At 62.4% G+C, this 110,723-nt stretch carries 112 protein-coding genes, 1 other RNA gene, 2 pseudogenes and 1 riboswitch (1 of these 116 running past the window's edge); of the genes and pseudogenes, 61 read left to right on the forward strand and 54 right to left on the reverse strand.

The window, feature by feature from the left end; translation table 11 throughout:
• Positions 1-64 precede the first annotated feature (64 nt).
• Positions 65-331 (forward strand): annotated as a pseudogene (locus ASD50_RS07395) (glycine zipper domain-containing protein); the annotation flags it as partial.
• Positions 332-488: 157 nt separating this feature from the next.
• On the opposite strand, the gene rpsP reads toward ASD50_RS07395, so the two are convergent.
• The 5 genes from rpsP to ASD50_RS07420 form a co-directional block, all read right to left on the reverse strand.
• Positions 489-878, reverse strand: coding sequence for a 30S ribosomal protein S16 (gene rpsP / locus ASD50_RS07400; RefSeq protein ID WP_056238209.1), 390 nt, complete (start codon positions 876-878; stop codon positions 489-491).
• A gap of 47 nt (positions 879-925) precedes the next feature.
• Positions 926-1,255, reverse strand: a complete 330-nt coding sequence (locus tag ASD50_RS07405) for a chorismate mutase (RefSeq protein WP_056238211.1) — start codon at positions 1,253-1,255, stop codon at positions 926-928.
• A gap of 7 nt (positions 1,256-1,262) precedes the next feature.
• Positions 1,263-2,843, reverse strand: coding sequence for a signal recognition particle protein (gene ffh / locus ASD50_RS07410; protein WP_056238215.1), 1,581 nt, complete (start codon positions 2,841-2,843; stop codon positions 1,263-1,265).
• A gap of 263 nt (positions 2,844-3,106) precedes the next feature.
• Entirely contained in the window at positions 3,107-4,075 is a 969-nt protein-coding gene (locus ASD50_RS07415; protein WP_056238217.1) for a CPBP family intramembrane glutamic endopeptidase, read from the reverse strand.
• Positions 4,076-4,198: 123 nt separating this feature from the next.
• Positions 4,199-4,798 (reverse strand): DUF1236 domain-containing protein, encoded by a 600-nt coding sequence (locus ASD50_RS07420; RefSeq protein ID WP_056238220.1) that lies wholly within the window; start codon positions 4,796-4,798, stop codon positions 4,199-4,201.
• 248 nt (positions 4,799-5,046) lie between these two features.
• Between ASD50_RS07420 and ASD50_RS07425 the strand changes: the two genes are divergently transcribed.
• The gene (locus tag ASD50_RS07425) at positions 5,047-5,862 is read left to right on the forward strand and encodes a lytic transglycosylase domain-containing protein (protein ID WP_056238221.1); all 816 of its coding nucleotides are present in this window, start codon (positions 5,047-5,049) and stop codon (positions 5,860-5,862) included.
• Between the two features lie 25 nt (positions 5,863-5,887).
• Here ASD50_RS07425 and ASD50_RS07430 read toward each other — a convergent pair whose 3' ends face one another.
• The 5 genes and pseudogenes from ASD50_RS07430 to tlpA form a co-directional block, all read right to left on the reverse strand.
• Positions 5,888-6,943, reverse strand: coding sequence for a sn-glycerol-3-phosphate import ATP-binding protein UgpC (locus tag ASD50_RS07430; RefSeq protein WP_056238224.1), 1,056 nt, complete (start codon positions 6,941-6,943; stop codon positions 5,888-5,890).
• 5 nt (positions 6,944-6,948) lie between these two features.
• Positions 6,949-7,796 (reverse strand): annotated as a pseudogene (gene ugpE, locus ASD50_RS07435) (sn-glycerol-3-phosphate ABC transporter permease UgpE).
• 9 nt (positions 7,797-7,805) lie between these two features.
• Positions 7,806-8,690 carry a sn-glycerol-3-phosphate ABC transporter permease UgpA gene (ugpA, locus tag ASD50_RS07440; RefSeq protein WP_056238225.1) on the reverse strand — a complete coding sequence of 295 codons (885 nt, stop codon included), beginning with the start codon at positions 8,688-8,690 and terminating at the stop codon, positions 7,806-7,808.
• 151 nt (positions 8,691-8,841) lie between these two features.
• Positions 8,842-10,152: a sn-glycerol-3-phosphate ABC transporter substrate-binding protein UgpB gene (ugpB, locus tag ASD50_RS07445; protein WP_056238231.1), complete on the reverse strand. Its 1,311-nt coding sequence runs from the start codon at positions 10,150-10,152 to the stop codon at positions 8,842-8,844.
• A 232-nt stretch (positions 10,153-10,384) separates the two neighbouring features.
• A complete protein-coding gene (gene tlpA / locus ASD50_RS07450; protein ID WP_056238234.1) occupies positions 10,385-11,065 on the reverse strand; it encodes a thiol:disulfide interchange protein TlpA in 681 nt (226 codons plus the stop codon).
• A 33-nt stretch (positions 11,066-11,098) separates the two neighbouring features.
• Between tlpA and argH the strand changes: the two genes are divergently transcribed.
• The 5 genes from argH (at position 11,099) to ASD50_RS07475 (ending at position 17,132) form a co-directional block, all read left to right on the forward strand.
• A complete protein-coding gene (gene argH / locus ASD50_RS07455; RefSeq protein ID WP_056238238.1) occupies positions 11,099-12,499 on the forward strand; it encodes an argininosuccinate lyase in 1,401 nt (466 codons plus the stop codon).
• 67 nt (positions 12,500-12,566) lie between these two features.
• Complete coding sequence (locus ASD50_RS07460) at positions 12,567-12,773, forward strand: hypothetical protein (RefSeq protein ID WP_056238242.1); 207 nt, start codon at positions 12,567-12,569, stop codon at positions 12,771-12,773.
• A 19-nt stretch (positions 12,774-12,792) separates the two neighbouring features.
• On the forward strand, positions 12,793-14,058 hold the full coding sequence (gene lysA / locus ASD50_RS07465) for a diaminopimelate decarboxylase (protein ID WP_056238245.1): 1,266 nt from the start codon (positions 12,793-12,795) through the stop codon (positions 14,056-14,058).
• Between the two features lie 102 nt (positions 14,059-14,160).
• Entirely contained in the window at positions 14,161-16,728 is a 2,568-nt protein-coding gene (locus ASD50_RS07470; protein WP_056238249.1) for a TIGR02302 family protein, read from the forward strand.
• A gap of 35 nt (positions 16,729-16,763) precedes the next feature.
• Positions 16,764-17,132: a glyoxalase superfamily protein gene (locus ASD50_RS07475; protein WP_056238252.1), complete on the forward strand. Its 369-nt coding sequence runs from the start codon at positions 16,764-16,766 to the stop codon at positions 17,130-17,132.
• Here ASD50_RS07475 and ASD50_RS07480 read toward each other — a convergent pair.
• The 4 genes from ASD50_RS07480 to ASD50_RS07495 all read right to left on the reverse strand — a co-directional run bounded on the left by ASD50_RS07480 (position 17,122) and on the right by ASD50_RS07495 (position 19,855).
• Positions 17,122-17,979, reverse strand: coding sequence for a LysR family transcriptional regulator (locus ASD50_RS07480; protein WP_056238794.1), 858 nt, complete (start codon positions 17,977-17,979; stop codon positions 17,122-17,124). The genes ASD50_RS07475 and ASD50_RS07480 overlap by 11 nt on opposite strands.
• Before the next feature lie 199 nt (positions 17,980-18,178).
• Entirely contained in the window at positions 18,179-18,562 is a 384-nt protein-coding gene (locus ASD50_RS07485; RefSeq protein ID WP_056238255.1) for a response regulator, read from the reverse strand.
• Between the two features lie 65 nt (positions 18,563-18,627).
• On the reverse strand, positions 18,628-19,170 hold the full coding sequence (gene hpt, locus ASD50_RS07490) for a hypoxanthine phosphoribosyltransferase (RefSeq protein ID WP_056238258.1): 543 nt from the start codon (positions 19,168-19,170) through the stop codon (positions 18,628-18,630).
• A gap of 28 nt (positions 19,171-19,198) precedes the next feature.
• A complete protein-coding gene (locus tag ASD50_RS07495; RefSeq protein WP_056238262.1) occupies positions 19,199-19,855 on the reverse strand; it encodes a hypothetical protein in 657 nt (218 codons plus the stop codon).
• A 181-nt stretch (positions 19,856-20,036) separates the two neighbouring features.
• On the opposite strand from ASD50_RS07495, the gene ftsE reads away from it, so the two are divergent.
• The 4 genes from ftsE (at position 20,037) to ASD50_RS07515 (ending at position 23,378) form a co-directional block, all read left to right on the forward strand.
• Positions 20,037-20,696: a cell division ATP-binding protein FtsE gene (gene ftsE, locus ASD50_RS07500; RefSeq protein WP_056238266.1), complete on the forward strand. Its 660-nt coding sequence runs from the start codon at positions 20,037-20,039 to the stop codon at positions 20,694-20,696.
• Positions 20,689-21,681 carry a cell division protein FtsX gene (locus tag ASD50_RS07505; protein WP_056238269.1) on the forward strand — a complete coding sequence of 331 codons (993 nt, stop codon included), beginning with the start codon at positions 20,689-20,691 and terminating at the stop codon, positions 21,679-21,681. Before ftsE ends, ASD50_RS07505 begins: the two co-directional genes overlap by 8 nt.
• A 129-nt stretch (positions 21,682-21,810) precedes the next feature.
• Entirely contained in the window at positions 21,811-22,491 is a 681-nt protein-coding gene (locus ASD50_RS07510; RefSeq protein ID WP_056238797.1) for a YdcF family protein, read from the forward strand.
• A gap of 92 nt (positions 22,492-22,583) precedes the next feature.
• Positions 22,584-23,378, forward strand: a complete 795-nt coding sequence (locus ASD50_RS07515) for a lysophospholipid acyltransferase family protein (RefSeq protein WP_056238273.1) — start codon at positions 22,584-22,586, stop codon at positions 23,376-23,378.
• Between the two features lie 3 nt (positions 23,379-23,381).
• On the opposite strand, the gene ASD50_RS07520 is transcribed toward ASD50_RS07515, so the two are convergent.
• Positions 23,382-24,332 carry an aldo/keto reductase gene (locus tag ASD50_RS07520; protein WP_056238800.1) on the reverse strand — a complete coding sequence of 317 codons (951 nt, stop codon included), beginning with the start codon at positions 24,330-24,332 and terminating at the stop codon, positions 23,382-23,384.
• Between the two features lie 107 nt (positions 24,333-24,439).
• Complete coding sequence (locus tag ASD50_RS07525; RefSeq protein ID WP_056238276.1) at positions 24,440-24,961, reverse strand: gamma-glutamylcyclotransferase; 522 nt, start codon at positions 24,959-24,961, stop codon at positions 24,440-24,442.
• A gap of 98 nt (positions 24,962-25,059) precedes the next feature.
• On the opposite strand from ASD50_RS07525, the gene ASD50_RS07530 reads away from it, so the two are divergent.
• Positions 25,060-26,061, forward strand: a complete 1,002-nt coding sequence (locus ASD50_RS07530) for a DUF2125 domain-containing protein (RefSeq protein ID WP_056238279.1) — start codon at positions 25,060-25,062, stop codon at positions 26,059-26,061.
• Between the two features lie 18 nt (positions 26,062-26,079).
• Here the strand turns inward: ASD50_RS07530 and ASD50_RS07535 are convergent, their stop codons facing one another.
• Entirely contained in the window at positions 26,080-27,015 is a 936-nt protein-coding gene (locus ASD50_RS07535) for a prephenate/arogenate dehydrogenase family protein (RefSeq protein ID WP_200952387.1), read from the reverse strand.
• A 4-nt stretch (positions 27,016-27,019) separates the two neighbouring features.
• Positions 27,020-28,129: a histidinol-phosphate transaminase gene (gene hisC, locus ASD50_RS07540; RefSeq protein ID WP_056238285.1), complete on the reverse strand. Its 1,110-nt coding sequence runs from the start codon at positions 28,127-28,129 to the stop codon at positions 27,020-27,022.
• Positions 28,130-28,263: 134 nt separating this feature from the next.
• Positions 28,264-28,342: riboswitch (SAM riboswitch) on the forward strand.
• Between the two features lie 50 nt (positions 28,343-28,392).
• Between hisC and metA the strand changes: the two genes are divergently transcribed.
• Entirely contained in the window at positions 28,393-29,322 is a 930-nt protein-coding gene (gene metA, locus ASD50_RS07545; RefSeq protein ID WP_056238288.1) for a homoserine O-acetyltransferase MetA, read from the forward strand.
• Positions 29,323-29,361: 39 nt separating this feature from the next.
• On the opposite strand, the gene ASD50_RS07550 is transcribed toward metA, so the two are convergent.
• The gene (locus ASD50_RS07550) at positions 29,362-30,132 is read right to left on the reverse strand and encodes a class I SAM-dependent methyltransferase (protein WP_056238292.1); all 771 of its coding nucleotides are present in this window, start codon (positions 30,130-30,132) and stop codon (positions 29,362-29,364) included.
• A 142-nt stretch (positions 30,133-30,274) separates the two neighbouring features.
• Between ASD50_RS07550 and gloB the strand changes: the two genes are divergently transcribed.
• Complete coding sequence (gene gloB, locus ASD50_RS07555) at positions 30,275-31,042, forward strand: hydroxyacylglutathione hydrolase (RefSeq protein ID WP_056238295.1); 768 nt, start codon at positions 30,275-30,277, stop codon at positions 31,040-31,042.
• 16 nt (positions 31,043-31,058) lie between these two features.
• Positions 31,059-31,475 carry a cupin domain-containing protein gene (locus ASD50_RS07560; protein WP_056238299.1) on the forward strand — a complete coding sequence of 139 codons (417 nt, stop codon included), beginning with the start codon at positions 31,059-31,061 and terminating at the stop codon, positions 31,473-31,475.
• A gap of 4 nt (positions 31,476-31,479) precedes the next feature.
• Here ASD50_RS07560 and ASD50_RS07565 read toward each other — a convergent pair whose 3' ends face one another.
• The 3 genes from ASD50_RS07565 to ASD50_RS07575 are packed head-to-tail and all read right to left on the reverse strand — an operon-like array spanning position 31,480 to position 33,857.
• Positions 31,480-32,142 carry a lysoplasmalogenase family protein gene (locus ASD50_RS07565; RefSeq protein WP_056238301.1) on the reverse strand — a complete coding sequence of 221 codons (663 nt, stop codon included), beginning with the start codon at positions 32,140-32,142 and terminating at the stop codon, positions 31,480-31,482.
• Positions 32,139-33,029 carry a DMT family transporter gene (locus tag ASD50_RS07570; RefSeq protein ID WP_056238305.1) on the reverse strand — a complete coding sequence of 297 codons (891 nt, stop codon included), beginning with the start codon at positions 33,027-33,029 and terminating at the stop codon, positions 32,139-32,141. Before ASD50_RS07570 ends, ASD50_RS07565 begins: the two co-directional genes overlap by 4 nt.
• Positions 33,030-33,059: 30 nt before the next feature.
• On the reverse strand, positions 33,060-33,857 hold the full coding sequence (locus ASD50_RS07575) for a DUF3108 domain-containing protein (protein ID WP_056238309.1): 798 nt from the start codon (positions 33,855-33,857) through the stop codon (positions 33,060-33,062).
• A gap of 252 nt (positions 33,858-34,109) precedes the next feature.
• On the opposite strand from ASD50_RS07575, the gene rpmB reads away from it, so the two are divergent.
• Positions 34,110-34,406, forward strand: a complete 297-nt coding sequence (rpmB, locus tag ASD50_RS07585) for a 50S ribosomal protein L28 (protein ID WP_056238316.1) — start codon at positions 34,110-34,112, stop codon at positions 34,404-34,406.
• A 91-nt stretch (positions 34,407-34,497) separates the two neighbouring features.
• Positions 34,498-35,175 (forward strand): queuosine precursor transporter, encoded by a 678-nt coding sequence (locus tag ASD50_RS07590; protein WP_056238319.1) that lies wholly within the window; start codon positions 34,498-34,500, stop codon positions 35,173-35,175.
• A 20-nt stretch (positions 35,176-35,195) separates the two neighbouring features.
• Here ASD50_RS07590 and ASD50_RS07595 read toward each other — a convergent pair whose 3' ends face one another.
• Complete coding sequence (locus tag ASD50_RS07595; protein WP_056238802.1) at positions 35,196-35,570, reverse strand: VOC family protein; 375 nt, start codon at positions 35,568-35,570, stop codon at positions 35,196-35,198.
• 917 nt (positions 35,571-36,487) lie between these two features.
• Entirely contained in the window at positions 36,488-37,327 is an 840-nt protein-coding gene (locus ASD50_RS07600) for an AAA family ATPase (protein WP_056238321.1), read from the reverse strand.
• Positions 37,328-37,484: 157 nt separating this feature from the next.
• Here ASD50_RS07600 and ssrS point away from each other — a divergent pair.
• The 3 genes from ssrS (at position 37,485) to ASD50_RS07610 (ending at position 39,619) form a co-directional block, all read left to right on the forward strand.
• Positions 37,485-37,640, forward strand: a non-coding RNA gene (gene ssrS / locus ASD50_RS22355) — 6S RNA.
• A 162-nt stretch (positions 37,641-37,802) separates the two neighbouring features.
• Positions 37,803-38,378 (forward strand): 5-formyltetrahydrofolate cyclo-ligase, encoded by a 576-nt coding sequence (locus ASD50_RS07605; RefSeq protein ID WP_056238326.1) that lies wholly within the window; start codon positions 37,803-37,805, stop codon positions 38,376-38,378.
• Between the two features lie 416 nt (positions 38,379-38,794).
• The gene (locus ASD50_RS07610; protein WP_056238804.1) at positions 38,795-39,619 is read left to right on the forward strand and encodes a TIGR00282 family metallophosphoesterase; all 825 of its coding nucleotides are present in this window, start codon (positions 38,795-38,797) and stop codon (positions 39,617-39,619) included.
• A 123-nt stretch (positions 39,620-39,742) separates the two neighbouring features.
• Here the strand turns inward: ASD50_RS07610 and ASD50_RS07615 are convergent, their stop codons facing one another.
• Positions 39,743-40,366 (reverse strand): tetratricopeptide repeat protein, encoded by a 624-nt coding sequence (locus ASD50_RS07615; RefSeq protein WP_156464970.1) that lies wholly within the window; start codon positions 40,364-40,366, stop codon positions 39,743-39,745.
• Between the two features lie 150 nt (positions 40,367-40,516).
• On the opposite strand from ASD50_RS07615, the gene ASD50_RS07620 reads away from it, so the two are divergent.
• Complete coding sequence (locus ASD50_RS07620) at positions 40,517-41,272, forward strand: TerC family protein (RefSeq protein ID WP_056238334.1); 756 nt, start codon at positions 40,517-40,519, stop codon at positions 41,270-41,272.
• A gap of 116 nt (positions 41,273-41,388) precedes the next feature.
• Here ASD50_RS07620 and ASD50_RS07625 read toward each other — a convergent pair whose 3' ends face one another.
• The gene (locus tag ASD50_RS07625) at positions 41,389-42,201 is read right to left on the reverse strand and encodes an MBL fold metallo-hydrolase (protein WP_056238339.1); all 813 of its coding nucleotides are present in this window, start codon (positions 42,199-42,201) and stop codon (positions 41,389-41,391) included.
• Positions 42,202-42,461: 260 nt separating this feature from the next.
• Here ASD50_RS07625 and ASD50_RS07630 point away from each other — a divergent pair, with 260 nt between their 5' ends.
• Together ASD50_RS07630 and ASD50_RS07635 are read left to right on the forward strand one after the other, a co-directional pair.
• Positions 42,462-43,211: a YebC/PmpR family DNA-binding transcriptional regulator gene (locus ASD50_RS07630; protein ID WP_056238342.1), complete on the forward strand. Its 750-nt coding sequence runs from the start codon at positions 42,462-42,464 to the stop codon at positions 43,209-43,211.
• Between the two features lie 190 nt (positions 43,212-43,401).
• On the forward strand, positions 43,402-43,692 hold the full coding sequence (locus ASD50_RS07635; protein ID WP_082549540.1) for a SelT/SelW/SelH family protein: 291 nt from the start codon (positions 43,402-43,404) through the stop codon (positions 43,690-43,692).
• 190 nt (positions 43,693-43,882) lie between these two features.
• Here ASD50_RS07635 and rpmE read toward each other — a convergent pair whose 3' ends face one another.
• The gene (gene rpmE, locus ASD50_RS07640) at positions 43,883-44,104 is read right to left on the reverse strand and encodes a 50S ribosomal protein L31 (protein WP_056238352.1); all 222 of its coding nucleotides are present in this window, start codon (positions 44,102-44,104) and stop codon (positions 43,883-43,885) included.
• Positions 44,105-44,307: 203 nt separating this feature from the next.
• On the opposite strand from rpmE, the gene ASD50_RS07645 reads away from it, so the two are divergent.
• Positions 44,308-46,119 (forward strand): ABC transporter transmembrane domain-containing protein, encoded by a 1,812-nt coding sequence (locus tag ASD50_RS07645; protein WP_056238356.1) that lies wholly within the window; start codon positions 44,308-44,310, stop codon positions 46,117-46,119.
• Here the strand turns inward: ASD50_RS07645 and ASD50_RS07650 are convergent.
• Positions 46,104-47,591 carry a carboxypeptidase M32 gene (locus ASD50_RS07650; RefSeq protein WP_056238358.1) on the reverse strand — a complete coding sequence of 496 codons (1,488 nt, stop codon included), beginning with the start codon at positions 47,589-47,591 and terminating at the stop codon, positions 46,104-46,106. The genes ASD50_RS07645 and ASD50_RS07650 overlap by 16 nt on opposite strands.
• A 140-nt stretch (positions 47,592-47,731) precedes the next feature.
• Between ASD50_RS07650 and ASD50_RS07655 the strand changes: the two genes are divergently transcribed.
• Positions 47,732-48,085 carry a DUF1304 domain-containing protein gene (locus tag ASD50_RS07655; RefSeq protein WP_056238807.1) on the forward strand — a complete coding sequence of 118 codons (354 nt, stop codon included), beginning with the start codon at positions 47,732-47,734 and terminating at the stop codon, positions 48,083-48,085.
• 19 nt (positions 48,086-48,104) lie between these two features.
• Here the strand turns inward: ASD50_RS07655 and ASD50_RS07660 are convergent, their stop codons facing one another.
• The 7 genes from ASD50_RS07660 to ASD50_RS07690 form a co-directional block, all read right to left on the reverse strand.
• Positions 48,105-48,554, reverse strand: coding sequence for a hypothetical protein (locus tag ASD50_RS07660; RefSeq protein ID WP_056238362.1), 450 nt, complete (start codon positions 48,552-48,554; stop codon positions 48,105-48,107).
• A 272-nt stretch (positions 48,555-48,826) separates the two neighbouring features.
• Complete coding sequence (locus ASD50_RS07665; protein WP_056238365.1) at positions 48,827-49,858, reverse strand: peptidoglycan -binding protein; 1,032 nt, start codon at positions 49,856-49,858, stop codon at positions 48,827-48,829.
• 140 nt (positions 49,859-49,998) lie between these two features.
• A complete protein-coding gene (locus ASD50_RS07670; protein WP_056238367.1) occupies positions 49,999-51,021 on the reverse strand; it encodes a MotA/TolQ/ExbB proton channel family protein in 1,023 nt (340 codons plus the stop codon).
• 95 nt (positions 51,022-51,116) lie between these two features.
• The gene (locus tag ASD50_RS07675) at positions 51,117-51,917 is read right to left on the reverse strand and encodes an inositol monophosphatase family protein (RefSeq protein ID WP_056238369.1); all 801 of its coding nucleotides are present in this window, start codon (positions 51,915-51,917) and stop codon (positions 51,117-51,119) included.
• A 126-nt stretch (positions 51,918-52,043) separates the two neighbouring features.
• Positions 52,044-52,610 (reverse strand): elongation factor P, encoded by a 567-nt coding sequence (gene efp / locus ASD50_RS07680; protein ID WP_056238373.1) that lies wholly within the window; start codon positions 52,608-52,610, stop codon positions 52,044-52,046.
• Between the two features lie 105 nt (positions 52,611-52,715).
• Positions 52,716-53,831, reverse strand: a complete 1,116-nt coding sequence (locus ASD50_RS07685) for a tetratricopeptide repeat protein (RefSeq protein WP_056238376.1) — start codon at positions 53,829-53,831, stop codon at positions 52,716-52,718.
• A gap of 2 nt (positions 53,832-53,833) precedes the next feature.
• Complete coding sequence (locus ASD50_RS07690; RefSeq protein WP_056238381.1) at positions 53,834-54,481, reverse strand: thiamine phosphate synthase; 648 nt, start codon at positions 54,479-54,481, stop codon at positions 53,834-53,836.
• 173 nt (positions 54,482-54,654) lie between these two features.
• Here ASD50_RS07690 and ASD50_RS07695 point away from each other — a divergent pair, with 173 nt between their 5' ends.
• The 7 genes from ASD50_RS07695 to ruvB all read left to right on the forward strand — a co-directional run bounded on the left by ASD50_RS07695 (position 54,655) and on the right by ruvB (position 60,952).
• On the forward strand, positions 54,655-55,425 hold the full coding sequence (locus ASD50_RS07695; protein WP_056238810.1) for a sulfite exporter TauE/SafE family protein: 771 nt from the start codon (positions 54,655-54,657) through the stop codon (positions 55,423-55,425).
• A 59-nt stretch (positions 55,426-55,484) separates the two neighbouring features.
• Entirely contained in the window at positions 55,485-57,125 is a 1,641-nt protein-coding gene (locus tag ASD50_RS07700; protein ID WP_056238383.1) for an acyl-CoA synthetase, read from the forward strand.
• A 189-nt stretch (positions 57,126-57,314) separates the two neighbouring features.
• Entirely contained in the window at positions 57,315-57,695 is a 381-nt protein-coding gene (locus tag ASD50_RS07705; RefSeq protein WP_056238388.1) for a hypothetical protein, read from the forward strand.
• 376 nt (positions 57,696-58,071) lie between these two features.
• Positions 58,072-58,602 (forward strand): DUF1465 family protein, encoded by a 531-nt coding sequence (locus ASD50_RS07710; protein WP_056238390.1) that lies wholly within the window; start codon positions 58,072-58,074, stop codon positions 58,600-58,602.
• Between the two features lie 121 nt (positions 58,603-58,723).
• Complete coding sequence (gene ruvC, locus ASD50_RS07715; RefSeq protein ID WP_056238393.1) at positions 58,724-59,230, forward strand: crossover junction endodeoxyribonuclease RuvC; 507 nt, start codon at positions 58,724-58,726, stop codon at positions 59,228-59,230.
• A 20-nt stretch (positions 59,231-59,250) separates the two neighbouring features.
• Positions 59,251-59,871: a Holliday junction branch migration protein RuvA gene (gene ruvA, locus ASD50_RS07720; RefSeq protein WP_056238396.1), complete on the forward strand. Its 621-nt coding sequence runs from the start codon at positions 59,251-59,253 to the stop codon at positions 59,869-59,871.
• A gap of 43 nt (positions 59,872-59,914) precedes the next feature.
• Positions 59,915-60,952: a Holliday junction branch migration DNA helicase RuvB gene (gene ruvB / locus ASD50_RS07725; RefSeq protein ID WP_056238398.1), complete on the forward strand. Its 1,038-nt coding sequence runs from the start codon at positions 59,915-59,917 to the stop codon at positions 60,950-60,952.
• Between the two features lie 218 nt (positions 60,953-61,170).
• Here the strand turns inward: ruvB and ASD50_RS07730 are convergent, their stop codons facing one another.
• The gene (locus ASD50_RS07730) at positions 61,171-62,424 is read right to left on the reverse strand and encodes a glycoside hydrolase family 5 protein (RefSeq protein ID WP_056238812.1); all 1,254 of its coding nucleotides are present in this window, start codon (positions 62,422-62,424) and stop codon (positions 61,171-61,173) included.
• A gap of 61 nt (positions 62,425-62,485) precedes the next feature.
• Between ASD50_RS07730 and ybgC the strand changes: the two genes are divergently transcribed.
• From ybgC to serA, 14 genes are all read left to right on the forward strand, one after another.
• Positions 62,486-62,971: a tol-pal system-associated acyl-CoA thioesterase gene (ybgC, locus tag ASD50_RS07735; RefSeq protein ID WP_056238402.1), complete on the forward strand. Its 486-nt coding sequence runs from the start codon at positions 62,486-62,488 to the stop codon at positions 62,969-62,971.
• A 304-nt stretch (positions 62,972-63,275) separates the two neighbouring features.
• Positions 63,276-63,986 carry a protein TolQ gene (tolQ, locus tag ASD50_RS07740; RefSeq protein ID WP_056238405.1) on the forward strand — a complete coding sequence of 237 codons (711 nt, stop codon included), beginning with the start codon at positions 63,276-63,278 and terminating at the stop codon, positions 63,984-63,986.
• Between the two features lie 9 nt (positions 63,987-63,995).
• Positions 63,996-64,445 (forward strand): protein TolR, encoded by a 450-nt coding sequence (tolR, locus tag ASD50_RS07745; protein ID WP_056238408.1) that lies wholly within the window; start codon positions 63,996-63,998, stop codon positions 64,443-64,445.
• Between the two features lie 5 nt (positions 64,446-64,450).
• Positions 64,451-65,572, forward strand: a complete 1,122-nt coding sequence (locus ASD50_RS07750; RefSeq protein ID WP_056238411.1) for a cell envelope integrity protein TolA — start codon at positions 64,451-64,453, stop codon at positions 65,570-65,572.
• Between the two features lie 191 nt (positions 65,573-65,763).
• Complete coding sequence (gene tolB, locus ASD50_RS07755; RefSeq protein WP_244484461.1) at positions 65,764-67,053, forward strand: Tol-Pal system beta propeller repeat protein TolB; 1,290 nt, start codon at positions 65,764-65,766, stop codon at positions 67,051-67,053.
• 222 nt (positions 67,054-67,275) lie between these two features.
• Positions 67,276-67,782 carry a peptidoglycan-associated lipoprotein Pal gene (pal, locus tag ASD50_RS07760; RefSeq protein ID WP_056238418.1) on the forward strand — a complete coding sequence of 169 codons (507 nt, stop codon included), beginning with the start codon at positions 67,276-67,278 and terminating at the stop codon, positions 67,780-67,782.
• A 180-nt stretch (positions 67,783-67,962) separates the two neighbouring features.
• Positions 67,963-69,063 (forward strand): tol-pal system protein YbgF, encoded by a 1,101-nt coding sequence (gene ybgF / locus ASD50_RS07765; RefSeq protein ID WP_056238421.1) that lies wholly within the window; start codon positions 67,963-67,965, stop codon positions 69,061-69,063.
• 16 nt (positions 69,064-69,079) lie between these two features.
• Positions 69,080-70,462, forward strand: a complete 1,383-nt coding sequence (gene tilS, locus ASD50_RS07770; RefSeq protein ID WP_056238424.1) for a tRNA lysidine(34) synthetase TilS — start codon at positions 69,080-69,082, stop codon at positions 70,460-70,462.
• Positions 70,463-70,578: 116 nt separating this feature from the next.
• On the forward strand, positions 70,579-72,516 hold the full coding sequence (gene ftsH, locus ASD50_RS07775; protein WP_056238427.1) for an ATP-dependent zinc metalloprotease FtsH: 1,938 nt from the start codon (positions 70,579-70,581) through the stop codon (positions 72,514-72,516).
• 272 nt (positions 72,517-72,788) lie between these two features.
• Positions 72,789-74,141, forward strand: a complete 1,353-nt coding sequence (gene glmM, locus ASD50_RS07780) for a phosphoglucosamine mutase (protein ID WP_056238429.1) — start codon at positions 72,789-72,791, stop codon at positions 74,139-74,141.
• A gap of 210 nt (positions 74,142-74,351) precedes the next feature.
• Positions 74,352-75,215: an outer membrane protein gene (locus tag ASD50_RS07785; protein WP_056238432.1), complete on the forward strand. Its 864-nt coding sequence runs from the start codon at positions 74,352-74,354 to the stop codon at positions 75,213-75,215.
• A 209-nt stretch (positions 75,216-75,424) separates the two neighbouring features.
• Positions 75,425-76,174: an outer membrane protein gene (locus ASD50_RS07790; RefSeq protein WP_056238433.1), complete on the forward strand. Its 750-nt coding sequence runs from the start codon at positions 75,425-75,427 to the stop codon at positions 76,172-76,174.
• 200 nt (positions 76,175-76,374) lie between these two features.
• Positions 76,375-77,550, forward strand: a complete 1,176-nt coding sequence (locus tag ASD50_RS07795; RefSeq protein ID WP_056238436.1) for a phosphoserine transaminase — start codon at positions 76,375-76,377, stop codon at positions 77,548-77,550.
• Positions 77,551-77,674: 124 nt separating this feature from the next.
• Positions 77,675-79,270: a phosphoglycerate dehydrogenase gene (serA, locus tag ASD50_RS07800; RefSeq protein WP_056238440.1), complete on the forward strand. Its 1,596-nt coding sequence runs from the start codon at positions 77,675-77,677 to the stop codon at positions 79,268-79,270.
• Between the two features lie 35 nt (positions 79,271-79,305).
• Here the strand turns inward: serA and ASD50_RS07805 are convergent, their stop codons facing one another.
• From ASD50_RS07805 to ASD50_RS07835, 7 genes are all read right to left on the reverse strand, one after another.
• Complete coding sequence (locus tag ASD50_RS07805) at positions 79,306-80,250, reverse strand: 3-keto-5-aminohexanoate cleavage protein (protein ID WP_056238443.1); 945 nt, start codon at positions 80,248-80,250, stop codon at positions 79,306-79,308.
• Positions 80,251-80,350: 100 nt separating this feature from the next.
• Complete coding sequence (locus ASD50_RS07810) at positions 80,351-80,800, reverse strand: YeeE/YedE family protein (RefSeq protein ID WP_056238446.1); 450 nt, start codon at positions 80,798-80,800, stop codon at positions 80,351-80,353.
• On the reverse strand, positions 80,800-81,231 hold the full coding sequence (locus tag ASD50_RS07815) for a YeeE/YedE family protein (protein WP_056238447.1): 432 nt from the start codon (positions 81,229-81,231) through the stop codon (positions 80,800-80,802). Before ASD50_RS07815 ends, ASD50_RS07810 begins: the two co-directional genes overlap by 1 nt.
• Positions 81,231-81,449 carry a DUF2892 domain-containing protein gene (locus ASD50_RS07820; RefSeq protein WP_056238448.1) on the reverse strand — a complete coding sequence of 73 codons (219 nt, stop codon included), beginning with the start codon at positions 81,447-81,449 and terminating at the stop codon, positions 81,231-81,233. Before ASD50_RS07820 ends, ASD50_RS07815 begins: the two co-directional genes overlap by 1 nt.
• Positions 81,450-81,480: 31 nt before the next feature.
• Positions 81,481-81,816 (reverse strand): ArsR/SmtB family transcription factor, encoded by a 336-nt coding sequence (locus ASD50_RS07825; RefSeq protein WP_056238451.1) that lies wholly within the window; start codon positions 81,814-81,816, stop codon positions 81,481-81,483.
• A complete protein-coding gene (locus ASD50_RS07830) occupies positions 81,813-82,694 on the reverse strand; it encodes an MBL fold metallo-hydrolase (protein ID WP_056238815.1) in 882 nt (293 codons plus the stop codon). Before ASD50_RS07830 ends, ASD50_RS07825 begins: the two co-directional genes overlap by 4 nt.
• A 118-nt stretch (positions 82,695-82,812) precedes the next feature.
• Positions 82,813-83,670, reverse strand: a complete 858-nt coding sequence (locus tag ASD50_RS07835; protein WP_413813879.1) for an alpha/beta hydrolase — start codon at positions 83,668-83,670, stop codon at positions 82,813-82,815.
• Between the two features lie 201 nt (positions 83,671-83,871).
• Between ASD50_RS07835 and ASD50_RS07840 the strand changes: the two genes are divergently transcribed.
• The 7 genes from ASD50_RS07840 (at position 83,872) to ASD50_RS07870 (ending at position 90,976) form a co-directional block, all read left to right on the forward strand.
• Complete coding sequence (locus ASD50_RS07840; protein ID WP_056238456.1) at positions 83,872-85,497, forward strand: AMP-binding protein; 1,626 nt, start codon at positions 83,872-83,874, stop codon at positions 85,495-85,497.
• Positions 85,494-86,330: a tryptophan 2,3-dioxygenase gene (kynA, locus tag ASD50_RS07845; protein ID WP_056238457.1), complete on the forward strand. Its 837-nt coding sequence runs from the start codon at positions 85,494-85,496 to the stop codon at positions 86,328-86,330. Before ASD50_RS07840 ends, kynA begins: the two co-directional genes overlap by 4 nt.
• A gap of 42 nt (positions 86,331-86,372) precedes the next feature.
• Positions 86,373-87,509, forward strand: a complete 1,137-nt coding sequence (locus tag ASD50_RS07850; RefSeq protein ID WP_056238462.1) for an ABC transporter substrate-binding protein — start codon at positions 86,373-86,375, stop codon at positions 87,507-87,509.
• A gap of 141 nt (positions 87,510-87,650) precedes the next feature.
• Positions 87,651-88,571, forward strand: coding sequence for a branched-chain amino acid ABC transporter permease (locus ASD50_RS07855; protein WP_056238466.1), 921 nt, complete (start codon positions 87,651-87,653; stop codon positions 88,569-88,571).
• Between the two features lie 8 nt (positions 88,572-88,579).
• Entirely contained in the window at positions 88,580-89,551 is a 972-nt protein-coding gene (locus ASD50_RS07860) for a branched-chain amino acid ABC transporter permease (RefSeq protein WP_056238820.1), read from the forward strand.
• Entirely contained in the window at positions 89,544-90,293 is a 750-nt protein-coding gene (locus ASD50_RS07865; protein WP_056238469.1) for an ABC transporter ATP-binding protein, read from the forward strand. The genes ASD50_RS07860 and ASD50_RS07865 overlap by 8 nt, the downstream gene beginning before the upstream one ends.
• Complete coding sequence (locus ASD50_RS07870) at positions 90,290-90,976, forward strand: ABC transporter ATP-binding protein (RefSeq protein WP_056238473.1); 687 nt, start codon at positions 90,290-90,292, stop codon at positions 90,974-90,976. The genes ASD50_RS07865 and ASD50_RS07870 overlap by 4 nt, the downstream gene beginning before the upstream one ends.
• Before the next feature lie 131 nt (positions 90,977-91,107).
• Here ASD50_RS07870 and kynU read toward each other — a convergent pair whose 3' ends face one another.
• The 4 genes from kynU to ASD50_RS07890 form a co-directional block, all read right to left on the reverse strand.
• The gene (kynU, locus tag ASD50_RS07875) at positions 91,108-92,355 is read right to left on the reverse strand and encodes a kynureninase (protein WP_056238475.1); all 1,248 of its coding nucleotides are present in this window, start codon (positions 92,353-92,355) and stop codon (positions 91,108-91,110) included.
• A gap of 12 nt (positions 92,356-92,367) precedes the next feature.
• On the reverse strand, positions 92,368-93,291 hold the full coding sequence (locus ASD50_RS07880; RefSeq protein WP_056238477.1) for an ABC transporter permease: 924 nt from the start codon (positions 93,289-93,291) through the stop codon (positions 92,368-92,370).
• Between the two features lie 5 nt (positions 93,292-93,296).
• Positions 93,297-94,076 carry an ABC transporter ATP-binding protein gene (locus ASD50_RS07885; protein WP_056238482.1) on the reverse strand — a complete coding sequence of 260 codons (780 nt, stop codon included), beginning with the start codon at positions 94,074-94,076 and terminating at the stop codon, positions 93,297-93,299.
• 94 nt (positions 94,077-94,170) lie between these two features.
• Complete coding sequence (locus ASD50_RS07890; protein WP_056238485.1) at positions 94,171-95,157, reverse strand: ABC transporter substrate-binding protein; 987 nt, start codon at positions 95,155-95,157, stop codon at positions 94,171-94,173.
• 178 nt (positions 95,158-95,335) lie between these two features.
• Here ASD50_RS07890 and ASD50_RS07895 point away from each other — a divergent pair, with 178 nt between their 5' ends.
• The 6 genes from ASD50_RS07895 to ASD50_RS07920 all read left to right on the forward strand — a co-directional run bounded on the left by ASD50_RS07895 (position 95,336) and on the right by ASD50_RS07920 (position 101,689).
• The gene (locus ASD50_RS07895; protein ID WP_056238488.1) at positions 95,336-96,112 is read left to right on the forward strand and encodes a GntR family transcriptional regulator; all 777 of its coding nucleotides are present in this window, start codon (positions 95,336-95,338) and stop codon (positions 96,110-96,112) included.
• Positions 96,109-97,077 carry a pyridoxal-phosphate dependent enzyme gene (locus tag ASD50_RS07900; protein WP_056238491.1) on the forward strand — a complete coding sequence of 323 codons (969 nt, stop codon included), beginning with the start codon at positions 96,109-96,111 and terminating at the stop codon, positions 97,075-97,077. The genes ASD50_RS07895 and ASD50_RS07900 overlap by 4 nt, the downstream gene beginning before the upstream one ends.
• Positions 97,078-97,440: 363 nt before the next feature.
• Positions 97,441-98,985 carry a phytoene desaturase family protein gene (locus tag ASD50_RS07905; protein ID WP_056238493.1) on the forward strand — a complete coding sequence of 515 codons (1,545 nt, stop codon included), beginning with the start codon at positions 97,441-97,443 and terminating at the stop codon, positions 98,983-98,985.
• A 75-nt stretch (positions 98,986-99,060) separates the two neighbouring features.
• Entirely contained in the window at positions 99,061-100,014 is a 954-nt protein-coding gene (locus ASD50_RS07910) for an ABC transporter substrate-binding protein (protein ID WP_056238496.1), read from the forward strand.
• A gap of 3 nt (positions 100,015-100,017) precedes the next feature.
• Complete coding sequence (locus ASD50_RS07915; protein ID WP_056238499.1) at positions 100,018-100,851, forward strand: ABC transporter ATP-binding protein; 834 nt, start codon at positions 100,018-100,020, stop codon at positions 100,849-100,851.
• 13 nt (positions 100,852-100,864) lie between these two features.
• A complete protein-coding gene (locus ASD50_RS07920) occupies positions 100,865-101,689 on the forward strand; it encodes an ABC transporter permease (RefSeq protein WP_056238502.1) in 825 nt (274 codons plus the stop codon).
• A gap of 89 nt (positions 101,690-101,778) precedes the next feature.
• On the opposite strand, the gene ASD50_RS07925 is transcribed toward ASD50_RS07920, so the two are convergent.
• The 7 genes from ASD50_RS07925 to ASD50_RS07955 all read right to left on the reverse strand — a co-directional run bounded on the left by ASD50_RS07925 (position 101,779) and on the right by ASD50_RS07955 (position 109,290).
• Positions 101,779-102,378, reverse strand: coding sequence for a VOC family protein (locus tag ASD50_RS07925; protein ID WP_056238504.1), 600 nt, complete (start codon positions 102,376-102,378; stop codon positions 101,779-101,781).
• A 66-nt stretch (positions 102,379-102,444) separates the two neighbouring features.
• A complete protein-coding gene (locus ASD50_RS07930) occupies positions 102,445-103,296 on the reverse strand; it encodes an ATP-binding cassette domain-containing protein (RefSeq protein WP_056238506.1) in 852 nt (283 codons plus the stop codon).
• Positions 103,289-104,185 (reverse strand): ABC transporter ATP-binding protein, encoded by an 897-nt coding sequence (locus ASD50_RS07935; RefSeq protein WP_056238508.1) that lies wholly within the window; start codon positions 104,183-104,185, stop codon positions 103,289-103,291. Before ASD50_RS07935 ends, ASD50_RS07930 begins: the two co-directional genes overlap by 8 nt.
• Positions 104,182-105,030: an ABC transporter permease gene (locus tag ASD50_RS07940; protein WP_056238511.1), complete on the reverse strand. Its 849-nt coding sequence runs from the start codon at positions 105,028-105,030 to the stop codon at positions 104,182-104,184. Before ASD50_RS07940 ends, ASD50_RS07935 begins: the two co-directional genes overlap by 4 nt.
• The gene (locus tag ASD50_RS07945; protein WP_056238516.1) at positions 105,023-106,030 is read right to left on the reverse strand and encodes an ABC transporter permease; all 1,008 of its coding nucleotides are present in this window, start codon (positions 106,028-106,030) and stop codon (positions 105,023-105,025) included. Before ASD50_RS07945 ends, ASD50_RS07940 begins: the two co-directional genes overlap by 8 nt.
• A 103-nt stretch (positions 106,031-106,133) precedes the next feature.
• Positions 106,134-107,672 carry an ABC transporter substrate-binding protein gene (locus tag ASD50_RS07950; RefSeq protein ID WP_056238519.1) on the reverse strand — a complete coding sequence of 513 codons (1,539 nt, stop codon included), beginning with the start codon at positions 107,670-107,672 and terminating at the stop codon, positions 106,134-106,136.
• A gap of 49 nt (positions 107,673-107,721) precedes the next feature.
• A complete protein-coding gene (locus tag ASD50_RS07955) occupies positions 107,722-109,290 on the reverse strand; it encodes a phytoene desaturase family protein (RefSeq protein WP_056238525.1) in 1,569 nt (522 codons plus the stop codon).
• Between the two features lie 141 nt (positions 109,291-109,431).
• On the opposite strand from ASD50_RS07955, the gene ASD50_RS07960 reads away from it, so the two are divergent.
• Together ASD50_RS07960 and ASD50_RS07965 are read left to right on the forward strand one after the other, a co-directional pair.
• Positions 109,432-110,223: a cyclase family protein gene (locus tag ASD50_RS07960; RefSeq protein WP_056238527.1), complete on the forward strand. Its 792-nt coding sequence runs from the start codon at positions 109,432-109,434 to the stop codon at positions 110,221-110,223.
• Positions 110,224-110,241: 18 nt separating this feature from the next.
• Positions 110,242-110,723 carry the 5' end (the start) of a phytoene desaturase family protein gene (locus ASD50_RS07965; protein ID WP_082549533.1) on the forward strand. 1,084 nt of this gene lie beyond the right edge of the window, so only the first 482 of its 1,566 coding nucleotides appear in the window; its start codon is at positions 110,242-110,244; the stop codon falls past the right edge of the window.

Genomic DNA, 110,723 nt, shown 5'->3' on the forward strand with positions numbered 1-110,723 from the left:
CTCGGCTTCGTTCGTTATGGGCGTGGCGGCGAGGATTTGTGTTCCGCTTGCGAGAGGTAAGACGATGAAGAAGTTGGTTGTGTTGATGGCGTTGCTTTTACCGCTCGGCGCCTGTTCACAGACAGAACAAGGTGCTGCGATTGGCGGCTTGGGCGGTGCTGCGATTGGTAGCGCGGTCGCTTCGCCTGGAAACCGTGCAGAAGGCGCGCTTGTCGGCGGAGCGGTAGGCGCTGTCGCTGGCGCTCTCATTGGTTCGGCCAATGAACCCAACAGATGCCGGTATCGCGATGGCTATGGCCGCGTCTACATAGCGGCGTGCCCTCGCAGCTATGATGACGGATATTACGCGCGTCGCTATGAAGATCGTCGCTATCCGCGTCGCTACTACAACCGCTACGACCCGTACTACTGATAGCGGTAGTTACCATTTCACGCAAAAGCGGCGCCGGCCGGCAGGCTAGCGCCGCTTTTCTTGCAGTTTGAAATGCTTACTCGGCAGAGGCTTCTGCGGGAGCGCTTGCCGCCGCGACCGCAGCCGCCGCATCTTCCTGCGCCTTCTTCAAAAGGGCGGCGCGTTCCTGCGCCTTCTTGCCCGGAAGCGCCTTGGTCGGATTGCTGCGGGCCTCACGGGTAGCAAGGCCGGCTTCGCTCAGGAAGCGGGCAACGCGGTCGGTCGGCAGCGCGCCGTTGCCCAGCCAGTGCTTGACGCGGTCGGCGTCGATCTTGACGCGATCGCCGTCCTTGGGCAGCAGCGGGTTCCAGGCGCCAATCGCTTCGATGAAGCGGCCATCGCGCGGCGAACGCACGTCGGCAACGACGATGTGGTAGTAAGGACGCTTCTTCGAGCCTGCGCGGGCCAGTCTGATCTTCAGTGCCATGTTTTTCTCCTAAAAGCTCTGATTTTGGTGGTGGTTACGGCTGGCTATCAGCCGGATCTGGACGCGCCGCCATTTGCGGCGGCGATGTTTTCGTGATGGCGGATAACCTCACGGATGACGAAGTTGAGAAATTTTTCCGCGAAATCGGGGTCGAGGTGGGCATCGTTGGCGAGCCGGCGCAGCCGCTCGATCTGCTGGGACTCGCGCGCCGGATCGGCAGGCGGCAGCCCATGCGTCGCCTTCAATACTCCGACAGCCTTTGTGCAACGGAAACGTTCGGCCAGCATGTGAATGAGCGCCGCGTCGATATTGTCGATCGAGGCGCGGTAGTCCGCGAGGGTCTTTTTCGCTTCCGCGATATCGTGTTCTTCGTTCATCGCGTCCTCACTTCTTCTTGCCGAGGCCGGGCAGTCCGCCGCCAAGACCCGGAAGCTTCATGCCACCCGGCAGGCCCGGAAGCCCGCCTCCACCCAAACCCGGCAGTCCGCCGGGCAGACCTTTGCCCAGCCCCGCTGCCTCGGCCTGCTTCTTGAGCGCTTCAAGCTGCTTGGGGTCCATCTTCGACAGGTCAGGCATGCCGCCTCCCATCATGCCGCCAAGGCCGCCCATGCCCATCTTCGAGGCAAGGCCACCCATCAGGCCGCGCATCATGCCGCCGCCCTTACCCTTGCCGCCCATCGCCTTCATCATGTCGGCCATGCCACGATGCATCTTCAAGAGCTTGTTGATCTCGGCCGCATCCGTTCCCGAACCGGCGGCAATGCGTTTCTTGCGGGAATGCTTCAGAATATCGGGATTGGCGCGCTCGGCCCTGGTCATCGACGAGATGATGGCAAGCTGACGCCCGAACATCTTGTCGTCGAGGCCAGCAGCAGCCATCTGGTCCTTCATCTTGCCCATGCCGGGCATCATGCCCATGATGCCGCCCATGCCGCCCATTTTCGACATCTGCTGCAATTGCGAGGCAAGGTCGTTGAGGTCGAACTTGCCCGACTGCATCTTCTTGGCCATCGCAGCCGCCTGTTCGGCGTCGATGTTTTCCGCGGCCTTCTCGACGAGCGAGACGATGTCGCCCATGCCGAGGATGCGGTCGGCGATGCGCTTGGGATAGAATTCCTCGAGCGCGTCCATCTTTTCACCAGTACCGATCAGCTTGATCGGCTTGCCGGTAACGGCGCGCATGGACAGAGCCGCGCCGCCACGACCGTCACCGTCCATGCGGGTCAGGACAAGGCCGGTGATGCCGACGCGCTCATCAAAACTCTTGGCGAGGTTGACTGCGTCCTGACCAGTCAGCGAATCCGCGACGAGCAGGATTTCGTGCGGCGCGGACACCTTCTTGATGTCCGCCATTTCGACCATCAGCGGCTCGTCGATATGGGTGCGGCCGGCAGTGTCGAGGATGACGACGTCGTGGCCGCCGAGCCTGGCGGCCTGCACGGCGCGCTTGGCAATGTCGACCGGCGTCTGACCGGCGATAACCGGCAGCGTCGCGACGCTCACCTGTTCGCCCAACTGGCGCAACTGTTCCTGCGCGGCCGGACGGCGCGTGTCGAGCGAGGCCATCAGAACCTTCTTGTTCTGGCGGTCTGTCAAACGCTTGGCGATTTTGGCAGAGGTGGTGGTCTTGCCTGAGCCCTGCAGGCCGACCATCATGACGACGACCGGAGCCGGCGCGTTGAGATCGACGGCCACGCCTTCGGCGCCGAGCATCTCGACCAGTTCGTCGTGGACGATCTTGACGACCATCTGGCCGGGCTTGATCGACTTCAGGACTTCGGCCCCGACAGCCTTTTCACGCACCTTGTCGGTGAAGGAACGCACGACTTCCAGCGCGACGTCGGCTTCCAGCAGGGCTCGGCGCACTTCACGCAATGCTGCGGAAACATCGGCCTCGGACAGCGCGCCACGGCCGGTCAGGCCGTTCAGGATCGAACCCAGGCGTTCCTGTAGCGATTCAAACATGCGTTTCCCTTTTCCCTGCCAACCGGATTATGGCCGAGAGGTAGTGCGTTTGCGGCAATCCTCCAAGCAAAGCTGTCGGGCATGGCCCAAAACCAGAAAGCACCCGGGGGCGCACAGCGCTGCCGGGTGTTGGCCTCCGGGATCGATTTTACAGCTCCAGGCCAATATGGCCACGGCGTCCCGGTCAGCTTCGCGAAAGTGAACTTGTCGCGGAATTGCGGCGTGTAGACAGGAAAATAGCGCCAGAGTCAAGCTTGCGCCAGCTAGCTACCTTGTACGGCTGCGTGCGGGAGGTCGGCCTCGACCCGCAGGAAAGACAGGGGATGCACGAGCAGGAGCAATGTCAGCGCACTTGCGATGATGCCGATTGCAGTAACCAGCAACGCGTCGGTCGAGCCCCATCCCGGCCCTTCCAGCGGAGCCGCAGTGAACAAGGCGAAAGCATTGTAGCTTTCCTGATGCGAGATCAGCAAAAATCCGAAAAGGTTGTTGCCGAGGTGGGCGCCAAAGGCCGCGCCGAGATTGCCCGTCGCATAGACAAGGACCATCAACACGATTGCGAAAGCCCCGATGGCGCCGAGCCCTGCAAGGTTCATTGCGGGGCCTGTCGTCGGGCTCCAGTGGAGCGAGGTAAATACCACCAGCGGGACCGCGCCCCAGATTATCGGGCTTTTGAACAGCTTGGCGAGGCCGCGCGGCAGGTAGCCGCGGAAGAGCAACTCCTCCGATGAGGTCTGCACGAAGGTCAGAAGGCCGATTGGGATCAGAAAGAGCAACCATGAGCCGATCGAGATCGATCCGCGTGCGATTTCCGGACGCAGCAAATACAGCAGAACCTCTGACACAAGCGAGGTGATGACGACCGCGACAAATCCCTTGATGAATGCGTCGCGGGATATGCGGCGGCTGTTGCCAAACAAGGCGGCGATGCGTTCCCGGTGAATCCACCGCATGACAATCCAGACACCGAGCCAGATGCCCGCAAAGGACATCAGGGCGGTCAGGATGCCGGCGGGCGACGTCATGAAGGACGTCATGACATTCGAATTCACGGCCTCGCCGGAATTGGCCAGTTGCACAGCGTGAAAATAGGCACCGGCCGAAACGGTGATCAGCGTTGCGCCCGTCCAGGCGATCACGACGATCACGGTTCCAAGGATTAGGCGTAAAAGCGTGGTCTTGTCGTTTGGCGAATGCCGATACTGCTCGAAAGCCTGCGGATCGATCTGCACGCGTCCCCCTGCGTTCCAATCTCGTCAGGAATGACTAGCGCATGCGCCGCCAAAGTTGAATTCACCTGGGCGACGCAATTGTTGACAGGGTAAACGGTCCAGAATCCCTGAACCGGGCGTGGGTCACCGAACCACGTAGACGATGCGGCGAGTCGCCGGGTCGATCAGGGCGGGTTGGCCGTTCACGTAGACGTAGCGATAGTCGTAGTCGGGAATCTCACCAAGGACGACGTCGTCCGGCAATGACGAGCCCGTCACGACCTCGCCTTCGAGATAGACTGGTTCCATCGAGTGCTCGGTGACATAGGTGCGCACGGCTTGTGGCGGGGCATCGATCACTTCGACAGGTTCGCCTGGAACAATGGCGGCCGTATAGGTGGACGGATATTGGCCAACGTCAGCCGGCGGCGGGACGATTGCAATGCCGGCATCAACCGGTCTTTGGGTGACGATAACGCGGGAGCCGGCAAATTCGGCGGTCACGTAGTCGGAATAGACCCATCCTTGCCCGCCTGCTTCGGCAATCGTGCACCATTTGGAGTTTTCGAGGCATCCGGTCAGTGTTGCCGGTTGTCCGGCCTTGAGCACGCCCGTGACCGGATATTGAGGACCGGGACCTGCGCGCACGTTAAGGTCTGTCACTGCGGAAACCGAGGTGTCGGCGAGCGCGGCACCTGAAAACAGGGCAAGCGCCCCGGCAATCGGCAGCAAGAGCGGTTTCATGTTTCTCTCCGTTTTGAATTGTCCCTCAGTGGGGCCAAACGGAGCGGACAACCATTAGTTCCGGCTAATCCAGCTGGACTGCCTCACGAATTGTTAAGCGCTGCAGTGTGCAGGCTGCCACATTTAGAGCGTGTTCGTGAGACACAGAGCCGCCTTCGCGAAGGGGCGGGGCCAAAGAGCGATGACAAAGGCGAGTTTCGCTGGCAAATTCGCGTGCAAGGTGTGATTCCGGCAACCAGGAGACAGATATGGCAGTTATTGCCAAGGACAGATTTTTTGTTGCAACTGCGCTGGCAGCGCTGGTGATCAGCACTGGAGCGCAGGCCGCAGGCCAATGTGGCAAGGATGGCAGCGGCTTCGCTGCCTGGGTCGAAGCCTACAAGGCGGATGCGCAAGCGCGCGGCATCGATACCGGGCCGATGAAGGGCGTCAAATACGATACCGGCGTCATCAGGATCGATCGCAGCCAGCACAAGGCGTTCAAAGGCACGGTTGAGCAGTTCCTGGCGCGCCGCGCGCCAGCCTCCTATGTCAGCAAGGCCAAGGGTTATATGAAATCGCAGGCAGGCCTGCTGAGGAAGATCGAGGCGAAGTTCGGCGTGCAGCCGGAAGTTCTGCTGGCGATCTGGGGCATGGAGACCGGCTTCGGCGCCAATTCCGGCAACAAGAGCGTGTTCGGCCCGCTGGCCACGCTTGCCTATGACTGCCGCCGTTCCGAGTTCTTCACCAACGAGTTGGATTCGGCGCTCGAGATTGCCCAGAAGGGCTATATTTCAGCTGCTCAGATGCGGGGAGCCGGCTTCGGCGAACTTGGCCAGACCCAGTTCCTTCCGTCCAAGTATCTGCAATATGCGGTTGATTTCGACGGCGACGGCCGCCGCGACCTGATCCACTCGCGCGCTGACGTATTGGCTTCGACAGCCAATTTCCTTCGCGGGCACGGCTGGAGCGCTGGCGGCGGCTACGGGCCGGGCGAGGCCAATTATGGCGTCTGGAACGACTGGAACCGGGCAACGATCTATCAGAAAGCACTGGCCGAATTCGCGCACCGCATCGCAAATTAACTTGCTTCTGGGAGGAATGCGGGTTTCAGACCCGCTTTCCTGCTGCATCGAACCAGTGAATCTTGTCCGGGCTCGCCGTTATGTCGAGCTTGTCGCCGGGCCTTGCCGTGGCGCGGCCTGAAACGCGAACCAGAACCCGTCCACCAGCGGCTGCGCAATGCAGGAAGCTCTCGGCGCCAACCGGCTCTACCGCTTCGACAACCGCAGGCAAGACCAGACCGCGTTTCCCTTCAACCTGTCCGACAATGGCATCTTCAGGACGGAAACCAAGCGTTGCGGCCGCGGCCGGAGGCTCGGCCCCGAGTTCCAGCCCATCTGCCAAGCGCGCATGTCCGCCCTCGCGCTTCAAAGCCATCAGGTTCATCGGTGGCGCGCCGATAAAGGATGCCACGAAGGTCGAAGCGGGCTTTTCGTAGATGTCGAGCGGTGCGCCCATCTGCTCAACGAGGCCGGCATTCATCACCACGAGTATGTCGGCCAGCGTCATGGCCTCGAGCTGGTCATGGGTAACGTAGACGGAAGTCACGCCCAGATTGCGCTGCAGGTTCTTGATCTCGACCCGCATCTGTCCGCGCAGCTTGGCATCGAGGTTACTCAGCGGTTCGTCGAATAAAAATACTTTCGGATTGCGCACGATGGCGCGACCCATGGCGACGCGCTGGCGCTGGCCGCCTGACAGTTCGCGTGGACGCCGCTCCAGCAGATGAGCGAGTTCGAGAACCTTGGCTGTCGAGCGGACGCGGCTGTCTATTTCCGGTTTTGGCGTGCCGCGGTTGCGCAAGCCGTAAGCCATGTTGTCGTAGACGTTCATGTGCGGATAGAGCGCGTAGTTCTGGAACACCATGGCGATGTCGCGGTCTGTCGGGCTGATCGCGTTCACCACCTTGCCATCGATCGAGACGGTGCCGGACGAAATGGCTTCCAGCCCCGCAATCATGCGCAGCAAAGTGGATTTGCCGCAGCCCGATGGCCCGACCAGGACGCACAATTCCTTGTCCGGAATGGCGATGCTGACGCCCTTCACGGCTTCGACGCCGCCCGCGTAGACCTTTTTGACATCCTTCAGATCGACAGTTGCCATGGGATCTACTTCTCCGACTCGACAAGACCGCGCACGAACCACCGCTGCATGGCCACGACGACGAGGATTGGCGGCACGATGGCGAGCATGGCGGTCACCATGACGAGGTGCCATTGCGTATCGGCATCGGCGAACGACACCATTTTGCGCAGCGCGATGACGATGGTGTTCATGTCGTTGTGGTTGGTGACCAGAAGCGGCCACAGATATTGCGTCCAGCCGTAGATGAAGAGGATGACGAACAGCGCCGCAATGTTGGTGCGCGACAAGGGCAACAGGATATCGAAGAAGAAGCGCCATGGTCCCGCACCGTCGACACGCGCCGCCTCGACCAGTCTCCAGGAATGGTCATGAAGAATTGCCGGAACAAAAGCGTTGCCGTGGCCGACGCGATCAGGGGGACGATCAGCCCGGCATAGGTGTCGATGAGGTTGAGATCGACCATCACCTTGTAGGTGGGCAGGATGCGGACTTCGACCGGCAGCATCAGCGTTATGAAGATCAGCCAGAAGAACACCATCCTGAGCGGAAAGCGGAAGAAGACGATGGCGTAGGCCGACAGGATCGAGATGCAGATCTTGCCGATGGCGATGCCGAGCGCCATCACCAGCGTGTTGAACAAAAGCACGTCGACGCCGACGCCGCCGATGCGGTTGACGCCACCCAGCAGCGCCTCCGAGTAGTTGTTCCAGAATTCGCCGCCGGGCAGGAGCGGCAAGGGCGGGCGCAGGATAGTCTGCAGCGTGTGGGTGGACGCAACGAAGGTGTAGTAGATCGGGAACGCGATAACCAGGATGCCGACAAGCAGGACGACGTGGGCAAGGTAGGTGCGGAAGCGGGAGGAGCCGATCATGGTTTGATCTCACCCATAATGCACCTTCCTTTCCACGTAGCGGAACTGGATGGCGGTAAGGGCAATGACGATGACCATGAGGATCACCGATTGTGCTGCTGAATCGCCGAGGATCAGGTTGACGAAGCCGTCATTGTAGACCTTGTAGACCAGCGTCTCGGTAGCCTTGCCCGGCCCACCGCCGGTTACGGCGTGGATGATGCCGAACGTGTCGAAAAAGGCGTAGGTGGTGTTGATGACCAGCAGGAAGAACGTCGTCGGCGCAAGCAGTGGGAAGACGATTGTCCAGAAGCGCTTGGTCTCGCCGGCTCCGTCGATTGCAGCCGCCTCGATCAAGCTCTTGGGGATAGCTTGCAGCCCCGCGACGAAGAACAGGAAATTATAGCTGATCTGCTTCCACGCCGCGGCCGTGACGACGAGAACCATGGCGTCGGTGCCGTCCAGCAACGGGTCCCAGGCGATGCCAGCCTTGCGCATGAGCACGGCCAGCGTGCCGATGGATGGGTTGAACAGGAACAGGAACAGCATGCCGGCGATCGCTGGTGCGACCGCGTACGGCCAGATCATCAAGGTGCGGTAGACGCCTTTGCCGCGGACCACCTTCTCGGCCATCACTGCAAGCAACAGCGCGACGCTCATGGCGACGAGCGCAGTCGCAAGCGAGAAAACTGCCGTGACCTTGATCGAGTTGACGTAAGCGGGGTCGGCGAGAACTTTCTCGAAATTCGCGAACCAGACGAACTTCGATTTCAGGCCGAACGGATCTTCCTTCAGCATCGACTGGTAGAGCGCCTGGCCCGCCGGCCAGTAGAAGAAGACGAGCGTGATGGCGAGTTGCGGCGCCACCAAGAGGTAGGGCAGGACCTTGTTGGGGAAGACGACACGGGGGGTCATGCGCAGCCTGTCGTTTCGATAGGCGAGATGCCGGCGTTGTCTTCGCCCCTGGAACAGTAAGCGAGCGTGAACCCCGGCTCTCTCTTTTGCAAGCGAGAGCCGGGGAACGTGCGAACCGGAAGGGTTTTCACCTCAGGCACGATCAGTCAGATCAGTTGCCCATGGCGTCCTTGATTGCCGCATTGCCGCGCTGGACCACGTTGTCGAGCGCCTGCTGTGCGGTTTGCTGGCCGGCCAGCATCTTCTCGAACTCCTCGTTCTCGATATCGCGAACCTGCGGCAGGTTGGGCAGGCGGACACCCTTGGAATTTTCCGTCGGCGCCTTGCCCATCATCTGTAGGATAGGCGTTTCCCGACCAGGGTTCTTGTCATAGAAGCCGGATGCCTTGGTTGCTTCGTAGGCCGCCAGCGTAACCGGCAGGTAACCGGATTTCTGATGCAGGTATTCCTGCACCTCAGTCTTCGACAGATAGGTGAAGAAGGCCGCTACGCCCTTGTACTGTTCGTCCGTCTTGCCGCCGAAGACCCAAAGGCTGGCGCCGCCCGGCGTGGTGTTCTGCGGAGCGCCCGGTGCGTCGCTGTCATAGGGAAGCTGACCGATGCCGTAGTTCATGCCGGACTTCACGATGTCGCCAAGGCCACCGGAAGATTCGGTAAAGATGCCGCATTCGCCGGCAAGGAAGATCTGCTTGGCCTCCGAGGTACGGCCGCCATATTTGAAGGTGCCATCCTTGGCGAGATCGGCCAGCGCCTGGAAGTGATTGACGTAGAGAGGCGCGTTTATCTTCAGCTCGACCTCGCCGCCGGCCAGACCATTCTCACCGGTTGCCCAGGAAACGTTGTTCCAGGCAGCGAAATTCTCGGTGTGAATCCATGTCAGCCAGGTGGAGGTATAGCCACAGGCCGCCGCGCCGCTGGTCTTGATCTTCTTGGCGGCGTCCCAGACCTCGTTCCAGGTCTTGGGCGGGTTGTTAACGTCCAGCCCAGCCTTCTGGAAGATATCCTTGTTGTAGTAGAGGATCGGCGAGGAGGAGTTGTAGGGGAACGACAGCATGGTGCCGTCCGGCTTGGAGTAGTAGCCGACGATACCGGGGAGATATTGGCTCTTGTCGAATTTGAGGCCGGCGCCTTCGAGAACTTCGGCGACTGGCTTGATCGCGCCCTCGGCGGCCATCATGACGCCGGTTCCTACGTCGAAAACCTGGATGATGTCAGGAGACTGGCCTGCGCGGAAAGCGGCGATGCCGGCATTCAGCGTTTCAGGATAGGTGCCCTTGAACACCGGAACGATCTCGTAGTCGCTCTGGCTGGCATTGAAATCCTTGGAAATCTTGTCGACGACCTCGGCATTGGCACCGGTCATTGCGTGCCACCAGCTGATCTGGGTGACGGCGAAGGCCGATGTCGTGGAAAACAAGGTCAATGTAGCGGCGACACCGGCCGCAACGCCGTGGAATCTCATCTCTCTCTCCCGGTTTGTCATTGGCGAAATGGGTTCGCCGCGGGAGTATCGGTGCATTGTGACAGTAGCACAATAGTTTTGTTACGCGCTCATGAACCTTCAATCCAATTGCGAATTGGTTTCGTTTATGAGGAATGGCAAATATGACCTACCCGCAACGGCAGAAAACCGCACGGGACAAGCATCCGCGGCCTGACTGCACTTCAGCGCAGTTTTGCACCTGTCGAGGTTGCTAGGGTTTGAGCGCGGTTTCGATCAATTTTTTGGCATCGGCACCCGACCACTCGGCTGGGCCGTTCATGTGGGCGATCAGGCAACCCTCGGCGTCAATCAGCATCGTCACCGGCAGTCCGAGCGCAAGGCCGCGCTCCTTGACGTCGTTGAACAGGGCCAGTGAATGATCGCTGTAGTAGTTCAGCTTCTCGACGCCAATTTCCTTGAGGAAGGCTTTTGGTTTGGTATCGTCGCCGGTATCGACATTGACGGCGACTACTTCGAATTTGGCGCCACCCAATTCTTGTTGCAGCGTGTCGAGCGCCGGCATTTCGGCGCGGCATGGAGCGCACCACGTGGCCCACAGGTTGAGCAGCACCGTCTTGCCCGTGTGTCCGGCCAAGCCGAACGGCTTGCCGTCAGGTCCGTTGAAGGCAAGCGACTTTAAGGATTGCGGCGGGTCGGCGGGCATCAGGGCGGCGACCTGACCTGTGGCAGCGGCCGCAACAGTCTTGGCGCGATCGGCCTTGGCCGTGCAAACCGTGTCGTCGCCTGCTTGTGCCACAACATCGGCCGGTGCTGCGTTGTTGCCAGCAAGCCTGCCGCTGACATATACCGCGACCGCGCCAGTCACTGCTCCCGCGACGAGAGCCGCAAGGATCAGGCGCGTGGTGGGAAAGAGTTTTCTGCCGTTTGCCATTTTTTGAACTGCTCCGGGACACGGGTTATAGCGATGAGCGACAAGAAGGCCAGCAACCAGATGTGGGGCGGACGTTTTGCCTCGGGCCCGGCGGCGATCATGGAGGCGATCAACGCTTCCATCGGCTTCGACCGCAAGCTCTATGCGCAGGATATCCGCGGCTCCATCGCCCACAGCGAGATGCTGGCGAAAACGGGCATCATTTCGGCAGTGGATCAAGAAAAGATCGCTCACGGCCTGAACACGATTTTGAAAGAGATCGAGGCAGGCAAGTTCGAATTCTCGACACGGCTGGAGGACATCCACATGAATGTCGAGGCAAGGCTGGCAGAGCTGATCGGCCCGGCGGCCGGGCGGCTGCATACCGCACGGTCACGCAACGACCAGGTTGCAGTCGATTTCCGGCTGTGGGTAAAGGATGAATTCCATCGGGTCGCCGAAGCTCTGAAGGGCCTGATGGCGGCTTTCGTCGAGCGCGCCGAGGAACATGCGGCAACGATCATGCCGGGCTTCACCCATCTGCAGACAGCGCAGCCGGTGACTTTCGGCCACCATTGCCTTGCATACGTGGAGATGTTTGCCCGTGACCTTTCGAGGGTGCGCGACGCAATCGAGCGGATGGACGAAAGCCCGCTCGGTGCAGCGGCGCTTGCCGGCACAGGCTTTCCGATCGACCGTCACATGACGGCGAAGGCGCTTGGCTTTCGCGAGCCGACGCGCAATTCGCTGGATAGCGTCTCCGACCGCGACTACGCGCTGGAGTTCCTGTCGGTCGCTTCGATTGCGGCTACGCACCTTTCGCGGCTTGCTGAAGAGATCGTCATCTGGTCGACGCCGCAATTCGGCTTCGTTCGCCTGTCCGACAGCTATTCCACCGGCTCGTCGATCATGCCGCAGAAGAAGAACCCGGATGCAGCCGAACTGGTGCGGGCAAAGACAGGCCGCGTGAATGGCCACCTGATCGGCTTGCTGACGGTGATGAAGGGCCTGCCTCTGACCTATTCCAAGGATATGCAGGAAGACAAGGAGGCCGTCTTCGATGCGGCGGAGACGCTCGACCTCATGCTTGCGGCAATGACCGGCATGGTGTGCGATCTTACCGTCAACCAAGCCGCGATGAAGAAGGCTGCGGGATCCGGCTATGCAACCGCGACCGACCTTGCCGACTGGCTGGTGCGCAGCCTCGGGATGCCGTTCCGCGAGGCGCACCATGTCACCGGCCGGGCCGTTGCGCTGGCCGAGCAGAAAAAGGTCAGCCTTGAAAAGCTGTCGCTTGAAGATTTGCAGTCCATCCATTCCGGCATTACCGGCGACATCTTCTCGGTGCTGTCGGTGCAAAATTCGGTCAAAAGCCGGGAGAGCTTCGGGGGCACTTCGCCCGCCCAGGTGCGCCGGCAGGTACGCTACTGGAAAAAGCGGCTTGCCAAGGCGTGATGCCGGGGTGCAATGCGTTTAAAACTTGGCTAAAAGCGTCGTACGAAAAGTACAAACAGGTGAACCGATGACCGCGGGCAGGATACTGGTTACGCTTACGCTTCTGACGGCGATGGCCACAGTTGCCGCTTGCGGACGCAAGTCTGGCCTCGATACGCCCTATGAGGCTGCGGTCCAGGCGCGCGAGGATGCGCAAAAGGCCAAGGAGCCGGTGCCGCCGGAACCGGCGAAACCGGAGGCGGACAAGCCCTTCATCCTCGACCCGCTGATTTGATCTTTCCGGAAACACTCTCTTGAACCATTTCGACTATCGCGACGGCGTGCTCCATGCCGAGGACGTGGCGATCCCCGAGATCGCCGCGCAGGTTGGAACGCCCTTCTACTGCTATTCCACCGCAACGCTGACGCGGCATTTCAAGGTATTTTCGCACGCATTCGCCGGTCTTGATGCCCTTGTCTGTTACGCCATGAAAGCGAACTCCAACCAGGCGGTGCTGAAGACGCTGGCCAAGCTCGGCGCCGGGGCTGATGTGGTTTCGGAGGGCGAGTTGCGCCGGGCGCTGGCGGCAGGCATTCCGGCCGGCAAAATCCTGTTCTCAGGTGTCGGCAAGACGGCGCAGGAAATGGATTTTGCGCTCCACGCCGGGATTCTTTGCTTCAATGTCGAATCCGAGCCGGAACTCGAGCTGCTATCGACGCGGGCAACGGCGCTTGGCAAGATCGCGCCGGTTTCCCTGCGAATCAATCCGGATGTGGACGCCAAGACTCACAGGAAGATTTCCACCGGCAAAGCCGAGAACAAATTCGGCATCCCGTGGCAGCGGGCGCGTGAAGTCTATGCGCGCGCCGCCCGATTGCCCGGCATCAAGGTGAACGGCATCGATACGCATATCGGCAGCCAGATCACGGAACTGCAGCCGTTTGACGATGCATTCGGGTTGCTGGTCGAACTTATCGGCACGCTTCGGGCCGACGGGCATGACATCAGCCATGTTGATCTCGGCGGTGGCCTCGGCATTCCCTATCGCTTCGACAACGATCCGCCGCCCTTGCCGGATGCCTATGCGGCAATCGTGCGCAAGCACGTCACGGCTCTTGGCATCAAGGTGATGTTCGAGCCAGGCCGGCTCATCGTCGGCAATGCCGGCATCCTGGTCTCGCAGGTGATCTTCGTGAAAGAAGGCGATGCCAAGAACTTCCTTATCGTCGATGCGGCGATGAACGACCTGATCCGGCCGACGCTCTACGACGCATTCCACGACATTCGGCCGGTGGTGCAGCCGGCAGTGAATGCTCCGCGCATGAAGGTCGATGTGGTCGGGCAGGTCTGTGAAACCGGTGATTTCCTCGGGCTTGACCGCGATCTTCCGCAACTCAAGACCGGCGACCTGATCGCCGTTGGCACTGCCGGAGCTTACGGCGCCGTGCAGGCCGGCACCTACAATACGCGCCTTCTGGTGCCTGAAGTGCTGGTTGACGGCGATCGGTTCGCGGTAGTCAGGAAGCGGCAGACTTATGAGGAATTGATCGGGCTCGATTCCATCCCTGAATGGCTTTGAACAGGCGTTCACGTTTTCGGGAAGTTGCCTCGCCTTTGCCGTGTTTGCTGCTATTGTTTGGGAAGTGAGGCCACGGCGTAGCGGCCGGGCCCGGAAAGGCCGATGACAGAATCTGCCGCAAGCACACAAAGACAGCTGCCGAAAGGGTTGGCGCTAAGCCGTGCCGCGACGCGGCTTGCCATTATTGTGGAGCGCGCCTGGCCGCTTCTCCTGCCGTTTGTGATCCTAGCGAGCGTGTTCGCCAGCCTATCGTGGTTCGGCCTGCTCGGACGTCTACCCGATCTGCCGCGCTTCCTTGTTCTGGCGGGCTTTGGCGTTCTGGCCCTGGCTGCACTCTACCCGTGGCGTCGCTTCCGGCTGCCTTCGGCTGTCGAGGTCGACCGACGCATCGAGAGCGCCAACAAGCTGCTGCATAGTCCGGTTCTGGTTCAGACCGATCGTCCGAGCGGCACACACACTGGTTTTGCCCAGGCCCTGTGGCAAGAACATCAAAAGCGTATGGCAGCAAGGCTCGGCCGGTTAGGTTCGGACCTGCCCTCCGCCCGTATTCCGGATCGGGATCCGTGGGGTCTGCGCGCCGTGGCGGCACTGATGTTGGCCGTTGCCTTCGCTTTCTCCTTCGGTCCGCTAGGCGGAAGCCTGGCCGATGGCTTCCAGCCAAGGGCGAGCGCTGAGGTTATTCCGCCGCGTATCGATGCATGGATAACGCCGCCGGCTTATACCGGCAAGGCGCCGATATTCCTGACTGCGGACGCCAATCAGGCAACTGCAACTTTCACCGTTCCGCAAAACAGCGACCTGTCGTTGCGCGTGACGGGTGGGTCGGGGGCGGAAACGCTGGTTTACCAGCCTGCCGATGGCGAGGCGCTCAATATCGAGCCTTCCGGAACGGAAGGTGCCGCGACCGATGCAAAACAGCAATCCGGTTCTTCGGTCATGCAGTTCGCCAGCAAGCTCGTTGGTGATGGTCAATTGATGTTGAAATCCGGCGAGCAGGAAATCGGCCAGTGGGCTTTTGCCGTAACGCCCGACAAGCCGCCATCGATACGATTTGCCAGCGAACCGAAAAGGGCAGCGAACGGTTCGCTCGAACTGCAATATCAGATCGAGGATGACTATGGTGCGGCCTCGGCCAAGGGCGAGTTCGCGTTGGCGGATACGCCGGCGTCTGGCACCCGGCCGCTCTACGATGCTCCGGAAATGCCTCTGTCGCTGCCTCGGCGCGGCTCGAAGGCTAACGCGGCCAAGACCACCAAGGATTTGACGGAACATGTCTGGGCGGGTGCCCAGATCAAACTTGCGTTAGTGGCAACGGATGGGGCCGACCAGATCGGTCGCAGCGCGACCAAGACGCTGGTGATGCCGGAGCGCAGCTTTACCAATCCTCTGGCTCGTGCGGTGATCGAGCAGCGACGGTTGCTCGGGCTCGACGCAAACGCCAAGCCGCATGTGCTCGATCTTATGGATGCAATCACGTTGCGTCCCGAGGACACGTTCGACAACATGGCCCACTATCTGGCCATTATGAGTGCGCGCACCCGTCTCAAGATGGCGGGTAGCGACGATCAGCTTCGTGAGGTTGTCTCTTACCTTTGGGAAGTGGCTCTCGGCATCGAGGAAGGCGATCTTTCCGCCGCTGAAAAGCGCATGCGTCAGGCGCAGCAAGCGTTGCAGGACGCGCTGAAGAACGGCGCGAGCGATGAGGAAATCGAAAAGCTGATGCAGGAACTGCGTCAGGCCATGAATGATTTCCTGCGTGAGTTTGCCGAGCGCAACCAGCAGAACCAGAACACCGCGCAGATGCCGCAGAACGGTCAGGAATTGCGCCAAAGCGATCTCGATCGGATGCTGGATCAAATCGAAAACCTGGCCAAGTCCGGTAATCGCGACCGGGCGCAGGAGCTGCTTTCGCAATTGCAGGACATGATGAACAACCTGCAGGCAGGCCGGCAGGGACAGCAGGGCCAGCAGAACAGCGAGCTTCGCCAGCAAATGGACAAGCTTGGCGAGATCATGCGGCGCCAGCAGGAGATGATGAATGAGACCTTCCGCATGGATCAGATGCAGCGTGGCGACAATGGCGACGGGCAGATGGGCGAAGGCGAGCAGCAGCAAGGCCAGGGTCAGCAGGGCGAAGGTCAACAAGGGCAGGGCCAAGGTCGCCCGATGACGCCTGAGGAGTTTGCCGAAGCCCTGAAACAGCTTCAGGAAGGACAAGGCAAGCTTCAGGGCGACCTGCAGCAACTGGGCAAGGACCTCGAGGGCATGGGCATGGAGCCCAATCAGGGCTTCGGTCAGGCCGGGCGTTCGATGGGTGATGCGCAACAGTCGCTCGGGCAGGGCGAAGGCGAGCGTGCCGTTGGCCATCAGGGGCGGGCCCTCGAAGCCTTGCGCCAAGGTGCCAAGGAGATGATGCAGCAGTTGCAGGCGATGCAAGGTGATCAGGGCGGCAGCGAGCAAGGCGGACGCCAGCAAAACGCGGACCGTGATCCGCTTGGACGGCCGCGTGCCACGCAAGGTCCGGATTTCGGCGATTCGGTGAAGGTTCCAGACGAGATCGATGTTCAGCGGGCCCGCCAGATCCTCGAGGCTATCCGCAAGCGTCTCGGCAATGCGCTCTCGCCCGACGTGGAGCGCAGCTATCTCGAGCGATTGCTGGAACTTAAATGACCATCTTGCGTGGCCTGTCTTCCAAGTGAGCAGAAATGATCAAGCTCGGTAGCGTCACACCAATCCTGCGTATGTTCGATATCGTTAAGGCACGTGAGTTTTACCTCGATTTCCTTGGCTTCCAGATCGAGTTCGAGCATCGCTTCGCCGACAAGGCGCCCCTATACATGGGCATCGTTCGCGACGGTTGTATCTTGCACTTAAGCGAGCATCATGGTGACGGCAGCCCTGGGGCTGCAGCACGCATCGAGGTCAAGGATATCGATGGGCTGTATCAGGAACTGATCGGCAAAAGATATGCTTACGCAAGGCCCGGCCTTGAGCACACGCCTTGGGAGACAAAGGAGATCACGGTCAACGATCCCTTTGGCAACCGCCTGACCTTCTTTGAGCTTAGCGATTGATGAAAGCCTCGCGGATGGCTTCTTCCATGCCGTCGATAGCCTCGCCGCGGGCCAAGGCATTACGGCGAAGGACGACGTTTGAGGAATCGACATCGCCAAAGCCGTCGGCTGCGGTCAGTGCGCGGCAGCCTTCCGGTATGTTGCTGCGAGAGATGGGTGCGATCGCAAGGCCTGATGTCACGGCCAGTTTGAGGCCGCCATTGGTGTCGCTGGTATAGGCGATGCGGTAGGCGAGGCCGTTGCGCTCCAGCGACCTGATTGCGAAATCGCGGCACCAGCCTTCCCGGTTGTAGAGTGCGATCGGAACAGGTTGCTGCTCGTGCACCTTGTGAGACGCAGAAGTTACCCAGACGGTCGGGTCGTGCATGAGAACCTCACCGCCGGAAAAATCCTGCCATTCGAAAATCACTGCGAGATCCAGTTGACCATCGGCGAGCGCCTGCTTCTGCGACCAGGAGTGCGCGTAGCGAACTGTAACCTCGACCTGGGGATGACGCTTGGCGAAGGCGCTAAGCGCGCGCGACAGGATCGAGTGTCCATATTCTTCCGGAATACCGATCCGTACCGGGCCTCCAAGCGGCGGGGCACCCATTGCGGCGGCGGTTTCGTCGAGCAGTGCGATGATGCGCCGGGCGTTGCCGATGAGTTCGTCCCCATGACGGCTCAGCGTCACACCTCGCGAGCTGCGCTCGAAAAGCGAATGACCGATCAGGCCTTCCAGTTTCTTGATCTGCATGGAGATGGCGGATTGCGTTCGTCCAGCCTGCTCGGCTGCCTTGGTAAAGTTGCCGGTTTCAACCACGGCCACAAAGGTTCTCAAGAGATCGCTGTCCAGGGGAGGTCGCATGGCAGTCATAAGAAAATTTGATTGCAACCATAATTTCAATTCGTTTGCATCATGTCAAACGAAGGAAGATAGTTTGCATACCCATTGGATATGCAGCCTTGGTGGGCTGCGGACCAATCTTTTGAGTCCTCACTCGCACCCGCACCCCGAAAGAGGCTGCGGGTTCTTTTTCACCTGAAGAGATTTGCTGTTGTGAAGGTCAGGCAGCGGTCCTGACCGGGCAGGAAAGCGCCGCGTCCACCCGGCTGCGGATTTCCGCCAGCGTGAACGGCTTTTGCACGACGTCGAGAATGATACCGTTCAATTCCTCCGCCCGTTCGCGCTGCTCGGCATAGCCGGTCATCAGCATGATTTTCATCGTCGGGAAAAGGCTTGCTGCTGCCTTGGCCATTTCGATGCCGTCCATTTCCGGCATTCGGATATCAGAGACGACAAGGTCGTAGCAGCCCTGTGCGGCGTCGATGAATTCCAGGCCCTGGGCCCCGTCGGCGGCGACATCGATCTGGTGGCCTGCGCGCTGTAGCGCGCGGCTAACAAACATGCGAACGGACTCGTCGTCCTCGACAATCAGAAGCTTGGCCATGGCGCCGATATTTGGCGACCAAACGTTGACGTTTCCTGAATTTGCCAAGCCCGATTGTACAGTAATCAGGCGTCGCCGCGCACGATGCCGACAAATGGCAATTCGCGGAAAGCGTGGGCGACGTCCATGCCGTAGCCGACGACGAAATAGTCCGGGCAATCGAAGCCGACATAGTCGGCGTTCAATGTCGTCTGGCGGCGCATGCGCTTGTCGAGAAGTACCGCGATGGAGCAGCTTTTCGCGCCGCGGGACATCATCAATTCGCGGGTGAATTTAAGCGTCTTGCCCGATTCCAATATGTCGTCGATCAGCAGTACGTCGCGACCGGCAACCTCATTGTCGATGTCGCGCAGCACGCGGACTTCGCCGCTTTTCGTGCCGGCGCCATAGCTCGAGATGAAGATGAACTCGACTTCCGGCGATAAGCCGACGTCATGCATGGCGCGGATCAGGTCGGCGGCGAAGATAAAGGAGCCTTTCAGCACAGAAATGACCAGCAGGTCGTTATATTCCTTACCGGCGATTTCCTTGGCGAGCTCCAGATTGCGGCGTGCGATTGCTGACGCCGAAAACAAGACCTCGATCTCCTTGCCGCGTACGACTGGCATTTAATGGTACTCCAGGAAGTAACTTCGCTCAGCCGGCGAAGGTGACCGATACGGTCTTCACCCCGTTTTTAGGCACCTCTACGCGGCTCGAAAAGGCGAATCTTTCGCCCGGAGCCAGCGTACGCTCAGATGTCCCCAACCTGTAGCGGGTGATGCTGCCGTCATTGCCTGTAACGCTGATCTCCAGGGGCGGCAGAGCGGTAGTCGATAGGCCGTCGTTGCCTGCTTCCCCATCAACGAACAGCACCGGCCGCTCACCGGATGCATCCACATGTGAGGTGAAGGCAGAGATCACGAGTGCCGAGGGTGGGGTGCCTTGCGTTGCAAAGGCCGTCTGGCTTACCAGCGCGTGGCCACCTGCGATCCAGAATGCGGCAGCGGCAAGACCCGTTCCAACAACCCAGAATGCCGGGCCGCCTCGCTGAGCGAACGGCCGTGTCGGCGGGGAATCTGCCTTGCGCAACATGTCCATGCCATCGGCAGATGGCTGCCCGATGGTTGGTGCGCTTTGCAAAGGCGCCTGATATTCGGCTGAAGAAGAGCGCGGCAGTGTCACAAAGTCGGCATCGAGAATATCGCCGGATATCACCGCATCAAGTCGAACAGCCAAACCTGCATCAGGCCTGTCCTGTGGGCCGGTCATGATTTCGCCGGAAACCGGTCGTGCCTTTAGCTGGTCAACCATGCTGGGCCCTGTTCGCCTTCTGTTTCTTTCTGGTAAGCAAAATTGGTTAACGCTTCACCACCGAAGCCGTTTTGACGGTTCAGAAAGTGCCAGAATTTAACCAATGGTTAACCATGCCGGCTGATGGTCCTTTCGAGAAGAAGGGCGCACATTCGCCGTTTCAACCTTCAGGTCGTTCAACGTGATCCGCTTCGAAAATGTCGGTCTGCGCTATGGTATGGGTCCGGAGATCCTCCGTGACATCTCCTTGCACATCCCGCCTCGGTCGTTCCAGTTCTTGAGCGGGCCGTCCGGCGCGGGCAAGACGACACTGCTGCGCCTCCTGTTCATGTCGCTCAAGCCGACGCGCGGCCTCATAACCATGTTTGGAAAGGATCGGACCCGGATCTCGCGGACGGAACTGCCGCTCTTGCGCCGTCGCATAGGGGTTGTGTTCCAGGATTTCCGCCTGCTTGACCATATGACCACCTACGAGAATGTGGCGCTGCCGCTGCGTGTAAGGGGGCGCGAGGAATCCAGCTACCGCACCGATGTGGTCGAATTGTTGAAATGGGTCGGGCTTGGTGAGCGCATGCACGTATTGCCGCCGGTATTGTCAGGCGGTGAAAAGCAGCGCACTGCCATCGCCCGCGCGCTTATCGAACAGCCAGAAATCCTGCTCGCAGACGAGCCGACAGGCAATGTCGATCCGCAACTTGCCCGGCGCCTCTTGCGATTGTTCATCGAATTGAACAGGTTGGGTACGGCGGTCGTCATCGCCACGCACGACCTTGCCTTGATGGAACAGGTCGATGCCCGCCGGCTGATCCTGACCAATGGGAGGCTCGACGTTTATGACTGATCAGTTCGACAGTCAGCATGACGATGCCGACATCCTGCAACAGGCCGAGCCGCGCGAGCGGGCGCTGCGCAGGACCGCTCCAATTGTACCGGCGCAGAATGTGGTTGGCAGGGCGCTGGTGGTCGTCGTCGCCATCATGACATTTCTGTCCTGCATCACCTTCGGGGCAGTGACGCTGGTGCGCGATACGGCGTCGGTCTGGGAAAACCAGATTTCGACGGAAGCCACGATCCAGATCAAACCCGCCGACGGTCTCGACATGGAAGCCGCGCTTGCCACGGCTGCTGGCATCGCCAGCGAGTTTCCGGGCGTGAAGGCGACCCGGATCGTCGACCGCACGGCGACCGCGCGCCTGCTCGAACCCTGGCTCGGTTCAGGCCTCGACATCGATCAATTGCCTGTTCCGCGTCTCATCGTGGTCACCATAGACGAGACCAGTCCCCCGGATTTCGACGCGATTCGCGCGGCATTCGCGCCCAAGCTGCCGACGGCCTCGCTCGACGATCATCGCACCTGGGTCAACCGGCTCGTGGCGATGGCGCACACAACCGTGACCATCGGCGTCGCCATATTGGCGCTGATGCTGTCAGCGACCGTCATGACGGTGGTATTCGCCACCCGCGGCGCGATGGCCGGAAACGGCCATATCATCGAAGTGCTGCATTTCGTCGGCGCGGAGGCGCGATTCATCGCCCGCCAGTTCCACAAGCAGTTCCTTCTCACCGGCATGAAGGGGGCTGCGATCGGCGGTGTTGCGGCAGTCGTCGTGTTCATCGTCTTTTCGTGGTGGTCGTCGCGCAACATGGCGACCCCGGAAGGCGACCAAGCCGCTGCTTTATTTGGTAATTTCGCCATAGGCTCGGCCGGATATCTGGGGGTCGTCCTGATGGTCGTCGTCATCGGTGCGCTGACCGCGGCCACTTCACATGCAACGGTTATTGCCTATCTCAATGAGATCGACGATCGCCAGACCGACATCGCCTAGGATGCATGGCAATTCGATCACGGACAAAGACGATTCGTAATACAATGTGCTAGGCCCGCTTATCCAACAATGTAAATCACGGTTTACCATGACATGATGAACGGGAAGGATTTGAACGGAACGGTCGAGATGGCAGCAGCGCCCCGCGTGGCAATGCGTGCGCCTCATCGCATATGGTCCGTTCTGCGCATTTGCGCCTTTCTGATTGTTGGTGTTGCCACGCTGTTTGTCGGCGGCTTCGGCTGGTTCTCCAACCATGTCAGCCGCCTTTCAACGCCTGCCGATCCGCAAAAGGCCGATGCCATCATCGTTTTGACGGGCGGCCAGTCGCGCCTCGATGCGGCGATGGAACTGCTCGAATCAGGCAAGGGCGAGCGGCTTTTGATCAGCGGTGTGCATCCGGCTGCCAGCCGGCGGCAACTGCAACTGGCGACGGGCGGCGACACCAAGTTGTTTTCCTGCTGCGTCGATATCGATCGCGCTGCGCTGGACACAATCGGCAATGCCGAGGAAAGCGCCAAGTGGGTCGAACGCCATGCCTATGGCAGCGTGATCCTCGTGACCAACAACTATCACATGCCGCGCAGCCTGCTGGAAATGAGCCGGCTTTTGCACAATGCCCGGCTTGAACCGTATCCGGTCGTCAACTCCAAACTCGACGACGGGAGCTGGCTGACCAAGCCGGAAGCGCTGCGCGTCCTATTCACCGAATACAACAAATACCTGCTGGCGCTGGTGCGCGGCGTGGTTCCGATGCGCGCCACGCATGACGGTGTCTCGCTGGCCGAAGCATCGGTAATCGAGAACTGACAAAAGCGTATAGCGGCCTCCTCGGCCCGTTTCCATTTTGCCCACGCATGGTGTAACCAAGCGCCACCTTCGTCCTCGGGCTATCCTCGCAAATGCTCTACATCCGTTCGCTGGCATTCAACTTCGTCTTCTATGTCAGCCTGATCGTCCAGATGATCTTCTGGGCGCCGTTCTACTTCCTGTCGTCGCGCCGGCGGGCATGGTTCGTGCCGAAATTCTGGTCGCGCTCGAGCCTGTGGCTCTATGAGAAGATGGCGTTGACGAAGAGCGACATCAGCGGACAGGAGAACTTGCCCGAAGGCTCGTTCATCCTCGCGCCCAAGCATCAATCCTTCTGGGACGCGATCGCCTTTTTTCCCTTTCTCAAGGACCCGCTTTACATCCTGAAGCGCGAACTGACGTGGATTCCGTTTTTCGGCTGGTATGTGCTGAAGATGCGCATGATCCCGGTCCACCGTGGCAGCCGGTCGAGGGCCCTGAAGGCCGTCGTGGCCGCTACGAAGGCGGAGATGGCGCGCAATCCCCGCCAGCTTATCATTTATCCAGAAGGCACGCGCCGGGCGCCTGGCGATGAACCCAACTACAAATGGGGCATCGTCGAGCTTTATTCCGAACTTGGCGTTCCGGTGGTTCCGGTCGCTCACATGGCCGGACTCTATTGGCCGCGCCGCAAGTTCCTGCGGTTTCCCGGCACCGTCAAGGCGCGGTTCCTCGAACCGATCCCGGCCGGTCTCGGCAAGGAAGAATTCATGAAGCGGCTGATTTCGGAAACGGAGACGGCCTGCGACAAGATATTGATCGACATCGCACAGGCACCGAACCCGCCTCCGCTGCCCCCCACTGCCGTCAAACGGCTGAAGGAACTGGGCGTCCAGGTTTCACACTGAGGTTCAGGGCGCGCTTGCCGTATCGAGCTGATCCATGTCCGCGCCGGTCAGTTGCAGTGAAACAGCCTTGATCAGGCTGTTCACCTGCTCGACCGAAGTTGCACTGGCAATCGGCGCCGTGATGCCGGTACGAGCCAAGATCCACGCGAGCGCAATCTCGGTCTGAGTGGCGGCATGGCGATTGGCGACACTGTCCAGAGCTGCCAGTATGCGCGTGCCGCGTTTGTTCAGATAGGAGCGGATACTGCCGCCACGCGCGCTTTTGCCAAGGTCGGCTTCGCTGCGGTATTTGCCGCTCAAGAACCCTTTGGCCAACCCGTAATAGCTGATGACGCCGATCTGGTTGGCCATGCAAAGGTCGCGCAAGGGACCGTCAAAATCGCTGCGATCATAGAGATTGTAGGCAGGTTGCAGCACTTCATAGCGCGGCAGACCATGATGACTAGCAGCATCCAGAGCCGCTTTCAGCTGGCCGGCGTCCAGATTACAGGCACCGGCAAAACGTATCTTGCCTTTCTCGATCAGGCGCTGGTAAGCGCCCAGCGTTTCGGTATAGGGCACGGTCGGATCGGCCCAATGCGAAAGATAGAGGTCGATCGCATCGGTCTGCAGCCGCTTCAACGAAGCCTCGACAGCGCGCTCGATGTAGACTGGGGAAAGATCGGTGCGGCCTTGTCCCATATCGGAGCCGACCTTGGTGACGAGGACAATCCGGTCGCGGTTGCCGCGCTTTTTCATCCATTTGCCGATGATGGTTTCCGACTCGCCGCCACTGTTGCCCGGCACCCAGCGGGAATAGGAATCGGCCGTGTCGATGGCGTTCAATCCGGCGTCGAAGAAACGGTCCAGCAGGTCGAAGGACGTATTTTCGTCGGCGGTCCAGCCGAACACATTGCCGCCAAACACCAGTGGAGCGATTTCAAGGTCGGTGCGACCAAGGCGGCGCTTTTGCAACGTCAAGTCTCCCTGTACCAGCGCTGCACGAAGCAGCATGCCCGGCGCAGCCTAAGGATTGGATCGGCCGGGTCAAACCCCGTTGCGGAAATCGCCGCAAGTCGCCTTCACAAATGCGCGACCTGTTTTGCCACACCTTCGAGCCAGTGGTCGCGAATGCCCAGCTTGTGAAGGTGCTCGACGGTGCTGGCCAGATATTCCTCGTTGCGCCCGGATTGGCCGACAGCGCCTTGCACCACGGTTGCAGCTTCGGTTTCGCTCAGTGCACCGGCATATTGCTCGTGGGCGCGGTCGGCGACGTAGGCAACCGCTTCTACCGTTTCACCAGTCTCGAGACGCGCCGTCAGTGTCTTTTCCAGATAGACGCTTGTTACCTGCTCACGCTCGCGCAAATAGCCGATGACCTCCTCGCGTGCCGCTCCATCGACCTTGAACGCCACGCCGACGCAGGAGCCGCCCCGGTCCAGTCCAAGCACCAGCCCTGGCCGCTCGCGTGTCCCGCGATGGACGAAGGAATAGACGCAAAGCGAGCGCCGGTAGCCGAACAGCCGGGCGCGGCGTGTTTCCAGATGCGGGAAACCGGGTCGCCAGATCAGAGACCCGTAGCCAAAAACCCAAAAATCGCCCATATCGCCAAGCCAAGTTGAAAGGCGCGCGGCGGTGGCCGTGAGCCGGTCAGAAAAGCGACGGGAATCCGGCGCACCCACGGGTTAGCGAGAGCCGCAGCATGACGTCAAGTGAGCAAGTGGTATCAAAGCGGCGGCGCGGTCTGCTGCCGTGGCTTCTCATTCTGCTGGTGCTGCTGTTTGGCCTCTATAGCGCCGGATGGTTCTATCTGGCCGACAAGATCAGGACCGAGTTTGGCCAGACGATTTCCGAACTGGGTGCGAGAGGCGTCGAGGCCGATTGCGCGAATTTTCGCGTCAGCGGCTATCCACTGCGGCTCGCTATCGATTGCGACGGCATGGCTTACGAGGACGATGCCCGCAACGTTGCCGCCTCCGCCGGAGCGTTGGCAGCCGTAACCAGCCTCGCCCGACCGCTGGTGGCTGATGCCGCACTTCGCGGACCGTTGCGCACCGTAGCGCCCGGCATGCCGCCGCTGTGGCTGGACTGGGATAATCTCAACGCCAGCGCAAAGCTGTTCTGGCCGCTGCCACGCAAGGTTTCGCTGGTGGCGGATGGCTTTTCCGGGCAGACGGACCCGGCCGACGATAGCGATCCGGTACAATTGTTCAGCGCGACCAGGGCGCAGGTCGATCTGGAACCCAACGGCCCGGATATCGCTTATGCGGGCCAGTTCGAGGATCTAGAGATCCCCCCCGAGGCGATCAATGGACGCACGGTTCCGCCACTTGACGGGATCGGTGCGGTCACACTGAAGAACGGTGTCGCCCTTATCCGCTCCCGTCCGAAGAGCTTGCGCGGGCAAGCCGTGGAGATCGCCAATCTCGAGCTTTCATCGGGTGAAGCTCATGTTTCGGTCTCCGGCCCGGCTGCGGTCGATGCCGATGGCCTGGTCGATGCCGATCTGGTCATCAAGCTGCGCAACCCGCAAGCCGTGGCTGCAATCCTCGCCACAGCCATTCCCGAGCAGGCAGGCAAGATCAATCAGGGCTTTGCCGCGCTGACCATGCTCGGCAGCGAACCGTCGCTGCCGCTCAAGGTGGTCAAGGGCAAGGCCGTGCTGGGCTTCATTCCACTCGGCAACATCAAGCCGATCGACTAGGCCCCTGGCTCCGGAAAATCAGGCTTTCGCCGGATGCTCGACAGCTTGACGGCCGAAGTCGGGGGCATCGATGTCCTGTCCCGCTTCGATGATCGACCTTCGAACGGCGCGGGTGCGGGTGAAAAGGTCGAAAAGCTTGTCACCGTCGCCCCAGCGGATCGCCCTTTGCAGGGAGGCGAGATCCTCCGAGAAGCGTGCGAGCATTTCCAGGATTGCATCCTTGTTGTGCAGGCAGACATCGCGCCACATGGTTGGATCGGAGGCGGCAAGACGTGTGAAATCGCGGAAGCCGGAAGCCGAATATTTGATCACTTCCGACTTGGTGACGGTTTCCAGATCATCCGCCGTGCCGACGATATTGTAGGCGATGATATGCGGCAGGTGCGAGACGATGGCCAGCGTCATGTCATGGTGGTTCGGGTCCATCGTATCGATGTTGGCGCCGCAGCGGCGCCAGAAATCCGACAGTTTCTCAAGCGCCGCCGGATCGGTGTCGGGCAGGGGCGTGAAGATGCACCAACGGTTCTGGAACAGGTCGGCAAAGCCCGCGTCCGGGCCGGACTTTTCCGTACCCGCAAGCGGATGGCCGGGAATGAAATGCACGCCTTCGGGAATATGCGGCTGCATCTGGGCGATAACGGATGCCTTGGTGGAGCCCACGTCGGTGACGATCGCTCCTTTCTTCAGTGCCGGCGTGATTTCTTTCGCCACTTGTTCCGAGGCGCCGACGGGCACCGAGATGATCACCAGATCGGCGTTGCCTACAGCTTCGGTGGCTTTGGTGGTGTAGCTGTCGCCGAGACCGAGCTGCTCGGCGCGGTTGAGCGTTATGGCGCTGCGGGTGGAGATGGCGATGTGGCTGGCAAGTCCTTCGCGGCGGATGACGCGCGCCAATGACGAGCCGATCAGGCCGATGCCGATCAGCGCGATCTTTTCAAACATGGGTTTGGGCATAATTCTATCTTTTCAGGAATTCGGTGAGTGCGGCGACTACGCCGCGATTGGCCTCTTCGGTTCCGACCGTCATCCGCAGCGCGTTGGGAAAACCGTAGCCGGCAACGCGCCGCAGAATATAGCCGCGGGCCGTCAGATAGGCGTCTGCTTCCGCTGCCGAGCGAGAAGCCTCGTTCGGGAAATGGATCAGGATGAAATTGCCGACGCTGGGTGTCACGCGCAGGCCAAGCCTGGTGAACTGCTCGGTAAGCCACGGCAGCCAGGTTTCGTTATGGGCAATGGCGCGCTCGACATGGGCACGGTCGCGCACTGCCGCCGAGCCGGCGGCAATCGCGGTTGCCGTGACGTTGAAAGGGTCGCGCACACGCTCGACGGCGTCGACGATGTGAGCCGGGGCATACATCCAGCCGATGCGGGCGCCGCCAAGGCCGTAGACCTTGGAGAAGGTGCGGGTCATGACCACGTTTTCGGCCCCGGCGACCAGTTCGACGCCGGCTTCATAGTCGTTGCGGCGCACGAATTCGGCATAGGCGGCGTCGAGGATCAGCAAGACATTCTTGGGCAAGGCCGCATGGAGACGACGCACTTCGTCGAACGGCACATAAGTGCCGGTCGGATTGTTGGGGTTGGCAAGGAAAACCATTTTCGTGCGCGGCGTCACGGCGGTGAGGATCGCATCGACATCGACGCGCTCGTCCTTTTCCTTGGCAATGACAAAGGAAGCGCCGGCCGCCAGAATGCAGATCTTGTAGGCGAGGAAGCCGTGCTCGGTGTAGATCGCCTCATCTCCGGGTTGGAGATAGATGCGTGACAACAACGTCAACGCCTCGTCCGAGCCATTGAAGCAGACGATGTTTGCGGCATTCAACCCATGCACTTCGGCGATTGCCTCGCGCAGTTTCAGCGACGAGCCGTCGGGATAAAATTCCAGCCTGCCGGCCACGTCGCGGGCCGCCTCGACCGCCTTGGGAGAGGGGCCGAGGGGATTTTCGTTCGACGACAGCTTGTGCAGCTTCACGCCGGCGGGGGCCGCGCTCTTGCCCGGCACGTAGGCCTCAATGTCCCTGATCCCGGAGCGGGGTTGCGGACGCGCTTGATCCTGTGCCGTGGTCATCGTGCCAATTCCATAGGAGAACGAAGGTGTGAAAGGACGGAGCCGAAATACAAGCCGCGACCGGCAATGTCGAGGGCCAAGCGCTGGCCGGTCGCACGAGCCGTTGACGAGGTGCATGGCCAGGACTAGATAGAAGGCTGTTCCGTGGTGATTTGGCCGGTCGGCTTGCAGCCACGTTAAAGAAGTCGCTAAACAGGCCGAGGATGACAAATCCATTCAGACCTGCTGCGGTTTCGTCGCCGTTTCTGTTTGGAGTTTGTCCAATGCCGATCAAGATACCCGATCAGCTTCCCGCCCGCGAGATACTCGTTCGCGAAGGCGTCTCCGTGATGGACGAGCGCACGGCAATGCGGCAGGACATCCGTCCGTTGCAGATCGGCTTGCTCAATCTCATGCCCAACAAGATCCGCACCGAGACGCAGTTCGCACGCCTGATGGGGGCGACGCCGCTTCAGGTGGAACTGACGCTGGTGCGCATCGGCAACCACAAGGCCCGGAATACGTCCGAAGAGCATCTCATCTCGTTCTACCAGACGTGGGAGCAGGTCCGGCACCGCAAGTTCGACGGCTTCATCATCACGGGTGCACCGATCGAACTGTTGCCGTTCGAGGAGGTCACCTACTGGAAGGAACTGGAGCGCATTCTGGACTGGACGGTGACGAATGTTCACTCCTCATTCTTCATCTGCTGGGGCGCGATGGCTGCCGCCTGGCACTTCCATCGCATCCCGAAGTATACCCTTGGGAACAAAGCCTTCGGCGTCTTCCGGCATCGCAACAACGCGCCTGCGTCGCCCTACCTGGCCGGGTTCTCGGACGACTTCGCCATTCCGGTTTCCCGATGGACGGAGGTTCGCAAGGCCGACATTCCGGACGGCTCCGGCCTCGATGTCTTGATGGAGTCGGAGGTGACCGGACCTTGCCTTTTGGCCGGCGATGTCGGCAACCGGCTCTATATGTTCAATCACATCGAATACGATTCCACATCGCTCAAGGAAGAGTACGATCGCGACGTTGCAACCGGCGTCGAGATCGAGGTGCCGCACGGTTACTATCCGGACGACGATCCGGCGCGCCCGCCACTCAACCGCTGGCGCTCGCATGCGCATTTGCTGTTCGGCAACTGGATCAACCGGGTCTATCAGACGACGTCATACGACCTTGAAAATGTCGGCGAGGATTCGAAGGTCTAGAAATCCCGAGCGGTTTCACCACGCTTTCGCCGGTGTCGGTCATGGCTGACGCGGATCGCCATCCGCTTCAAAACGCATGCCGAGCCCCGTCACTCCCTGGGGAGATAGCGCAGGCACGAAAACGCGGCGCGAGGTGCGTTGGGCGATTGGTACACCCTGGTAGAGCCGCTTTTGCGCTTCCACGACTATGACGCCTGAAAAGATTGGCCATAGTTTGCGCCCGGCACTTTCCATGATGTTGTGAAGGCGCATCATGAACCGCCGGCGCGACGGCGGAAAGAACAGAGCGTCCGACCATGCCGCCGGGGTGAAGTTGGTTTCCCTGAGCAACTCGGCAAGCTGGGAACGCGAATAGGGCCTGCCGGTGCCGAAAGGCGTGTGTTCGAACCGTGCCCAAACGCCGCGCCGATTGGGAACAACGATTACAACCCGTCCCGCCGGGGAAAGCACGCGCCAGATCTCGTTCAGCGTCTCGCGAGGATTTTCCGCGTGTTCAAGCGAGTGGACCATGAGCATGCGATCGATGGAGGCATCGACAAGCGGCAGTTCCTCGTCGAACACCAACGCAGTGGCGGTAGGGCCGTTCGGAGGCCACACGACCGCGCCCTGCGTGGCTGGCATGAAAGCGAACACCCGCTCGGCATCGGTTCCGAACCGTTCAAGCCAAGGCAACGCATAACCGAGGCCGACCAGCCGCTCGTTCGGTACATTTGCCCAGATCGACGAAAGCGCCATCGTGATCGAGCGCTCGGCAAGACGACCAAGCGGCGAGGCATAGAAGGAACGCAGGTCGACAATGTCGGTATGCATGGAAAACCGTATCATGATCCCAGGTCGGATCGGGACGGTAGCGGCGATGCAGTGCGAGTTCAACCAAGCCCACCCAATCGAGGGGGTGACATAACCGGACGCGCACCCTATGTCTGCGGCGACATCGACAGGAGAAATCAGTATGGCCATCGAGATCGAACAGTTCATGTGCCGCGAGGACAATTTTGGTGTCCTGTTGCGCGACCGGGATAGTGGCGAGGTGGCACTCATCGATGCGCCTGAGGAAGCACCCATCCTTGCCGCGATAGAGCGCACCGGCTGGAAGCCGGGCACCCTGTTCATCACCCATCATCATGTCGACCATGTTGAAGCCAACCTTGCCTTGAAGGAGCGCTTCAAGCTGCGCATCGTTGGCCCTGAGGCGGAAAAGGCAAAGATCCCGGGGATCGACGAGACGGTCGAGGGCGGCTCGGTTATTTCGTTCGGCGGCGAGAAGATTGAGGTCATCTTCACGCCGGGCCACACGGCGGGCCACATCACCTATCACATGCCCAAGGCGAAGCAGCTGTTTGCCGCCGATACGCTGTTTGCACTCGGCTGCGGCAGGCTGCTCGAATGCCCGCCGCCGGTGATGTTCGAATCGCTCAAGAAGCTTGCCGTTCTTCCGGCCGAAACGGCCGTTTACTGCGGTCATGAATATACGCTTTCCAATGCCCGCTTTGCGCTCACCATCGATCCGGGCAACACCGCCCTGCAGGCACGGGCCAAGAAAATCGAGGCGCTGAGAGCGGAAGGGAAAGCCACGCTACCGACTACAATCGGTGAGGAGCTGGCGACAAATCCATTCCTGCGCTGGGCCGATCCGGCAATCCGCAAGAACCTCGGCATGGAAAATGCAGCGGATGTCGAGGTGTTCGCGGAAATCCGCAAGCGCAAGGACAATTTCTGAGCCGGGCAAGGCTGCGATGAGCTCCGCCGAAATCATTGCTGCGCTCGGCATGAGGCCGCATCCGGAAGGCGGCTGGTATGTCGAGACGTTTCGCGACGCGCCGAACGGTGGGCGGGGCCATTCGACCGCGATCTATTTCCTCCTCGAGCGTGGCCAGGCTTCGGCCTGGCATCGGGTAAAGGACGCTGCCGAGGTCTGGCATTTTTATGCCGGGGCGGCGCTTTTGGTATCGATGTGCGCCGACGGAGGAAAGGTCAGCGAGCATCGACTCGGCACGGACATTCTTTCCGGCGAGCGGCCGCAATTGCTGGTACCGGCGGGTTGGTGGCAGACGGCGCGCAGCACAGGCGATTGGACGCTGGTCGGATGTACAGTCGCGCCGGGATTCGATTTTGCCCAGTTCGAAATGGCTGAACCGGGCTGGAAACCGTGACCGACTAGAGCACCGCGCCCAGCGCTATTGCGAGATGGCCCGCATAGCGCAGCACCCATGTGGCGTACGGCCACAGCGCCTGTTGCGGGGAAGCCTCTGGAGCAGGCAGCCTCGCCGCAAGGCCAGCGGCACCAGACCCCGTCAACAGCAGGGCGCCGGCTATGATAGTCGGTGTGGTCATCAAGGCTGACAACGCCATGACCAGCAATGCGAGTGCATAGGCCCAGACGGGCAAACGCAGACGGCGGCCAATGCGCCCCCATGAGCGGATCAGGGCGACGCTGGTCAAGACGATCATTGCGGCAGCGAGCGCCGGTCGCCAAGGCTCCGACACGATGAAGCCGAACGCGCCATAGGTGAGAAAAAGCAGGCCGAAGGCGAGGAAGCCGCCAACGGCTGCCACGAAGCCCGCAACGGACATTTTGGCGTTGGGTTGCGAGGAAAATGCATCCGAAGCCGCGCTCAGCCCCAGTGCCCCGGCCAGCAACAGCGGCGCGTCCTGCTCGAAAGCGAGGACGGCGAGCAGGCCGATGGCCGATGTCTTGACGACTGAACGGCGCAGCGACGGCTGCATGGGAAGGCTGAAGATGTAGCCCATGGCCGCCAACGCGGAGAAGACCAGCGTGGCGTTGGCGAATGTTTCGATGCCGCCGGGAAACGGCATCATGCTTTTGCGCTCGCTGTGCCGGTTCGCTTTGGAAACAGCAATGATTTTGCCGCGAGCACCGCGCCGCCGGTGATGAGCAGGCAGGCAGCGAGGATGCGCAGGCTGGGCTCGGCAAAGCCAGCGACAATCAGCACCAGCGTCGACAATAGCGGCGCGGCATAGCTGGCCGCGCCCAGCACCTGGATATTGCCGCGCTTGACGCCGATGTCCCAGGCATAGAAGGCAGCGCCTACCGGCATCAGGCCGAGGCCGAGCACCGCCAGCCATTGGGCTGCATTTGCCGGAAGGACGGTATCTTCAAGCGCGAAGTGGCAGGCAAGCGACAGGATCGCGGTTGCCGCGCAAAACCATGTAACGATTGTGGTCGGCACCGAGGGAAAGCGCCGCGACAAAAGCGAGTAGGACGACCACAGTACCGCGCAGACGGCGGCCATGGCGTAGCCGAAGGCATAGCGCGCATCGAAGGCGAGGCCGGCGCCCTTGGTGACGATCAGGAACGTGCCGGCAAGCCCGAGCAAGGCGCCGACGATATGGTTCCAGGCCAGTCGTTCGCCCGGCATCAGGGCGGAACCCAGCACGATAAGCAGCGGCCACATATAGGCGATGAGGCTTGCCTCCACCGCCGGGGCGTTGCGCAGCGCGGTAAAGTAGAAGAAGTGATAGCCGAACAGGCCGGCAATGCCGATGACCCAGACCTGCGGGGGTATTTTCTCAACTGTTGCCGGCTTCGGCATCATCAGGCGGGCAAAAAGGCCGACGCAGGTGCCAATGGAAAAGGTGATTGCCGAGAGCAGGAACGGCGGCACCTGACCGGATGCGTCGGTCAAAAGCGCCAGCAGCGCCCACATGGCGACCGCCGAAAAGCCTATCAGTGTCGCCCGCCCCATGATTTTGTCCCGACGGCGCGCCTGTCGCGCCTAGTTGGTTGTTTCGAAGCGGCGTGCGCGCACGGTGATGGTGCCGATCTCCGTGCCGACGGTCGCGTGGATCGGGGCATATACTCCGGTTTGGCCAAGCGGCGCAAACGTCACCATGATGCGGCTGCGGTTCTTCAGATAGTCCAGAGCGCGCTTACCCTGCCGGTAGCCGGAGACAGGCTCGAAGCCCATGCGGCAGGTGACGGTCGGTCCCTCGTAGCCTTCGACCGAAATCCTGTCCTTCTTGACGAAGCTCAGCTTCAGGTCGGCGCGCAACTCGCCGTCGTACATCTTCACCGTGCGGCCGCAGACTTCATCGAGGCTCGGCGCGCGCACGACCGTTGCCGTGATCGGGTCGAGGGCGCTTCTGAGATCGGCCGCGTTGAGCGCTACCCAGTCCTTGCCGCGCTTTTTCGGCGCCGGCACGACTTTGGTGGAGGCGACAGTGCCGTTGGCGAAGCGGATGTCGACCAGCGAAGCCTTCTTGCCGGAGGTGTAGTCGGCGCGAAAGGCGCGGGGCTGGAGACCTTCGGCAGCAAGCCTGCCCGAGGCTACGATGGTGCCCTTGGTATCGTCGAATATCTGGGCCAGACCCGCGCTGGCGACGGAGCCGTCAATGCGGTACGCCGCGCCGTCATAGCGGCTTTGGAAGGCCGCGCGGGCAATCGGCAGGCCGAGGAAGGAGACGGTGTATTCGCCGCGGAACGATTGCGGGGCGGCGTAGCCGGGACCGGACCAGGTGGTGGTCAGGCCGGCCAGGCAAAGAGCTGCGGAGCAAAGGGCTATGGGGCGAAACATTCTTGCGAATTCACCTTGATGCTGATCATGCCGGACGGGTCCGGCATCCGATGTCCCTTGGCCCTTGCATATAGGCCGGATTCCGGCCTTTGTGTGAAGCTGCCGCTTTGCGCCGGGGCAAGCTTGCGCTTGACGCCTCGCCCAAATGACACTATGGAACGCCAACTTTTCCATGAGGCCGCTTGCTGGAAACCGCGCGCCATGCGGCGCGGGCAGCAAGATTTGGCCAGACCGAGAACCTGAAGGTGCATTATGTCCCGCGCTTGCGAACTTACCGGCAAAGCCGTCCTGACTGGCAATAACGTCAGCCACGCCAACAACAAGACCCGCCGCCGCTTCCTGCCCAATCTGGTCAATGTCACGCTGATCTCGGAAGCGCTGAACCAGAATGTGCGCCTGCGCATCTCCGCCAACGCACTGCGTTCGGTCGAGCATCGCGGTGGTCTCGACGCATTCCTTGCCAAGGCCGACACGGCCGAGCTTTCGCAGCGTGCGCGCCTGTTGAAGAAGCAGATCGCCAAGAAGCTCGCCGAACAGCCGGCAGCCTGAAGCAGACTTCCAAGGCGGGGGACGACCGCCTTCCACGGAACGTCGTCTTCTCGGTCGATGTTCCACTGGTTCCATAACCCAGGATAAAAAAATGAGTTTCCTTACTCGTTACCTGCCCTTCGTGGCTGCCATGGCGGTTGTCGTGGTCGCCTCCAACATACTCGTGCAATTTCCGCTGCAAGGCGAGGTGGCCGGCCTGGCGCTCGCCGACGTGCTGACCTGGGGCGCGTTCACCTATCCGTTCTCTTTCCTGATCACCGACCTTGCCAATCGGCGCTACGGGCCATCCGTTGCGCGGCGCATCGTCTTCGTCGGCTTCATGACGGCGGTGGTATGTTCCATCCTCATCCCGCCGTTGCTGTTCAGGCTCGGCCTGATCGAGTTCGACACGGCGGCGGCGCGGCTCGTGCGCATTGCCTGCGCGTCGGGCGCAGCATTTCTTTCGGCGCAACTGCTCGACGTCACGGTGTTCAACCGGCTGCGCCGGCAAAGCTGGTGGCGTGCGCCGATCTTCGGCACGCTGGCCGGTTCCGTCGTCGATACGGCGGTGTTTTTCTCGGTCGCCTTTGCCGCCGCTTTCGCCCTTCTCGGCCCTGATGACGGCTTCGCGCTGGAGACGGCGCCGCTGATGGGTGTCTTTTCGGTCGAGGCGGCGCGCTGGGTGTCGTGGGCGCTCGGCGACCTCACGGTCAAGCTCGCCATCGCCGTCTTCGCGCTGATCCCCTACCGGCTGATCGCCGCGCGCTGGAGTCAGCCGGCGGTCGCGTGATCTTGCCGGATTGCCAGGGGCTACATGTTGTTCAAGTGCAGGATGTTGCCATCCGGGTCCTTGAACCACACCATTTTCATGTCGCCGCTGACGTGGATGTCGCCCTTGAGGTCGCCGATCCCGTCATAGTGCTCGAAGCCGACGCCCCTGGCCTTGAGGGTTGCAGTGATTGCGTCGATGTCGTTGCCGACATCCCAGACAACGGCATTGGCCTGGTTGGTGCCGGCGTAGTCTGAGCGATAGACGATGAGGGAAGTTGCGCCGGTGCGAAAGACCAGAACGTCTCCCATGCTGTCGTCTTCGAGTTCGAGGCCCAGAGTATCGGCGTAGAAGGCGCGCGCCCTGCCGATATCGCTGACGGCGATGATGGCGGATGAAGACTTGTCCTTGAGCATGACATTTCCTTTCCGTTGGCTTTTGTCCTGAACGCGGCTGCGCGGTCGTGGTTGCCTGCTTGCAGCCTTGCGCATTCAAAGGACGTTCGGATGCAGGTCGATCCGACAAGGCGGGGCCAGACGGCTATCGGAGTTCGTGCTTTATGGTTGCCACGCCCGGCTAAAGCCGTCTGGCCATTGTCAAAGAACGGACCTCGGTTGAGAGGTCGGGAGGACGGGCGGCCGTTCGGTCGCTCGTTTAGATAGTTAGTGCGGCCTTGCGGCCGCCCGTCCGGTGGTCTTGCCTCACCGGGGGCAGCAATGACGCTGAAAGCCCCGATCAAGGCCCGGACTTGGGGGCTCATCACCCAGCCGCACACCGTCATGCGACCAATCCGGCACCGACGCCCTTCCCTGATACCCGGTGCGCACCAGGTCTCCCGCAAGGGCGATGGCATGAGTATGGCGGAGGCGGAGACGGTGGGGATAAGGGAGGGTGAAGTTTTTGCGGGAAGTGAGTGGGATCAAGGGGTTGGGCGGGAGCTTGGCTCGCGTTTACTCCACATCCGCCAGTTTGGCGCTGCCCCTCACCCTTACCCTCTCCTCCTAAGCAGGGGAGAGGGGCGCGTCAGCGTTTGCGCTCAAACACCCCTCATCCGACCTCGCTTTGCTCGGCCACTGCCCAGCCTTTCGTTATGGCTTAGGGCGTTCGTCGTTCGAAAAGCCCATTTAGGGGCTTTTCGTGCGCTCCGCGCACCACTTCTCACCCCACAAGGGGCGAAGGCAGGTAGGCGCAACCACTCCTGCTAATCTCTAACGACAGTGATTGGCGGATAAGTCGATGCAGGCGTCCCCTTCGTCCCTTGTGGGAGAAGGTGGCCGAGCGCAGCGAGGTCGGATGAGGGGTGTTTCGTTAAAGTCGGTGTCTAAGCCGCGAATTACCCGTTGCGGCGGGCCATGAAGGCGAGGCGCTCGAACAGGTGCACGTCCTGCTCGTTCTTCAACAATGCGCCGTGCAAGCGCGGCAGGGCGCTCTTGGCATCACCGCGCAGATCGGCGGGGTCAATGTCGTCGGCGACCAGCAGCCTGATCCAGTCCAGCGCCTCCGATGTCGATGGCTTCTTCTTCAGGCCGGGCACGTCCCGGATTTCGTAGAACTGGGTGAGTGCTGCCCGCACCAGCGCCTGCTTGATGCCCGGATAATGGACCTCGACGATCCTGTGCAGCGTGTCGGCGTCGGGGAAGCGGATATAATGGAAGAAGCAGCGGCGCAGGAAGGCGTCCGGCAGTTCCTTTTCGTTGTTTGAGGTGATGATGACGATGGGGCGCACGGCGGCGCGGACGGTTTCGCCGGTCTCGTAGACGAAGAATTCCATCTTATCGAGTTCCTGCAACAGGTCGTTGGGGAACTCGATGTCGGCCTTGTCGATCTCGTCGATGAGCAGGACGACTTTCCTGTCGGCGGCGAAGGCATCCCACAATTTGCCGCGCTTGATGTAGTTCCTGATGTCGTTGAAGCGTTCGTCGCCGAGCTGGCTGTCGCGCAGGCGCGAGACGGCATCGTACTCGTAAAGGCCCTGCTGGGCGCGGGTGGTGGACTTGACGTGCCATTCCAGAAGGTCGAGGCCGAGGGCGGCTGCGACCTGCCTGGCCAACTCGGTCTTGCCCGTGCCGGGCTCACCCTTGACCAGCAACGGCCTTTCGAGCGCGATGGCGGCATTGACCGCCACCATCAGATCCTTGTCGGCGACATAGGCCGCAGTGCCTTCGAAACGCATTTTCTTGTCCCTGATTTCGCGGCGAACCGTAGAAAGATGGCTTCGGACACGCAAGCAAAACCGTTGCGGCACAAAGCGCATTGCACGAGCGCCCGGCGACGACGGTTCCTGTTTGCCGGCGCTGGCGTTGGCGCGTGCTTCAACCTATATTGATGGGGACGGTCTGCGCCTCGCGACAGGAGAGACATTTCCCCGGGGCCTTATTGATCCCTAGGGAGCTGTCCCTGACCGGGCCCGTGGGCTCGGACATATGGCGCCCACCTACTTTGTAGGTTCCCGGGATCAACTTCTCCATCGGTTGCGTGGATCGTCGCTTTTCAATCGGGCGGCCCGGATATCGCCGTCAGGCGGCCATTTCTTTCCCAGCAATAATGATGATTTCCCCTCGGGCAGGGCGCGGCTTTTGACCTCGCCCGATCCCCTTGACCTCAGCGCCAAGTTGCGATTTTTCTCCGCTGCAGGGGAGGGGAGCGGCATGACATCACTGAAAGAGCAGAAGCAAAGCGTGCGGCAGGAAGCGCTCGGGCGGCGCGATGCGCTGGACCCGATGTGGCGCATCGAGATTTCGCTGCGCATTGCCGAAGTGGGCGAACCTGCGATCAATTTCGCGCCGAACACGGTGATAGCGGGGTTCCTGCCGATCCGCTCGGAGATCGACCTTCGGCCGCTGATGTTCGCGCTGGGTGAAAAAGGCGCGCGGCTTTGCCTGCCGGTGGTGCTGGACAAGGAGACGATCGTCTTTCGCGAACTGGTGCGCGGCACGCCGATGGTTTCGACCGGCTTCGGCACCAGTGGGCCGGGACCGGATGCGAAGGTGCTGGACCCCGATATCATCCTGCTGCCGCTGGCTGCCTTCGATCCGCGCGGGCACAGGCTGGGCTACGGCGCCGGCCACTACGACCGGGCGATTGCACGCCTGCATGCGCGCGGGCTGAAGCCCCGGCTGATCGGCACCGCCTTCAATTGCCAGCAGGTGAAGCGCGTGCCGGACGAACCGCACGACGTGATCCTGCCCGAAATCCTGACCGAGAGCGGGCTGCGGCGCTTTTGAACTTGATTCAGGTGAGGGCGGCCTGCGAAAGGCGGCTATCTGCGCTCGCCGAGGCTCATATACGACTATGTACATTCCGCTCCGGTTCTCGAATGCTAAAGCGTGGCGCGATCTTCCAGATTCGCTTCACACGCTTTAGCTCCTTGATTTTGTGCATGTCTTTATCCCGAAACCGGTACCCCCTTTCGGGAGACATGCACCGGCCTTCTCGGTTCGCCCTGACCTGAATCTCAGGCGGTACCGCATGGGTGTTGGTTCCTGGAGTTCGATCCACGAAAGTCGAATGGCTTTGACGGCGCGAACGTGCGGTGATTTACAGACCGGGCGGCGTGGCATGGCATAGCATGCCGCCGGAGATTTCAGCGATGCGTGACCTTCCCAAGAATGTCATGCGGCATTTTGGGGATTGGGTCTGCGTGAGACTGCTTTTTCTTGGTGACATGGTGGGCAAGACCGGGCGCACGGCGGTGCAGGAGCAATTGCCCGGACTGATTTCGGAACTCAAGCTGGATTTCGTCATCGTCAACGGCGAGAACGCGGCGGGCGGCTTCGGCATCACGGAGGACATCTTCCAGGCCACGATCGCCGCCGGCGCCGATGTCGTGACCACCGGCAATCACGTCTGGGACAACCGCGACGCGCTGAACTTCGCGCCGCGCGAGGACAGGTTCCTGAGGCCGGCCAATTTCCCGAAGGGGACGCCCGGCAGGGGCTCGGGCGTCTACCTTGCCAAGAACGGGGCGCGGGTGATGGTGGCCAACATCATGGGCCGGGTGTTCATGCATCCCGAACTCGACGATCCGTTCCAGGCGGGCGAGCGCGAACTTGCCGCCTGCCCACTCGGCGAACAGGCCGATGCGGTGGTGATCGACTTCCATGCCGAGGCGACCAGCGAGAAGATGTGCTTTGCGCATTTCGTCGACGGGCGGGCGAGCTTCGTCGTCGGCACCCATACCCACCAGCCGACCGCCGACCACCATATCCTCAACGGCGGCACGGCCTATATTTCGGATGCCGGCATGTGCGGCGACTATGATTCCTCGCTCGGCATGGACAAGGAGGAACCGCTCAACCGCTTCCTGTCCAAGGTGCCGAAGGGCCGCTTCGAGGCGGCGAGCGGACCGGCGACGCTGTGTGGCGTCGGCGTCGAGATTTCCGACCGCACCGGCCTTGCCGAGAAGATCGCGCCGTTCCGGCGCGGGCCGCGGCTGGAGGAGACGGTGCCGGCGTTTTGGCGATAGATTCAGGTGAGGGCGGCCTGCGAACGGCAGCCTTCCGCGCTCCGCTCCGGTTCTCGAACGCTACCGTTCTCAGCTCGCCCTGACCTGAATCCAGGCAAGCGCTAGCGGCCTGCGAACGGCTCGCTACAAATCCTGTTCGGTGCCCTTGATCGGCGGGCGCTCGGCGTCCGGGTCGGGCGGCAGCATCGTGCGCTCCTTCAGCCAGGGATGAATCCTGACCGCCTCGATCAGGGCGGCGTTGGCGGCCTCGGTGCGGCCACGGCGCGAAAGCACATGGAACAGGCCGGACAGCGCGCCGAAATGCTTCGGCTCCAGTTCCAGCGCGCGCAGGATGTCCTGCTCCGCGCCCTCGTCGTTTTCGCGCAGGAAGCGGATGAACGCGCGCTGGTTCCATGCCTCGGCGTAGTCCGGGGCCTGCTCGACGGCGCGGTCGAGCAAGGCTTCGGCAGAAGTGAAGTCATAGGCCTCGCGCCGGTCCATCGCCTGGTCGACAAGGCTGCGGACCCCGGGGTTCGGTGCAAGGTCGAGCCAGAAACGCCAGATCTCGTCTTCCAGCGCGCGCCCCTGCGCCTCGGTCGCGGCGGCGGCGAGATGCTGGAACAGCCTGTCGCGCAGCTTGGCCTTTGCGCCCGGCAAGGGCTGTGAAGTCTCGGCGCTTTTGGTGGGCGGGGTGGTGGCGGCATGGGTGCGGGGTAGCGGCGGCAGGCTTGCCGCAAGCAGGACAGCGAGGACGATCGCCCGTTTCATGTGGCCATCATAGCTTTTGCGGTGCGGTCGGAAATGCGCCATTGGTCGTGGATCTGATGCCGCTGGAGAAAAAATTCGGCCCGACATTGACGATCGGACAAGCCGTACCTACCTCTGCACGACATTTTCAGACGGAGAGATTGCGAGCGCATGCTGGAGTTCCTTGCCCCCCATTTTGCGTTCATCCATGATCCTACCGCCTGGGTTGCCCTTTTAACGCTCGTCGTACTCGAAGTCGTCCTGGGCATCGACAACCTGATTTTCATCTCGATCCTGACCAACAAGCTGCCGCCCGAGCACAGGGTAATGGCAAGGCGGCTCGGCATCGGCGCGGCGCTGATCATGCGGCTTTTGCTGCTGGCGACGATCTCCTTCATCGTGAAGCTGACGGCGCCCATCTTCACGGCCTTCGGCCACGGTTTCTCGTGGCGCGACCTGATCCTGATCGCCGGTGGCCTGTTTCTGGTGTGGAAGGCGACGCGGGAAATCCACCACACGGTCGATCCGTTGGACCACAAGGACGAGATCGTCTCCAAGACCATCCAGGTGTCGCTGGTCGGCGCGATATTCCAGATATTGCTGCTCGACCTGGTGTTCTCAATCGATTCCATCATCACCGCGGTCGGCATGACCGACGAGATCGCCATCATGTACATCGCCGTCATCGTGGCGGTGACGGTGATGCTTGTGGCCGTCAATCCGCTGTCGGCCTTCATCGAGAAGAACCCGACCATCGTCATGCTGGCGCTCGGCTTCCTGTTGATGATCGGCATGACGCTGATCGCCGACGGCTTCGGCTTCCACGTGCCGAAGGGCTACATCTACGCGGCGATGGGTTTCTCGGCGCTGGTCGAGGGGCTGAACATGCTGGCGCGCCGCCGAAAGACCAAGGGCAGCGAACACTAAAGCGTGTCGCGATCTTCCAGGTTCGCTTAGCACGCTTCAGCTCCATGATTCATGCATGTCTCCCGAAACCGGTTCCCACTTTCGGGAGACATGCATCAGGGTTCGCTGCCGACCGCCTACACGCCTTGCAGGACGATGATGGTCGGCCGCTGCGGCAGGCTGCGCAATGAAATCGTCAGCGTGCGGCTGTCCCTGAAATCGACGGCGAAGCCCGGGCCCATCCTGCCAGTGAATTCGGCGATGCCGGTGGCGTGGCGGTGCATGGGCAGGATCACCGAAGAATAGAGCCTGTTAGCGATCTCGCTCATGGCGTCGAGCGACAGCGTCATGCCGCCGTCGATCGGCACCATGACGACGTCGAGGCGGCCGATGGCGGCGTAGTGGGCGGTTTCCAGCCGGTGATGCAGGTGGCCGAGATGGCCGATGCACAGGCCGGCGACCTCGAAGATGAAGATCGAATTGCCGTCGCGTTCCATGCCGCCGTCAAAGCCGCGTATATCGGTCGGCACGTTGCGGATATAGATGTCGCCGACGGTGAGCGCGTGCCGGGCCGGTCCGCCGCCAGGGTTCCAGCCGCGCAGGACATTGGCGATGCCGGTATCCGGCAGGTCGGTGAAATGGGTGCGGTGCGCCTTGTTCATGGTGACGACATCGGGCAGCGGATTTGAGCCGTAGACACCGCTGTAGTCGGTGGCGACGCGCACGCCAGCAGGCGTTTCGATGACGTAGGTCGAGTGGCCGGCATAGGTGATCGACACCTCGCCCGCGGCTTCTGCCTCAGCTGGCGTGAAGTTCGCATAGACGACGCCCGGCACCGCGTTGGCCATGGCCAGACATCGCGACGGCGGCGGGGTTTCCTGCGCCCATGCCGGCAGCGGCATGGCGGCGAGGGACAGGAAGAAGGCGGCGAGCAGGCGCAGGAACGGCATATCGGCCTCCAGGCATCCGGGCAGGCCGACTATGAATGACGCCGCCCGGACGCCCGAGTCACGTTTTCGCGAGCGACGGGGTGCGTGCGGCTGGACGAATTGAGCCGATTTCTCTATAAGCCCGCCATTCCGAGCATCGGCCCCCGTCAGCGAAAACCGGCTTTTCGGGCATCCGATGCCAACTCAACAGTCAGATCCGTTTTCTGGCGTCCGGTGGGCGCGGCGCGATCTGATCGCCGCGAACAGACGACAGGGGTCACATGGCCGGCCATTCACAGTTCAAGAACATCATGCACCGCAAGGGTCGCCAGGATGCGGTCCGCTCGAAAATGTTTTCCAAGCTGGCGCGCGAAATCACCGTCGCTGCCAAGCTCGGCGCGCCCGACCCGGCCATGAACCCGCGCCTCAGGCTGGCGGTGCAGGCGGCCAAGGCGGAGTCGATGCCCAAGGACAACATCCAGCGCGCCATCAACAAGGCGTCCGGCGGCGACACCGAGAACTACGAGGAAGTGCGCTATGAGGGCTACGGCCCCGGCGGCGTGGCGCTGATCGTCGAAGTCCTGACCGACAATCGCAACCGTTCCGCTTCGAATGTGCGCGCGGCCTTCACCAAGGCCGGCGGAGCGCTCGGCGAAACCGGCTCGGTTTCGTTCATGTGGGATCGCGCCGGCGAGATCTACTATCCGGCCTCGGCAGGAGATGCCGACAAGGTGATGGAAGCGGCCATCGAAGCCGGCGCCGACGACGTCGAAACCGACGAGGAAGGCCACACCATCTACTGTGCCTTCGAGAGCCTGAACGATGTTTCAAAGGCCCTGGAAGCCTCGCTCGGCGAGGCGGAATCGGCCAAGGTGATCTGGAAGCCGCAGAACAACGTGCCGGTGGACGAGGAACGCGCGCAATCGCTGATGAAGCTGGTGGCGACGCTCGAAGACGACGACGACGTACAGAACGTCTACGCCAATTTCGAAGTCGATGAAGCCACATTGGCCAAGCTCAGCGCCGCGTAAATATCCGGGTGATATCCGGGTGATGGTGGTCTGCAAGCGGCAGCTTTCTGCGCTTCCGGTGCTCACGTACTTTAATGTACGCTCCGCTCCGGTTCTCGAAAGCCACCACTTTCGACTCACCCTGACCCGGATCTCGCACCATCTTGGCGCAGACAGTGCAGTGACCATCCTCTGAACTTTGGTGATGTGCATGACCGAGCGCCCAATCATCCGCATCAACTACTGCACCCAGTGCCAGTGGCTGCTGCGCGCCGGCTGGATGGCGCAGGAACTGCTCTCGACCTTCGGCACCGAACTTGGCGAAGTGGTGCTGGTGCCCGGCACCGGCGGCGTGTTCTCCATCACCTGCAATGACGAGCTGATCTGGGAACGCAAACGCGACGGCGGCTTTCCCGAAGCCGCCAAGCTCAAGCAACTGGTACGCGACGTGATCGATCCGGGCCGCGACCTCGGCCATGCGGACCGCAAGACGAAGGGGTAGTTAGCTCCGCAGCTTTGCCCCTCACCCTTACCCTCTTCCCGTGAACGGGCGAGGGGGCGTCGGCGTCGCGGCCTTTAGTCTGCTGACAATGAGACAGCTTCGTTGTTGCGGACAATCGACCGGCCCTCTGGACAGCAGGCAATAAAAAACCCGCCTCGAAGGCGGGTTTCTTGTTTCTATTCGATCCCGATCAGAGACCGAAGCCCTCGAAGCGCTTCTTGAACTTGGACAGACGGCCACCGCGATCCAGCAGCGTCTGCTGGCCGCCGGTCCAGGCCGGGTGCGTGGTCGGGTCGATGTCGAGATTCATCGTGTCGCCTTCCTTGCCCCAGGTCGAGCGCGTGGTGTACTCGGTGCCGTCGGTCATGACGATCTTCACGGTGTGGTAGTCGGGATGGATATCGGCCTTCATCGCATTTTTCCTGATCTGGCGGCGCAGCAGCGACCGGTTGGCCTGCGTCGAAGCGCCTCTTTCTAAAACTCGAAGCCGCAGCTATTCAAAAGCAGCGGCCTCTGAAACGGTCGGCGTGCCTATACATCAACCGAAATTGAATCACAAGGTCGGGTAAAAGGCATATTGATGTCCGTTAACGGGCTTGGACAGGGAAACAACAGATGGCGCGAACAGAAAGCGCAGACGGGCGCAGCCGCTCGCTGAAGCCGTTGCGGCGCCTTGTTCCTTATATCGGCCGCTACCGCAAGCTGGTGATCGGGGCGATGATCTCGCTGGTGGCGGCGGCAGTGACGACGCTTGCCGTGCCGCTTGCCGTGCGGCGCATGATCGACCACGGGTTTTCCGGCGCCGATTCGACCTTCATTTCCGAATATTTCTCCATGCTCGTGCTGATGGCGGCGCTTTTGGCATTGGCGTCGGCCGGCCGCTACTATTTCGTCATCACATTGGGCGAGCGCGTGGTTTCGGATATCCGTCGCGACGTGTTCTCGCACGTCACGACGCTGTCGCCGGCCTTCTTCGACCATGTGCAATCGGGCGAAATCGTATCGCGGCTGGCAGCCGACACGACGCAGATCAAGTCCGCCGTCGGCGCAACCGCATCCGTTGCGCTGCGCAATGTCATCCTCGGCCTCGGCGCGCTGGCGATGATGGTGGTGACCAGCCCGAAGCTCTCCGGCCTTGTCATCGCGGCTATTCCCCTGATCGTGCTGCCGCTGGTCGGCTTCGGCCGCTCGGTGCGGCGCAAGTCGCGCATTGCGCAGGACACGCTTGCCCATGCAACAGCCTATGCCAGCGAGCAGATCGGCGCGGTGCGCACCTTGCAGGCGTTCACCAATGAAGGACTGGTGACCGGGCGGTTCGGCGCTGCGGTCGAGAACGCCTTTTCGGCGGCGCGCGCCTCGGTGCTGGCGCGGGCGTTTTTGACCTTTGTCGCCATCTTCACGATCTTTGCCTCGGTGGTGGCCGTCCTGTGGTTCGGCTCACGCGACGTGCTGTCTGGCGTCTTGTCGCCGGGAACGCTCGGCCAGTTCCTGCTCTATGCGGTGTTTGCCGCCGGCGCGCTCGGCGCGCTGTCGGAAGTGTGGGGCGAGCTTTCGCAGGCGGCGGGCGCGGCGGAGCGCCTGACCGAGCTTCTGGACGAGGAGCCGAATGTCGAGGCGCCGGCAAATCCGAAGCCGCTGCCGACAGTCGCGCAAGGGACGATCAGCTTCGACAAGGTTTCCTTCTCCTATCCGGCACGGCCGGACCGGGCTGCCGTGCACGAGCTGGATTTTTCGGTGAAGCCGGGTGAAACGGTGGCGATCGTCGGTCCTTCGGGCGCGGGCAAGAGCACGATCTTTTCACTGATCCTGCGCTTCTACGACCCCGAGACGGGCTCGGTCCGGGTCGACGGCATCGATGTGCGCGACGCCGATCCGATAGAGCTGCGCCAGCGCATGGCGATCGTGCCGCAGGACGTGACGATCTTCGCGGCCAGCGTGCGCGACAACATCGCCTTCGGCCGGCCCGGCGCATCGGATGCGGATATAGCGGCGGCGGCGAAAGCGGCACTTGCCGACGAATTCATCCTCAAGCTGGACAAGGGCTACGAGACCGAGGTTGGCGAACGCGGCGTGATGCTGTCGGGCGGCCAGCGCCAACGCATCGCCATTGCCCGCGCCATCCTGCGCGACGCGCCGATCCTTTTGCTCGACGAGGCGACCTCGGCGCTCGATGCAGCCAGCGAGACGCTGGTGCAGGAGGCGTTGGAGCACCTGATGCGCGGGCGCACGACGCTGGTCATCGCGCACCGCCTGGCGACGGTGCTGAAGGCGGACCGTATCCTCGTGGTGGACGAAGGCCGCATCGTCGAGGAAGGCACCCATGCCAGCCTCGTCGCCAAGGGCGGGCTTTATGCGCGGCTGGCGAGGCTGCAGTTCGACGCCGGGGCCGGCGTTTTCAACGAGCGCAAGGTTCAGGCGCTTCCGTAGCGCTGTTTGAGATGGCCGATGAAGTGGCGGGCTTCGAGCGCTTCGCCGGTGGCGCGCTCGAGCAGGTCGGGCGTGGACCAGCGCGAGCCCTGCGACCAGATGCGCTCGCGCCGCCATGCGTTGACGCTTGAGAAATCGCCTTTGGCGATGTCGTCGTTGGCGTCAGGGTGATCGCGCACCAGCGCCGCCCATTGCTGCGCCGCCATCATTGCGCCCAGCGTATAGGACGGGAAATAGCCGAACGCGCCACTCGGCCAGTGGACGTCCTGCATCGGACCGTCAGCCGGGTTGTCGATGGTGGAAAGGCCGAGATATTCGCGCATGCCGGCATCCCAGGCTTCGGGCAGGTCGGCGACCTCGAGACGGCCCGAGACGAGATCCTGTTCCAGTTCGTAGCGCAAGATGACGTGCAGCGGATAAGTGACCTCGTCGGCATCGACGCGGATCAGGCCGCGCTCGACATGGAGGATGTGGGGCAAGATGTCGTCCATCGACCAGTCTTCGCCAAGGTGCTTTTCGACGATCGGCAGGGCCCAGCGCCAGAAGGCGGGGTTGCGGCCGAGCTGCTTTTCCACGAACAGGCTCTGGCTTTCGTGAATGGCCATGCCGCGCGCCTTGCCGAGCGGCCAGTGCGCCCACGCCTGCGGCAGGTTCTGTTCGTAGAGCGCGTGGCCGGCCTCGTGCAGCACGCCCATCATCGCCGAGAGGAATTCGTCGCTCCTGTAGCGGGTGGTGATGCGCACGTCGCTCGGCACGCCGCCGCAGAAGGGGTGGTGCGAGACCGACAGGCTGCCGTGGGTGAGATCGAAGCCGACGGCGCCCATCATGGCGAGGCCAAGCTCGCGCTGCCTGTCGATGGCGTAGCTGCCGGATAGCGGCTTCAATGCGCGCTTCGCCAACCGCTCTTCCTGCACGGCAAGCGCCTTTGGCACGAAGTCCTTCAGGAAGGTCTTCAGTTCGGCAAAGACCGGCGTGATGCCGGCTGCGCGGTTGCCGGGATCATATTGCTCCATAAGCGCATCGTAGGGATCGAGCCCGAGCGCGCCGGCCCGCATGGCGGCTTCTTCGCGCACCAGTGCGACGATGCCTTCGAGCGCCGGCTGGAACGAAGACCAGTCGCCCTTGGCGCGCAGGTCGCGCCACAGTTGTTCCGAGCGCATGCGCGCGGCGGTCTGGCGCTCGACGAATTCCGCCGGAAGGCAGGTGAGGTTGGTGTAGTGGCGTTCGAACTCGCCAAGCGCCGCCTGTTGCTCGTCGTTGAGGTTTTCGCCCTTGGCGGCATCGATCCAGCCGGCGATTTCGGGCGCGGTCGCCTGGCGGTGATACATGCCGGCAAGGGCGGCCATCGCCTCGGCGCGCTTCTCGCCGCCGCCGACGGCCATGTGGGTGGCCTCGTCGGCACCCAAAATGGCTAGCGCATGTTCGAGCGCTTCGAGCTTATGGCCAAGGTCGTCGAGTCTGGCGAAGGACATGGTGCGATCCCGTGAATCTGATGGAGCGAAAAGACCCCGGGGCGGCGTGAATGGCAAGCCCTGACAAGCTGGGCCAGAGCCAAGCTTGCAAACGCCGCGCCGACTGTGTTCAGATGAACCAAGACGAGAGGGGGAACGCCATGCTTGGCAATATCGTGGTCGCACTGGTCGCCCTCATCCACCTCTACATCGTCTATCTGGAAATGGCGGCATGGGACACGCCGCGCGGCCACAAGGCGTTCAACCTGACGCCGGAGTTCGCCAAGGCGTCGAAGGTGCTCGCGGCCAATCAGGGACTGTACAACGGCTTCCTCGCCGCCGGCCTGATCTGGGGACTTTATCTCGGAGCGGCAGGCTTCCAGGTGAAGGTGTTTTTTCTGCTGTGCGTGGCGATCGCCGGGCTCTACGGCGCGGCGACCGCATCGAGAAAGATCCTTTTCATCCAGACCGTGCCGGCGCTGCTTGGCCTCGCCCTGTTGTGGGCCGGCTGGTAGCGGCAACGGTCAATCAGCGTCAGCCGTTCGGATAGGCCATGCCGCCGGCATGGTCGTTCATCGAAAAGCCGCTTCCGGTATCGGTGAGGAGCGCCTGATCGAGGTTGTCGAGCTGGCCCATCAGCTTGCGATATTGCGGATTGGGCACACGGCCATGGTCGGCGCGGGCAACGCGTTCAGCCGATGCGCCGATGGTCGAGGCCTCTACTTGCAGGCTGCGGGCGGTGGCGGGCGTGATCTGTTTCTCCTGCCGGGCGTCCGCGATGCCCTGGTCGATGCCTTGCAGGTCGTTGAGGATGTTGGTGAGGCGCGCGCCGTGATCGACGGGCGCCATCTGCTCGTCCAGCCTGGTGGTGTGGTCGTCGTTGCCGGCAAGCGAGGCGCTATGGCCGGCGGCATAGGCGGTTGCAAGAGGAGTTGCCGCCAGAATCGAGGCAAGTGCGATTGTCGGTGCGAGGAAAGAGCGCATCTTTGCGTCTCCTTTTTGAAGCAAGGTTGTTGCGGCCTTGCTGCATGGACCGTCCGGTTCCGTCGCGTCGCGGTGTCGGGGACACCGCCGGCGGTTCCCGGTCCGAGGCCAAGCTAGGAGCGGCGATCGGCAAAGTGTAATTACAAAAAGATAATTCTGGGCGGCCTTGCCGGCCTTATTTGAGGCCCTAAACGGGCACGGTCGGATTCGGGTGATTGCGGCCCGCAAAAGGCAGCTTTCCTGCGCTTTCGGTGCTCCAAGCGCCGCGCAACTCAGCGTTCGGTCAGCTTCAGCTCGATGCGGCGGTTCCTGGTGCGGGCCTCGTCGGTATCGGCCTCGTCGAGCGGCTGGAATTCGCCGAAGCCTGCGGCGACGAGCCGGTTGGCGGGCACGCCGCTGGCGATGAGATACTTCACCACCGAGGTGGCGCGGGCGCTGGAAAGCTCCCAGTTGTCCTTGTAGCGCCCGGTGCCGGACAAGGGCTTGGTGTCGGTGTGGCCATCGACGCGCAGCACCCAGTTGATCTCGGGCGGGATTTCCTTCTGCAACTCGATGATGGCGTCGGCGAGCTTCTTCATCTCGACCTGGCCGGCGTCGTTGATCTGGTCGGAGCCGGTCGGGAACAGGACTTCGGACTGGAACACGAAGCGGTCGCCGACGATGCGGATGTTTTCGCGGTCGGCGAGGATTTCGCGCAGCCGCCCGAAGAAATCGGAGCGGTAGCGGTTCAGTTCCTGCACGCGCTGGGCAAGCGCGACGTTGAGGCGGCGACCGAGGTCGGCGATCTTGGTGTTGGATTCGCGGTCGCGCTGTTCGGAGACGTCGAGCGCCTGCTCCAACGCCGCGATCTGCTTCCTCAGCGCGGAAATCTGCTGGTTGAGCAATTCGACCTGCGAGAGCGCGCGCTGGCTGATCTGGCGCTGGCTGTCGAGCTCGCCGGAAAGCTGGTCGGCGCGGGCATTCGCGGCGGAGCCGGCGCCCGCACCTTGCGACAGCAATTGTTCGAGCCGGCTCTTTTCAGCTTCGGCGGCGGACAGCGACGCCTGCAGGTTGGCCAGCGCGTCCTGCGCGTCCTGGGTGTTGCCCTTTTCGAGCGCCAGCAACTGGGTGAGTTCGTTGATCTGCGAGTTCAGCCGGTTCAGCACCTCGTCCTTGCCGGAAATCTCGCGGCTCAAGAGAAACTGCGCCAGCACAAAGACCGAGAGCAGGAACATGATGGCGAGCAGGAGCGTCGACAGAGCGTCGACGAACCCCGGCCAGTAGTCGATATGGCGGTCGCTGCGACGCCCGCGAGCTAACGCCATCGGACCATGCTCCCGGTCCGGTTCGTGTCAAATCCTTCGGGCTTCGGCTTGGCCGTACTACCGGTACGACCTTCTCCGAACCCCTCGACCTTGCCGCGAACCAGCTCCGGCAGAATGGCCCAACTCGACAGGAGCATGGTCTAATTGACCCCCTGCTTCTTCAGGGCGTCGGCAATCTTGTCCAGCGTTTCACGCATGGCGCGCTGCTCGTCCGACTGGGCCTCGACCCAATCGCGCATGATCTGCTGCTCGGAGCGCATGTTCTTGACGAGGCCGGAGATGCCGTCGGCGAGGTTGGCCATGGCGGTTGCCACGCGCGGGTTTGCCCCGCCGGTTTCCTGCATCGAGCGCAGGCGTTCGGACAGCGCGCGGATCTCGTCGGAGGTTTCCGCCTTCAGGCCCTCGGGAACGGCGATGTCCGACGACAGGTCGGTGACGGAGGACAGCCAGTTTTCGAGCTCGGTATAGAAACGGTTCTGGGCGCGGCCGGACTGGAGGTCGAGGAAGCCCAGCACCAGCGAGCCGGAGAGGCCGAACAGCGAGGACGAAAAGGCCGTGCCCATGCCGGACAGCGGCGCGGCGAGGCCTTGCTTCAAGGCTTCGAGAACCGAAGCGGAATCGCCGGTGCCCGGATCGAGCGACTGGATGGTTTCGCCGATGGAGCCGATGGTATGCAGCAGGCCCCAGAAGGTGCCGAGCAGGCCGAGGAAGATCAGGAGCCCGACGAGATAGCGCGAGGTGTCGCGGCTTTCGTCGAGGCGGGTCGCGATCGAATCCAGCATGGTGCGCATGGAACTGGTGGAGAAAGCCATCGAGGCCGAGCGCCCGAGCATCGCCTTCATCGGCGCCAGAAGCACGGGTTCGGTCGTTTCGGAACCGGCGCGGAAGGAATTGACCCAGCGCACTTCGCGAAACAGCCGTCCGACCTGAGCGAACGCCAGCAGGATGCCGACGATGAGAACGCCGAGGATCAGGCCGTTGAGGCCGGGATTGGTGACGAAGGCGGCCTGGATCTGGCGGGTGAGGATGATGGCAATGAAGCCGACGATGGCAAGGAAGATGACCATCGTCAGCAGGAAGACTTGCGGGCTGGACAGCTTGTGCGGATCATAGCTCAGCACATCCGAGCTTCCGCCAATTCCGAACGATCTCAGCAAAGCCATGCGTGTTCCATCCGATTCCGCCGCGTTGGGACTCTAAACGGAATTCCGGCAAAATTGAAAGTGGTGCTTGCAGACGTTGACAGCGCTTGCCGCCATCAACGCGGCGCAAGCGGCTTCTTGAGCGTCTTCAGGAGCGTGCGGTGGATAGCTTCGTTGCCGGCCACGACCGTGCCGTCGTCGAGCATGGCCTGCCCGCCATCCATGTCGGAGACGAAGCCGCCTGCCTCGCGCACCATCAACAGGCCGGCGGCGATATCCCACGCCGAAAGATTGGCTTCCCAAAAGCCGTCCATGCGCCCGGCGGCGACATAGGCAAGATCGAGGGCTGCCGAGCCCATGCGGCGAATGCCGGCGACCTCGGCCATGACGTTGCGCAACTCGATGAGGAAGTTGCCGTGATGGCCACGGCCAAGATGCGGCACGCCGCAGCCGATGACGGCGTCGGTCAGCTTGTTGCGGGCCGCGACGCGCAAGCGGCGGTCGTTGACGTAAGCGCCGCCGCCGCGCTCGGCCGTGTAAAGCTCGTCCAGGGCGGGATTGTAGATGACGCCGGCGACGATCTGGCCCTGGCGCTCCAGCGCGATGGAGATCGAGAACATCGGAATGCCGTGCAGGAAATTGGTGGTGCCGTCGAGCGGGTCGACGATCCAGCGATGCTGGTCGTCATCGCCGAAGACCGCGCCGCGCTCTTCCATCAGGAAGCCATATCCCGGACGCGCCTTCGACAGTTCGGCGAAGATGATGTCCTCGGCCTTGCGGTCGGCCTGGCTGACATAGTCGCCGGGGCCTTTCAGCGAAACCTGGAGGTTCTGCACTTCGCCGAAATCGCGCGATAGCGAGCGGCCCGCTTTCATTGCGGCCTGGACCATTACGTTGAGGATAGCTGAACGGGCCATGGAGGGTCTTTCGTAGGAAGCAGGTGAGTAGGGGAGTAAGGCAATAGGCCAGTAAGCGAGCAGGGCAGCAAGGGTGTTTCCTTTATTCCCTATCCCCTACTGCCTTGTTGCCCTGCTGCCCTAATCTCAATCGGCGCGGCGCAGGTAGGTGATCTCGTTGGTGTCGACGAGGATGCGCTCGCCAGCCGCGATGAACGGGGGCACCAGCACGCGGATGCCGTTTTCGAGCACGGCGGGCTTGTAGGATGAGGCTGCCGTCTGCCCCTTCACGACGGGGTCTGCCTCGGTGATGGTGAGCACGACCTGGTCGGGCAAGGAGACGCCGATCGGCTTTTCGCCATAGAGGCGCACCGTCACCATCATGCCGTCCTGCAGGAAGGCGGCGCGTTCGCCGACGAAATCCTTTTGCAGTTCGAGCTGTTCGTAGCTTTCGGTGTCCATGAAGACGAGCGCGTCGCCCTGCTCGTAGAGGAAGGAGAAGTCCTTGTATTCGAGGTCGACCTGCTCGACCGTTTCGGCCGAACGGAAACGCTCGTTGAGCTTGGTGCCGTTGATGAGGTTCTTCAGTTCGACCTGGTTGTAGGCGCCGCCCTTGCCGGGTTTTACCGTGTTGGTCTTGACCGCCACCCACAAGCCGCCATCGTGTTCGATGACGCTGCCGGGGCGAATTTCGCTGCCGCTTATCTTGGCCATGATTTATCTGGGTCCGAAGTGGGGTGATCGCCGAAAGCGGCGATTTCGGCGCTTCCAAGACCACACTTCTCCGAAAGAGGCAAGAGATGCGGCCCTGACGCCGGATCAGGGAAGGCGGTTTGCCCGTTGCAGCGCCTTTTTGGTTTCCTCGTCGGTCAAGCCGTGCATGAAGTCTTCCATCTCGGAATCGATCAGACCGGCGCGGCGGGCGACGATGTACCATGCGCCGGCCAGGATGGAGTCCGGCTCGGTGCCGATGCCGCCCATGTAAAGCTTGGCAAGCCGGTTCTGGGCCGCGACGTTGCCGCCGTTCGCGGCTGCCAGCATCCAGCCGAAACCGGCCTTCAAATCGCGTTTGCCGCCGCGCCCCTCGATCAGCCACTCGCCAAGATCGAGCTGGGCGGTGTCGTAGTTCTGGCGCGCGGCCCTGGCGAGGAACAGCAATGCCTGCGCGTTGTCCTGTTTCCTGCCGCCGGCACCGTTGGCGTAAATCTGCGACATCGCATATTGCGCGTCGGCAACGCCGGCATTGGCGGCGCGCTCGTAGTAGGAGACAGCCCGCGCCAAACCGGCATCGCCGGAATCTTCCTTGACCAGCAACTGGGCGAAGTTGAACTGCGCCAGCGGATTGCCGGCCTCCGCCGCCGCCTGCATCAGCGCGTAGGCCTGTTTCTCATCCTTCGGCACGAAGCGGCCGTCGAGAAGCATCAAGGCATACTGGAACTGGGCTTCCGGGACGCCGCGCTCAGCTGCGGCGGAATACCATTTTGCCGCTTCGGCCGCGTTGGCCGGCACGCCGAGGCCGCGCGACAGGATTTCGGCAAGCAGTGTCTGCGCTGCCGGATCGCCGTTTTTGGCGCGCGGCAAAGCGAGGTTGTAGGCGGTCTTGTAGAGGCCGCGCTGGAAGGCGCCGTAAGCCTCGTCCGCCGGCCGTGCGCCGAAGCGGGCCGGGTCGAGGCCGTCAGCCGACGGCAACGGACCGGGCGATGCCGTGGTTGCCGGCTGCGGCAGGTTCGGCATGGCCGGCTTGTCGCTTTTTGCGGCAGGCGCAGGGGTTTGCGCTGCAGGGGTTTTTGCGGCGGGGGCCTGCGTGGTGGGGGCCTGCGTGGCGGACGCTTCCGGCGCCGGGGCCGATGCCGTTGCGGCTGGAACGGTTTCGGCCGCAGCGCTTGCGAGGCAGGCGCAGACGAAAACCGAAGCCAATGCCAAGCGACGCGCCATTGTCAGTCCTCGAAACGCGGTGCGGTTTCGTCGAGCAGCGCATTTGCCCTTGCCACTGCGACATGCGGGTCGACGCCATCGGCGAAGACGGCGGCGGAAAGCCCGACGAACTCCGCGCCCGTCTGAGCGGCCGCCTCGACCGAGGCGATGTCGTTGCCGGCCAGAACGATGCACGGCACGGCGATCATCTCCGCCCACCAGGCACCGAGCGCGAGGTTGCGCTTGTGCGGCTCGGGCGTTGTGTCGAAGCCGAAGCGCCCGAAGAACATATAGTCGGGCCGCTCTTCGCCGAGATCGAGCGCATCGTCGCGGGTTTTCACGCCGCCGGTGCCGACCATCATCTTGTCCTGCAGGCGTTCGATCGCGTCGGCAAGGTCAGGCCTCGAGCCTTCGATATGGATGCCGTCGGCGTGGACGCGGCCGGCGATGCGGCTGTCGCCGGCAATGATGGCGGCAGCGCCTGCCTGCTGGGCGAGCGGGACGAGTTTTTCGGCCATTGCCTGAAAGGCGGCTTCGTCCATGTCGCCCTGCGGCAGGATGAGCGAAGCGACATCGCCGCCCTGCAAGGCTTGCGCGAGGCGGTCGGCCTTGAGGGCAGGCGGTGCGATCAGCACGATGCGGCAGCGGTTGGGCGGCGTGTCTGGGTTCATGGCAGTCGGTTCCGGCAATCGCCTATGCGGGGCGAAGTTGGTTGCATTGCGGCATAGAGCAAAGCGTCGTTCTTGAACAGGCGCATGGCCAGGCAGGCTACCGAAGTTTTGCGGTCGCGACGCTCGGCAATATCGGCTATCCATTGCAGACGGTTTCCCAAAGCTTTCGCCCGATGACGGACCTTCTGCTCGATCCTTGGTTCTACGCCACGGCCATCCCGGCCGTGCTGCTGGTCGGTCTTTCGAAAGGCGGCTTCGGCGGCGCGGTCGGCTTCGTCGGCGTGCCGCTGATGGCGCTGACCATGCCGCCGGTGCAGGCGGCGGCTATTCTTTTGCCGATCCTGTGCCTGATGGATGTCGCCGCGGTGTGGACGTGGCGCGGCGTCTATGACCGCCGGATGCTGATCGACATGCTGCCGGGTTCGATCGCCGGCATTGGGCTTGGCTGGCTCACGGCGGCGCTGGTGACGCAGGACATGGTGCGGCTGATCGTCGGCGCCGTCGCCATCGTGTTCGTGGCACGCTGGCTCTATCTGCTGCTGCGGCACGGGGCCGATCACGCCGCCCGGCCCAACCGCATCGCCGCCGCCTTCTGGGGCGCGGTTGCCGGGTTCACCAGCTTCGTCGCCCATGTCGGCGGGCCGCCGTTCCAGGTCTATGCCCTGCCGATCCGGCTCGACCCGAAAGTGCTGTCGGGAACCTCGACGCTGTTCTTCGCGATGACCAATGCCGTCAAGCTCGTTCCGTATTTCGCGCTCGGCCAGTTCGACACCACCAATCTGACTGCCTCGCTGGTGCTGGCGCCTTTGGCTCCGCTGGCGACGCTGGCGGGAGCGTTTCTGGTGCGAAGGATGAAGCCGGAGGTGTTCTATCCCTTTACGTACGCGACGGTGGGACTGGTCGCGCTCAAGCTGTTGTGGGATGGGCTGATCGATCTTTGGTAGGAATGGCGCGGCCGGTTTGTTGTGGTTAGAAACGGTGGAAACCCGTTGCGGAGGACGAGATGGGCAGTTCCTTTGAACACGACCTCGGCAAGAATGCCGCCAACTACCAGAACCTGACGCCGCTGACCTATCTCGAGCGGGCGGCGAAGGTTTTTCCCGACCATGTCGCGATCGTCCACGGCAGCCAACGCACCAGCTATCGCGATTTCTGGCGGCGCTCGCTGAAGCTCGCCTCGGCGCTGGCCAAGGAAGGCATCGGCAAGAACGACACGGTGACGGTGATGCTGTCCAACACGCCGGCGATGCTGGAGGCGCATTTCGGCGTGCCGATGGTGAAGGCGGTGCTGCATTGCCTGAACACGCGGCTCGACGCGCCGATCATCGCATTCCAGCTCGATCATGCCGAGACGAAGGTGCTGGTCGTCGACCGCGAGTTTTCGGGCGTGGTCAAGGAGGCGCTGGCGCTCGCCAAGGTCAAGCCGCTGGTCATCGACTACGACGATCCCGATTATCCAGCCGACGCGCCCTATCCGAAGGGCGAGCGGATCGGCAGCCGCGACTACGAGGCGTTCCTGACGGCGGGCGACGAGAATTTCGCGTGGGCGATGCCGGACGACGAATGGGACGCGATTTCGCTGAACTACACCTCCGGCACCACCGGCAACCCGAAGGGCGTGGTCTACCATCATCGCGGCGCGGCGCTGATGGCCTACACCAACACCATCCATGCCGGCATGGGCAAGCATTGCGTCTATCTCTGGACGCTGCCGATGTTCCATTGCAACGGCTGGTGCTTTCCGTGGACGCTGGCCGTGCAGGCGGGAACGCATGTGTGTCTGCGCTGGGTGCGGGCGAAACAGATGTATGCGGCGATCGCCGAGCATGGCGTGACGCATCTGTGCGGTGCGCCTATCGTGATGTCGCTGTTGATAAATGCGCCGGACGAGGAAAAGCGGACGTTTGCGCAAACTGTGTCGTTCAACACGGCGGCCGCCCCGCCGCCGGAAGCGGTGCTTTCGGGCATGGCCGATGCAGGCTTCGAGGTCACCCATCTCTATGGACTGACCGAGACCTACGGGCCGGCGGTGGTCAACGAATGGCACAGCGACTGGGACGGACTGGACAAGGGCGCGCGCACGGCGATGAAGGCGCGCCAGGGCGTGCGCTATGCGGCGCTGGAGGATTTGTCGGTGATCGATCCGGAGACGATGCAGGCGACGCCCGCGGATGGTGCGACCATCGGCGAGGTGATGTTCCGCGGCAATATCGTCATGAAAGGCTACCTGAAGAACCGGGCGGCCAGCGATGAGGCTTTTTCCGGCGGCTGGTTCCATTCCGGCGACCTCGGGGTGATGCATCCCGACGGCTATATCCAGATCAAGGACCGCTCGAAGGACATCATCATTTCGGGTGGTGAGAACATCTCCTCGATCGAGGTGGAGGATGCGCTCTACAAGCATGCCGCAGTCGCCGCCTGCGGCGTCGTCGGGCGGAGCGATGACAAATGGGGCGAGGTGCCGGTGGCCTATGTCGAGCTGAAGCCAGGCAGGATGGCAAGCGAGACCGAGATCATCGAGCATTGCCGCAGCCTTCTGGCGCGCTTCAAGGTGCCGAAAGCGATCATCTTCGCCGAGATTCCCAAGACCTCGACCGGCAAGATCCAGAAATTCCGCCTGCGCGAGATGGCAAAGACCGGTTGAGTTTCTGCTTCGTTTACGTTGCGGAAATCACGGATTTTAGTTATCGTACATGTACGTGGGAGGGACGGAGCTTGCAGCAGCCTTGAGCAGGGGCGTGGCCGGCAAGCAGGGTTTCATCAATTCAAAACAATCGTTTCGCGCGTCCGTCACCCATTCCCGCGGGGGAAAAGGCAATCGGGAGCAACTGTCATGCAAGGCGTATCACGCAACTTCTTTACACTGGCCATCATCTACGCGCTGTGCGGGATGGCGATCGGGCTTTCCATGTCGATCAGCCAGGACCATTCGCAAATGCCGACGCACGCGCACACCATGGTGGCGGGCTGGCTGATGTCGGCGGTCTTCGCGTTCTTCTACCACCTGTTTCCGGCGGTGGCGGCCAAGACGCTGGCCACCATCCATTTCTGGCTGACGGCGGTGAGCGGCATCCTGCTTCTCGTCGGTCTGTTCATTTTGCTTGGCGGCCACGAGAGCATCGAGCCGCTGGTGGCAATCGCCTCGATGGGCTTCTACGCGGCGATGTTCCTGTTTGCCTTTATCGCGCTGCCGGCGCTGTGGGGACGCAACTGACGCCAAGGGAAGGCGGGGCCGGAGACCAAAATCACCGGCATTTCAAACAAAAAATCTCGGTATCGTTAAGGCATCATTAAGCTTTACGGATGTTTACTATACCCATCCAGTTATCTGGATTCTTACCGAGTGGTTGGAGCCACTTTGTTTGACGCCTCCCTGTTAAACTCCTGAGAGCCGCCTCATCCGCGGCTCTTTTTTTGCCCTTTTTTCGGGGCGCTGACCTTGCCGCAAGGGTCAGCCTGTTCATATTAACCTTTTGTTAAACATGTGCTTGCCTTGGACGAAGACGCGGCGCATTTTCAAATTGTATAGCGGGGTGAGCGTGGCGGCGGCCTTTTTTGAGTCGGCCTGCTGCAGCGGACAGGGTGTACCGATGAACGAACTATCGAAGGAAAGCATGAACACCGTGAAACTGGCCGAGCGCCGGGTTTTCTCGCAATCCTTCCGTCCGCTCTACAATGAAGGCATGGGGCTGGTCGAAGAGGCCGCCGAATATCTGGACGGCAAGGGCCGGGCCGAAGCCAAGAAACTTTCGCGTATAGCCGCGACGCTTTATGCGGCCGAATCCATGCGGCTGACCACCCGGCTGATGCAGATCGCCTCGTGGCTTCTTTTGCAGCGCGCGGCCAATTCCGGCGAGATGACGCGCGACCAGGTGGCGTCCGAGAAATCCAAGGTGCGCCTCGACACGGTTTCGGCGCATGAGGATGCGGCCGGCTGGAGCGAACTGCCGGAAGATTTCGTCGATCTGGTCAAGCGGTCGCTGCGCCTGCAGTCGCTGGTGCGGCGCATGGACGAAGAGATTTACGGCGGCGGCGTTACCAAGCTGCCGGTGGAAGGGCGCCGCGGCAATCCGGTTTCCGACCAGATTTCCCTGCTCAACCACGCCTTCGCCCGCGGCTGACCTCGCGACGCCTTTCGCCCGGCATTTTCGGGCAGAAAGCCGCAACTGCTTTTCCCAAGCTTTGTTTCCGGTTTGTTCACAAATCGCTGGCAAGTCTGCCGGCGGTGGATAGAGTGGGCACATGGCGGACGCGATTCGTATCATCGGCATTGATCCGGGGCTGAGACGCACCGGCTGGGGCATCGTCGAGAGCCTTGGCAACTCGCTGCATTTCGTGGCGGCGGGAACCGTGCGCTCGGACGACAAGCTTTCGCTGGCGTCGCGGCTTTGCCAGTTGCATGACGGGCTTTCCGAAGTGGTGCATTCGGCCATGCCGCATGAGGCGGCGGTAGAGCAGACCTTCGTCAACAAGGACGCGACGGCGACGCTGAAGCTCGGCCAGGCGCGCGGCATCGCCATGCTGGTGCCTGCGCTGGCGGGGCTGCCGGTGGCGGAATACGCGCCGAACGCGGTCAAGAAGACGGTGATCGGCGTCGGCCACGGCGACAAGAAACAGATCCACATGATGGTCAAGGTGCTGCTGCCCAAGGCGTCGTTCGACACCGACGACGCGGCGGATGCGCTGGCGATTGCCATCTGCCACGCCCACCACCGTCAAAGCGCGGCCTACCGGATGGCGCTGGCCTGAGGGGGCTTGAGGGGGCAAACATGATCGGCAAGCTCAAGGGGACGCTCGACGAGATCGACGAGGACTATTGCATCGTCGATGTGCACGGTGTCGGCTACGTCGCCTTCTGCTCGGCCCGCACGCTTGCCGCACTGCCAGCGCCCGGAGAAGCCGTGGTGCTGTTCATCGAGACCTATGTGCGCGAGGACATGATCCGTCTCTACGGCTTCCAGTCGTCGCTGGAGCGCGAATGGTTCCGCCTCTTGATGGGTAATGTGCAGGGCGTCGGGGCCAAGGTGGCGCTGGCGGTGCTTTCGACTCTGGCTCCTGCCGATCTCGCCAACGCGATTGCGCTGCGCGACATCGCCATGGTGAGCCGAGCGCCGGGTGTCGGCAAGAAGGTGGCCGAGCGCATCGTCACCGAACTGAAGAACAAGGCGCCGGCCTATGCCGGCTCTGCTTCCGGCACCATCGGCCTGAAACAGGAACTGGGCGAAGGGGTGGCTCCGGCTCCGATTGCGGATGCCGTGTCGGCGCTGGTCAATCTCGGCTATTCGCGCGACACCGCCGCCAATGCCGTCGCGGCAGCAATGAAAGCCGCGGGCGAGGATGCCGATTCCGCCAAGCTGATCCGTCTCGGCCTGAAGGAACTGGCGCGGTGAAGCCCTGCTTGCCCCTGAGCGAGAGGCGTGGCAGGACAGGAAAATGAGCCTTTCACCCCGTCTCATCACACCCGAAAAGCGCGGCGAGGACGCCGAGCAGACGCTGCGCCCGCAGGTGCTGGACGAATTCGTCGGCCAAGCGGCTGCGCGCGCCAACCTCAAGGTCTTCATCGAGGCGGCCAAGGGACGCGGGGAGGCGCTCGACCATGTGCTGTTCGTCGGCCCGCCGGGGCTCGGCAAGACGACGCTGGCGCAGATCATGGCGCGTGAAATGGGCGTCAATTTCCGCTCGACCTCGGGGCCGGTCATCGCCAAGGCGGGCGACCTTGCGGCCCTTCTGACCAATCTCGAAGACCGCGACGTGCTGTTCATCGACGAAATCCACCGGCTGAACCCGGCGGTGGAGGAAATCCTCTATCCGGCAATGGAGGATTTTCAGCTTGACCTGATCATCGGCGAGGGACCGGCGGCGCGGTCGGTCAAGATCGACCTCGCCCGCTTTACGCTGGTTGCGGCGACGACACGGCTCGGCCTGCTCACCAACCCGCTGCGCGACCGCTTCGGCATTCCGGTGCGGCTCAATTTCTACACCGTCGAGGAACTGGAGCTGATTGTGCGGCGCGGCGCGCGCATCCTCGGCATGCCGCTCGGTGACGACGGCGCGGTGGAAATCGCACGGCGCGCACGCGGCACGCCGCGCATTGCCGGACGCCTCTTGCGGCGCGTGCGCGATTTCGCAGCGGTGGCCGGGGACGGCCATGTCGATCGCAAGATCGCCGACGAGGCGCTGTCGAGGCTTGAGGTCGATGGACTCGGGCTCGATGCGCTCGACCGCCGTTACCTGACGATGATCGCCAATAATTTCGGCGGCGGGCCGGTTGGCGTCGAGACCATCGCGGCGGGACTTTCGGAGCCGCGCGACGCCATCGAGGACATCATCGAGCCCTATCTGATCCAGCAGGGGTTCATCCAGCGCACGCCGCGCGGCCGCATGCTGACGGCAAATGCATGGCGGCATCTCGGGCTCGATGCGCCGGCCGACCTCGCGCAGCAGCAGATAAGTTTGTTCCAGGAAGAGTGACGCGGCTGCCGTTTGCGAGTGGCAGGCGTCGCGCACGGGGTTCACCTCGCCGTGAAGCTCTGCCCCCCTGACTCCTCCCCGCAGGGGGAATTCCGTCGCGATCCCCGCCGGCTGAAATCGCCAAGGAAGTTGCGCGAACCTGCGGTGGCAAAGTTCTCCTCCCATTGCGGGGAGGGGTTAGGGGTGGGGGTAATTATGCTGGCAAGGGTCAGGCGGGGTTATTTCGCCAGCTTTCTGACCATATCCAGCACGTCCGGTTCGGCCTTCGTGCCATCGAAGGCATCGACCACGCCGAAGGCTCCGCCATATCCCCATAGCGACCATGAAAAGCCGTGCGCTTCGGCGCGGGCGATCATGTCGCGGGCGTAAGCGGCGCGGTACTTCGCCGGCATGACATGGGGGTTGCCGTATTCCTGCCGGATCATGCCGAATTCGCCAAGCGTGACGTTTTCCGGCTTGATGCCGTTGGCCTTGGCCCATTTTTCCGCCTTGCTGAACGGCGCATCCATGATCCTGAGCAACTTGTCCTCGCTGTCCATCGAGGCGACCTGTTCGTCGAGATAGGCGAGCAGGCCGCTGCGGCGGGTCCACGGGGCTTCCGCCTTGATGCGGGCGCGAATGCTATCGAGGGCGGCATCGAGTTCGGCGCGGGGCACGGCGCTCAACGGATAGGGCAGGCCGGTGACATGAGGGATGAAATCGCCGGCCCATGTCGCGCCCTGATGAGTGAGCAGGAACGGATCGTAGGAGTGAAAGGTCCAGATGACGTTGTCGTCGGGAATGGCCTTGGGATCGACTTTGGACAGGGCTTCGGCACTGGCATAGCAGCCGCCGGAAAGGACGAGCGTGAGCTTTGTAGCCGAGGCGCGCGCCGCCGCATAAAGGCGCTGCAGCCGGTCCGGCCAGGAATGCGTGTTGTCCGCGTCGCAATCCACCACCGGCTCGTTCATCGGCTCGAAGGCAATTCTGGCGGGGTCTTCATTGGCAAGAGCCGCCGCCATCTTGCGCACGACTTCGATATAGGCGTCGAACAAAGCGGGGTCGCTCATGACCTCGCCCATGCCGATGCTGCGATTGCCGCCAGCCGGGATGAGGTGCAGATCGACCACCACCTTGAGGCCGGCGCGGTTCACCATGCGCGCCGATTCCAGCACGCTGGCATAGAGATCGTCGCGCAACGCCGATGTCTTGGCCGACAGGAAAGGCGCCGGATCGACCGGCATGCGCAGGAAGTCGAAACCGGAGGCTTTCAGGGCCTCGAGGTTGGTATCTGCGAGGAACTTACGCCACTCGGGATAGGGCAGGATCGCGTCAGGGTCGGCCCATTTGTCTTCGGCCGGCCAAGTCGTCCAGATGTCGAGGTTGAGGCCGCGCTTCATGGTGAAACTCGCGGCGCTGGCGGGCGCCACGAGCGCTGCGAGCAGCAACAGAACTGCCCCCAAGCCCTTGATCATCACGCCCAACGGTGCCATCGCATCATAGTCCGAAATCGCGAAGGACATCTGCCTTGGCGGGCATGAAAAGGAAAGCGCAATGGGCGATCATGGTGAATCGGGCGGCGACCTGGCAGCCGGCATTTCCGGGGCGCTGACCCAGTTCGGCCACCGGCTGATGGCGCGGGTCTACTATGCCGACACCGATTTTTCCGGCGTCGTCTACCATGCCCGCTATCTCGAATTCTTCGAGCGCGGACGCTCCGATTTCCTGCGGCTGGCCGGCGTCCATCACACAGAACTTGCCGACGGCAAGCATGGCGAGAAGATCGTCTGGGTGGTTCGGCGCATGGAAATCGATTTCCACGCGCCTGCCCGCATCGACGACATCCTGACCGTGGAGACGCGCACGCTGGAGGTTTCGGGGGCACGCATTTTCATGGCGCAGCAATTGAAGCGCGGCGAGGATGTTCTCGTGGAAGCGAAGGTGCAGGCGGCGATCATCGGCGAAAACGGCCGCCCGCGCCGCTTTCCGAAGGAATGGATCGCGGCTTTCATGCCGAAAGGCGGCGCTGAAGCCGGCTGATCGAAGCCGTTCCAAGGCGCTCCACCTGGTGCCGGGATGCTGTCGGGCGGCGACGGCGCGGCACAAATGCGCGATTGCATTCAGTGCCTTGGCCCTAACTCATCCTTAACCATAACGGTTCATGAACGGATTGAAGAGAATTAACGGGAATCGTGCGCCTTCGTTTCACCAAGATTTGCCCTGAAAAGGCCGCTATCAGCGCTATTTGGGGCATTTCCGACAGGTTCGCGCGTACGGGCCACAAGGGGTAATGCGCCGTGGGCTAGCAGAGAGCCACGCCCGGGAAGTTTTAAGGAACGTTTGGATGGAAAATATCGCTCTCGCCGAACCGGCAGCGCAACTGTCGATCTGGGCTTTGTTCATGCAGGCCAACTGGGTGGTCAAGCTGGTCATGATCGGCCTGCTCGGGGCCTCGATCTGGACCTGGGCCATCGTGGTCGACAAGGTCATCTCGTACAGCCGCATGAAACTCGCGCTCAACCGCTTCGAACAGATCTTCTGGTCCGGGCAGTCGCTGGAAGAACTCTACCGCACGCTGGCCGACCGCAAGACTTCGGGCATGAGCTCGATCTTCGTCGCCGCCATGCGCGAATGGAAGAAGAGCTTCGAGAAGGGCGCGAAGTCGCCGCTCGGCCTGCAGACGCGTATCGACAAGGCGATGGACCTGGCGCTGACGCGCGAGATGGAGCGGCTGGAGGGCAGGCTCGGCTTCCTCGCCACCATCGGCTCGGCAGCTCCGTTCATCGGCCTGTTCGGCACCGTCGTCGGCATCATGACCTCGTTCCAGGCAATTGCCGGCTCGAAGTCGACCAGCCTCGCGGTGGTGGCGCCCGGCATCGCGGAAGCGCTGCTCGCGACGGCAATCGGCCTGCTCGCGGCTATTCCCGCGGTCATCGCCTACAACAAGCTGTCATCGGACGCCGGCAAGCTGGCGGGGCGCATGGAGGGCTTCGCCGACGAGTTCTCCGCCATACTGTCGCGCCAAATCGATGAAAAAGTCGCCAAGGCAGCCTGAGGTTCGATCATGGGAATGTCAGTAGGTACGGGCGGTGGAGCCAGAGGTGGGCGCGGCAGGCGCGGCCGCCGCAATGCGCTGATGTCGGAAATCAACGTGACGCCGTTCGTCGACGTCATGCTGGTGCTGCTCATCATCTTCATGGTGGCGGCGCCGCTGCTGACGGTCGGCGTGCCGATCGATTTGCCGGAGACGCAGGCCAAGCCGATGAATTCCGACACGCAGCCGATCACCGTCTCGGTCAACGAGACCGGCCAGATCTACCTGCAGGAGACGGAAATCCCCCTCGAAGAGGTGGTGCCGAAGCTCGAGGCGATTTCCAAGACCGGCTATGAAGAGCGCATCTATGTGCGCGGCGACAAGACCGCCGATTACGGCACGGTGATGAAGGTCATGGCTCGCATCTCAGCCGCCGGCTACAAGAACCTCGGCCTCGTCACGCTTCAGGAACAGGAATAGCAATCTTGAAGGTCGGCCTCACGACATCGGTGGTCATGCATGCGGCGGTGCTCGTTGTCGGGCTGTTTTCGCTGTCGGCGCCGGCTGCCTTCGAGGTGACCGACGTCGAGGCGTTGCCTGTCGATATCGTGCCGCTGGAAGAGATCACCCAGATCCAGCAGGGCGACAAGAAGGCGACGATGAAGGAGAAGGCGGCGCCAACGCCGACCAAGCGCCCGGATGTCGTCGCGGACGCCCAGGATGTCGGCGAAAACAGCGTCGACACCAAGAAGCCGATCACGCCGGAAGCAAAGCCGAAGCCGGTCGATACCGCTGCTGCCACGCCGCCTGCGCCTGAGCCGAAGGAACAGCCCAACCCGGAAGAGGTGCAGAAGCCGAAGGAGGAGCCGAAGCCGGTTCCCGCGACGGACGTTACGCCGGTGCCGCAGCCGAAGGAAGAAGTGAAGCCCGATCCGGTCAAGGAACCCGATCCGCCGCAGCAGCCGACCGAAGAAAAGACGGCGGCGGTGAAGCCGGATGCCGTTGCCGAGGCGATCGCTGCCGAGCAACAGCCGACCGAAGCCGCGCAATTGCCGGATTCCGCGCCGGTTCCCGAGATGAAGCCGCGCCCGAAGCCGGCTCCGGCGGAAACGGCCAAGGCGCCGGACCGCAAGGATTCGGAAAAGCCGGTCAAGGAAGCTGCATCGAAGCCGAAGTCGGAAGACAAGGAATTCAACGCCGATGAGGTGGCGGCGCTGCTCAACAAGCAGAAGCCGTCCGGCGGCGGCGCCAAGCGCTCGACGCAGGAGGCTTCGTTGGGCGGCGAAAAGTCGACCGGCGGCAACAGGCTGTCGCAAAACGAGATGGATGCGTTGCGCCAGAAGCTCGGCGGCTGCTGGAGCATTCCCGCCGGCGTCGACGACGCCGCGATGCTCAAGGTTTCGGTTCGCTTCCACCTCGATCCGTCCGGTGTGCTGGAAGGCAGGCCGGAAATTATCGCAGGCGGTGCCGCGTCGGGTCCGGGCAGAACTGCTGCTGAATCGGCGGTCCGGGCGGTGCAGAAATGCGCGCCCTTCAACCTTCCGGCCGACAAATACGACAGCTGGTCGGAAGTGGTGGTGAACTTCGATCCCAGTGAGATGTTCTAGGTGGTTCAGGTGATGACGGCCTGCAAATGGCGGATATCTGCGCTTCCGGCGTTCATGTACCAAAACGTGCACTGCGCGCCGGTCTCGCCGTTTTCGGCTCGTCCTGACCTGAACCTCCGAGCCACCAGAAAATAATGCCGGACTGACAGAACGAGGCTGAATTTATGAAGAAACTCTTGAAAACGCTGATCATGGCTGCCGCGCTTGCCGGCGGCATCGGCGGATTTGCCGTCGTCCCCGCAAACGCGCTGGTGGAAATCGACGTCAACAAGGGCACGATCGAGCCGTTGCCGATCGCGATCACCGATTTTCTCGCCGGCGATGCGCTGGGCGCAGAGATTTCCAGCATCGTAACCGCCGATCTCAGGCGTTCCGGGCTGTTTGCGCCGATCGACAAGGGCGCGTTCATCGAAAAGATCTCCAATCCCGATGTCGCTCCGCGCTTCGATGACTGGAAGGTCATCAATGCCCAGGCGCTGGTGACGGGGCGCGTCAGCAAGGAAGCAGACGGCCGCATCCGGGCGGAGTACCGGCTATGGGACACCTTCGCCGGCCAGCAGCTTTCCGGCGAGCAGTTCTTCGCCAACGACACCAACACCCGCCGTGTCGCCCACATCATTGCCGACGCCATCTATGAGCGGCTGACCGGCGAGAAGGGCTATTTCGACACGCGTGTCGTTTATATCGACGAGTCGGGCGCCAAGAACGCGCGCAAGAAGCGGCTGGCCATCATGGACCAGGACGGAGCCAACGCGCGCTTCCTTTCCGATGGCAAGTCGATCGTCTTGACGCCGCGTTTCTCGCCGAACCGGCAGGAAATCACCTACATGTCGTATGAGAGCGGGCAGCCGAAGGTCTATCTGTTGCAGATCGAGACCGGGCAGCGCGAACTGGTCGGCAATTTCCCCGGCATGACGTTTGCGCCGCGCTTTTCGCCGGACGGGCAGAAGGTCATCATGAGCCTGCTGCGCGACGACGGCAATTCCAACATCTTCGCCATGGACCTGAGAAGCCGCAACACCACGCGGCTGACCAATTCGACGGCCATCGATACCTCGCCGTCCTATTCTCCGGACGGCAGCCAGGTCGTGTTCACATCTGACCGCGGCGGCCGCGCACAGATCTACCTCATGGGGGCCGACGGTTCCGGCCAGAACCGCATTTCGTTCGGCGACGGTGTCTATTCGACGCCGGTGTGGTCGCCGCGCGGCGACCTGATCGCCTTCACCAAGCAATCGGGCGGCGAATTCCAGATCGGCGTGATGCGCACCGACGGCTCGGGCGAGCGCATCCTGTCATCCGGCTTCCAGCAGGAAGGCCCGACCTGGGCACCGAACGGGCGCGTCCTGATGTTCTTCCGCGACTCGCCCGGCGGCGGCGGTCCGAAGCTCTTTTCCATCGACCTGACCGGCCGCAACGAGCAACCGATCCCGACGGCCAACTATGGCTCCGACCCTGCCTGGTCGCCGCTGCTGGAATAATCGCCGGCTGCGTAGTTTATCGCGAAAAGGGGCTGAGCGCCCCTTTTTCATGGCTTCGTCGCCTTTTGGCCGCATTTGGCCCTACAGCGGAAAGCAAGTGCTCGAAAGGGGCCGCGGACGGCGGCTGAAACTGAATTTTAACCGTGTTTCTTGAACGCCGGTTAACCCAAACGTGGTTACTGGCAGATCAACGAAATCACTCGAATGCGAAGGAGAGGCGGCATGCGCCGTATCGCAAAACTTGCAGCAAATCCGGTCATGATCGCACTGGTCGCCTCGCTGGCGATTGCAGGCTGCGCTTCGAAGAAGTCCCCGAACAATGCGGCGGACCTCGGCCTTGGCGGTGCAGGCGCCGCAACGCCCGGTTCGGCGCAGGACTTCACCGTCAACATCGGCGACCGTATTTTCTTCGACACCGATTCCACGTCCATCCGCGCCGACGCCCAGCAGACGCTGGCCCGCCAGGCCCAGTGGCTGAACAAGTACTCGCAATATTCGATCGTGGTCGAAGGCCACGCCGATGAGCGCGGAACGCGCGAATACAACCTCGCGCTCGGTGCACGCCGCGCTGCCGCCACCCGCGACTACTTGGCCGGCCAGGGCGTCAATGCCGGCCGCATCAAGACGATTTCCTACGGCAAGGAACGTCCGGTCGCGGTTTGCGACGACATTTCCTGCTGGTCGCAGAACCGCCGCGCGGTCACCACGCTGGGCGGCGCCGGTTCCTGATCGGCATAAATGCAACAGAATTAGCTGGAAAGGCGGCCTGCGGGCCGCCTTTTTCGTTTCGTGAAGGACGAAACAAAATTTGGCCGAAGTCTCGCGTCCTGTTAGAAGCGGGTCCCGCCTGCCCTTCGAGGCTTTGGGCAGGCGTTCGATTGGGGTTTTTACTATCACGGCGAGAGGCTTATGCATCTAAGAACAATCCTGAGCGGCACGCTGGCGGCGTTGCTCTTTTCCGGGGCGGCAGCCCTGGCGAGCGGCACCGGAACTTCGGCGCCGGCCAATAGCGGTTTCCACCTGCCCAGCATCGGTTTGCCGGGCGTGTTCGGCAGCAAGGGCGCGAACGACCAGACCGAAAGCAATGTGCAGCTTGCCCAGTCTGGCGGCACGGCCGGGCTGGAAGAGCAGATCCGTGCCCTGACCGGCAGGGTCGAGGAACTCAATTTCCAGATCCTGCAGATGCAGGAACAGATCCGCAAGCAGCAGGAAGACAACGAGTTCCGCCTACAGCAGCTTGAGGGCTCGGGCGGAGCAGCGCCTGCAACCCAGAAGAAGTCCGACGCAGGCGAGGCGACCGAAGGTTCGGTTGCCGGAACCTCGACGGAAGAACCCTCGACCTCCGGCGATCTCGCCGGGGGAGCCTCGGTCGAGGACGTCATCATCGATTCGGGAACGGGTGATCCGGGCCAGGTCATTCCCGGCACTGGCACTGGTACGGGCACCGGCGCGCCTCCCAAGACTTTCGGCACCATCACCGTCGACAAGAACGGCAATGTGATCGACGCCGGCAGCAACACGCAGTCTACGACGGCGACCGGGGACAGTTCCTCCGTGAACAGTCCCTCCGTGGACACGCAGGGGGGCACAAGCGGCGGTTCGATTGTGGCGGCGCTGCCGCAGACGGACAATGCCGACGAGCTTTACCGCAATTCCTACCAGTTCATCCTGTCGGGCGACTACGGCACCGCCGAGCTAGGGTTCCGCGACTACATCTCGCGTTTTCCGAAGGACACCAAGTCGGCTGACGCGCATTACTGGCTGGGTGAATCGCTGCTCGGGCAGCAGAAATACCGCGATGCGGCCGAAATTTTCCTCGCCGCAAGCAAGGATTACCCGAAGGCCAAGAAGGCTCCCGACATGATGCTGAAGCTCGGCGTTTCGCTGGTCGGCCTCAAGCAGCGCGATGTCGCCTGCGCTACCTTTGGCGAGATCGGCAAGCGCTACCCCAATGCTTCCGGCACGCTCAAGGAGCGCGTGAAACAGGAGCGGGCGCTCGCGTCCTGCTGATGCCGGGGCAACCGCAATGCATGTTGCCATAGCGGCTTCAGCGGAAGCCGAGACCTCCTTCTTTTCCAATATCGATTTTTCCAGCGGCGCGATTGCAGCCGTCTCCGGCGGCAGCGACTCCACCGCCCTGCTCATTCTTCTCAAAGAACATTTAGAACGCTTTGCACCCACCGCCAGGCTTGTCGCGGTGACGGTCGATCATGCGTTGCGGCCGGCGTCGGCGGGTGAAGCTCTTGCCGTCAAAGCGCTTTGCGGGCGTCTCGGCATCGTCCATCGCACCATGGTCTGGACCGGCGAAAAGCCCGACACGGGCATTCCGGCTGCGGCGCGCGAGGCCCGCTACCGGTTGCTGGCCGAAGCAGCCCGCGCCGAAGGCATCGGCATGGTTTTGACTGGCCATACCGCCGACGACCAGGCCGAGACAATAATGATGCGGCGGCAGCGCAGCGCGGCGGATGACGGGCGCGGCCTTGCCGGCATGGCGCCCGCGACACTTTACGAAGGCTCTGTCTGGATCGTGCGCCCGCTGCTCGGCGCAAGCCGCGAAGCCCTGCGCGACGTGCTGCGGCGGCGAAATTTTTCGTGGATCGATGACCCGACCAATGCCGATGCGACCTATGAGCGTCCGCGCGTGCGCGCTGCCATCGGCGATGGCGGCGAAGATTTTGCGGCGGTGCTTGATCTGGCGGCAGGTGCTGCGCTGCGGCGCATCGAACTTGGTGAAAAGGCGACCCGCCTGATCGGTTCGTTGGCGAGCCAGCCGGTACGGGGGCTTGTCAGGCTCGGCCCGGAATTTGCCAGCGCGGAGAAACACGCCGCGGTCTATGCGCTGCGCATCCTGCTGGCGAGTGTCGGCGGCGTGCCGTTCCTGCCCGACGAGGCGCGGACGGCGGCCCTGTTCGACCGGCTTGCTGGCCAAAAGCTTCGCGCCACATTGTCGCGGGTGACGGTGGACGCGCGGCGCAGCGGCATTTTTCTCCATCGGGAGGCGCGCGGCCTGCCGGAACCGCAATCTGTGGCGCAAGACATGGTGTGGGACGGCCGACGGCTGATCACTTTCAACGACGCAATCGATGGCTTGGTGATCGCTGCCGCAGGCCCGACCTGTGGCGCCAGGCTTGCCGAAGAGGCCGGGAATGCCGTGCCGAAAAGCCTTGCGCGTGCAGCGCTTTCCGCCGAACCAGCGTTATGGCGGGGCGCCGAATGCCTTGGTTTTGCTGGAGATAGCGGTATTGTTTCAGGCTATGCGGCGAGGCCCGTCGTCGCGCCGTGGGTGCGCTTCCTGCCCTCGTTCGACCTGAGGGCTGCGCGTGCCACGTCCGATCTGCTCGGCGCGCCCGAGGTGCCGCAATCACCATTAAGTGACGCGCGCAACGATAGACCATGGTCGAAGACTTAACCGAGCCGCGCGGTTGCGCTTGGCAAGGGGATGTGGGCTGCCTATGTTAGGCATAAGCTGAGGCTAAAGCTTCTTTCAACACGCGCGGCAAACGCTCGCCGCCAACGGGACAATCGATGAATCCGAACTATCGCAACCTTGCGCTGTGGGCGATCATAGCCGTCCTGCTTATCGCTCTCTTCAATCTGTTCCAGACGCCGCAGACGCGCGGGGCTTCGACGGATGTTCCCTATTCCCAGTTCCTGCTGGACGTGAATTCGGGCCGGGTGAAGTCGGTGACCATCGCCGGCGATCGCATCAGCGGCAACTACACCGACAGCGCTGCCGGCTTCCAGACCTATTCGCCCGGCGATCCGTCGCTGGTTTCCAGGCTGGAGGCGAAGAACGTCACCATCAACGCGCGCCCAGAGACGGACGGCTCCAACACGCTGTTCGGCTACCTGATCTCTTGGCTGCCGATGATCCTGATCCTCGGCGTGTGGATATTCTTCATGCGCCAGATGCAGTCCGGCTCCGGCCGCGCGATGGGTTTCGGTAAGTCCAAGGCCAAGCTCTTGACCGAGGCGCATGGCCGCATAACCTTCCAGGACGTCGCCGGCGTGGATGAAGCGAAGGAAGACCTCGAGGAAATCGTGGAGTTCCTGCGTGATCCGCAGAAGTTCCAGCGTCTCGGCGGTAAGATTCCGCGCGGCGTGCTGCTGGTCGGCCCTCCCGGCACCGGCAAGACCTTGCTGGCCCGCTCCGTGGCGGGTGAGGCGAACGTGCCGTTCTTCACCATTTCCGGTTCCGACTTCGTCGAGATGTTCGTCGGCGTTGGCGCAAGCCGCGTCCGCGACATGTTCGACCAGGCCAAGAAGAATGCGCCCTGCATTATCTTCATCGACGAAATCGACGCGGTCGGCCGCCATCGCGGCGCCGGTCTCGGCGGCGGCAACGACGAGCGCGAGCAGACGCTGAACCAGTTGCTGGTCGAAATGGACGGCTTTGAATCGAACGAGTCGATCATCCTCATCGCCGCCACCAACCGTCCCGACGTGCTCGATCCCGCGCTGTTGCGCCCGGGCCGCTTCGACCGCCAGGTCGTGGTGCCGAACCCGGACATCGTCGGCCGCGAGAAAATCCTCAAGGTTCACGTCCGCAATGTGCCGCTGGCTCCTAACGTCGACCTGAAGACGGTCGCACGCGGCACGCCGGGCTTCTCTGGCGCCGACCTGATGAACCTCGTCAACGAGGCGGCGCTGATGGCGGCGCGGCGCAACAAGCGCCTTGTCACCATGGCCGAGTTCGAGGACGCCAAGGACAAGATCATGATGGGCGCCGAGCGGCGTTCGTCGGCGATGACGCAGGCGGAGAAGGAGCTCACCGCCTACCACGAGTCCGGCCATGCCATCCTCGCGCTCAACGTGCCGTCGGCAGATCCGCTGCACAAGGCGACGATCATTCCGCGCGGCCGTGCGCTCGGCATGGTCATGCAGTTGCCGGAAGGCGACCGCTATTCGATGAGCTACAAGTACATGATCTCGCGCCTGGCGATCATGATGGGCGGGCGCGTTGCCGAGGAATTCAAGTTCGGCAAGGAGAACATCACGTCTGGTGCGTCCTCCGACATCGAGCAGGCGACCAAGCTGGCGCGCGCCATGGTGACGCGCTGGGGCTTCTCCGACAAGCTCGGCCATGTCGCCTATGGTGACAACCAGGAGGAAGTGTTCCTCGGCCATTCGGTTGCCCGCCAGCAGAACATCTCGGAAGAGACGGCGCAGATCATCGATGGCGAAGTGCGCCGGCTGATCGACGAAGCTTATTCGACCGCCAAGACCGTTCTGACCAAGAAGAAGAAGGACTGGGTGGCGCTTGCCGAAGGGCTGCTCGAATACGAGACGCTGTCCGGTGACGAGATCAAGGAACTGCTCGCCGGCAACAAGCCTTCGCGCGATCTGGGCGACGATACGCCGACCAGCCGCGGCTCGGCGGTGCCGAAGGCCGGTGGGGCGGCGCGCGGCAAGAAGAAGGGCTCGGAGCCTGAAGGCGGCATGGAGCCCCAGCCGCAAGGCTGAGCCATGTTCGATCAAACAGAAAACGCCGTGGCATTTGCTGCGGCGTTTTTTGGTTTGGAGCGTCCAGTCAAGGTGTGAGCGACGTGCGCTTCTGGTCCGCTACGGGTCGGTGAAAGTGCGAAAATTTCGACAATCCACCGCCAAAGTCCGGGAAATTTACGCCAAACGAACGATTTTCTAAGGAATCGTAACCTTAGATCACACAATGTGATAATCGATTTTTTGACGGCTATGGCATTAGATGCTGCTGTCGAAACCGCCAGGGAAAGCAATTGATGGGACGTTATTTCGGTACCGACGGGATCCGGGGGCGGGCCAACAAGTTTCCAATGACAGCCGAGATCGCCATGCGCGTCGGCATGGCGGCGGGCCTTTCGTTTCATCGCGGCAGCCACCGTCACCGCGTCGTGCTGGGCAAGGATACGCGCCTTTCAGGCTATATGATCGAAAACGCGTTGGTGGCCGGACTGTGCGCCGCCGGCATGGATGTGTTCCTGCTCGGCCCCATTCCGACGCCGGCGGTTGCCATGCTGGTGCGCTCGCTGCGCGCCGACATCGGCGTGATGATCTCGGCCTCGCACAATCCCTATCACGACAACGGCATCAAGCTGTTCGGTCCTGACGGCTACAAGCTGTCAGACGAGATCGAGGAACGCATCGAGGCGATGCTCGATGAGGACATCGAGATGGCGCTGGCCGATTCCGATGGGCTTGGCCGGGCCAAGCGCGTGGACGGCGTGCATGACCGCTATATCGAATTCGCCAAGCGCACGCTGCCGCGCTCCATGTCGCTGTCGGGCCTCAGGATCGTGGTCGACTGCGCCAACGGTGCTGCCTACAAGGTTGCGCCGGCTGCGCTTTGGGAACTCGGTGCGGAAGTCGTCGCCATCAACGATGATCCGAACGGTTTCAACATCAACAAGGAATGCGGCTCGACTCATCCGCTCGGCCTTCAGAAGAAGGTGCATGAGGTGCGCGCCGATATCGGCATCGCGCTCGACGGCGACGCCGACCGCGTCGTCATTGTCGACGAGAACGGCGAGATCGTCGATGGCGACCAGATAATGGCGCTGATTGCGGAATCATGGCTGCAGAACGGACGCCTGGCCGGCGGCGGCGTGGTCTCGACGATCATGTCCAATCTCGGCCTCGAGCGCTTCCTCGAAGGCATCAAGCTGCAACTGCACCGCACCAAGGTCGGCGACCGCTATGTGGTCGAGCATATGCGCGCGCATGGCTTGAATGTCGGCGGCGAACAGTCCGGCCATATCGTGCTGTCCGATTTCTCGACCACCGGCGACGGGCTGGTTTCGGCGCTGCAGGTGCTGGCTTGCATCAAGCGGCAGAACAAGCCGGTCAGCGAAATCTCCAAGAAGTTCGAGCCAGTGCCGCAGCTTCTGAAGAATGTGCGCATTTCAGGCGGCGCCCCGCTCGAGGATACCCAGGTCAAGCAGGCGATCGACGAAGCGCGCGACAGGCTGGGCAAATCGGGACGCCTCGTTATCCGTCCTTCCGGCACCGAGCCCCTTATCCGCGTGATGGCGGAGGGCGACGACCAGAAGCTGGTCGAGACGGTCGTGGACGACCTCGTCACGGTCATTTCGCAGGCCAGAAACGCGGCCTGACGCGGCAGGAAATCGACGTTGAAACGGCCCGCTTCGGCGGGCCTTTTTCATGGGCATCGAGAGCGAACGGCCCTGACCGTAGCCGCAATCGCAAAGATTCTTGGTTAATTATCAAGGTTAAACGGCCCTTAACCTTTGCAATTCATTATCCACGTTGAACTCAAGCAGTTTCGGGCAGGTTGTGGGTCCCGACATTTAGGGGTGACGAGGATGTTCAGTTTCGCAAAGAAAGCGATGTTGGCTGCGGTTGCGATCGGCTTTGCCGGTCCGGTACTTGCAGCGGACATCATGGAGCCGGTGGTAGAGCAGGCACCGCCTGTCGTCTATCAGGAGGCGGCTGACTATGGCGGCTGGTACATTCGTGGCGACATCGACTATCACTGGTCGAAGTTCCGGGGCGCCGACTACATCGTCTACGGGCCACCGCCCGGCACGAACTCCTTCACGGAAGGCAGCCTTAAGAGCGCCTTTTCCACCGGAGCCGGCGTTGGCTACCAGATCAACGAGCATCTGCGCACCGACGTGACGCTGGACTGGCTGGCCAAGTCCAAGTTCCGTGGCGCGACCATAGGTGATTGTATTCCGCCGGTACCGGGCACAAGCTGCACGTCGGTCGACTCCACAGCCTACTCGGCGTGGCTGCTTCTCGCCAACGCCTATGTCGATCTCGGCACCTGGCACAAGGTTACGCCTTACATCGGCGGCGGCATCGGTGGCGCGCGTGTGAAGTGGGATGACCTGAACAATTCGATTTGTACTGATCCTACCGACCCCGCTACCTGCACCGATACAACGCATCGCGGCGGCAAGGGCTGGCGCTTCGCCTACTCGCTCTCAGCCGGCGCTTCCTACTGCCTGACCCGCAATCTCGATGTGGATGTCGGCTATCGCTTCAGCCACATCAATGGTGGCCGGATGTTCGAGATCGACGCTGCGGGCGGTGCTGGTCCGGGCTTCGACAGGGGCATCAACGTGCATGAAGTGCGCGGCGGTCTGCGCTACTCCTTCAACGGGAACAGCAAGTGCGACGAGCCTCAGGTCGCCTACGAGCCGGAGCCGGTCTACACCAAGTAACGATCTCCCCAAACCAAGTCGAAAGACCGCCCGGCCCAGCGCCGGGCGGTTTTCTTTTGGGCATTGGAAATGATTTCCGATACCCTGAAATTCATTTCGTAACTTCCTGTTATCCTTAACCGCCACTTAACCTGTATGGTTAACAATACCCTTGAAACGGCGGCTGGGCATTTCCGATTCTACCAGCGCCAACCTCGGGAGTTGGTGACATGAAGCTGAAATCTCGCATTGCGCTGGCATTGGCCGCAACGGTGGCGCTGCCCTTCACGGCGGTGCTGGCAGCGGACTACGATCCGCCGATCTATGTCGATCAGGCGCCTGAATACACACCGGTCGAAATAGGTTCGGGCTGGTATCTGCGCGGCGACGTCGCCTACCTGGCCGACGAAACCTACCGCAATGTCGACTTCGGTTCGCCCACGGTTGCCTATTCGGAGCGCGATCAGCCGGTATTTGCCAGTGTCGGCTTCGGCTACCACTTCAACGACTATCTTCGCAGCGACATCAACTTCGGCATCCTGCCGGGCAATGAAGTCACTGCCTCGGAAGTGAATCCGGGCGTCGATATCGCAACGTCCCGAGTGGAAAACAGCGCCCGCGTGGCAATGGTCAACGGTTATGTGGACCTCGGCACCTATGTCGGCGTGACGCCTTACATCGGCGCAGGTATCGGTGTCTTCCAGAGCAAGCGTGACGCAAGTCTGGCTTTCACAGACCTCGTAACGCCAGCCAACAGTACAAACCTGACCGACAGCAAGACCCAGTATTCGCTGGCCTACACGCTCAATGCCGGTTTCGCGTATCAGCTGTCCAAGAATGTCGCCGTCGATCTCGGCTATCAGTTCATGTCGGCGCCGGATGCCGAATATGCGCGGCTGGACAGCGCTTCGGCCTATTCGATCCAGAAGGGCGTCGACAACCACCAGATCAAGGTCGGCTTGCGCTACGACCTCTGGTAAGTCGCCCGGTATACATTCGAAATGAAGCGGCGGGCCTGGCCCGCCGTTTTCGTTGCCGCCGTGGGAAAATTTGCGGTGCTTTGACAGTATCCCGGAAGCGACAAAAACTTTTCTCTTGACGCCCGGCAGGTAGAGGCATATCGCCGTCCGTGGGCCACCCCTCCCCAACGAGGGGCTTACTATCTGGAAGGATAGCCACGATGACGACTTTCCCCAAGCCGGACGTGCGTCCGGCAAATCCCAATTTTTCTTCTGGTCCCTGCGCGAAACGTCCCGGCTGGTCGGTCGAGGCGCTGAACGGCGCCGTGCTTGGGCGCTCGCACCGCGCCAAGATCGGAAAGGCCAAGCTCGAACAGGCGATCGCCCTGACACGCGAAGTGCTCGAAGTGCCTTCGACGCATCGCATCGGCATCGTGCCTGCCTCGGACACCGGTGCGGTCGAGATGGTGCTCTGGTCGCTGCTCGGCGAACGCGGCGTCGACATGGTCGCCTGGGAATCCTTCGGCTCGGGCTGGATCACCGACGTGGTCAGGCAGTTGAGGCTTGCCGACGTGCGCCGCATCGAAGCGCCGTATGGCGAATTGCCGGACCTGAAGCAGATCGATTTCGACCGTGACGTGGTCTTCACCTGGAACGGCACGACTTCCGGCGTGCGGGTGCCGAATGCTGACTTCATTCCGGCCGGACGCAAGGGGCTGACCATCTGCGACGCCACTTCGGCGGCGTTTGCGCAGAACCTCGACTTCTCCAAGCTCGATGTGGTGACTTTCTCCTGGCAAAAGGTGCTCGGCGGCGAGGGCGCACACGGCATGCTGATCCTCAGCCCGCGAGCCGTCGAGCGGCTGGAAAGCTACAAGCCGGCATGGCCGCTGCCGAAGATCTTCCGCCTGACCTCGAACGGCAAGCTGATCGAGGGCATCTTCAAGGGCGAGACGATCAACACGCCGTCGATGCTGTGCGTCGAGGACTATCTCGACACGCTGGGCTGGGCCAAGAAGATTGGCGGGCTTGCGGCGCTGAGGGCGCGTGTCGATGCCAATGCCGCCGTTGTCGATCGTTTTGTTGCAGCCTCGCCGTGGCTCGGCAATCTGGCCGTCGATCCGGCGACGCGGTCGAATACGTCCGTTTGCCTGTCGATCGTCGATCCGGCGGTTGCCGCGCTCGACGCCGACGGCCAGGCGGCCTTTGCAAAGGGCCTGGTTTCGCTGCTCGACAAGGAAGGCGTGGCCTTTGACATCGGGCACTATCGCGATGCGCCGGCCGGCCTGCGCATCTGGTGTGGCGCGACGGTCGAGACCGCAGACGTCGAAGCGCTGATGCCGTGGCTGGACTGGGCTTTCGCCCAGCAGAAGGCCGGCCTCAAGGCTGCCGCCTGACGAACAGGGCCTGAAAAGGCCAGGGTGGGGGCCGCTGCCTCCCAAGCCCCCCACCCATCTCACTTTTCACCGAACTTTGCGCTGCGCCTTCAACGAAGGCAGTGCCGACATAAGGACTAAGCCCATGCCCCGCGTTCTTGTTTCCGACAAGCTTTCCCCCACCGCCGTGCAGATATTCAAGGATCGCGGTGTCGACGTAGACTATCTGCCCGAGGTCGGCAAGGACAAGGAAAAGCTGCTTGAGATCATCGGCCAGTATGACGGCCTCGCCATCCGCTCCGCCACCAAGGTCACCGAAAAGCTGCTCGGTGCGGCGACCAATCTGAAGGTGGTGGGCCGCGCCGGCATCGGTGTCGACAATGTCGATATTCCGGCAGCCTCGCGCCGAGGCATCATCGTCATGAACACGCCGTTCGGCAATTCGATCACGACTGCCGAGCATGCCGTTGCGCTGATGTTCGCTCTGGCGCGCCAGCTTCCGGAAGCCAATGCCTCGACGCAGGCCGGCAAGTGGGAGAAGAACCGCTTCATGGGTGTCGAGATCACCGGCAAGACGCTCGGCGTCATCGGTTGCGGCAATATCGGCTCCATCGTGGCGACGCGCGGCGTTGGCCTCAAGATGCACGTCGTTGCCTTCGACCCGTTCCTGTCCGACAGCCGGGCCGAGGAGCTTGGCGTGGACAAGGTGGAACTGGACGAGCTCTTCACTCGCGCCGATTTCATCACGTTGCACACGCCGATGACCGACAAGACGCGCGGCATCATCAATGCCGAAGCGATCGCGAAGATGAAGGACGGCGTGCGCATCATCAATTGCGCGCGCGGCGGGCTGATCGTCGAGGCTGACCTGGTGGCCGCGCTGAAGAGCGGCAAGGTGGCCGGCGCAGGCATCGATGTGTTCGAGGTGGAGCCGGCAACGGAAAGCCCGCTGTTCGGCCTGGAAAACGTGGTCTGCACGCCGCATTTGGGTGCCTCCACCGAGGAGGCGCAGGAGAACGTGGCGTTGCAGGTGGCCGAGCAGATGTCGGACTACCTGATCAAGGGCGCGGTTTCCAACGCCATCAACATGCCGGCCATCAGCGCGGAAGAAGCGCCGCGGCTGAAGCCGTTCGTCAAGCTGGCGGAAGTGCTGGGGGCTTTTGTCGGCCAGGTCACCGACGACCCGATCAAGGAGGTCGAGATCCTGTTCGACGGGCAGACGGCGACGATGAACACGCGCGCGCTGATCAGCGCCACGCTTGCCGGCCTGATCCGGCCGCAGGTGTCCGACGTCAACATGGTGTCCGCGCCGATCATGGTGAAGGAGCGCGGCATCATTGTCGCCGAGGTGAAACGCGACAAGTCAGGCGTGTTCGACGGCTACATCAAGCTGACGGTGAAGACCGAGCACAGGACGCGCGCCATTGCCGGCACCTGCTTCTCCGACGGCAAGCCACGCTTCATCCAGATCAAGGGCATCAACCTCGATGCCGAGGTCGGCCAGCACATGCTCTATACGACCAACGCCGATGCGCCGGGCATCATCGGCCTACTCGGCACGCTGTGCGGCAAGAACGGCGTCAACATCGCCAACTTCCAGCTCGGCCGCAACCGTCCGGGCGGCGACGCCATCGCACTGCTTTATCTGGACGCACCGTTCCCCGAGAAGGTGCTGGCGGAGTTGCGGGAGCACTCGCTGATCGTTTCGGCAAAGCCGCTGCAGTTCGACGTGGCTGATTGAGCCGAAGGCGCGTCGCGGTTCTTCATGGTGGCGTATCAGAACGCCACCATGTCGCCGCCCTTGAGCGCCAAAAGTTCGCGCGCCTCGTCGGGGGTGGCGACCTCGAGGCCCATGTTCTCGATGATGAGCCGGGCCTTCTCGACCTGCTCGGCGTTGGAGCGGGCGAGCTTGCCGCGACCTGCCCATAGCGAATCCTCGAGCCCGACGCGGATATGGCCGCCGAGCGCGACGGACATCGAGGCAACCGGCAGCTGGTTCCGCCCGGCGCCAAGCACCGACCATTGGAAATCGCTTCCGAACAGCCGTGTGGAGGTGCGATGCATGTGGACGACATCCTCGTAATGCGCGCCGATGCCGCCCAGGATGCCGAACACGCTTTGCACGAAGAAGGGCGGCTTGACGATGCCGAGATCGGCGAAATGGGCCAGCGTGTAGAGATGGCCGATGTCGTAACATTCGAACTCGAAGCGGGTGCCGTTGTCGGCGCAGGTCTTCAGTATGTATTCGATGTCGCTGAAGGTGTTCTTGAACACGCGGTCCTTCGAGCCTTCGAGATAAGGCCGCTCCCAGTCATGCCTGAACTCGGTGAAACGGTTCAGCATCGGGTGGAGGCCGAAATTCATCGAGCCCATGTTGAGCGAGGCAACCTCCGGCTTGAAGGTCTTGGCGGGTTTCAGACGGTCGTCGATGGTCATCGTCGCAGCACCACCGGTGGTGATGTTCACCACGCAGTTCGAGCGCTGCTTGATCACCGACAGGAAGGGCGAGAACAGCTCCGGGCTCTGGTCCGGCCGGCCGTCCGACGGATTGCGCGCATGCAGGTGGATGATGGCAGCGCCCGCTTCGGCTGCACCCACCGCCGCGTCGGCGATCTCGCTTGCCGTCACCGGCAGGTGCGGCGACATTGACGGCGTGTGGATCGAGCCGGTGACCGCGCAGGTGATGATGACCTTGTGGTTGCTGCTTGCCGGTGCGTTCATCCCTGTTCCCCGTTCTGATCGGACGCTTGGCGCACTATAGCGGGATCAGGGCCGAGCGATATGGCTCAGCACGGTGGCGCGGACGGGACCACGCGGGGTGTCAGCCGTCGGCGTCGGCATCAACCGAAGCGGAAGCCTGCCGCCAGTTGCCGGTGATGCGGGCAAGGGCAATGCCAACGACCATCGCCGCGATGAAGATCAGCGCCGAAGGCTCGGCCAGGCCGAGCGCCGGGATGGAGCCGCCGGGGCAAAAGCCGGTGATGCCCCAGCCGATGCCGAAAGTGGCTGCACCGGCCAGCAAGGGCAGGTCGAGTTGCTTTTTTGCTGGAAGGTGGAAGCTGGTGTCGAAGACCGGGGCCGGGCGCTTGAGGACCAATCTGTAGCCGACGAATGTCACGAGAAGCGCACCCGTCATGACGAAGGCGAGCGATGGGTCCCATGTGCCGGCGAGATCGAAGAAGTTCTGCACCTTGGCCGGATTGATCATGCCGGAGATGGCGATGCCGGTGCCGAAGACTGCACCGGCGAGCAGGGCTGTAATATTGCGCATCAAGACAGGCCTCCCAGCACATGGCGAACGATGAACACCGTCACCGCGGTCGAGGCCATGAAGACAAGAGTGGCCGTGATGGAGCGTCGCGAGAGGCGGGCGATGCCGCATACGCTGTGGCCGGACGGACAGCCCGCGCCGAAATGCACGCCAATACCGACGATCAGCCCGCCGACAACGAGCCAGGGTGCCGGCACGCCGCTGTGGAACGGGATGGCGTATCCGCCGAAGCCGGTGATCAGCGCCGGTGCCGCAACCGCGCCGGCAAGGAAGGCCAATCGCCAGGTCCAGTCGGGTGCCGTCGGCGGGATGAGCCCGGAGAGAATGCCGGTCATGCCGGCGATGCGGCCATGCAGCGCCATCAACAGGACTGCGGCAAGGCCGATCAGCGTTCCGCCGAGGAACGAGGCAAATGGCGTGAACTCGGTCATCACCTGTTCTTCTTTGCCGTGGACAGGTTGAGGATGCGATAGGCGGGGCAGAAGCGCACGACGCCGGTGAAGATCAGCACCAGGCCGGCGATGACCGAAATCCAGACCCACACCGGGCTGCCGAACAGCGCCCAGTTGGTGACGAATGGGAGAACGAGAAGCAGAAGGCCGAGAATGACACGCACGATGCGGTCAGGCGTACCGACGTTGAAGCTCATTGCAGTCTCCTTGCGGTTGGAAGTGTAGCGGTCAGGGCCGTTTGCAAAACAGGGCGTGCATGGTGCCGATGAAGGCTTCGATACGCGGGTCGGCGAGGGTGTAGAACACCTGCTTGCCCTCCTTGCGCCCTGCAATCAGGCCGGCTTCGCGCAATTCGGCGAGTTGCTGCGACAGGCCGGGCTGGCGGATGCCGAGCAGGTCTTCCAGTTCGCGCACCGAACGCTCGCCGTCGGCCAGCGCGCAACAGACAAGCAAGCGGTCGGGATTGGACAGTTTCTTGAGGAAGGCGGACGCCTCCTCGACATTCGACTTCAGATCGGCTGCTTCGCAGGAAAGCCGTTCGGCTCTGACAATAACCGGGCTCATCCCCACGGTGCTCCATTCAAGAGATCGAGCGGGATCTTCAGGTAGCGTGTTCCGTTCGCTTCCGCTTCGGGCAAGCGCCCGCCATTGGTGTTGATCTGCAGCGAGTGCAGGATCAGCTTGGGCATCGGCAAGGTCTTGTCGCGCCCTTCGCGAACGGCGACGAACTCCGCCTCGGTCCTTAATTTCGACATATGGGAGTTCTTCGCCCGCTGCTCGGCCACGGTCGATTCCCACAAAGGTTCGCGACCGCCGGGCTGGTAGTCGTGGCCGGTGAAGATACGGGTGTCGTCCGGCAAGGCAAGGATCGCCTGGATTGAGTTCCACAGCGCCTTGGCGCTGCCGCCGGGGAAATCGGCGCGGGCGGTGCCGCTGTCGGGCATGAACAGCGTGTCGTGGACGAAGGCGGCATCGCCGATGACATAGGTGATCGAGGCCAGCGTATGGCCGGGCGAGTGCATGACGCGGACGTCGATGTCGCCAACCCTGAAGGTGTCGCCATCAGCGAACAGGTGGTCCCACTGCGAGCCGTCGGCGGGGAAATCCGGCCAGTTGTAAAAACTCTTCCAGAGTTTTTGCACGTCCTTGATCTTTTCGCCGATGGCGGTCGGTGCGCCTGTTTTCTTCTTGAGATAAGTCGCTGCCGAGAAATGGTCGGCGTGCGGATGGGTGTCGAGTATCCACTCGACCGTGTAGCCCTTGCTGGCAACAAATTCGAGCAAACGGTCGGCATTGGCCGATGCGGTCTGCCCTGACTTTTCATCGAAATCGTAGACCGGATCGATGATGGCGCACTTCTTGCGCGCCGCATCGGCGACGACATATTGCACCGACCATGTCCTTGGATCGAAGAATGCCGTGACTTCGGGTTTTCCTGCCATGATGCCCTTCCCCTCATTCGCCAATTTCAATTACGTATAATTGATTGCAAAAAAATGCAATTGAAAAAATGAAGACCGGCGTGGATGGGAAACCGGCTGGATAGCTGCGTCTTGCCTGTTACTTTGCGAGCAGGCAGCGCGTCAGTTCGTGATCCGGGTCGGCCAACCCGTCGATGACGCTGAAATGATGTCGGTCGGGCTCGACCACGGCGGCTGTCTCGGCACCGAGGCCGGTCCAGATGTTGGCCAGAAGCGCGTTCTGGCGCACGAATTCCGCCTGCTCGGCGCCGCCCACCCAGCAGGTGAGGCGAATACCCTCAATCGGCCGCAACAGGACCGGGCTTTCGGCCAGCGCTTCGGCTTCGTCGATGCGCAGGGTCTCGTTCATCGCGGTGCGCATGAGCGGCCTGAGATCATGGACGCCCGAGATGGAAACCACATGCCGGATGCGGGTGCGGATATCGCCTGAAAGCGGCGAGGTTGCGGATGCCATGCGGCTGACCAGATGTCCGCCGGCGGAATGGCCGGTCAGCATGATCGGCCCTTCGACCATCGCCGCGGCTGCGGTTATCGCCGCGCCGATTTCCTTGACGATGCCGCCGATGCGGTTTTCGGGGCAAAGCGTGTAGGACGGCATGGCGACGGCATATCCATGCGCCAGCGGGCCGGCGGCGAGGTTCGACCAGTAGCTCTTGTCCAGCGCCATCCAGTAGCCGCCGTGGACGAAAACGACGAGGCCCTTCGGCGTGCCTTGCGGCAGGAACAGGTCGATACGGTTGCGTTCCTTTCCGCCGTAAGCGAGGTCGAGCCTCGCCCTGTCTCCACCCAGGCCTTCCCGGAATGTGCGGGCCGGCTCCACCCAGGCGGCAGGCCAGCGCTCGCCGCCGGCAATGTGCGCGCCATTGGTATAGGCGTCGCTCCAGTTTTCGATGCGGCGGGTAAGCACAGGCGTCCTCCAGGCAGTCATTTCAGTCATATGAATAGGTCCTGACCCTAGCTGCGATGCCGCCGGGTGCGAAGTCAATATCGGCGCTCAAGAAACTTTAGGCTTGAAATAATTTTCGACAGATGTCATGCTTTTCCGGTGGACAGAAGCTGCGCGAGACGGCCCGCCTTTCATGAGGCCTTGGTAGCCGGGAGGCCGCGTGGCATCTGCCGCAGGGAGGAAATCACTGCCATGCTTGGGCCCACGGCGCATATCGACACGTTTACGCGCGACAATCTTCCGCCGGCTGACCAATGGCCGGCCTTCCTGCTCGATGGCTTCCAGTATCCCGATTACCTCAACGCGGCTGTCGAACTGACCGACCGCATGGTCGAAAAGGGTTTCGGCGACCATACCGCGCTGATCGGCAACGGCCGCCGGCGCACCTACAAGGAACTGTCGGACTGGACGAACCGGCTGGCGCATGCGCTGGTCGAGGACTATGGCGTCAAGCCGGGCAACCGTATCCTGATCCGCTCCGCCAACAACCCCGCCATGGTGGCCTGCTGGCTGGCTGCGACCAAGGCAGGGGCCGTCGTCGTCAACACCATGCCGATGCTGCGCGCCGGCGAACTGGCCAAGATCGTCGACAAGGCAGAGATCGGGCTGGCGCTGTGCGACACCCGCCTGATGGACGAAATGGTGGCCTGCGCCAAGGACAACGCCTTCCTGAACAAGGTGATCGGCTTTGACGGCACCGCCAATCATGACGCCGAGCTGGACCGTATCGCGCTTTCAAAGTCCGTGCGGTTCGAGGCGGTCAGGACGGGACGGGACGACGTCGCCTTGCTTGGCTTCACCTCCGGCACCACGGGCGTGCCGAAGGCGACGATGCATTTCCATCGCGACCTGCTTATCATCGCCGATGGCTATGCCAAGGAAGTTCTCGGCGTGACGTCCGATGACGTTTTCGTCGGTTCGCCGCCGCTTGCCTTCACCTTCGGCCTCGGCGGGCTTGCGATCTTCCCGCTGCGCTTCGGCGCGACGGCGACGCTTCTGGAAAACGCCTCGCCGCCCAACATGATCGAGATCATCGAAACCTACAAGGCGACGATCAGCTTCACCGCGCCCACCGCCTACCGGGCGATGATGAAGGCGATGGATGAGGGCGCGGACCTTTCATCGCTCAGGGTTGCGGTGTCGGCTGGCGAGACTTTGCCCGGCCCGGTGTTCGATGAATGGGTTGAAAAGACCGGCAAGCCGATCCTCGACGGCATCGGCGCCACCGAGATGCTGCACATCTTCATCTCCAACCGCTTTGAGGACATGAAGCCGGCTTCGACCGGCAAAGCGGTCGGAGGCTACGAGGCCCGCATTGTCGATGAAGACATGAACGAAGTGCCGCGCGGCAGCGTGGGCAGGCTCGCCGTGCGCGGACCGACCGGCTGCCGCTACATGGCCGACGACCGCCAGCGCAACTATGTCCGCAACGGCTGGAACCTGACCGGCGATTCCTTCGTGCAGGACGAGGACGGCTTCTTCCATTTCGCTGCCCGCTCCGACGACATGATCGTCAGCGCCGGCTACAATATCGCGGGACCGGAGGTCGAGGCAGCGCTTCTTGCCCATGACGAAGTGGCTGAATGCGCGGTGATCGGCGCGCCCGACACCGACCGGGGCGAGATCGTCGAGGCGTATGTCGTGCTGGTCAAGGGCGTTGCCGGTGACGCGACCACGGTCAAGCGGTTGCAGGATCACGTCAAGGCGACGATTGCGCCTTACAAATATCCGCGCTCGGTCAGGTTCGTGGAAGCGCTGCCGAAGACGCAGACCGGCAAGATCCAGCGCTTCCGGCTGAGAACGGAGCGCACACAATGAGCGAAGCCTACGATCCGTCCGGCGAAGGCGCGCAGATGTCGTTCAAGGGGCGCATGTCCTACAGCGATTATCTGCATCTCGAGAAAGTGCTCGACGCGCAGGAGCCGCTTTCGACTGCGCATGACGAAATGCTGTTCATAATCCAGCATCAGACCTCCGAACTGTGGATGAAGCTCGCCCTGCATGAACTGCGCTCGGCGATCGCCTGCGTACGCGCCGATGACGTGCAGCCCTGCTTCAAGATGCTGTCGAGGGTGGCGCGCATTCTCGAGCAGCTCAACAATGCCTGGGACGTTCTGCGCACGATGACGCCCAGCGAATACACGGAATTCCGTGGCGCGCTCGGGCAGTCGTCCGGTTTCCAGTCGTGGCAGTACCGGGCCATCGAGTTCCTTGCCGGCAACCGCAACCTTGCCATGCTGGGTCCGCACAAGCACCGCCCCGACCTTGTCGAGAAGCTCGAAGCGATCCTTGCCCAGCCTTCGCTTTACGATGAAGCGATCCTTCTGCTCGGCCGCAACGGTTTCGAGATCGGCGCCGACGGCACGCGCACCGACTGGCGCGAAACGCGGCCCGAAAGCGAGGAAGTGCTTGCGGCATGGCAGGCGATCTATCGTGAGCCGCACCGCTACTGGGTGCTCTACGAACTGGCCGAGAAGCTTGTCGATTTCGAAGACTATTTCCGCCGCTGGCGCTTCAACCACGTCACCACCGTCGAGCGCATCATCGGCCTGAAGCGCGGCACAGGTGGCACGGGCGGCGTTTCCTATCTTAAAAAGATGCTGGAGGTTGAACTGTTTCCGGAACTCTGGAAAGTTCGCACCCGGCTCTGACGTAAAAGACCACAAACGAGAGCACTGAAGGAGGAGAACAGTATGCGTGGAATTCTGGCGGCCAGCTTGCTTGGCCTTTCATTGACGGTATCGGGATTGGCCCAGGCCGAGCCGGTGAAGATCGGCGTGATCACCACGCTGTCCGGCGGCGGTGCAGGCCTTGGCGTCGACATGCGCGATGCCTTCACGCTGGCGATGAAGCAGTCCGGCAACAAGGACGTGGAACTCGTCGTGGAAGACGACGCCCAGAAGCCTGAACTGGCCGTTCAGATTGCGGAAAAGATGATCCAGAGCGACAAGGTCGACCTGATGACCGGCATCATCTGGTCCAACCTTGCCATGGCGGTGGTGCCGAACACGGTGGCGCAGGACGTTATCTATCTCTCGCCGAATGCCGGCCCTTCGGCGCTGGCCGGCGCCAACTGCAACAAGAACTATTTCAATGTCGCTTACCAGAACGACAACTTCCATGAGGCGATGGGCCAGTACGCCAACAAGGACTACAAGAAGACCTTCATCCTTGCGCCGAACTATCCGGCGGGCAAGGATTCGCTGACAGGCTTCAAGCGCTACTACAAGGGCGAACTGGCCGGCGAGCTTTACACGCAGGTCGGCCAGACCGACTACGCCGCCGAGATCGCGCAGATCCGCGCCTCGGGCGCGGATTCGGTGTTCTTCTTCCTGCCGGGCGGCATGGGCATCGCCTTCATGAAGCAATACGCACAGTCGGGCGTCGGCATCCCGGTGCTGGGCCCAAGCTTCTCGTTCAGCCAGGACGTGCTGCCGGCGATCGGTGACGCCGCGCTCGGCGTGAAGAATTCGGCGAGCTGGTCGAAGGATCTCGACAACGAAGCCAACAAGGCTTTCGTCGAAGCCTTCCAGAAGGAATACAACCGCCTGCCTTCGATCTATGCGGCGCAGAGCTGGGATACGGCAAACCTGATCCTGTCGGCGCTTTCCAAGGCGAGCGTGAAGGACAAGGACGCCTTCCGCGCGGCGCTCAAGGCTGCCGACTTCAAGTCGGTGCGCGGCGAGTTCTCCTTCAACACCAACAACCACCCGATCCAGAACATCTACGTTCGCGAGGTGATGAAGGAAGGCGATGTCTTAACCAACAAGATCATCGCGACCGCCTTTGAAAAGCACGGCGACGCCTACGCCGAGCAGTGCAAGATGTAAGGGTTGCTGCTTCCTTCTCCCCGTTTTGCGGGGAGAAGGTGCCCTGCATATATCGATACTGCCCCTCACCGCTATATGCCCTGAACGGGAGATGGGACCGTCCGCGCCGATTGATCCCACACCCAGCCACCGAAGGCTCTCGTGACCGCCGCCCTCATCATCGAACAGCTTCTGAACGGCTTGCAGCTCGGCGTCATGCTGTTCCTGATCGCGGCGGGCCTGACGCTGATCTTCGGCGTCATGGGCTTCATCAACCTCGCGCACGGCTCGCTCTACATGATCGGCGCTTTCGCCTGCGCTGCGATCGCGGCGGCGACCGGCTCGTTCTGGATCGGCCTTGCCGCAAGTCTCGTTGCGGCAGCCGCGGCGGGTGCGCTGATGGAGGTTGCGATCGTGCGCCGGCTCTATGAGCGCGACCATCTCGACCAGGTGCTGGCGACCTTCGCGCTGATCCTCATCCTGTCGGAAGGCACGCGCTGGCTGTTCGGCTCGTTTCCGCTCTATCTCGACATTCCACCGCTGTTGCAGGGCGCGGTGCCGCTGCCGGGCGGTGGCCAGTATCAGCTCTACCGGCTCGCGATCATCGGCGTCGGCATCCTCGTCGCAATTGGCCTCTATCTTCTGATCTCGCGCACGCGGCTCGGCATGCGCATCCGCGCCGGCGAGACCGACCGCGAGATGATCGCGGCGCTCGGTGTCGATATCCGTACGCTCTATACGGTGGTGTTTGCACTGGGCGCCGCCCTTGCCGGTCTTGCCGGCGCCATGGTCGGCGCGCTGCAGTCGGTGCAGGTCGGCATGGGCGAGCCGGCGCTGATCCTTGCCTTCGTCGTCATCGTCATCGGCGGCATCGGTTCGATCAAGGGCGCTCTTGTCGGCGCGATCCTCGTCGGCGTCGTCGATACGATGGGCCGTTTCCTCTTGCCCAAGCTGGTGGCGCTGGCGCTGCCCGCCTCGCAGGCCACCATGGTAGGAGCCGCACTTGCCTCGATGCTGATCTATGTCGTGATGGCGCTGATCCTGGCATTCCGCCCGCGCGGCCTGTTCGCAGGGCAAGGCTGATGGCGGCGCTGTCGCGGGAAACGATTGCCAACGGCGTGCTCGCGCTGCTCTTGCTGGTAGTGCCGCTGCTTGCCGCTGCATCGGGCGAGACCTTTTACATCACGCTTGCCACCCGCATCGTTATTCTTGCGCTGGCGGCGCTTGGCCTCAATATCGCGCTCGGCCTCGGCGGACTGGTGTCGTTCGGCCACGCCGCCTTCTTCGGCCTTGGCGGCTATGTCGCCGGCATTCTTGCCACGCATGCCTTCAACGGCGAGGCTTTGCTGTTCGGCCTGCCGGCCACCACTTCAATGCCGGTGATCTGGCTGGTGGCTGTCCTGCTGTGCGGTCTCGTCGCACTGCCGATCGGGGCGATATCCTTACGCACCTCTGGCGTCTATTTCATCATGATCACGCTCGCCTTCGCGCAGATGATCTACTACTTCGCCGTGTCATGGCCGGACTACGGCGGCGAAGACGGGCTGTCGCTTTATGTGCGCAACACCTTTCCCGGCGTGAACACGGCGCAGCCACTGCCCTATTTCCTCATCTGCCTCGCCGTGCTTGCTGCGGCGGCCTGCCTGTTCTGGCTGCTGCGCGGTTCGCGCTTCGGTGCGGCGCTGGAGGCTGCCCGGCAAAACACCACCCGGCTCTCTGCCGTCGGCATCGCGCCGTTCAGGATCAAGCTCGTCGCCTTCGTCATCTCGGCGATGGTGACCGGTCTTGCCGGGGCGCTGTTTGCCGACCTCAATCGCTTCGTCAGCCCATCGATGCTGTCATGGCAGATGTCGGGCGAACTGATCGTGCTGATCATCCTCGGCGGTAAGGGCCGGCTGTTCGGGCCGATTGCGGGTGCGATGGTCTATGTGCTGTTCGAATATGCGCTGGGCGGCATCACCGAGCGATGGCAGTTCTTCCTCGGCCTCGTGCTTCTCGGCGTCGTTTTGTTTGCGCGCGGCGGCCTGCTCGGCCTTGTCGCGGGGAGGGCGCGGCATGGCTGAGGCGATCCTTCAACTCACCGACCTCCGCAAGAATTTCGGTGCGCTGAAGGCGACCGATGGCGTCAGCCTCGACCTGCGCGCCGGCGAAATCCACGCGCTGATCGGCCCGAACGGGGCCGGCAAAAGCACGCTGATCCACCAGATTTCAGGTTCGCTGACACCCGACGGCGGCTCGATCCGCTTTCTTGGGCAAGACATGGCCGGGCTCGACATGGCGGTGCGGGCGCGGCGCGGGCTTGGCCGCAGCTTCCAGATATCGTCGCTGGCGCCTGAATTCACTGCGCTGCGCAATGTCATGCTGGCGGTACAGGCAAGGCAGGGGTCGAGCTTCCGCTTCTTCCGGTCGGTCGGAAGCGACAAGAGCCTGACCGATCCGGCGATGGCGATGCTGGCGAGAGTGGGTCTGGAAAACAGGGCGAGTGTGCCCGCTGCCGAACTGTCTCATGGCGAGCGCCGCCAGCTCGAAGTGGCGATTGCCCTGGCGCTTGGACCAAAAGCCTTTCTGCTTGATGAGCCGATGGCGGGGCTCGGCCCCGACGGATCGAAGAAGCTGACTGGCTTCCTCGATGCGCTTCGCCATGAAGCACCGATCCTTTTGGTCGAACACGACATGGATGCGGTGTTCGCACTGGCCGACCGCATCTCCGTGCTGGTCTATGGCCGTGTCATCGCCACCGGAACCGTCGACGAAATCCGCGCCAACCCGGAAGTGCGCCGGGCCTATCTGGGAGACACGGCATGAGCCTGCTGTCGCTCAAAGGCGTCGAGTCGTTCTACGGGGCATCGCAGGCGCTGTTCGGCGTCGACCTGTCGGTCGAGGACGGCGAGGTGGTGGCGCTGATGGGCCGCAACGGCATGGGCAAGACGACAACGATCAGCTCGATCCTCGGCATGGTCAAGCCGCGCGGCGGCTCGATCAATTTTGCCGGCAAGGAAATCGTGGGACAGCAACCGCATCGCATCGCCCAGCAGGGGATCGGGCTTGTGCCTGAAGGCCGCCGCTGCTTTCCGAACCTGACGGTCGAGGAGAATTTGCTAGTCGCGGCACGCGGCAGCGACTGGACGCTGGCACGGGTGACCGAGCTGTTCCCCCGCCTCGGCGAGCGGCTTGGCCAGTATGCCAATACGCTGTCGGGCGGCGAGCAGCAGATGCTTGCCATCGGCCGCGCGCTGATGACCAATCCGCGCCTGCTGATCCTCGACGAGGCGACCGAAGGGCTGGCGCCGGTGATCCGGCAGGACATCTGGGCTGCGCTGCGCAAGCTCAAAGCCGCCGGCCAGTCGATCCTCGTCGTAGACAAGACGCTCTCGGAGCTTTTGCCGGTCGCCGACCGCTGCTTCGTGCTGGAAAAAGGCGTCACCGTCTTCGAGGGCAAGCCCGACGCGCTCACGGCGGAACTTCAGGACCGCTATCTGGGGGTTTGATGCAGCTTGCCCCTCATCCGCCTGCCGGCACCTTCTCCCCGCAGGCGCGGAGAAGGGCGAAGCTCCAACGTTGCAGCCCCCTCTCCCAGTCCTTCACGGGGAGAGGGTAAGGGTGAGGGGCTATGTTCGGCTCACGTCACCGCCGACCTGACGGCAAAGCGGGGGTTCTTCCACGCGCTGTTGTCGAGGATGTCCTTGAGAACCTCGACTGCATTCCAGACATCGCGATAGCTGGTGTAGAGCGGCGTGAAGCCGAAGCGCATGATGGATGGAGCGCGGAAGTCGCCGATGACGCCGCGTTCGATCAGCGCCTGCATGATCTCATAGGCGTTGGCATGGGAGAAGGCGACCTGGCTGCCGCGTCGTTCGCTATCGCGCGTGGTTTCGAGCACCACGCCATGCTTGCCACATCGGGCCTCGACCAGTTCGATGAACAGGTCGGTGAGCGCAATGCTCTTCTTGCGCAGCGCCTGCATGTCGACATCGTCCCAGATGTCGAGCGCGCCCTTGAGAGCCCGCAACGACAGCATCGGCTGGGTGCCGCACTGGAAGCGGCGAATGCCCTCGCCACCGGCGAAGCTGTGTTCCATTGCGAAGGGGCGGGCATGCGCCCACCAGCCGCTCAGAGGCTGGACGATGCCGCCATGATGCTTGTGCGCGGCATAGATGAAGGCCTGCGAGCCCGGACCGCCATTCAGGTATTTGTAGGTGCAGCCGACAGCGAAGTCGGCCTCGGCTCCGTCGAGATCGACAGGAAGAGCGCCGGCGCTGTGGCACAGGTCCCAGATTACCAGCGCGCCGGCGGCGTGGATCTTGCTGGTCAGGGCTGCCATGTCGCGCAGCGCGCCGGTCTTGTAGTTGACGTGGTTGACCAGCACGACCGCCGTCTTGTCGTCGATCAGGTCTTCGAGGTTTGCCGCGTCAATGCCTTCCAGTCTGAGCGACGTGCCCGGATGGGTCGAAGCGACGCCCTCGGCCATGTAGAGGTCGGTCGGGAAACTGCCGCCTTCGGCGACGATGACATTACGGTCCGGGCGAAGCGCAAGGGCTGCGTGCAGGGCCTTGTAGATGTTAATCGAGGTGGTGTCCGCCACCACCGTCTGGCCCTTCGCGGCACCGACCAGCCGGCCGATGCGGTCGCCGAGTTCCAGAGGCAGGTTGAACCAGCCGGCGGTGTTCCAGCTACGGATGAGGCCGTTGGCCCATTCTTCCTTCGCCGCTTTTTCCAGTTCGGCAAAGACGGCGGGTGAGGCCGGTCCCAGTGAATTGCCGTCGAGATAGATGACGCCCTCGGGCAGGATGAAGCGGCTGCGGAAAGCGCGCAGCGGGTCGGCGGCATCCATGTTCTCGATGGCTGCGAGGTCTTTGGTCTTAGACATTGTCATCAGTGCCTATTCGCGGAACGTTTCCTTGGCGGCGGCTGGTCCGCGGCTGAGCTTCAGGCTGGGCAGGGCCAGCATGGTCAGCACGAACAGGCCGGTGGCAAGCTTGAGGTCGGGCGGTGGCATGCCGGCGGCAAGGCAGAGCGAGACAAGCTGGTAGTAGACGATCGCGCCGACGAAAGGCGCAGCCAGCTGGCGCAGCACCGTCTGCTTGCCGGTGATCGCCTCGCCGATCATCAGGGCGGCAAGGCCGTTGATGAGGATGCCGAGGCCCATGTTGACGTCGGCAAAGCCCTGGCTCTGCACCATCAGCGCGCCGCTGCCGGCCGAGAACGCGCCGGCAAGGCCGATGCCGCCGATGGTGGCGGCCCAGACGTTGATGCCTTGTGCCTCGGCCATGTCCGGGTTCGAGCCGACGGCGCGGACGGCTGTGCCCTTTTCAGTCTTGAAGAAGAAATAGAGCAGGGCCAGCACCAGCAGGCTGATCAGGCCGGCGACGACGATCTTGCTGGCGGGGAAGCCAGCCTGCATGCCGGGCACCCAGTCGAACACGGTCGGATTGCCGAACACCGACAGGTTGGAGCGGCCCATGATGCGCAGATTGACGCTGTAGAGCATCGTCATGATGAGGATGCCGGCCAAAAGCGAATGGATGCGGAAGCGCAAATGAATGAATGCCGTGCAGCAGCCGGCAAGAAAGCCGGCGAGCAGCGCAACCGCGATGGCAACCAGCGGTGAGGCGCCTGCTGCCAACAGCACGCCGCAGACGCAGCCGCCAAGCGGGAATGCGCCCTCGCTGGTCAGGTCCGGGAAGCTCAGCATGCGGAACGGGATCATGATGCCGAGCACGACGAAGCTCAGGATCAGGCTCTGCGCCAGCGTGACCGGGATCAGCGCGATGAAGCTGGCGAGCGTTGTTTCAAAAAAGCCCATTGTGGTCAGCTCGCCAGAAGCATGCGGTCGGTCTTGACCGAGAAATGGCCGATCAGGTCGGTCACGGTGACGTTCGCCTTTTCCTCGCCGGCGATCTCGAGGCGCATCTTGCCGGCGTCCAGCATGATGACGCGGTCACCGAAATCGACCGCATGCTGCATGTTGTGGGTGACCATCAGCGTGGTCAGCTTGAGCGCCTCGACGGTGCGGATGGTGGCCTGCATGACGATGTCGGCAGTGCGCGGATCGAGTGCCGCGGTGTGCTCGTCGAGCAGAAGCAGTTCGGGTGAGCCGCCGACCGCCATGATCAGCGACAGCGACTGCCGCTGGCCGCCGGACAGCAATTCCACCTTGGTGTTGAGGCGGTTTTCCAGGCCCAACCCAAGCACGGCCAGCCGCTCCTTGTAGGAGGCCAGCCGGGCGGCGTTCAGCCCCGGCCGTAGGCTGCGCGTTTTGGCCCGCAATTCGGCCAGCAGCATGTTTTCTGCTACCGTCATCGAGGCGGCGGTGCCGCGCATCGGGTCCTGGAAGACGCGGGCGAGGCGTGCCGCGCGTTTATGGACCGGCATCGGCGTGACATCGTCGTCGTTGATCAGCACCTTGCCGGAATCGAGCACCAGCGAGCCGGAAATGGCGTTGAGCATGCTCGACTTGCCGGCGCCGTTGGAACCGATGACGACGCCGAATTCGCCGGTCTTTAGTGAGAGGTTGAGGCCATCGAGCGCGATCTTCTCGTCCGCCTGACCCTTGTAGAAGACCTTGCGGGCCGACTGGATTTCCAGCATCCGCCTTCTCCACCGTTGTCGCAGGTTTGTGGAATTGCCTTTTAAGAAAAAGGCGGCGCTTTGAACGCCGCCTCTCCAGATCGATCCTCGCGGCTTAGTCCGCGAAGCAGTTGCAGTTGTCGAAGGATACCGGGATTTCGATGCCGAAATCCTTCGCCACCTTCTTCGAGATCAGCGGCGAATGGTCTTCATAAGCCGGCTTCGAGGGAGCAAGCGTCTTGGGATCGGCGCCCTTGAGGATCTGGGCGGCGATCTTGCCGGCGTTTTCGCCAACCTGCTCGTAGTTGACGGCGAAGCTTGCCGGTACGACGCCGTTGCGGACCGCGCCGTCATCGGAGTTGACGATCGGGATGCCTGCCTGGCGCGCTGCCGCCGAAACCGCCGCGATGGCTGGCTGCAACAGGTTGGAGGCGGGCGTGTAGATCACGTCTGCCTTGCCGGCAAAGGATGCGATGCGCTGCTGGATGTCGTTGACGTTGTCCACGCCGACGGCCACGACTTCGAAGCCTGCAGCAGGCGCAAGTTCCTTGATGTTGTCGAGCAGGGCGACGTCGTTGGCTTCGCCTGGATTGTAGGGCACGCCGAGACGCTTGGCATTGGGCAAAAGTTCATGGGTGAATTTCAGCACTGCGGACATGTCCTGCAGGTCGCTGGCGCCGGTGATGCCGTCGCCGCCTTCGGTCCACGAGGGAACCAGCTTGGCCGCGACCGGATCGGTGACGGCGGTGAAGACGATCGGAATGCCGGAGCCGGCGAGCGCCTTCTGGGCAATCTGCGAAACCGGCGTGGTGACGGTGTAGATCAGCTTCGGCTGTTCGGCCTGCAGCTTGGCGATCATCTGCGGCACCAGCGAAGCATCGAAATTGGTGTGGCTTTCCGAATAGACGACATCGGTGCCTTCGACGAAGCCATTGTCAGCCAGCGCCTTCTTGAAGCCGGCGATCGAGGCGTTCAGCTGCGGATGCTCGCCGAAATTGGCGATGCCGATCTTGATCGGGTCTGCGGCGGCGGTTGCAACGCTTGCGATGAAGGCGCCAGCAAGAACAATCCCGGACAGCCAGCCGGATTTCAACATGCTCATAAGTATCCTCCCAAACGACAAGGCACGCCTGATGGCGCCTCTTGGGGAAGATCATAACCGCTTCCGATGGCTTGTCAAACGCATATATATACGATCGATGATTTCGCCTAATCATATATAATTTGGCAGATCGGTCGTTTCATATATAATCGGTTTATCGGAAATCGTGGGTGCGGCCATGCAGGACGAAGGCTCGGCGAGCAAGACGGAAGCGGCCTACCGGTTGTTGCGACGCGACATCCTCGCAACCCGGCTGAAGCCGGGCGCGCCGCTGAAACTTGGCACGTTGCACGAAGCCTATGGGCTTGGCTGGACGCCCTTGCGCGAAGCCCTGTCGCGGCTCGAAGCGGAGAAGCTGGTCACCGCCATCAGCAATCGCGGCTTTGCCGTTGCGCCAGTCTCGCAAAAGGAACTGGAAGATCTCGCCCGCGCCCGCATGGTGGTCGAACTGCCGCTCCTGATCGAGTCCATCGGCAATGGCGATGCGGATTGGGAATCCGCCGTTGTGACCAGCCATTACCGGCTGTCGCGCTGCAAGATCGCGCCGGACGATCCATCCGATGCAGCTGTCGATGAATGGGACGAGAAGCACACCGCCTTCCATGCGGCGCTGATCAGCGCGGCAAAGTCGAGCTGGCTCTTGCGTTTCCAGTCGACCATTTCCGATCAGTTGCGGCGCCACCACCGCTTTCTCGGCCTTGCGCCCACGCTGAAAGCGGCGGCGGGCCAGCAGGACGGCTATGAAAAAGCCATCGCCGCGTTGCGCGAGGCAATGGCGATCGAGCATCACACGGCCTTGATGGAGGCTGCGCTCGACCGCGACATCGAGCGGGCGAAGGCGCTGATGATCGAGCACATCGGCTATACGCTACATGTCTACATCCACACCGAAGACCAGAATCCGGCGCACAAGGCCGCCGCCACAAAAGGCGTCAGGAGAGCAGGGGCGGCATGAGCGGCCCTCATCGCCCGTCGCTTACCGAAATCGAAGCGGCTCGCACCCGCATCGCCGCATATCTTCCACGCACGCCGCTGGTCCCGCTTGCTCTCGACTTGCCGGACCGGCGCATCTTCCTCAAGCTGGAAACCCTCTCACCCATCGGCGCTTTCAAGCTGAGACCGGCGCTTAACGCACTGCTTTCGCGGGACAGGCAGGAACTTTTGAATGGCGTCGCGATAGCGAGCTCCGGCAACATGGCCTATGGCATGGCCTGGGCGGCGAAGGCGCTCGGCATATCGATGGCGGCCTATATGTATTCGGGCGCACCACGGACAAAGATCGATGGCGTGCGTCGCCTCGGCGGCGAGGTCCGCTTCATCTCCATGGACACGTGGTGGCGCTACATCATCGATGCCGAGCGGCCCGACCTTGCCGAACTCCTGATCAATCCGGTGACCGACCAGGCCGTGCTCGACGGCAATGGCACGATCGGCATGGAAATCGTCGAAGACTTGCCTGATGTGGATGTGGTGCTGACGCCTTACGGCGGCGGCAGCATGACGACGGGCGTGGCGAGCGCGGTAAAAGCGCTGAAGCCGGGCGTGAAGGTTCTCGCCGTCGAGGATGAGAATGCGGCGCCGGTAACGGCGGCGCTCGCCGCGGGCCAGATCGTCGAGATCGCAACGAAGCCCTCCTTCATCAAGAGCATCGGCGGTCCTTCGCTGCTGCCGCAGATCTGGCCTGTCGTGCGCGAACTGATCGACGGAACGGCCACCGTCAGTCTTGAGCAGGTCACCGAAGCCATGCGCCTGTTGTTTGCCAAGGCCAAGGTCGTGGCGGAAGGCGCGGGTGCTGCGTCCGTTGCTGCGGCGCTTTCGTCCGATCATGCCAGGGGAAACGTTGTCTGCGTCGTTTCCGGCGGCAACATCGATCCCGAGGCATACAGGATCGTGCTGGCTGGCGGCATCCCTAATCCTTGAAGCCGGCGAATGGCCTTTCGTCTTGTTCGGCTTCGGGGATGGATAATATGTATTCATTTTCACATACTTAGACTTCGAGCTGCCCGATCGCATCGGTGAGAAAACCTCCACGTAACGTTGGAACGTTTTAAAGCGTGAAAGCTCGACTGTGTCGCCGGTAACACTGATTTCAGGGGCACGCAGGTAATCTACGCGAGTTATCTTTTCTGCCTGTTCGCGCGCGGTGATGGACCCAACAAGCGCTTGACACTTGAAGCTTAAAATGATGTATTTGCATGTAATGCATACGAACTCACCCAATCGTATGTAAATGGCTCACTCGTGAAACGATGAGTTGCAAAAGAATTGGGTGGAGGCGGCCTGATGCAGGGATACGCTGAAGAGTTTGACGTTATCGTCGTTGGCTCAGGAATATCGGGCGGCCTTTCTGCGGCGGCGTATCTGCAAAAATCCGGCTGCTCCGTGGCTGTCATCGAGAGAGACAAAAGCGGAGCGCCTTTTTCCAGCTTTTATGAGCGTTCCCCCGGTGTGCGGTTCGACGTGGCGCCGGTGAATTTCTCGGTCATGTCGCCAGCGATTGCCGACCTCGACCTCGCAAAGCACGGCTATCGTTTCAGCCGCTCCGAGGTGTTGTACTCGACGCTCGACGGCGCCGGCCGATCGGTGACCTTCTACGCCAACCCCAACAGGATGAAGGAAGAGCTTGAGCGATATTCGCCGGCCGACGCTTCGACCTTCCGGGACTTGCTCGTCGGGCTTGATGGCATATGCCGCGAGGTGCTCTCCCTAGCCTTCTTCACGCCGACGCCGGACAAGGCACGGGCAATCGAGCTGACCGCAGGCGTCGTCGGCATGAGCCCGTCCGATCTGGAAGGAATGGACGCGCCGACGCTCGTGGAGCGCCTGTTTGAATCCGATGTCGTTCGCATAGCTACTACGGCGCTGCCCGCAATCAACCTGTTCGGCGATCTGACGGTGCCGGGGCAGGGCGCGCTTGCGTGGCTTTGGACGTTCCTTATGCGCACATGCAATCTGCCTCACGATGGGCCAAGCCTCGCCCAAGCCGTGGAAAAGGCATTTCTCGCGCATGGCGGAACCCTGCACAAGGCAACCACGGCGCTGCACCTGATACGCGGTGAGGATGGCAGGTGCAGCGGCGTGGAAGTCGAGCACAACGGCGTTCGCCGGGTGCTTCGGGCTCGGCATGGCGTGATCAGCGATCTTGGTGCCGACCTCACGTCTGAATTGTTGCAGGACGAGTTGCGGCCGCAGTGGAAATCGGCCGGACGCACTGTCTTTACGGCCGATATCGTTCTCGACTGCCCGCTGGCGTGGGCGTCCGAGGGGTTTCGCCGGTCGCCGCGCGTCTATCTCCTGTGGGACAGTTGGCCCGACTGTGTGCGCTGGCTGCGCGCGGCTGCTGAAGACCGGGAAGAGGTATTCCTCGGGCACATCGAACTTACCCAGTTCTCGACCCTTTATGGTTGCGGTCCCGACGGAAGCGCCGCACTACGCGTTCGTTTCGGAACCGGTCCTTTTCTCGATTCCAATTGGGAAGCGCGGCGGGCCGTCTATGAGCAGGCGGTGCGCAAGCGCGTCCGTGCGCTGGATGCCGACGTGGTGATCCGGTCCGTCGAATTGACCACACCCCAGGACTACTGGCGTTGGAACCCTGCCGCGCGGTTCGGCAATCCGGTCGGCGGCGACTTTGTCGAGGGGCAGTGGCTGGGGCAGCGGCTGCCTTACAGAACGGATATTCCCGGGCTCTATCTGTCAAATTCGGTTTGGCCCACGTCACTTTCCTGGATGGCGCCCGGCTGCAACGCAGCCAAGGTCGTCGCGCAGGATATCGGCATCACGCTGCCGGCATGGTGGTCCGCTACGCCGCTTCCGCCATTTCCAACCTGATCGCGTGCATGTGGTGATGGGTGTGATGGGAACAAAAATAACAACATTCAACAAACCGTCAAAAAGGGGGAACCTATGAAAAACAAACGGTTGATTGGCCTTACCGCAGCTTTTGCTTCGTGCCTGCTGGGCTTCGCGCCGGCAAACGCGGCCGGAACTGACGCGCCCATAACGGTTGCCGTGGGCGTTGACCCCGCCTTCACGCCGTTTTTCGTGGCTGACGCCGAGGGAATGTTCAAGAAATACGGTTTGACCGTGCAAATCCAGCAATATGCCAATGGCGGCGAGGCGGCCGACGCGCTTGTTGCGCGCAGCGCCGATGTCGCGGGCGTTCCCGATTTCAACCTGCTTATCAGGGCGCCGCGTGCGGACCTCGACGCCATAGGCGTCTATGTCGAGGACGTCGGCAACTATGTGAAGGTGGTTGCGCGCAACGAGGTGTCGAGTCCGAAGGACGTCAAGCGCATCGGCATCGTTCCCGGCACATTCAGCCAATATGCGGCTGCCCGGTTCATGCAGGCCTACAGTCTTGATCCGGCATCGACGGAACTGGTGAATGCCGGACCGCCGGAAATGCCGCAGTTGCTGCAAAGCAGCGCCATGGATGCCTTCATCCTGTGGGAACCGTGGCCGACGCGGGCTGCCCAGCAAGGTGGGAAGGTGCTGATGCCGATCAGCGAGTTCGATCTCTCATACGTTCTGACGGTCTCGACCCGCCATGATTGGCTGCAAGACCACCCGGACCAGGGCAAGGCGTTCATGCAGGCAATGTCCGAGGCGACGGCCTTCGTGAAGGAGCATCCAGCAGAGGCAGCGGCAATTACAAAGGCAGCGGCGCAGACCCCGGAAGCCCTGACGGAACTTGCGGTGAAGCAGTTGCAGTTCGGGACGCGCGAAATCAGCGACCAGGATCGCGATCATTTCGAAAAAATGCTCGATTTCCTGACCGAGAAGAAGATTCTCGAAACCCGCCCATCCCTGGACGACCTGATCGTACACGGGTTCGCGCCAGCGGCGTCGGGCCAGTAATTGATGAGCGCCCTACAGGCCGTCAGTGCTTCGAGTGGCGCTGCCGGGCATAGCATCGAGTTCCGAAACGTATCCATCCGGTTCAACTCGTTCGATGCCGTGTCCGGCGTCTCGCTTCGGATCCAGCCAGGCGAGTTCGTGTGCCTGATCGGACCAAGCGGTTGCGGCAAGTCCACGCTCCTGAGCGCCGCCGCCGGCTTCCTGGGCACGCGCGGCGATGCACCGGGCGCGGTGGAAGGCGAGGTTCTCGTCAACGGAGAGCGCGTTCGCGGACCGGATATTTCGCGCGGCGTCGTCTTCCAATCGAGCGAGGCGCTCTTTCCCTGGCGCACGGTGCGGGAGAACGTGGCCTTCGGGCCACGCATCCGCGGCGTGCGCGGCGGCGAGCTGAGGGACCTGATCGATTACTACATCGCCCTTGTCGGCCTCGATCACGCCGCCGACCGGTTTCCGTCCCAACTGTCGGGCGGAATGCGTCAACGCGTCCAGCTGGCGCGCGTACTCGCCAACCAGCCAAGGGTGATCCTGATGGACGAACCGCTTGGCGCGCTGGATGCGCAGACCCGGTCCGTCATGCAGCGCGAGATCGAGCGCCTTTGGCAGGAAACGCAGTGCACGATGGTGTTCGTCACGCACGATCTGGACGAAGCCATCAAGCTCGGCGACCGCGTCGTTACCATGACCGCCGGTCCGGGGGCCGGCATCAAGTCCATCTACGATATCAAGCTTGAGCGCCCGCGCGACGAAACGACACCCGCTGCAATCGAACTTCATAGGGCGCTGAGGGATGACGTGGCCGAGGAAGTTTTGAAGACGCTCAGAAGCCAACGTCGCTGAGAGGCGTGAACCGATGACCATGGAAGTCAACCGAACCTACCCAGTCAACGGACCAAAGGCCTGGTACCAGAGATGGTGGGCTGTCCAGCCTGTCAGGTCCACCGTGATTTTCGCGCTGTCGCTGGCCATCGGACTGGTGGTCTGGCAGCTCATCAGCATCAAGTACGGCGTCTATTTCTTTCCCTCGCCATCCGAGACATGGATTGCGTTCAAGGAATTGGCGCAAGACGGCAGCCTTGCCACGTCAACTATCGATTCCGCCCGCCGCATCCTTGTCGGCTGGGGTCTTGGCCTCGTTGTCGGCATTCCGATCGGGCTGGTGATGGGGCGGTTCGGCTTCGTCCGGCAGCTTCTCGACCCCTACATCGAATTCTTTCGCTTCGTTCCGCCCATCTCGTTCGTTACGCTTGCGATCATATGGTTCGGCGTAGGCGAAGCCTCGAAAGTCGTTCTCATCTTCTATACAAGCGTGTTCATCGTCACCATCAGCACCATTGCCGGCGTGTTGGCCGTCGATCCGCTCAAGGTGCGCGCCGCGGCCTCATTAGGTGCCGGGCCGCTACGCACGATGTTCCTCGTCATCATTCCGGCAAGCATACCCGAGATCGTAACGGGCGCCCGCCTGGCCATGGGCAATTCCTTTTTGACCATCGTTTCGGCTGAAATCGTCGCGGCACAGCATGGTTTGGGCGCACTTATCTGGAAGTCGCGCAACTACGGTCGAACGGAATGGGTCTTCGTCGGCATCATTACCCTGGGGATCCTCGGTTTCCTGTTCGACAGGATCATCAGGGTGGCCGTGCGCCGCGGCCTTGCCCGCTACGTCAACCACGGCTGATCCATAAGCCGCGCTCCAGCCCGCCGAGGGTCTGTTTCAGCTTTCCAGGAAACCGCCGCTGCTGGGTGCTGCGGCGGCCGGCCCGATCTTCACTTCGCGGGGTCTTTGGGGCTCCACAGGACCGTCTTGGCGTCTTTCTCGTAGGCCATCCCGTCGGGATAGCTGATCGCTTCCAGTTGCAAGCCCCAGGGTGCCTGGAAATAAAGGATGGTCTGGCCGGCGGCGGGGCCCTCGTTGACGGGGATCGGACCCATGCGGGTCTTGACGCCCTTGCCGTCGAGATAGGTTTTCGCAGCCGCAACGTCGTCGACATAGAGCGCGATGTGGAAGCCGCCAATGTCGCTGTTCCTGGGCGTGGCGTCTTTCTGGTCCGGCGCGGTGTACTTGAACAGCTCGATGTTCGAGCCGCTGCCGCAACGGACCATGGTGATCTCTTCGATAACCGCCTTGGGGTCGACGCCGAGCACATCCTGCATGAACGTGCCCTTGTCGTCGGCAAAGGGTCCAAACGACATGGCCTTTTCGCAACCTACGACATTGGTGAAGAAATCGAGTGCCTGCTGCATGTCGGGAACAGTGATGCCCGTGTGGTCGTGGCCACGCATGCCGGGAATGGAATCCGCCAGTGCAGCGCCTGAGCCGTCAGCAATGGCGGCCACAACAATGATGCTTCGAACAAGGTTTCTCATCCAAGTCATCCTCCCGCGGGGCTCGATTGGAGACGTGCCGGGCCCCGCTGTCCGGCTAGCCGTTCTTCAGGCGCCCAGAGGCGGCTGAGTTTCCTTTTCCTCCACCGGCGTCGAGGCCAGCCAGTCGGGGTCGATCTCGGGCAGAGGAAAGGCCGCGATGAGTTCACGCGTATACGGGTGCTGGGGTGCCGCAAACAGCGTGTCGGTCGGGCCAGCCTCGACGATCTGTCCCATGCGCATGACGATCACCTGCCGGCACAGGCGGCGCACGACCGAGAGGTCGTGGCTTATGAAGGCGACGGTCAGTTCCATCTCGTCCGCCAGCCGCTCGAGCAATGTCAGAATTTGCGCCTGGGTCGATACGTCGAGGCCGGACACGATCTCGTCCGCCAGAACGAATTTCGGCGACAGGGCGAGCGCCCGTGCGATGCCCACGCGCTGGCGCTGGCCGCCGGACAATTCATGCCGGTAGCGGGTTGCGAAGGCCTGTGGCAGGCCGACGCGCGCCAGCGCCTCGGCAACACGTTCACCGACATTGGCGAGGCCGTTGTGCTTCAGCGGCGCGGCAATGATGGAGCCTATGGTGCGGCGCGGGTTGAGCGACGACATCGGGTCCTGAAAGATCATCTGCAGGTCGCGGCGAAGCGGCGCAAGCCTCTGTTCGCCGAGATGGGTGATGTCGTTGTCGTCGAACTTGACCGTGCCGTGCGTCGGTTCGATGAGCCGCACCAGCGAACGGCCAAGCGTCGATTTGCCGGAGCCGGATTCACCGACGATGCCGGTTACCGAGCGGCGAGGCAGGTCGAAGTCGAGCCCTTTCAGGATCTCCACCAGCGGCACGCGGCCAAATGGCGGCTTCCGCGTCATGTCGGGCAGCGCCACCTTCAGCCCGCGCACCTTGAACAGCGGCTCAGTCATGGCCGGAGCCTTTGGTGTTGGGTTTCCAGTTGCGGTCGGCGGTGGCGATCTCCGCAGACAGCCCTGCGAGCACGGCTTCGTCGACCGGGCGAAGCGACGCCATCGGGTCGGTGTAGCGCGGGGTCGCGGCCATCAGCGCGCGCGTATAGGCATGCTGCGGCGCGGCAAACAATGCGGCCGTGTCGGCCTGCTCCACCACCTTGCCGGCATAAAGCACGGTCACTTTCTGGCTGATCTTGGCGACCACGCCGAGGTCGTGGGTCACGAACAGGATTGCCGTTCCGTGTTCGCGCTGAAGTTCGGCAATCAGGCGCAGAATCTGCTTTTGCACGGTGACGTCAAGCGCCGTGGTCGGTTCGTCGGCAACGATCAGGCGCGGCTCGGCGGCGAAGGCGGCGGCAATCAGAACGCGCTGGCGCATCCCCCCCGACAGTTCGTGCGGATAGCAGCGAAGGACGCGATCCGGTTCGCGGATGCGCACATCGTCAAGCAGCTTGCGGATGCGCCGGTCAGCCTTGGCGCTGTCCCAGCCGAGTATCCTGACCAGCCGATCCGTCATCTGCGGGCCGATGCGTCGCGACGGGTTGAGCGCCGTCAGCGGGTCCTGCGGGATCAGCGCGGTGCGCGCGCCGATCAGTGCACGGCTGGCGCGCGGCGAGAGGTTTCCAAGGTCCGTGCCTTCAAGCGTGATGCGGCCCTCGACGACGCGAATGCTCGGCGGCAACACGCCGAGCACGGCCTTGCCGATCATGCTCTTGCCCGCGCCGCTTTCGCCGACCAGCGCGCGGACTTCGCCCGGCTCGACGGTGAGCGACACCGAGCGCAGCACGCGCACGCCATTGGCAAGGGTGGCGCTGAGGCTCTCGATTTCGAGGCAGGGCGTGCTCATCGCAGCACCGGGTCGAAACGCGACTTCAGTCCCTCGCCGAACTGGCTGAAGGACAACACCGTCAGGATCAGCATGATGAGCGGGAAGACCAGCACCCACCAGGCCTGATGGATCGACAGCCGTCCCTCCGCTATCATGCCGCCCCAGGTCGGGTCGTCGGTGGAGATCGAAAGGTTGACGAAGGACAGGATCGCCTCGACGATCACGGCTATGCCCATCTCCAGCGACAGCAATGCGACGATCGTCGGCAACACGTTGGGCAGCACCTCGCGCAGCATGACGTCGATGCGGGAAAAGCCGGCTATGCGGGCGTTCTCGACATAGTCCATCCGTGCCTGGCTCATCGCCTCGGCGCGCACCACGCGGCAGAAACGCGTCCAGTCGATGACGGCGATGGCGATGATGACGGAGCTTAAGCCGGTGCCGAGTACCGCAACCAGCAGGATGGCGAACAGCACCGGCGGGAAGGCCATCCAGATATCGACGATGCGCGAAACGATGCGGTCTGCCCAGCCGCCGAAATAGCCGGCAACCAGCCCGAGCGCAGACCCGGTCAGGCATGCGGCTATTGCCGCTGCGAAGGCGACGGCGAAGGCGATGCGGCCGCCATAGATCAGGCGCGAGAGCAGATCGCGGCCAAGGCTGTCGGTGCCCAGCCAGTAGCCGGGTTCGGCGCCCGTCACCCAGAATGGCGGCAGGCGTTCCAGCATCAGGTCCTGCGCCAGCGGGTCGTGCGGCGCCACCAGCGGGGCAAAGATTGCCGCCATCAGCACTGCCAGCAGCCAGCCGCCGGCCAGCCAAAGGCGCGGGTTGGCCCGTCGTGGGAGCTGGCGCGCCTCAACCATGGCGCAGCCTCGGGTTGAGCAGGGCGTAAGCCATATCGACAGCCAGATTGATCACCACGAACAAAAGCGCGAACACAAGCACGATCCCCTGGATCAGGGGCAGGTCGCGGTTGACGACGGCATCGATGGCCATGTTGCCCAGCCCTTCGTAGGAAAACAGCCGTTCGACGATGACCGTGCCGCCGATGAGGAAAGTGAACTGGACGCCGACAAGGGTGAGCGTCGGCAGCGCCGCGTTCTTCAAGCCTTCGCGCAGGATCACCTGCGTCTCGGAAAATCCCTTCACGCGGGCAAGCACCATGTAGTCGAGCGTCAAGAGTTCCTTCAGCGATTGCTTCAACAGCTGCGCGATGATGGCTGCCAACGGCAGGGCCAGCGCCAACGCTGGCATGAACATGTGGCCGAGCAGGTTCGCCGTCAGGTCGAAGCGCAGCCGGACGATGCTTTCGAACAGATAGAAATTGGTGGTGAATGGCAGGTCGAGTTGCGGCGAGACGCGGCCCGATATTTCGAAAACCGGCATCAGCACGCCGAACAGAAGGATCAGCACCAGCCCCCACAGGAAATCCGGTATGGAAAGGGCAACGCCGTTGGCGACATCGATACCGGCCTCCACCGCCGTACCGCGCTCCCGTGCGCCGAGTACGGCCAGAGGCAGGCCGATGGCCAGTGCAATAAGGAGAGCGAAGATAGACAGTTCCAGCGTTGCCGGCAGGCGGCCAAGCACCAGGCCAAGCACATTCTGGCGAAGCGAGATCGAGGTGCCGAAGTCGCCGTGGACGACGCCGGACAACCAGATGACGAATTGCTCGATCAACGATTTGTCGAGGCCGTAAAGTGCGCGCAGCCTGTCGATGTCGGCCTGGCTTGCGCCCGGCGGCAGCATCATCGCGATGGGGTCGCCGGGTGCGATGCGGATCACCACGAAAACAACAACCGCCACCCCGAACAAGGTGGCGATCATGGTCAAGAGGCGCGTCAATGTTCTTTGCAGGATCATTCAGGCAATGGACCTGGCTGTTCGGCTGGGCGGCGGGGCCGGATGGCGACACTGACGCACGCTGCCCGGTTGGATGAGGGCGGCGCGCGTTTCTGCTGTGCCGTCAGGCTGGCGTCATCAGCGCCGGTAACAGGGCGCCGGATTTATGCTGCACCACATTCACGCCCTTGGCGTGCACGATCGGCTGGGCATATTGCAGCAGCGGCAGCACATAGGCGTTGTCTGCGACTAGCTTGGAGACCGCCTTCCAGCCGGCGATGCGCTTGGCTTCGTCGGCTTCGCCCCAAAGCGGGTTGATGGCGTCGATCACGTCCTTGGTGTCCCACACCGAATGTGGGCTCGGCCCATACATGGCAAAGCCGGTCGATGTGGTAGGATCGCCGACGGCGTCGCCCCAGTTGTAGAACGCGGCCGGTGCCAGCTTGTCGGCGGCACGCAGTTCGTAGTGCTTGGCGATCTCGTAGACCTCGATCGTCGCTTCGATGCCCACCTTGCGCCACATGCCGACGATCGCCTGGATCATCTCGTAGTCCTTGGGCTTGAAGCCCTTGGTCGTCTGGATGGTGAACTTGACCGGCTTGTCCGTGGAATAGCCGGAAGCAGCGAGCAGTTCCTTGGCCTTCTCGGGATTGTATTCGACCTTGATGGACGGGTCGAAGGCCGCGTATTCCGGTGTCTCCAGCGTATCGATCGGCAAGCCGTAGCCGCGCGGCAGACGGTCGACCAGAAGCTTCTTGTCGACCGACATGACGGCGGCGTGGCGCACGTTGGCGTCAAGCATGACGTCGATGTCGTTGAAGAAGATCATGCCGATGTCGGACACCGTCTCGCAGGAGCCAGCCATGCCGTCCTTGGCAATCAAGCGGTCATATTCCTCGTAGGGGATTTCCAGCGTCACCTGCGAGCTGCCGGATTCGATTTCGGCCACGCGGCTTGCCGCGTCGGTGACGAACTTGATGGTGACGTTTTCAAAGGCAGGCTTGCCGCCCCACCAGTTCGGATTGGCCTTCAGGCGCAGGAAGGCATTCTGCTCGAATTTTTCGACCATGTATGGGCCGGTGCCGATCGGGGCCTTTTCGAAGCCTTCGGCACCCACCTTCTCGTAATAGGCCTTCGGCAGCACGTAGCCGGTGAGGAACGACATCCACTTGAAGATCGTCGGCTCGAATTCCAGCACGTCGGCGGTCACGCGGTTGCCTTCGGCCTTGATGTTGCCGATCTTGGCCCAGACGAGCTGAATCGGGTTGCCGGTCTCGGCCTTGCCGGCGCGCTCCAGTGACCAGGCTATGTCCTCGGCGGTAAAGGGGCTGCCGTCATGCCACGTCACGCCGTCGCGCACGGTCATGTGGATCTGCTTCTTGTCGTCGCTCCAGCCCCATTCGGTCAACAGGCCGGGCGCGAAGGACAGGTCCGGCTTCTGCAGGATGAACTGGTCGAAGACGGATTGATAAAGGCCCTGGATGGTCGGGTTGACGGCCGAAGGTCCGGTCGTCGGGTCCCACGAAGGCAGGTTGACGTTGTAGGCAATGGTGAGTTCGCCCTTGTCTTGGGCAAAGAGCTTGCTGGGCAAGGAAAGGCTGGCGGCGGCTACGCCGGCGCCGGCCAGTTTCAAGAGCGTTCGTCTGTCGGTTTTCGTACTCATCGCTAGTTCCCCTTGGTTATTGTCGAGAGAAAATCGAAATGGATGGCAGTCACCCTCCGGCGAGCTGCCGGGCGAGCATGTAGCCTGACCCCGCGCCGACGCCGGCGCCCGGCCATGTGGCCGCCCCCGCAAGGTGAAAGTTGCGTACGGGCGTGTTCCAGCCGGCGGCGCCTGTTACCGGCCGGAAAAGGAAGTTCTGCGCCAGGTGATGGCTGCCGCAGATCTGGTCGCCGCCAACCAGGTTGGCGTTGCCGCGCTCGAGGTCGAGCGGGCTCATGACCTTGCGTTCGATGATGGAGGCCGACAGGCCGGGCGCATAGCGTTCGATGAGGGCAATGACCCTGTCGGCATAGGTCTCGCGCACCGCCTCCCAGTCGCGCGCATCGATCACACCTGCGGCGTCGCCCTTGATCTCGGCTGGCACGACGCGGGCCTGCAGCCACAATATATGTTTTCCCGCCGGTGCGCGGCTCGGGTCGATGGCGGTCGGCTGGCCGACGACGACGACCGGCTCCACCGGCAAAAGCCCGGCCTTGGCTTCCTGGTAAGCCTTTGCCATCACATCGAGCGACGGCGCCACGTGCACATAGGCGAAACGCTTGAGTTCGGAAGCGGTCCAGTCCGGCAAGGTGTTCACGGCCAGATGGACCATCATCGTGCCCGGCGCATGACGGAAATCGCGTATCTTTTTGTCGAAGCGTTCATCGCCCGAGCCTCGCGGCAGGAGCCCGGCCAGAGCGCGCGGCGCAACGGTGGCGATGACGGCGCGGCGCGCTTCGATGGTGCGTCCGTCTGCCAGCACCACGCCCGTTGCCCTGCCGCCATCGGTCAACACGCGCTCGACGCGGGCGTTGCATTCCACCTTGCCGCCGTGCGCCTCGACCATCGCGGCCAGCGCCTTGATCATCGTATCCGCGCCGCCTTTGCCCAGCACCATGCCGAAGCTCTGGTTGGCCATGCCTTCGAGATAAGGGAAGACGGCGCCGCCGGCGATGTCGGGGGCGAAATCGAGATGCATGCCCCAGGCTCCGAGCAGCGCCTTGACCTCATCGCTCTCGAATGTCTCGTCCAGCCAGGCGCGCGGCGAGGAAAGCAGGAAACGGCCGAGTTCCAGCGTGCCGGACAGCCCAGCCTTGCGCAGCAGCGAAAACAGGATGCGTGCAAGCGCATACATTTTCATAGGATTGCCCAGGATAGACAAGATGAGTTCGGCGCGGCCTGGAAAGGCCTTGACCAAGCTCTCCCATGTCTGCGAATCTTTCTCCGAAAAGGTGCGGATGCGGGCCACTGTGGTGGCAAGGTCGGTCGATACGCCGACCCAGCGCCCGCCCGGGAAAACCGATGCGAAGCAATCCTGCACGGGTGCGAATTCCAGCCCGTTCCGCGCCAGTTCCGGCCCGTAAACCCTGTTAAAGGCCGAACCTGCGAACAGGCTAAGGTTCATGGCGGCAAGGTCGTGGCGGAAGCCCGGTGCGGTGAGTTCGAGCGTCTTGACGGCGCCGCCCGGACGGTCGGCCGTTTCGAACAAGCCAACCTTCCAGCCGCGCTTGGCGAGATGCACAGCGCCGGCTAGCGCGTTGTGTCCCGCGCCAATGAAAATTGCATCGTAGTGGGCCATGGAATTAGTTCATCCTTAAAATGATATTTGCATATGCATCTAAACTCGTCTAGCCTGATCTTGGAGGAAACCGCAGGAGACGGACCCGTCCGAATGGTGGGTGGAGGATCCGCGGCGCGCGCAACCAGGAGGAAAAAGTCCATGACCGCAGCAAGCACGCTCGCCAGCCTGGCCGAGCTTTTGGCGAGTGGGAAAGTCGAGGTCGTCGATCTGTCGGCACCGCTCGGGCCGGACACGCCGCTGTTGAAGCTGCCGCCGGAACTGGCCAAGGACACACCCAAGATCGAGATCCATTCGATCTCGGAATATGACAAGGACGGACCGTTCTGGGCCTGGAACTGGCTGAAGATCGGCGAGCATTCCGGCACGCATTTCGATGCGCCGCACCATTGGATCACCGGCAAGGACTATTCCGACGGCTATACCGACACGATCAGGCCCGGCAATTTCATCGCGCCGGTCAATGTCATCGACTGCTCGAAGGAATCGGGAGCCAACAACGATTTCCTGCTTACCGCCGACGGCGTGAAGGCATGGGAAGCCAAGCACGGCGCGATCGGCAAGGGCGAATGGGTCGTCATGCGCAGTGACTGGGACAAGCGCAACGGTTCCGAGGCAGCCTTCCTGAACGCCGACGCCAACGGCCCGCATTCGCCGGGCCCGACGGTTGACTGCATCGAATACATCATCGCGCAGGGCGCAATCGGCTGGGGCACGCAGTGCATCGGCACCGATGCGGGTGCGGCGGGAGGCATGACGCCGCCCTTTCCGGCCCACAACCTGATGCACAAGGCCAACCGCTACGGCCTCGCCAGTCTGTGCAATCTCGACAAGTTGCCGGCCAAGGGCGCGATCCTGATCGCGGCGCCATTGAAGATCGTTCACGGCACCGGCAGTCCGATCCGCGCGCTGGCGCTGGTGCCGCGGGCCTGACGCAGGGGCCCGGGGGAAGTGGCCCACGATCACGTCATCATCGGCAGCGGCATCAACGGGCTGGTTGCGGCAGCAATGCTGTCACGGCAGGGCGCGTCGGTGCTGCTTCTGGAGCGCGAGGAGCGCCTCGGCGGCTGCATGATGAGCAGCGAGGTAACGCTCCCCGGCTTCACCCATGACGTAATGGCAGCCACTTTCGTGCTGTTCTTGACCGGTCCGGCTCATGCCGAGCTTGGCCAGGACCTTGCCCGGCACGGGCTTGAGTTCTGCCACACGCCGCATCCGACGGCGGTGCTTCGGCCGGATGGTTCCAGCGTCGTGCTGAGCATGGACCGCGCCGCCAACGTGGCGGCGTTCAATGCGCTGGCGGCCGGCGACGGCGACCGGCACGCCACGGATGTCGGTTCGATCGAGGCCAATGCGCAACTCTTGTTCGGCTTGCTCGGCGGGCAATTATGGAGCTTCGCCACGGCAAAGCTTCTGGCGAGAGAAGCCTGGCG

This window comes from Mesorhizobium sp. Root552 (genome assembly GCF_001427285.1).
In the GTDB taxonomy this organism is placed as follows: Bacteria; Pseudomonadota; Alphaproteobacteria; order Rhizobiales; family Rhizobiaceae; genus Mesorhizobium.

What these genes read in the sequence shown, in the direction of transcription:
- rpsP (WP_056238209.1), bottom strand. Translation starts at nt 878, where the DNA reads ATGGCACTGAAGATCAGACTGGCCCGCGCAGGCTCGAAGAAGCGTCCT.
- ASD50_RS07405 (WP_056238211.1), bottom strand. Translation starts at nt 1,255, where the DNA reads ATGAACGAAGAACACGATATCGCGGAAGCGAAAAAGACCCTCGCGGAC.
- ffh (WP_056238215.1), bottom strand. Translation starts at nt 2,843, where the DNA reads ATGTTTGAATCGCTACAGGAACGCCTGGGTTCGATCCTGAACGGCCTG.
- ASD50_RS07420 (WP_056238220.1), bottom strand. Translation starts at nt 4,798, where the DNA reads ATGAAACCGCTCTTGCTGCCGATTGCCGGGGCGCTTGCCCTGTTTTCA.
- ASD50_RS07425 (WP_056238221.1), top strand. Translation starts at nt 5,047, where the DNA reads ATGGCAGTTATTGCCAAGGACAGATTTTTTGTTGCAACTGCGCTGGCA.
- ASD50_RS07430 (WP_056238224.1), bottom strand. Translation starts at nt 6,943, where the DNA reads ATGGCAACTGTCGATCTGAAGGATGTCAAAAAGGTCTACGCGGGCGGC.
- ugpA (WP_056238225.1), bottom strand. Translation starts at nt 8,690, where the DNA reads ATGACCCCCCGTGTCGTCTTCCCCAACAAGGTCCTGCCCTACCTCTTG.
- ugpB (WP_056238231.1), bottom strand. Translation starts at nt 10,152, where the DNA reads ATGAGATTCCACGGCGTTGCGGCCGGTGTCGCCGCTACATTGACCTTG.
- tlpA (WP_056238234.1), bottom strand. Translation starts at nt 11,065, where the DNA reads ATGGCAAACGGCAGAAAACTCTTTCCCACCACGCGCCTGATCCTTGCG.
- argH (WP_056238238.1), top strand. Translation starts at nt 11,099, where the DNA reads ATGAGCGACAAGAAGGCCAGCAACCAGATGTGGGGCGGACGTTTTGCC.
- ASD50_RS07460 (WP_056238242.1), top strand. Translation starts at nt 12,567, where the DNA reads ATGACCGCGGGCAGGATACTGGTTACGCTTACGCTTCTGACGGCGATG.
- ASD50_RS07470 (WP_056238249.1), top strand. Translation starts at nt 14,161, where the DNA reads ATGACAGAATCTGCCGCAAGCACACAAAGACAGCTGCCGAAAGGGTTG.
- ASD50_RS07475 (WP_056238252.1), top strand. Translation starts at nt 16,764, where the DNA reads ATGATCAAGCTCGGTAGCGTCACACCAATCCTGCGTATGTTCGATATC.
- ASD50_RS07480 (WP_056238794.1), bottom strand. Translation starts at nt 17,979, where the DNA reads ATGCGACCTCCCCTGGACAGCGATCTCTTGAGAACCTTTGTGGCCGTG.
- ASD50_RS07485 (WP_056238255.1), bottom strand. Translation starts at nt 18,562, where the DNA reads ATGGCCAAGCTTCTGATTGTCGAGGACGACGAGTCCGTTCGCATGTTT.
- hpt (WP_056238258.1), bottom strand. Translation starts at nt 19,170, where the DNA reads ATGCCAGTCGTACGCGGCAAGGAGATCGAGGTCTTGTTTTCGGCGTCA.
- ASD50_RS07495 (WP_056238262.1), bottom strand. Translation starts at nt 19,855, where the DNA reads ATGGTTGACCAGCTAAAGGCACGACCGGTTTCCGGCGAAATCATGACC.
- ASD50_RS07505 (WP_056238269.1), top strand. Translation starts at nt 20,689, where the DNA reads ATGACTGATCAGTTCGACAGTCAGCATGACGATGCCGACATCCTGCAA.
- ASD50_RS07510 (WP_056238797.1), top strand. Translation starts at nt 21,811, where the DNA reads ATGGCAGCAGCGCCCCGCGTGGCAATGCGTGCGCCTCATCGCATATGG.
- ASD50_RS07515 (WP_056238273.1), top strand. Translation starts at nt 22,584, where the DNA reads ATGCTCTACATCCGTTCGCTGGCATTCAACTTCGTCTTCTATGTCAGC.
- ASD50_RS07525 (WP_056238276.1), bottom strand. Translation starts at nt 24,961, where the DNA reads ATGGGCGATTTTTGGGTTTTTGGCTACGGGTCTCTGATCTGGCGACCC.
- ASD50_RS07530 (WP_056238279.1), top strand. Translation starts at nt 25,060, where the DNA reads ATGACGTCAAGTGAGCAAGTGGTATCAAAGCGGCGGCGCGGTCTGCTG.
- ASD50_RS07535 (WP_200952387.1), bottom strand. Translation starts at nt 27,015, where the DNA reads ATGCCCAAACCCATGTTTGAAAAGATCGCGCTGATCGGCATCGGCCTG.
- hisC (WP_056238285.1), bottom strand. Translation starts at nt 28,129, where the DNA reads ATGACCACGGCACAGGATCAAGCGCGTCCGCAACCCCGCTCCGGGATC.
- metA (WP_056238288.1), top strand. Translation starts at nt 28,393, where the DNA reads ATGCCGATCAAGATACCCGATCAGCTTCCCGCCCGCGAGATACTCGTT.
- ASD50_RS07550 (WP_056238292.1), bottom strand. Translation starts at nt 30,132, where the DNA reads ATGCATACCGACATTGTCGACCTGCGTTCCTTCTATGCCTCGCCGCTT.
- gloB (WP_056238295.1), top strand. Translation starts at nt 30,275, where the DNA reads ATGGCCATCGAGATCGAACAGTTCATGTGCCGCGAGGACAATTTTGGT.
- ASD50_RS07560 (WP_056238299.1), top strand. Translation starts at nt 31,059, where the DNA reads ATGAGCTCCGCCGAAATCATTGCTGCGCTCGGCATGAGGCCGCATCCG.
- ASD50_RS07565 (WP_056238301.1), bottom strand. Translation starts at nt 32,142, where the DNA reads ATGATGCCGTTTCCCGGCGGCATCGAAACATTCGCCAACGCCACGCTG.
- ASD50_RS07570 (WP_056238305.1), bottom strand. Translation starts at nt 33,029, where the DNA reads ATGGGGCGGGCGACACTGATAGGCTTTTCGGCGGTCGCCATGTGGGCG.
- ASD50_RS07575 (WP_056238309.1), bottom strand. Translation starts at nt 33,857, where the DNA reads ATGTTTCGCCCCATAGCCCTTTGCTCCGCAGCTCTTTGCCTGGCCGGC.
- rpmB (WP_056238316.1), top strand. Translation starts at nt 34,110, where the DNA reads ATGTCCCGCGCTTGCGAACTTACCGGCAAAGCCGTCCTGACTGGCAAT.
- ASD50_RS07590 (WP_056238319.1), top strand. Translation starts at nt 34,498, where the DNA reads ATGAGTTTCCTTACTCGTTACCTGCCCTTCGTGGCTGCCATGGCGGTT.
- ASD50_RS07595 (WP_056238802.1), bottom strand. Translation starts at nt 35,570, where the DNA reads ATGCTCAAGGACAAGTCTTCATCCGCCATCATCGCCGTCAGCGATATC.
- ASD50_RS07600 (WP_056238321.1), bottom strand. Translation starts at nt 37,327, where the DNA reads ATGCGTTTCGAAGGCACTGCGGCCTATGTCGCCGACAAGGATCTGATG.
- ASD50_RS07605 (WP_056238326.1), top strand. Translation starts at nt 37,803, where the DNA reads ATGACATCACTGAAAGAGCAGAAGCAAAGCGTGCGGCAGGAAGCGCTC.
- ASD50_RS07615 (WP_156464970.1), bottom strand. Translation starts at nt 40,366, where the DNA reads ATGAAACGGGCGATCGTCCTCGCTGTCCTGCTTGCGGCAAGCCTGCCG.
- ASD50_RS07620 (WP_056238334.1), top strand. Translation starts at nt 40,517, where the DNA reads ATGCTGGAGTTCCTTGCCCCCCATTTTGCGTTCATCCATGATCCTACC.
- ASD50_RS07625 (WP_056238339.1), bottom strand. Translation starts at nt 42,201, where the DNA reads ATGCCGTTCCTGCGCCTGCTCGCCGCCTTCTTCCTGTCCCTCGCCGCC.
- ASD50_RS07630 (WP_056238342.1), top strand. Translation starts at nt 42,462, where the DNA reads ATGGCCGGCCATTCACAGTTCAAGAACATCATGCACCGCAAGGGTCGC.
- ASD50_RS07635 (WP_082549540.1), top strand. Translation starts at nt 43,402, where the DNA reads ATGACCGAGCGCCCAATCATCCGCATCAACTACTGCACCCAGTGCCAG.
- rpmE (WP_056238352.1), bottom strand. Translation starts at nt 44,104, where the DNA reads ATGAAGGCCGATATCCATCCCGACTACCACACCGTGAAGATCGTCATG.
- ASD50_RS07645 (WP_056238356.1), top strand. Translation starts at nt 44,308, where the DNA reads ATGGCGCGAACAGAAAGCGCAGACGGGCGCAGCCGCTCGCTGAAGCCG.
- ASD50_RS07650 (WP_056238358.1), bottom strand. Translation starts at nt 47,591, where the DNA reads ATGTCCTTCGCCAGACTCGACGACCTTGGCCATAAGCTCGAAGCGCTC.
- ASD50_RS07655 (WP_056238807.1), top strand. Translation starts at nt 47,732, where the DNA reads ATGCTTGGCAATATCGTGGTCGCACTGGTCGCCCTCATCCACCTCTAC.
- ASD50_RS07660 (WP_056238362.1), bottom strand. Translation starts at nt 48,554, where the DNA reads ATGCGCTCTTTCCTCGCACCGACAATCGCACTTGCCTCGATTCTGGCG.
- ASD50_RS07665 (WP_056238365.1), bottom strand. Translation starts at nt 49,858, where the DNA reads ATGGCGTTAGCTCGCGGGCGTCGCAGCGACCGCCATATCGACTACTGG.
- ASD50_RS07670 (WP_056238367.1), bottom strand. Translation starts at nt 51,021, where the DNA reads ATGGCTTTGCTGAGATCGTTCGGAATTGGCGGAAGCTCGGATGTGCTG.
- ASD50_RS07675 (WP_056238369.1), bottom strand. Translation starts at nt 51,917, where the DNA reads ATGGCCCGTTCAGCTATCCTCAACGTAATGGTCCAGGCCGCAATGAAA.
- efp (WP_056238373.1), bottom strand. Translation starts at nt 52,610, where the DNA reads ATGGCCAAGATAAGCGGCAGCGAAATTCGCCCCGGCAGCGTCATCGAA.
- ASD50_RS07685 (WP_056238376.1), bottom strand. Translation starts at nt 53,831, where the DNA reads ATGGCGCGTCGCTTGGCATTGGCTTCGGTTTTCGTCTGCGCCTGCCTC.
- ASD50_RS07690 (WP_056238381.1), bottom strand. Translation starts at nt 54,481, where the DNA reads ATGAACCCAGACACGCCGCCCAACCGCTGCCGCATCGTGCTGATCGCA.
- ASD50_RS07695 (WP_056238810.1), top strand. Translation starts at nt 54,655, where the DNA reads ATGACGGACCTTCTGCTCGATCCTTGGTTCTACGCCACGGCCATCCCG.
- ASD50_RS07700 (WP_056238383.1), top strand. Translation starts at nt 55,485, where the DNA reads ATGGGCAGTTCCTTTGAACACGACCTCGGCAAGAATGCCGCCAACTAC.
- ASD50_RS07705 (WP_056238388.1), top strand. Translation starts at nt 57,315, where the DNA reads ATGCAAGGCGTATCACGCAACTTCTTTACACTGGCCATCATCTACGCG.
- ASD50_RS07710 (WP_056238390.1), top strand. Translation starts at nt 58,072, where the DNA reads ATGAACGAACTATCGAAGGAAAGCATGAACACCGTGAAACTGGCCGAG.
- ruvC (WP_056238393.1), top strand. Translation starts at nt 58,724, where the DNA reads ATGGCGGACGCGATTCGTATCATCGGCATTGATCCGGGGCTGAGACGC.
- ruvA (WP_056238396.1), top strand. Translation starts at nt 59,251, where the DNA reads ATGATCGGCAAGCTCAAGGGGACGCTCGACGAGATCGACGAGGACTAT.
- ruvB (WP_056238398.1), top strand. Translation starts at nt 59,915, where the DNA reads ATGAGCCTTTCACCCCGTCTCATCACACCCGAAAAGCGCGGCGAGGAC.
- ASD50_RS07730 (WP_056238812.1), bottom strand. Translation starts at nt 62,424, where the DNA reads ATGGCACCGTTGGGCGTGATGATCAAGGGCTTGGGGGCAGTTCTGTTG.
- ybgC (WP_056238402.1), top strand. Translation starts at nt 62,486, where the DNA reads ATGGGCGATCATGGTGAATCGGGCGGCGACCTGGCAGCCGGCATTTCC.
- tolQ (WP_056238405.1), top strand. Translation starts at nt 63,276, where the DNA reads ATGGAAAATATCGCTCTCGCCGAACCGGCAGCGCAACTGTCGATCTGG.
- tolR (WP_056238408.1), top strand. Translation starts at nt 63,996, where the DNA reads ATGGGAATGTCAGTAGGTACGGGCGGTGGAGCCAGAGGTGGGCGCGGC.
- tolB (WP_244484461.1), top strand. Translation starts at nt 65,764, where the DNA reads ATGGCTGCCGCGCTTGCCGGCGGCATCGGCGGATTTGCCGTCGTCCCC.
- pal (WP_056238418.1), top strand. Translation starts at nt 67,276, where the DNA reads ATGCGCCGTATCGCAAAACTTGCAGCAAATCCGGTCATGATCGCACTG.
- ybgF (WP_056238421.1), top strand. Translation starts at nt 67,963, where the DNA reads ATGCATCTAAGAACAATCCTGAGCGGCACGCTGGCGGCGTTGCTCTTT.
- tilS (WP_056238424.1), top strand. Translation starts at nt 69,080, where the DNA reads ATGCATGTTGCCATAGCGGCTTCAGCGGAAGCCGAGACCTCCTTCTTT.
- ftsH (WP_056238427.1), top strand. Translation starts at nt 70,579, where the DNA reads ATGAATCCGAACTATCGCAACCTTGCGCTGTGGGCGATCATAGCCGTC.
- ASD50_RS07785 (WP_056238432.1), top strand. Translation starts at nt 74,352, where the DNA reads ATGTTCAGTTTCGCAAAGAAAGCGATGTTGGCTGCGGTTGCGATCGGC.
- ASD50_RS07790 (WP_056238433.1), top strand. Translation starts at nt 75,425, where the DNA reads ATGAAGCTGAAATCTCGCATTGCGCTGGCATTGGCCGCAACGGTGGCG.
- ASD50_RS07795 (WP_056238436.1), top strand. Translation starts at nt 76,375, where the DNA reads ATGACGACTTTCCCCAAGCCGGACGTGCGTCCGGCAAATCCCAATTTT.
- serA (WP_056238440.1), top strand. Translation starts at nt 77,675, where the DNA reads ATGCCCCGCGTTCTTGTTTCCGACAAGCTTTCCCCCACCGCCGTGCAG.
- ASD50_RS07805 (WP_056238443.1), bottom strand. Translation starts at nt 80,250, where the DNA reads ATGAACGCACCGGCAAGCAGCAACCACAAGGTCATCATCACCTGCGCG.
- ASD50_RS07810 (WP_056238446.1), bottom strand. Translation starts at nt 80,800, where the DNA reads ATGCGCAATATTACAGCCCTGCTCGCCGGTGCAGTCTTCGGCACCGGC.
- ASD50_RS07815 (WP_056238447.1), bottom strand. Translation starts at nt 81,231, where the DNA reads ATGACCGAGTTCACGCCATTTGCCTCGTTCCTCGGCGGAACGCTGATC.
- ASD50_RS07820 (WP_056238448.1), bottom strand. Translation starts at nt 81,449, where the DNA reads ATGAGCTTCAACGTCGGTACGCCTGACCGCATCGTGCGTGTCATTCTC.
- ASD50_RS07825 (WP_056238451.1), bottom strand. Translation starts at nt 81,816, where the DNA reads ATGAGCCCGGTTATTGTCAGAGCCGAACGGCTTTCCTGCGAAGCAGCC.
- ASD50_RS07830 (WP_056238815.1), bottom strand. Translation starts at nt 82,694, where the DNA reads ATGGCAGGAAAACCCGAAGTCACGGCATTCTTCGATCCAAGGACATGG.
- ASD50_RS07835 (WP_413813879.1), bottom strand. Translation starts at nt 83,670, where the DNA reads ATGACTGAAATGACTGCCTGGAGGACGCCTGTGCTTACCCGCCGCATC.
- ASD50_RS07840 (WP_056238456.1), top strand. Translation starts at nt 83,872, where the DNA reads ATGCTTGGGCCCACGGCGCATATCGACACGTTTACGCGCGACAATCTT.
- kynA (WP_056238457.1), top strand. Translation starts at nt 85,494, where the DNA reads ATGAGCGAAGCCTACGATCCGTCCGGCGAAGGCGCGCAGATGTCGTTC.
- ASD50_RS07850 (WP_056238462.1), top strand. Translation starts at nt 86,373, where the DNA reads ATGCGTGGAATTCTGGCGGCCAGCTTGCTTGGCCTTTCATTGACGGTA.
- ASD50_RS07865 (WP_056238469.1), top strand. Translation starts at nt 89,544, where the DNA reads ATGGCTGAGGCGATCCTTCAACTCACCGACCTCCGCAAGAATTTCGGT.
- ASD50_RS07870 (WP_056238473.1), top strand. Translation starts at nt 90,290, where the DNA reads ATGAGCCTGCTGTCGCTCAAAGGCGTCGAGTCGTTCTACGGGGCATCG.
- kynU (WP_056238475.1), bottom strand. Translation starts at nt 92,355, where the DNA reads ATGTCTAAGACCAAAGACCTCGCAGCCATCGAGAACATGGATGCCGCC.
- ASD50_RS07880 (WP_056238477.1), bottom strand. Translation starts at nt 93,291, where the DNA reads ATGGGCTTTTTTGAAACAACGCTCGCCAGCTTCATCGCGCTGATCCCG.
- ASD50_RS07885 (WP_056238482.1), bottom strand. Translation starts at nt 94,076, where the DNA reads ATGCTGGAAATCCAGTCGGCCCGCAAGGTCTTCTACAAGGGTCAGGCG.
- ASD50_RS07890 (WP_056238485.1), bottom strand. Translation starts at nt 95,157, where the DNA reads ATGAGCATGTTGAAATCCGGCTGGCTGTCCGGGATTGTTCTTGCTGGC.
- ASD50_RS07895 (WP_056238488.1), top strand. Translation starts at nt 95,336, where the DNA reads ATGCAGGACGAAGGCTCGGCGAGCAAGACGGAAGCGGCCTACCGGTTG.
- ASD50_RS07900 (WP_056238491.1), top strand. Translation starts at nt 96,109, where the DNA reads ATGAGCGGCCCTCATCGCCCGTCGCTTACCGAAATCGAAGCGGCTCGC.
- ASD50_RS07905 (WP_056238493.1), top strand. Translation starts at nt 97,441, where the DNA reads ATGCAGGGATACGCTGAAGAGTTTGACGTTATCGTCGTTGGCTCAGGA.
- ASD50_RS07910 (WP_056238496.1), top strand. Translation starts at nt 99,061, where the DNA reads ATGAAAAACAAACGGTTGATTGGCCTTACCGCAGCTTTTGCTTCGTGC.
- ASD50_RS07915 (WP_056238499.1), top strand. Translation starts at nt 100,018, where the DNA reads ATGAGCGCCCTACAGGCCGTCAGTGCTTCGAGTGGCGCTGCCGGGCAT.
- ASD50_RS07920 (WP_056238502.1), top strand. Translation starts at nt 100,865, where the DNA reads ATGACCATGGAAGTCAACCGAACCTACCCAGTCAACGGACCAAAGGCC.
- ASD50_RS07925 (WP_056238504.1), bottom strand. Translation starts at nt 102,378, where the DNA reads ATGAGAAACCTTGTTCGAAGCATCATTGTTGTGGCCGCCATTGCTGAC.
- ASD50_RS07930 (WP_056238506.1), bottom strand. Translation starts at nt 103,296, where the DNA reads ATGACTGAGCCGCTGTTCAAGGTGCGCGGGCTGAAGGTGGCGCTGCCC.
- ASD50_RS07935 (WP_056238508.1), bottom strand. Translation starts at nt 104,185, where the DNA reads ATGAGCACGCCCTGCCTCGAAATCGAGAGCCTCAGCGCCACCCTTGCC.
- ASD50_RS07940 (WP_056238511.1), bottom strand. Translation starts at nt 105,030, where the DNA reads ATGGTTGAGGCGCGCCAGCTCCCACGACGGGCCAACCCGCGCCTTTGG.
- ASD50_RS07945 (WP_056238516.1), bottom strand. Translation starts at nt 106,030, where the DNA reads ATGATCCTGCAAAGAACATTGACGCGCCTCTTGACCATGATCGCCACC.
- ASD50_RS07950 (WP_056238519.1), bottom strand. Translation starts at nt 107,672, where the DNA reads ATGAGTACGAAAACCGACAGACGAACGCTCTTGAAACTGGCCGGCGCC.
- ASD50_RS07955 (WP_056238525.1), bottom strand. Translation starts at nt 109,290, where the DNA reads ATGGCCCACTACGATGCAATTTTCATTGGCGCGGGACACAACGCGCTA.
- ASD50_RS07960 (WP_056238527.1), top strand. Translation starts at nt 109,432, where the DNA reads ATGACCGCAGCAAGCACGCTCGCCAGCCTGGCCGAGCTTTTGGCGAGT.